The organism is Lactobacillus kullabergensis (assembly GCF_003151025.1).
Taxonomy (GTDB): domain Bacteria; phylum Bacillota; class Bacilli; order Lactobacillales; family Lactobacillaceae; genus Lactobacillus; species Lactobacillus kullabergensis.
This window is the reverse complement of record NZ_CP029477.1, coordinates 1,824,376-1,939,718: the sequence shown is the minus strand read 5'-3', so window position 1 is coordinate 1,939,718 and position 115,343 is coordinate 1,824,376. Positions and strand designations below refer to the sequence as shown.

Sequence of the window (115,343 nt, the reverse complement as noted above, 5' to 3'; positions counted from 1 at the left end):
TGTAAGTCAAATTAGTAGCGACTCGCAAAAATTAGCGGAATACTTAGAAAAAACAACTGGTCTGGTTTTGTCACCGGGAAGCATTTATCGTGGAAATGGTCACGACTTTTTGCGTATGAATCTTGCTTGTCCCTTAACCATGGTCAAAGATGGCTTAGAACGATTAAAGGCGGGACTGACAGAATATTTGGCTTGAGAGCTTTAAAAAGACAACTATGGTAATTATCATAGTTGTTTTTTATTGCCTAAAAATTTTAAGCGTATCAAAAATATTTATAGTATTTTTTAATCCTTACAGATGTTAAAACTATATGTTTCTAAAAATCATATTGTTTCATGTGAAACTGGAAAAGTAACGAGCTAAATAGTTAAAGTAGGCAATCATGTAGTATTTCCCGGGAAATATTGCCAAATTGGTTAATACCTGGATAAATCGGTTAAAAGGATTTACTGTTCAGGTATAAAATATATCCTCAAACTCAGTCTATGCAGATATGAATTAACCAGCTTATATTGAAGTAAATTACTGGTGTTTTTAAAATTGAATATAATGCCAACAAAACTAAAAAAGTAGTTAATCAGGCCTAGTTTCTAAGTTACTGCAGTTGTGCCTTTCAAATTGACTGTGTATAGCTAGTCTTTCAATTTTTATAAAAATATATATGTGCACAAAGAAAAAGCCGCTTAAACTAATTGCAGTTATGGCGACTTTTAGCTTTTCAAAAAATACTTTTAACTAAGATTAAGGGCAATTTGTGAGATTAAGGTGTCCATAAAGTACATACCAAAGAAAACAAAAATTGCGACGATTAAAATCTTCCAGGATATTTTAGTCAGTTCTTTCAAACGGTGGGTAACTGATATTCCAGCAAATGCTAGAACAGAGGTTGTTAGTGACAAAAAGTCTACAGCATTGATAACGCGAACGCAGTAGGGACTAAGCAAACAAAAAATTAAAGAAACAATTGAAACCCAACCTAGAATAGGAAAGCCCTGAATGATTTTCCAAGGTACTTTTTTCATCAGCATACTAATAACTATGCCTAATAGCGAAAAAAGCCATAACATACCTAAACCAATGAATGTGTCAGTAGTAATTGGTGTGCTTTTGGGATTTCTAATTAATTTAACCCATTGAACAAATAATACTAAGCTAACACTAAGTAAAAGAATGACAGCATCTTTAAATAATTCATATAAATTGTTTTCTTTAGTCATGATCTGGATAAACTTCTTTCTTTTTGTCTAGTAGGCTGGTGATGTGTGTGTACATGAATCTTTGCAGAGGCACTGCCAGGAAGTACATGATATAAGTGCCAATAAAACTAGTTAGTAACTGACTGGCCGCGGCAAAGGACAAAATAGTGTCACTGTGTTTTGGTACCAAAGCTGCTAAAGACGATGAAGCTGCAGTCATCATTGAACTAGAACCAACACCAGCACTCATTGCAACAGCTTTATAGTTAAAGCCCATCCCTAGAAGAAGTGGAGCAAGGATTGAAAAGATAATTGAACCAAAAATGGTACCAATTAAATAAATTCCGAGTACGCCACGACCCTCAGGTGAATTTAGCGTGTATTTTTCACTAATATATGCTAGTTCACCTTCACGGCCTAAGCCTAACGTTGAACCTATAGCTTCTTCTCTTAAGCCAAGTAATAGTGCCACAGGTAAACCGAAGATAATCGTGCCTAAATTACCTAATTCGTGGACTAGAAAAACCCAACCAACAGAAATAATTTCGTTGATTTTAGGGGCCACATTCGCTCCATAACGTGCCATTAAAGGCAACATGATAAGAATCATGTATTTACCGGCAAATTTTACCCGTTTATCATTGTAAAGTTTTTTAATAGGCTTTGCCGGGATTAAATAAACTAAAATAGCAATAATTACCGCAAATACTAGAGGTAAGATAGAGATTTCAATTTTGCCGATTTTAAATACTTGGGTACTAATCATTTCAGAAACTGTATCTATTAACAACACTAAAATGATTAGCGGGCCGTATGCTTTTAAATATTTCATTTTATTTTGCCATCTTTTCTAATTCAGTTAAATATTCTTCTTTTGTTTTCTTATAGGTTTTTACCTGATCTAAGTTATTTGAAATCTTAAGAATACTGTTAAAGACAAATTCAGGAAAAATTGCTAGAACAAACTCAGGATCAACTAGGGTAAAGTCATCACCATGAATAGTTCCGTTCCAACCACCATAACCGATTTGGATGGTTGGTATTAAGAAACTGACATCCCCAATATCACCTGCCGCCATTGTGTAGCCCCGATTTTCGATTAAACCGGGAATTTTTTCATCTGCAGAGAAGACATCTTTCACAATAGCGCTCATACTTTTACTGGAGATCAAAGGTAAGTAGCCAACTTGCCTTTCGGACCTAACTGAGCCGCCAAGTGCTGCTGCACAGCCTTCTGCTGCTTGCTTAAAACGGTTCATTAATTTTTGAGCATTGTCTATGTCAAAAAATCTTAAGTCTGTCCCCATCTTAATGTGATCAGGAATTACGTTAATTGATTCATGATTTTCACCAACAATTACGGGATTAAATCTTATACGATTGGGATCCTTAATTTGCTGACGCTGCAGGGCTAAAGCGATATTAAATAATGTTGCTATGCTTTGAGCATTAATACCTGCATCTGGGGCGAAAGCCGCATGACTGGCCTTGCCATAAAAATCAAAATATTCAAAATTAAAGCCCGCGAGATCACAATTAATTTCGATAGTTCGTTCATCAAAATCTTCGCCTATCGCATGAACTGAAACACAATAGTCAATATCGTCAAAAATGCCGAGTTTAATAGCCTCTTGTTTGCCACCAAAGTAATCTATTTTTCCTGCTTCTTTTTGCTGTTTTCTCCAAGCAAGATCAACAAATTCTTCGGATGGAGTGAAAATAAATGCTAGATTAGCACCAAAATCTTCAAGCCGGTGATTGGTAATTATTTCATTCATAATTGCTAGTGCGGTAGTGATTTGTGTGTAATGACCACAAGCTTGAGCAGCACCAGTACTCGTATCTGCTACTTTGTGATTAGGCTGATAGAGTGAATCCATTTCAGCAATAATTCCAATGGTTTTTTGGCTACCATTAGTTAACGTTACTTTTAAACCTGTATTGAGATAATGTTCGACTTTTAACTCGGGACTAATTTTGTTAATTTCAGCTTCAATCTTGCTAGATGTTTTAAATTCTTTATAACCAAGTTCTGGATTATGAAGTAAAAAATCAGCAATTTCAGATAGTTTAGCGTAATATTTTAGAAAACTTGACATTAGATCCTCACTTTTGCTTTCTTATTATCGAATGTGACAATAATAAGAATAAAATAAAATTAAAAACTATGCAAGAACAAGAAGATTGGGTTGTATTATTAAAGTTCGTATTTTATATTTTTTCTAGCAAAATATGTTACTAGAAGGTAGGTATTAATATTTGGACGAAAAGAAAAAATAAATTATTGAAATTACTAAAAAAGCAGATAAATCACATTTTGATGATTTATCTGCACCCGAAATTATAGTTTAAAAGTTGTTTTTAAAACAGAAATAGTTAAGAGCTTTATCTGTAAAAGTAAAAAATATAAAATATATTGCAATACAAATTAAAAATATCAGAAGATTTCTACCACTAGCCCAAAATGGCGAACAATTCGGTAAAAATTTTTCAACCAAAATGCTGCTTATCATTATGGAGAAAAAGTTTGCCAAAAACTGATAAAGTTTAAAGTGTTTGGGCTTACTTCTTGATCTTTTTTGATTTGCTGTTAGTTTTTGTTTATTTGTTTCCATAATTACACTCTATTTTTAAAATATAAAAATTGCAACTGGACTTAAAGCTAAGGCAGTCACTTCTGAGATTGTCATTTTATTAATTTTAAATTAATCATTCCTTTGCTTTTTAATTTTTGTACCGGTACCTTTTAAATTATATAAAAATTTTAATCATAGACAAGTGATTAATTTAATATAAATATTATTTATCTTATGATAATTATATCAATATTTTATATACGATTAAGATAATGTATATTATAAATATTGAAAAAGCTGCTATCAGATCAAGCTAATATACAAATTAAAGTTAATAATTGAAATGCTTTTATAATAAAAACAATTACTAAATTACATATTATCATTTGACTGAATTGGTTTTTCAGTAGATAGTGGCAAAAGTTTTGTTTATAAATGCGGTTAGACTTAGTAATCGTCAGCTACTTGTTTGCTGAAAAGATAAAAATATATCAGTTAAAGAATTACAAATAATACAGACTTTTATCGTTGGATTAATGCACGCTAGTCAATTCTTGTTTCATGTGAAACATAATTTTAATATGGACGCTTCCTCGATATTTTGAGTAATACCCAGTTAGCGTAATGAAAATTAAAAATAGTCTGACTGATAATCGCTATTTCTAAATGACCTTTATTGAGACAATTACCATCGAATCCTGCTAAACAGTTTGAACATTGACCACGACCATGTGTAAATGATGCAATAATAAAGACTCCAGCTGAATATCAACAATATTTTTGCCCACTTTTTCAACAATGCTCAATGTTTCATGCTTCGTAGTTGAATTTGCAGAAATTTTGATATACCACAGAATCACCATAAATCAGATTCGTATACAGAGGAACGAACAACTTTTAAAATTGCATCATTTTCTGGTTAAAGTTTGGGCATAGGACATTCTTTTAAATCACTCTGCTTAGTTTAATAAATGCTCCTGCTTTCATTTATACTAATTCTTTAGTAAACAGGCCGATCTTTTCCCTGTGTATCTGGATCGGCAATTCCAATGCTATCATTATCATATAATTCAGGATTGCGCACAATTTTTAAAATTACGTCTGCAATGCTTTTGCGTGAACCTGAAACACCAATATAGGGTTCATTATGAGTAGTAATAGAATATTTGATTTCATTACGATCGTTGAGCCAGGGTAAACGTAAAGTAGTATAATGCAAGCCAGATCTTGCTAAAAGTTTATCCGAGCTAATGGCAGCCTGTAGTCCCGGCATAACAAATTGGTGATTCCACCGGCCAAATTCACCGTATACCCAGAATGTTAGCAAAAATTACACGTGAAACTTGGTTATCTTTCATTGCTTCGATTACATTTTTAGTGATGACATTATCCATAGTATGATCTACAACGACTACGAAAACCTTATCTTGTTTATACATAGCTTTATTGACAGTATGGTTGTTATTTAAATCAACTTCCATAATTTGGGCTTTGGATTCCAATGAACCTAAGCAATTTGGATTACGCAAACCCAGTGTTAAATTGATATCTTGGTAATTATTTTAAGAAAGTATGCGGTTTTCAACAATTCGAGCTATTTGACCATTAGCCGCTAAAATTAAGAAATTCATAATTACACCCCTTTTTGTAATTAATGTTCAGTATAGTGGGTTCGAGCAACTCTAAGTCAAATTTTTTAATAAATGTCGTTTAGTTTAGTTGAAAGTGAAATATAAAAAATAAGTGCTCTACCCTATCTTGGTGAAGTTGCTAAAAAGGAGATACTAATGAAAAAATTGGTTTATTAAAATTTGTTAAACCTGACGAAAATGAAATTCGAGAATTTGAACCAAATGAGCTGATAGCGATTTAGTACGATTATTTATCTAAGAAAAACGGGAATGCCACTTAAGGAAATTAAAAAGTATCTTTAACTAGCAGAGAATGGTATTGATACAGTTGAGCAGCGCAAGGAAATGTTTTTAAAACAGAAACAAAAAGTGATTAGCGAAAATATTGGCTGGAAAAGAAAAAGTGCAATAACTGCACTAAAGGTACATTATTACACATAATTTATATTATTTAAGTTTAAACAGAGTAGTTTGGGCAGGTTTGAAACAAAAGATTAACATTATTTTAATCATAATTATTTGCTTTTGACGGCAGCAGCATTAAGATAATAAACCAAATATCTCCAATGATTGGTACTATCATAATTAGAACCCACCAGCCAGAGCGATTGGTATCATGCAAACGGCGAAAACGCAAAGATAGCATTGCAATCCAGACAACGAAGGAAATAATGAGAGAACTAGTCTTAATACTCCAGTCGCCCCAATTATAAATATCATTAATTGAATGGCCTAATAGACCTTCAACTAAATGCATTAAAACAAAAGCTAATACCCAGTTAATAATTACTGGCCACCAATATTCAGACCGATTAGCAGTACCAGAAAAATTAAAGATATTCTGCCAGAATTTTTTATAAGATTTAAGCATTGAATTTTTCCTCCTGTTTATAGCTCATAAATTCATCATAGAACAAAGAAAGTAATAGAGCAAAGATAATGTATTTTTTGTGCATTAATAAGCAATATTTTTGTTTTATTATTATAAAAGCGGTATCTTGAAATTGAATTTATTGAAGGGAGAAAGTACAAATGGACAATAAATTATCAGACCCGTTAAAACGTTATCATCATGATGATTTTCCTAAGCAATCACAAGAATATCCTGGACTGCAAAGTAAAATGGATCCAGTACCTGCTGGAGACATGAATGACTATGAAGGCCACGGCTTATTAAAAGGTCGTCATGCCCTTATCACTGGAGGTGATTCCGGTATTGGTCGTTCTGTAGCAATTGGCTTTGCTAAAGAAGGAGCCGATGTCGCCATTCAGTATCTGCCAGAAGAAGAATCTGATGCTAAAGATACAGCTGAATTGATTAAAAAGGCTGGACGTAAAGCAGTTTTGCTGCCAGCTGATTTCCGTAAACGCGGCGAAGCAACAAAAGTTGTTGAAAAAGCTGTCAAAGAATTGGGCAGCTTAGAATTATTGGTAATGAACGCAGCTATCCAACAAAATGTTGATGGCATAGAGAATTTATCAATGGATCAAGTTCACGATACTTTTGAAGTTAATATCATCTCAATGTTTGAAATGGCTAAAGCGGCTGTACCGCATATGAAACCAGGCAGTGTAATTTTGACCTCGACTTCTTTAGAAGGGTTCAGTCCATCACCAATATTGCTTGATTATGCTGCTACAAAAGCAGCAATTGTCAGCTTTTCTATTAATTTGGCTCAAAGCCTTGCTCCTAAAGGAATTCGCGTTAACAGCGTTGCTCCTGGTCCGGTTTGGACACCTCTGCAAGTTTGTGGTGGTCAGCCAACCGATGCTCTTGCTACATTTGGTCAGCAAGTACTGTTGAAACGCGCAGGACAACCTGATGAAATAGCTCATGTTTATATTTTCTTGGCTTCAAACTTGGCAAGTTATGTGACAGGCCAAGTATATGGTGCCACAGGTGGACCAGCTATTAATTAAGGAATAATAAATAAAATTTAATTTCCGTTTTTGCTTCCGTGTATGCAAAAGCGGATTTTTTATGCAAAATTTGCTTTTTGGATAGGGCTTCAGTATATTAAATAATTAATTAGTATTTAATATCCAAAGAATAGGGGTGAAGAAATGAATAAAAGTATTTTTCAAAAAATAGCACTACTGTCGCAAAAAAATGCCAGGATTATCGCAGATGAGTGGCATTACGACGGACAATATGCTTTTTACGATATGAAAAATGATCAAGAAGATTATGATGAAATAATTTCTCCCAAAATGCGTAAAAATAACTACTTTCAGGTTTTGGATAATGATGACAACTTAGTTGCTTTCTTTTGTCTTGATCAAAATGACCAAAGAGAAGAGCAAGTTGAAATAGGATTAGGATTGGCTCCCAAATTGACTGGTCATGGTCTAGGCAGCGAATTTATAACTGTCATTGAAAATTTTGTCAAAGATAACTATGACTATAAAGTAATTGTTTTATCCGTTGCTGACTTTAATTTGCGTGCAATTAAGGTCTACCAAAGAGCTGGCTATGTCAAAAGAAATACTGAAATGGTACATTCAAATGGTGGCATCTATAAATTTGATATCATGTCAAAGACAATTTGAGTTAAGCTTTATAGATATTTGATGAAAGAATTGCAGGTGAAAATAATGGACAAAACATGGCGAAAAATGTCTGAAGCAGCGAAAAAAGTGCAAGGGTTCACTGCTATTGGTCCTCATATGGAAGCTGGTGGTGTCGCTACTGCTGTTCTAGCTGAATCAGGAAAAATTTATACGGGAGTTTGCGTTGACACAGCTTGCGGATTAGGTGTTTGTGCAGAATGCAGTGCTCTTTTTAATATGATTACCAATGGTGAAACCAGAATTAGCCGGATTTTAGCACTAATGGCAGATGGTAAAAATGGTGCGCCGTGTGGAGCTTGCCGCGAGTTTATTGTTCAACTAATGGAAAAAGATTACCAAAATGTTGAAGTGATGCTGGATTATGAAAGAGGGAAGGTCGCTACAATTGGTGAACTGACTCCAGAATGGTGGTTATAATGGACGAAAAAGTAAAACAATTCTGGTATAACTTTTGTCTTAAGCACAATTTGGCTATTGCTACTAAAGTTGATGCCTGGGCTTTTGGTTCTAATAAAGAAGATGCAGAAGAATTGGCTGAACTAGTTGACAAGGGAATCAAAACTGCCACAACTTCGGAATATGTACCGGGTGATGAAGATATGCCTAAAGTTGGCGATTGGAACATAATTCTCGATGGTCAAGGTAAACCCGTCTGTGTTGTCCAAGATAAAGTTGTAGAAATTATTCCGTATAATCAAATTTCTGCAGAGCATGCTTATCATGAAGGTGAAGGAGACCGTAGTTATCAGTACTGGCGCAAAGTTCATGATCAATTCTTTGAAGAAGAATTTAAAGCCAATGGTCAAAAATTTTATCCGCAGGCACCAATGGTATGTGAGATTTTTGAAAAAGTTGAATAATTTGTCTGTTGAAAAATTAAATAAATATGATATAGTTGAAACAATTTAGGAAATGAAGGTAATGCAAAAAATGGAGAATTAATTTCTGGTTTTATTAGTAAGCAAAAAAGTTTGATAACCAATGCTTTTATCATGCATTTTTGCCGATAATCAGAAATTAGTATTGTTCTCTATTAAGGTGGCGCTTTAATTTCACCGCTTTTTGTGCACTGCTAATCAAATTATGGGCAATTTGGTTATCAGTGCTTTTTCTTTAGCAAAAAGCAGGTGCTAGTATGGAATATATTAGAATAACTAACCTCAACGTTGAAAATCGTGACGAATCTTTATTTTATGCTCCACATTTGAATATTCAGGACAATCAAATAATTGGTTTAATCGGGGATAATGGTGTAGGTAAAACCACATTGATTAATACTATTGCCCAAATGCCCACAACTTTCAGAGTAACGGGACAAATACTGCGCCATTGTCGTATTGTTTTGGTACCACAGCTTTTAAATAACGATGAGCAAAGTGGTGGGGAAAAAGAAAAAGAAGCCATTACTCAGGCAATAATCAGATTGGGTCAAGCCAAAGATTCTTTGCTAATTCTGGATGAACCAACTTCTAATTTAGATATTGAGCAACAAAGATGGCTAATTAAAGCCTTAAGTAGTTTAAAACAACCAATTTTGATAATTAGTCATGATCAGTCTTTTTTACAGAAACTTGTTAATGTTATTTGGCACATTAAAGATCATCAAGTTCATGAATTTAATGGTTCATATAGTGAATATTGTCAATTTCTCATAGCTGAAGAAAAAAGAAAAAAGATAGAATACCATGAAAAACTAACTAAAATTAAAAAACTAAAGAAAGATCAAAGGCAGGCTGAAATAAAGTCTCAAAATGCTACCAAGAAAAAGAAAGATATGTCTTGGTCGGATTGGAAAATAAAAGACAGCGGCAAGATTGAGAAAAGGCTTAGCCGAATTAGTACTCAATTAAAAAAACGTATAACAAGCGAGGAAGCTGCGCTGGAAAAACCACAAGTCCATCATCCAATTACATTTAGTAACGTTAAAACAACAAACTTAGATCTATCACAAAAAAGTAGTTTGGTCAGATTAGGCATTCAAGATGTTGTCTTACACGGAAACAAATTGTTTAGTATAACAAAAGAATTGCAAATAAAAGGAAGAGAAAAAATTGCATTAACTGGCAAAAATGGTGTCGGAAAATCAGTTTTTTTAGCAAAATTATTTCATCAAAAACTTAACGCTTGGTTTAATCCGCAAGTAAAAATCGGTTATGTTAAACAGAATATTGCTCAAGAAGCTGCGGTAAGGGAGACATTGATAGAAACAATTTCTAAGATCAGTGTTTTTGATAAAACAACTACCATGCAACTTCTAGGTGATTTACGTTTAAGAAGATTTTTGAATAACCAAGTCTGTGATTTAAGTGGAGGCCAGCTAGTTTGTTATAAATTGGCAAAGGTGTTATTAGGTGAACACAACTTACTGATACTTGATGAGCCAGATAATTTTTTAGATATTTCAGCTATTAATGCTCTTGAAGAGTTCTTAAAAAATTATCCATTTGCTATTATCCTGGTATCTCATGATCAGAACTTGCTGAAAAATTTGAATTTTGCAACCTGGGAAATAAAAAATCATAAATTAATTAAAACCACTGATTTTTCGAGTCATAAGAATACCAATATTGATAATCGGATTAATTTGCTTCAATTTAAATTAGATAAACTAATTGCCGACCCCAATGCTTCATTTAAAGAGATAGAAAATATTTCCCGGGAAATAAATAATCTCAAAAATAAATAAAGTCTCTAAAGAGAACCAAGTTTTATTAATTAAGGAAGCAGAAGCATTACTATTCTGACCAGTATGATTAAAAAATAAAGTTGATTACCAAAAAGTCAATTAAAACTCGACTGTTACAGATATGTGTCTGTTTTAGAACAGGAAGTGGAGGTGCTGGAATTACAAATCTTGTTAACAAAATTAATTAAAAATAATGGAAATGAAACTTTGAAAAATTTAAAGTAGAAAGCTGATAATGATTATAGAGATAGAGGCTCAGTGGGATTAGCGAAAGGAGTAATGTACTTCTTAGATTGGCTGCAATTGAGGTTAGTGCCAAAGGAAAAGAAAATAAATTTAGTTTTTTACACTCAAGACTGCGAACTATTGCTATATTTTTTGATAAAAACAAATGGCACACGTAAATTGCTAATAACTATTATAATGTTAATAACTAGTAGTATAAGTTTAATTAAGGAGAAAAAATGACAAAACCAATTATTGGCATAGCAGGATCTGAAATGATTGATTCTGCTGGAATGTTTCCAGGATACAGACGTAGTTATGTTAATGAGGACTATGTGGATTCTGTTGTTAAAAATGGCGGAATTCCCTTTATAATTCCTTTTACTGAAGATAATGAAGTTATTAAAAGCCAGATGGCTCATGTTCAAGGATTGATTTTATCCGGTGGACATGATGTTGATCCTCACTTATATGGTGAAGAATTGATGCCTAAGATTGGTCCTATTTGGCCCCAGAGAGATCACTTTGATATGCTTTTATTAAAAATTGCTGAAGAAGCTAATAAACCTGTTCTGGGAGTTTGCCGCGGAGCACAAATCATTAATGTAGCACATGGTGGCAGTCTTTACCAAGATCTTAGCTATCGTCCAGAACAAACTGTGAAACATGAGCAGGGTCATACGCCTGATTTACCTACCCATAAAGTCACTATTAAGAAAAACAGCTTACTAGCTAAAACTTTAGGCAAAACTGAATGCATGGTTAACTCTTTTCATCACCAGTTGATAAAAGATGTTGCTCCAGATTTACTTGAAGTTGCTGATGCAAGTGATGGCGTGCCCGAAGGGCTAGAAAATAAACAAGGTACGGTTCTAGCAATTCAATGGCACCCCGAAATGTTACATAATAATCCGGATACAGAATATATGAATAATTTATTTAAATTTGTGGTTAAAAAAGCCAAGTAAGGAGTAATAATGACTCAAAATAAAAATGCTGGGGATAAACTAGGTTTCTGGTCAATTGTCTTTTTAGCAATTAATTCGATTATTGGCTCGGGTATTTTTTTAACTCCCGGGAGCGTGGTTAGTCAGGCAGGGAGCAAAGCCTTAATTGTCTATTTGATCGCTGCAATTTTTGCTTCAATTTTAGCAATTTCCTTTTCAGCAGCAGCCAAATACGTAACTAAGTCTGGCGCTTCTTATGCTTATTCTAAGGCAGCCTTTGGTGACAATGTTGGCTTTTACGTCGGTATCTTGCGCTATTTTTCAGCCAGTGTTGCTTGGGGAGTAATGGCTGTCGGTGTAATCAAATCGACTATTTCTATTTTTGGTGGCAATCCTGACAAATTTTTAAATGTCACCATTGGCTTCATTATATTAATGCTTGCAGTAACTGTAATTAACTTATTTGGGCAAAAGTTTGTGAAGCTTGTAATGAACATGGCTACAGCTGGTAAATTAGCTGCATTAATTTTGATTATTGTAGCTGGAGTTGTTTTACTTATTACCACTGGCGCCAGCCATAGCCTGTCATCCGTTGACCAAATAACGCAAAATGGGCATAAAATAGTACCGGCTTTAACTACTACCGGTCTTGTTATGGCTGTTGTTTCTGCGTTTTATGCTTTTACCGGCTTTGAATCTGTTGCATCTGGCTCCGAAGATATGCAGGAACCAGAAAAGAATTTACCTAAGGCTATTCCACTGGCAATTTTGGTTATTGCCGCTATTTATATTGGGGTAGTGGCAGTAGCGATGGTTTTGGATCCTAAGGCATTGATGACGACTAAACAAGTGGTGGCAATCAGTGCGATTTTTAAAAATGATATATTGCGGGATGTAATTTTAGTTGGAGCGCTTATTTCGATGCTGGGAATAAATGTTGCCTCTAGTTTTAATGCACCGCGCATTTTGGAGGCAATGGCCCGTGAACATCAACTGCCGGCTACTTTAACAGAAAGGACTAAAAATAACTTTCCCATTAAAACTTTCTTTATTTCTGAAGCACTAGCAATTTTAGTACCCTTAGCTTTTCAATATAACATGACTAACTTAATTACGTTGAGTGCTATGGTCAGATTTTTAGGATTCATAATTGTTCCTCTGGCAGTAATCTGCTTTTATTATGGTAAAAATAAGCAGCCAATATTGCCGGCTCCTAAAAGTGCATTAACTGATATATTTGTACCAATATTGTCAATTGTTTTGGTAATCTTTTTGCTAGTCAAATATAATTGGCAAGCGCAATTTGGTATTATTGAAAATGGCAAAGTCGTAGGCGTTAACTGGTATGCAATTTTCATGATGATCTTTGGCTTCATAATTTTGCCACTGTTTATGTTTTGGTTTTCCAGAAAAGAAAGAAGCAGCCAGCAGTAGCTCTAAAAATTTACAGTAAAAAACCGGACTAGACAATACTAGTTCGGCTTTTTTTCACTGTTAATTAATGTATTTACGGAAAAAGTTTAGCTCATCTTCATTACATTTTTTGGCCAAGTCATCCTTTTGATTAACATGGAAAACGTGGCCTCGTGGGTGTTCCTTATCACCATAGAAATGAAGTTCATGATAAATATTTTTGGCCTTCAGGTAGCCTGATAACATGTAGGCATTATCACGCAAGAAATCATCTGTGCAGGTCATTAAGAAAAGTGGTGGCAGTACTTGAGTTAAAAATTGTTCCACATTTAATTCATCATGTTTATTTAACCGAATTTCTGGCCGAAAATAGGCTTCTGGTGCCCCAGTATATGAGGGAATTGCTGTTAGGAAGTAGGCACCACAATTTAAAGCGGCAGCTTTAATTGTTAAATTGGGTACTGAATAGCCAAAATGCTTGCGGTATTCATTGTTAGTGTAAGCTGCTAAAATTTGTTCTCCCATTTGGCCGCCGGCACTGTCTCCAACAATAAAGACGTTATTTAGATCGAATTGATATTTTGTCGCATTTTCCTCTTGGGCTACCCAGTGAAATACACGGTTGATATCATCCAGTTCTCCAGGATAAACCACATCTGGTGCTAAGCGATAATTGGCATTAACTACGGCAAATCCTTCTTTAGCCAGAGCCAAGCAATAAAACTGATAGGTTTCTTTGGTGCCATATATCCAGCCACCACCATGAATATTTACGATTACCGGTAATTTAGCACTGGTTCTATTCTTTGGTAAATAAACATCGAGTATCTGATACTTGGGATCCTTACCATAGGAAATATTGTCAAACCGTTCTACTTCCGGAATTTGTGTTGGCAATCCAGCATCGCGCTGATCATCACCTTTTTTTATTGCAATTCGTGTTTCTTCAACTAATTTTTGATAGTCAGGTTCTGACATTTTACAGCTCTCCTTTTTTGTAATCGCTTTAGTATTATATTTTACTTCATCACGAGTAAAAAAGAAGGTCATAAATTAACTTAAAAGTGATTATTGAATACGTTTTTAAGAAATAAACACAACCTGTAACTAGTCAATCCAAGTGCTTTTTTCAGATAGTTCCGCATGCTTTAAAGCTGTGAAAACTTGTTGAAAGTATTCCTTTTTTTCATATCCTTTGCGATAGGCAATGCCATTGGCAAAAGAAATATTGTAATTCAATAAAATAAAATTCAAATTTTCATTGACCTTGTCGTAAAGAATACTCGGAACGATTCCTAAACATCTGTTACTGGCACAAAATATTTCTAATACTACTTCATCGCTGATACTTTTGAAGTCAAATTCAGGATATTTAAGAGTTAATTCAAATTTAAAGTGATTGATTAAAGGTAAAGGTGGAATAGAGTTCCAAATGTAGACTTCTTGTTTTGATAAATCTTTGATTTTTAAAGATTTATTTTTGCTAATCGGGTTCTTTTTAGAAGCAATAACTGATAGACCAGTTGAAAAAACCGGTTCAAAATTTATTTCCTTTTTGTCTATAAAAAAATCTTTCTGATATAAAACAAAATCATATTTTCCTTGAATCAATGATGTGGAAATATCATTGCCGTCATTAGGATCAAAAATTTCCAGATTTATTCTGGATTGCAATTTACTGTCTAGGTTTTGAATAAACTTTGATAAAAATTCAATTTCAAATAGTGATCCTGTGAAAGCGATTGTAATAGGTTCAGTAGCCCTTAAATTGCTGTTTTTAATATCTGTAACTGTTTCATTGATATCTGCATATATTCTTTTAGCCTTAATATAAAAGAATTCACCACTTGCCGTGAGTTCAATGCCACGTCTACCGGGTTTTATTAATTTCATTCCTAAGAAAGTTTCTAATTTATGAATATTTTTTGAAACTGTTGAAGGGGCCACAAATAACTGATTTGCAGTCTGGGTAATATTTCTGGTTTGAACTAAAGATAGAAAATATTTAAGTTGATTAGTATTCATGTAATTTCCTTATTTCATTAACAAAAATAAATTAGCAGCTTTGCCAAATTGGAAAAGCTGCTTTCTTTATTATCTGCTGAAAGTGCTTTACACCATGCTACCATAAATTTAATTAAACTAGAGAAGGAGATAGAGGAAATGAGTAAAAAGCAAAAAATATATCCTTGGTTGATGATTGTTACTACTGGTTTGCTTTGCGGTGTAGTCTCTGGTGTTTTTACACAAGTAATGGGACTATTTTTGACACCGCTTGCTAATTCTATTGGTGGCGGAAAATTAGGTTCAGTTTCTTACTACTACACTGTTTTAATTTTAGCCACTGCAGTTGGTACAACACTAGTGGGAAAATTTATTCACAAGGTTAACGTTTCATTAATCTTATTAGGTGCTATTGTCGTTACGGCAGCTTCGACTTGGTTATTTTCCATGGCCAACAATGTGATGGCTTTTTATGTTTTAGCGGCAGTTGTAGGCATTTGTTGTGGTTTCAGCGGTTATGTAGTTCAAGGAGTCGTTATTAACAATTGGTTTGTTAAACGCAAAAACTTTGCTTTCACTGCTGGGGCATTCTTTAATACTATCTTTTTGGCAATTATTACTCCAGTTGCATCTCAAATTATTCAAAGTAATGGTTGGCGCAGAGCTTTTATCATATTAGCAATTATTATGTTGGTCGTTGGTGTTCCGTGTTCATTGTTTACTAAGGTAGAACCGGCTAAGTTGAATTTATTGCCTTATGGAGTTTCTTCACAAGCTGAACTAGATCAAGTAAATAATGACAGTGAAGAAGAAGAAAGTAGTAATTCCAGTACAGGTAAAGTGCTTTTATCAGTTTCATTTGTTCTTGTTTTAATTTTCTTCTGTTTCAATGAGTTTGCCGGTAATATGACATCCCTTTGGCCGTCATTTGCTGAAGGTGTTGGATTTGGCGCAAATGTGGGTGGTTTAATTGCAACTATCATTACTGTAGCCGATTTGATTATGACTCCATTATTTGGGGTTACCAGTGATCACTTTGGTGGAAGAAAAGCATTGCCTTGGTGGCTATTTTTAACAATTTTAGCTCCAGTGTTGATGATTATTGCAAATCAAACGAGGCTGATTCCATTAGCTTTGATAGCCGCAGTACCTGCAGATGCTATTTCTGTCATTATGGGCTCAGGAGAACAAATTTTTGCTAAAGATATTTTAGGTAAAGATTTTGATGCCGGTTATTCTTATGCCAGTTCTATTACTTATGTAGTAAGTGCTTTTGCTACACCAGTTTTGAGTAATATTGCTGATGCAACACATAATTGGAATATTGTTGTTGGTATTGTTGCAATCTGTGAAGTTATAGTTCTGTTTGCAGTTGTTATTGGTGAAAAAAGAGCAGATAAATTAGCAAAATAGGAGGAGATTATGAATATGAACGAATATGATGTTATTGTTGTTGGTGCAAGTAATGCTGGCGGCATGGCAGCTTGTGCAGCTGCTGAAAAAGGTGCCAAAGTTTTAGTCATTGATAAAATGAATAGTACGGGCTTTTTATACCGTTTAAGTATTGCAGCTGTTGGAACAAAGGCGCAGAAAAAAGCAGGAATTGAAATTGACAAGTATAAGTTAATTAACTATTTGTCAGCATTTGCTCAGGATAACGTAGATCAAAAATTATTGTGGACTTGGGTTAATAATAGTGCGGAAACTGTTGATTGGCTCGAAGATAACGTTTTGAAGCCTCATGGTTCACACCTTTATGCACAGCCGGATGCTGAATATCATACTTTAATTAATACAGCTTTTCCAACTGAACATGACGTTACAAATGATAAACATGAAGATGTTTTCTATGGTAAGTGGGTCGTTGAAAAAGCTAAGGAACTTGGTGCAGAATTTTTATGGCAAACTAAGTTAGAACATTTGATTACTGAAAATGGTGTAGTCACTGGTGTGGTCGTAAAAAATACTAAAACCTCTGAAGTAAAGGAAATTAAAGCCAAAAAGGGTGTCATTATTTGTACAGGTGGTTATGGTTCAAATGAAGCCTTAATGGCAAAATGGAATCCGCTAGGCCTAAAAAAGAATGTTTACTCTGATAGTCCAAGAGATGATGGTTCAGGTCAAGTAGCTGCCTTAGAAGTTGGTGCTTGGAGGGATGAAGAACCTGCAGAAATTATTTTTGATCGTGGGTCAGTTCCAGTTGGGACTAATACAAATGAATATTATGTTAAATCTTGGGAAGATGTTGGCTATTTCTGGATGGGAAGCTATCCGTTATTAAAACTAAACTTGAATGGTGAACGTGTAGGGAATGAAAGTGCGCCGTATGAGTTTGATATGAATAGGGCAACTAAGCAGCCAGGATATTTACAAGTAGCGATTTGGAATGATGCTACAATGGATAATTTGCAAAAATTCCATACTTTGGGTTGTGCTCGCTTAAACTGGCCAGGCTTTTACAATACTGAAGAAAATAAGCAAGAAATTGCAACTAGGATTAAAGAAGGCTTTATACAAAAAGCTTCTACAATCGAAGAATTAGCTGAGAAATTGAATCTTCCGGTAGAAAATTTAAAAGCTAGCGTGGATAATTACAATAAAATGTGTGCAGAAGGTAAAGATTCCCAGTTTGGTAAAGAAGATTTCAGACTTTTACCAATTAAAGAAGGTGCCTTTTATGGAGCAGTTTATGGCGGCAGGTTGCTAGCAACACTTGATGGCTTGAGAGTTAATACTAAAATGCAAGTACTTAATAAAGCTGGCGAAGCGATTCCTCATTTGTACGCAGCTGGTAATGCCAGTGGCGGCTTTTTCTGGGGCTCATATCCAGACCATGTTCCTGGCTTAACTTGCAGCCATGCTCAGACTTTTGGCAGACTAGCCGGGCAACAAGCTGCTTGTAATAATTAATTAAACTTTTAAAAAGTTCAATAATTGTTTAGTTGAAAAATGACAAAAATAACAAAATTACAAAAAATATACCCGTGGATAATTATTATTGCTTCAGGCTTACTGATGAGTTTGCTGGAATATACCTACACGTTGTTATTTAGTCTTTTCCTAAACCCTTTAGTTCATTCGCTAAATAGTAGAATGTCAATTGTTTCACTTTATTATACGTTAATTAGTTTTTCCATTGCGGCAATGCTGCCATTAATTAATAAAATAATTGCTAAAATCAGTTTAAGTAAAATAACTTTGACAGCAATAATTGTAGGTGCAATTAGTATTTGGTATTTCTCACATATTACTAAAGTTTGGGAATTATATATTCTTGCCGTTATTGTTGGTATATGTAGTGCGACCTGTGGAACTGTTGCTCAAGGTATTGTACTCAACAATTGGTTTGTTAGTAGAAAAAATTTGGCTTTTACGATGGGCTCATTTGTTTCCACCATTTATTTGCTGATTATGACACCAGTTTTAACTTATCTAATCTCTATTGCAGGTTGGAGACAAACAATGTTCATGTTGTCTTGGTTGACATTAATTATAGGAATACCTTGCTCGTTAATAATGAAAGCCAAGCCTCAGGATGTAGGCTTAAAGCCTTATGGCTTTGATAAGTGTTTAAAAAGAAACACTAATAGTAAAACAGCAAATAATTCAAAGCAGCTGAAAAAGCTTTGGCTCTCACAACCATTTATACTCACGTTGATTTTCTTCATTGCAATTACTTTTGCTTCAAACATGAATCAGCTTTTTCCTACCTATGCGGTTAAAGTTGGTTTTGGCGCAGCAATAGGAGGTTTAATGGAAACAATTATGACCGGAATTGATATTCTAGTTACACCAGTGTTTGCTATCACTACCGAAAAATTTGGTGGAGCCAAGTCTCTGCCAGTTTGGTTATTTTTGGGTTTATGCACATTTCCTCTTCTAATTCTGGCAACAGTTAAACACGAGCCAATTTTTGCCCTAGTTAGTGCCGTTGGCGCAGACATCTTGACAGATATTTATGGGCCGGGAGAGCAGATCTTTGCAAAAGACATTTTGGGTAAAGACTTTGCGGCAGGTTATTCATGTATTAATTCTATTACTTATTTAGTCGGAGCCTTTGCAGTACCAGCAGTTAGTCTAGTTTATGAACTTTCATTAAACTGGAACATGGTTTTTATTTTAGGAATCATTTTGTTAATAATAATGCTATTAGTACTCTTTTGGGGCTATCACAAAGTAAGAATATAAGTAGAATAAAAGGGATTGTTCAGTAATCTACCGTACTGAGCAATCCCTCTTTTGTTAAATTACGTACTTTCTTGTTTATTTTGTAATGTCATCAATTGCATTTCTTGCAGAGTAGACACAGTATCCTGCGTGTGTGCCGCTAACTTCGACTCCATATGTATCACCATAAATAACGCCGGAGCCATCACTTCCGATAGCATATAAGTGCTTTATAGCTTTGCCGTTGGTATCAATAACTTCGTTTTTCAGGTTAACTTTTAGACCATCGCCAGTTGTAAAGGCTCCAACTTGCATTTCCAAAGCATAAAATGGGCCTTCTTTGACAGGTAGCAAATATTCTGCAGATTTACCGAAATCATTATCACTTCCAATTTCTGAAAAATGATTGTATCTTGCAATACTTCTTTGAAGGTTAGGGGTATTTAATTTTTCTGCTAAGTCAGATATAGTCTCACTTTTAGTTATAAAACTGAGTTTTTTGTCTAGGGCAGTTTTAATTTCTCTTTTCAAGTTGGGATAGTTAGGTAATTCATAAAATGGATGCAAATCAAGTGGAAACTGTTTATTAGTAAAATCATCAATTGTTTTTTGATCAAAAATCGCAAAAATACGATCTTGACGTAACATAGAATTCCCTTCATTGGCCCAATTTGTTACACATGCATATTCATTAACGAAACGATCGCCATTTTCGTTAACCCATAAAACTGGCTCATCACAGACAGCACTGCCTAAGTTCCAGTCAGATAGTTCGTAAGCGGGTACTTGATTAGTTTCATCATAAATTTGGCCACCAAAATTCATTGTCATTCCAGTGAAAAATTTACGTGCACCGAGTGACCAGGCCAATTTTAGACCGTCACCTGTACTTTTACCAGAATTGACAGCAACAATTTTTTGAGGATTATATTTATGAGCATGCTTCATTAGTTCTTTATTATTTAAGTAGCCTCCAGAAGCCAAAACAATATTTTTAGCTAAAACAGTCTGTTCAGACTTATCGCTAACATTAACAAGTTTAAGACTAAATTCTCCTGTTTCTGTCTGAGTTATTTCAGTGGCTTGGGTTAAAGTTTTTATCTCAATACCTTTACTTTTGATATAGGGTTCTAAGGCGTTATGAATAGCTTTATCACCATATCCTTCAAATAGATGCCATGTGGCAAAACCAGTACCCATATTAACGACACCCATGAATTTTACGCCATGTTGTTGCAGCCAAGTGACATTTTCAGCTGATTGTTCAATATACTTTTTCCAGATTAATCCATTAGCTTCATAATGAGAGTAATCTAGTTCGGTTTGGAGAATGCTTTCAGGATTAATGCTGATTCCTGCTTCTTTTTGCATCTGTGACTGGACTGCAAAAATCCCTTCAACATAGTTGCCTGTTCCACCAGTAGTATGACCCTTTTCTACAAGAAGGGTTTTCAAGTTTTTATCAGCCGCTTCAGTTGCTGCAGCAAATCCAGACAGACCACCGCCTACAATGACTACATCATAATTATCCAACATTTTAAATATCCTTTCTTTTACTCTTAAAATTAATGATAGACTGCGGGATATAGTACTGAGTTTTATAATTTGGAATAGGTTATCACTAAAAGGAATAGTAAAATGAATTTTACCCAACTTCGTTGTTTCATCACTGTCAGTGACAATTTAAGCTTCACAGTTGCAGCACGCAAACTTAATTTTTCGCAATCTGCAATTTCCAAAAATATTAATGACTTGGAAAAAGAATTAAAAACCCAACTTCTTGTTCGTAATCCACATCAAATTGCATTGACAACTGATGGTATCTATTTTTACAATGTGGCCCTCAATATTCTTAAGGAAAAGGATGCCGCAATTGCTAATATTAAAAATATTCATCAGGAAAAGTCTTTCCGTGATATCAAAATTGGGTTGGACTATTCGCCTTTTGAAAGTATCTTTCTACCAGATTTTTTAAAGGGGTTTGAACCAACAAGTTTTAATTTTATTGTTAATTATTTAGGAAACTATGTTTCTCAAATTGCTAATAATAAGATTGATATGGCACTGGTTTCCAGTGACCTTGTTAATAATGCTGTAGGAATAAGATTTGACCAATTACTTGCTGGAAAGTTTTTGCTGATGTTTAATTCTGATAACAATCTGCGATTTAAAAAAACAGTAAATTTAGCTGAACTTAAAAATTATAGAGTATTAGTTTTATTCACAGATCAAACTTATCCTAGCCTTTTTAAGCTTAACCAACTTCTATATCAAAAACTCGATAAGAAGAATGTTAAGGCAGTTGATAATTACTTTTTAATGTACAACTACGTTCTGGCTGCGGAAAGAGTAGTAGCGATTATTCCTAATTTTGCCATTAATCCTGCTCAAAAAGGTATAAGTTACCGGCAACTAAATTACTATGATGATTTTTCATATGGATTAGCGTATTCATCTCTAAGAGAAAGAGATCCGTTGATTCCAAAAATAATGGCAAATTTAAGGCAAAGTATCAAATCTGATATCTAGATATTATTCTTTAAAGAAAAAACCCAACTTAAAAAATTGGGTCTGTAATATGCTTTCAAAAGTTGTCTGTGTGCTGCTGATTTTGGTAAAAAATCATAATAAAATATTAATATATTAATTAAAATTATGACAAATTAACTATAAATATAAGTCATAAAAAACCAAACTTGTTTAAGTTTGGTTTTTAAAATATCAGCTACTTTAGTTATTATTCACAGCAATAAAATTCTGATATGCTTCATTCTCTGAAGTAGTGGTAATCTTAAAATTATTAAAATCAGGCTGCTTCTGGTGCAAGGTACTTTCTGCAACGTCAATGTAATGTGTAACTGTCGCATTTCCAATTAATTCGATCCAATAGCTATTGGCGGTGCGATGTACCTTTGTTTGGACAAATCCTCCGGGATTTGAAACAGTCAGCAATTTATCAAACAGATCCTGTGACTTGTTGGTCAAAGCGTAAATTAAGCTTGCTGCAGACATGCCAGTACCACAAGCGTTGGTAAAACCAACACCGCGCTCAAAAGTGCGAACGAAAAGGTGGCCAGAAGACAAAACTTGAGCAAAACTGACATTTACTCCATCTGGAAAATAAGGATTTTTCTGATTTAATTTTGTTCCTAAATTTGCTAACAAGTCACTTTTTAAAACATCATCTGAAACTAAACTAATCAAATGAGGATTGGGAACAGCAACTGCTGAAAAAGTTAACTTGGGTGCAAATTCAGGTACTGCTTGGTTTAATAGCTCAGAGCAATCTAAGTTAGTAAAAGGAAGATCTGCAGCTGCAAAACTGACCGGGCTGATTTCGACACTAACTGCTTTAACGTTTTGAGCCCAGTCCGGCTGACAACTGACACGCAAATCGCTTTGCATTGTTTCGACTTTGAAAGATTGCTTGTGAAATTTTTGCGCTAGATAACGGCCCACAGTCCGTAAGCCATTGCCACACATGGAAGCAAAAGAACCGTCAGCATTAATGACCTGCATTTTGCCTATGGCTTGTGAGTGCTGCGAATTGCTGACTACTAACAAGCCATCAGCTCCGTTTAATAATCCTGTGGCGGAGTTAGTTATTTGTTGGGCCAAATTAACTAATTCATTTTTAGTTAAAGGGTTTTGCAATTGGGTTTGATCTAGTAGAAAAAACGTATTCTGTGAACCGTGAACTTTTTGTAGTTGTACCATAAAAATTGCTCCTTAAATTAATTAAAAAACTTATGATAGATTTCTTTAACGGCAGCTGCTGCGTCTGCTTTTTTAGTACCCAGCATAATTGAGATCCTTGAAGCACCTTGGTTAATCATATGAATTGCAATATGCTTTTGTGCCAAAGGCAGCGTGATATTCTTCATTACCCCAATTTTGTTTTTCATTCCTTCTCCTACAACCATGATAATGGCATAGTCATCAATCCACTCTAATTGATCAGGATTAAGTGCCTGTTGAATTTCAAGACACATTTGCTGGCGGATTTGTTCATTAAATTGGCGTTTGTCAAAAATCACAGTTAAATCGTCAATTCCTGAAGGCATGTGTTCATAAGATATATTAAATTTATAAAAAATTTGTAGTAATTTAAGAGTAAAACCGACCTGTTTATTTAGCAAGTATTTATGTAAATATAATGCGGCAAAATGACCAGAACTAGCTACTCCTGTAATTGTACTTTGAGGCTGAAAATTATTTTCAGGTACGATCATTGTCCCCGGCAAATCTGGATGATTGGTATTTTTGACATTAATTGGTATTTGCCCTTCAATTGCAGGAATAATCGCTTCATCGTGAAAAACTGAAAAGCCTGCATATGACAGTTCCCGTAACTCGCGGTAGGTCATAATCTTAACGGCATGGGGATGAGCAATTATTCTAGGATCAGCAGCGTAAATAGCATCGACATCAGTGAAATTTTCATAAAGGTCAGCGTCAAGTCCCCGTGCCCAAATTGCTCCGGTAATATCAGAACCACCACGAGAAAAAGTAGCAATTAAACCGTCTTGAGTAATACCGTAAAAGCCGGGAACAATTAATAAGTCTGAAGTTTGAGCCCATTTTTGCAAATTGCTGTAGGTTTCCGGCAAAACCTCGGTGTCACTGGGATTATCAGTCACTATAAAGCCAGATTCCTTTGGGTCTAAGAAACGAGCCGGTATATGTAGACTTTGCAAAATTAAAGTCAGAAGCTGTGCATTTAGTTTTTCCCCATGCGCTTTAAAGCCTGCCATTAAAAAATCTTTACTTGGATAAGAAACTTGAGGCAGATTATATAATTCCTGCAATAGAGGCTTTAATAATTGTTCGGGTATTTTAAAATAAGCGGCAATGTCATGATACCTTGACCAAATTTTTGAAACAGTTTCACTATAATTTTGTTTATTAATTGTTTCCCGGGCATATTTTATTAATAAATCTGTTACTTTAGTGTCATTTTTATATCTTTTTCCTGGCGCTGACGTAACTACGATTTTACGAGCCGGATCAGCATTAATAATTTTTAAAACTTTTTGAAATTGTTCACCGTCCGCTAGAGAACTACCACCAAATTTTACAATTTTCATGTTAATACCTTTCACAATTAAATTTAATTTAAGTAATTAGTATTGGATTTTAACATTAAAATTTTAATCTTCAACCGAAAAAGAAAGTTGCTAATTAATAACGCTATTATTTTTCTTAAGAAAACTTTGGTAAAAATACTCTCGATAAATGCCGGTATTAATAGCATTTGTTATAACTTTAAAAAAATCAATTGTAAAAAATAATTTTGCGGATTTGAAAATCAAAAAATATTTACCAGCAAAAATGGTTGACAATCATATTAATTAATAATAATATTTTAATAAATCGAAGAGGTTGCAACCAACAAAAGTAGCTGGTGGAGTTTCTGCAAAAACTAAGAAGCCAGTCAAAGGGGCGGTTGCCGAAGCGTTAGTTATTGCGGTAATTAATTAGCTGGGACGTAATCTAACAGGTTACGGACTGTCGCAATTTTATATTCGCGGAGCGCTATCGACAAAATTGATACCAGATAATAACTTGAAGGTCTCTTTTGTTAGGCACAACAAAAGAGCCTTTTTTATTTAACAAAAGGGAGAGACTTAAATGGCTGCTAATGATTATTACCAGACTAACGCTCAAGGTCACTTGGCAATTGGTGGAGTAGATGCATTGAAATTGGCAAAAGAATTTGGTACTCCATTAGTTGTTTATGACGTACAAAAAATCAAACAGCAATTTCAGGCTTTCCAAAAGGCATTCGCAGAAGAAAGTGTAAATTATGCAATTAGTTATGCCAGTAAGGCTTTTGCTACAATTGCGATTTATCAGGTAATTAATGAACTTGGCGGACATGTTGATGTTGTTTCTGGCGGCGAATTGTATACAGCCTTAAAAGCAGGATTTCCGGCAGAAAAAATCAGTTTTCATGGTAATAATAAGACAGCAGATGAGTTATTAATGGCTGTGCAAAACCATGTCGGTGTCATTGTTTTAGATAATTTTTATGAAATTAAGTTGCTGACGCAAATTTTGCAAAAAACAAATGCTCAAGTGCAAGTAATGCTGAGGCTAACTCCAGGGGTCTCAGCACATACTCACGAGTATGATCAAACTGGTCAAGAGGACAGTAAATTTGGTTTTGATATTAGATCAGGCCAAGCCGAGCAGGCATTTTTAGAGGTAAAAGCTAATAAACAGATGGACTTGATTGGCTTGCATGCACATATCGGTTCACAAATTTTGGCAACAGCGGGTTTTAAGCTGGAAGTTGAAAAACTTATGCAACTGGTCAATAACTGGAAACAAAAATATGATTACCAGCCTCAAGTCTTAAATTTAGGTGGCGGGTTTGGCATTAGATATACCAAGCAGGACAAAGTTTTGACTGCGCAAACTTTTATCAGTCAAATAGTGCAGACAGTTAAAAAATGCATACAAGAAAGTCACTTAAAAATGCCGGCTATCTGGATAGAACCGGGTCGTTCAATTGTAGGAGAGGCTGGTTATAGCTTATATACAGTTGGTGCACGCAAAGAAGTACCGGGACTATTGCCTTACGTTACAGTAGATGGTGGTATGGGAGATAATATCAGACCGGCACTTTATCAAGCACAATATGAGGCATTATTAGCAGAAAATCCTCATGCAGAGCCTGAAGAAACTGTCAGACTGGCAGGGCGCTATTGTGAATCAGGCGATATTCTTATTAACGAACTGGCACTGCCTCAAAGTAAACCAGGTGATGTAATTGCAGTTCTGGCAACTGGAGCTTATGGCTATAGTATGGCTTCAAATTACAACCGTGTTCCACGGCCAGCCGTTGTATTTGCAGAAAATGGTCAAGCACAAGTAGTAGTTACACGTGAAACTTATGCGGATCTAATTAGCCATGATCGCTTTTATCAAACGAAAGGATAATTAATAAATATGAAAAAAATGTCGGCTGCTGAAATCATTGATTTCATTGCTAATTCAACCAAAAAAACACCAGTTAAAGTATATGTCAAAGGTGAAATGGCTAAATTGGACTGGCCTGAAGATTGCAAAATTTTTAATGAAACTCACACCGGTGTCGTTTTTGGAGATTGGCAAGTCTTGGAACCTTTTTTAGAAAAAAACGCCAAGAAGATAACATATTATCAAGTGGAAAATGTCAGTCGTAATTCTGCCATTCCATTATTGGATTTAAAAAATATTTCCGCCAGAATTGAACCGGGTGCGCTTATCCGTGAAAACGTTGAGATAGGGAAAAATGCTGTAATCATGATGGGTGCAGTCATTAATATTGGTGCGGAAATTGGTGAAAATGCCATGATTGATATGAATGCTGTTTTGGGCGGTAGAGCAATCATTGGTGCTAACAGCCATGTAGGAGCGGGTGCCGTAATTGCCGGAGTTGTCGAACCGGCTTCAGCACAACCTGTGAAAATTGGCAAAAACGTTTTGATTGGTGCTAATGCCGTGGTTTTAGAAGGAGTCCAAGTTGGCGACCATGCGGTAGTAGCCGCCGGGGCGGTAGTAACAAAAGATGTGCCTGCGAACAGCGTCGTTGCCGGAGTGCCGGCAAAAGTTGTTAAAATGCGTGATCAAAAAACTGCCTCTAAGACAGGAATTGAACAGGGATTAAGAAAGCTGTGAATTAATGTTAACTTCTGAGCAACTTGTTAAAATCCGCCGCGATTTACATCAAATCCCTGAATTAGCCTTGCATGAACACCAAACACAAAAATATTTATTACAGATTATTGGCAATTTTACTCAAAAATATATTGAAGTTCGCACATGCCCTGAGCTGCCCACAGCAATATTGGTCAGGGTTAAGGGAAGCAAACCGCAAAAAACAATCGGTTATCGTGCAGATATTGATGGCTTACCGATCGAAGAAAAAACGGCTTTGCCATTTGCTTCTCAAACTCAAGGTCAAATGCATGCCTGTGGTCACGATATCCATATGACGGTGGCTCTAGGAATTTTGGCTTATTTTTGTGATCACCAACCCCTGGATAATTTACTTTTCTTTTTCCAGCCGGCTGAAGAAAGTGAAAGTGGCGGCAAAAAAGCCTATGAAGCTGGAATTTTCTCTGGTAAATGGCGCCCCGACGAATTCTTTGCCTTGCACGTTACTCCTGATTTGCCTACTGGCACAATTGGCTGCCGTTTAGGAACATTATTTGCGGGAACAACTGAAATCAATATTGATTTGTACGGTAAGGATGGGCATGCCGCATATCCGCAACAAGCTAATGATATGGTAGTAGCTGCAGCTGCTTTAATAGAACAAATTCAGACAATTATATCTCGCAGTATTGATCCCATTGCAAGCGGAGTTATTACAATAGGAAAGATCAGGGCTGGAACAGTTAGAAATGCGATTGTCGGCCATGCTCATCTTGAAGGAACTATTCGCGGACTAACCCAAAAAATGATTGAAAGAATCGATCAACGACTGCGGGATGTGACTCAGGGAATAGCGCAAAGTTTTAATGCTAAGGTTGATTTGCAGCTTAATCAGGGTGGTTATTGGCCAGTTGAAAATGATCCGCAAATTACAGCAGAATTCATTAATTATATGAAGGAAAATCCTCAAATTGATTACCAAGAGATGCAGCCGGCTATGACAGGAGAAGACTTTGGCTACTTGCTGGCACAAATTCCCGGTACCATGTTCTGGCTGGGCGTGAACGATAATTCTCAACTCCATTCTGCAACATTTAACCCACACGAAGATGCAATAGTAATAGGAATTAAAGCAATGGTAGGTTTTTTATTGAGTCATATGTAACTCAAAAGGAGAGAAAGCATGACTAATTTTGACAAGGCAGATTTAATGACTGCGATAATTACGCCCTTTAATAAAGAAGGAAAAGTTGACTATCCTGGTCTGAAAGAATTAGCAGAACATTTAATTAATACAGGCAGCAATGGTTTTGTCATTGGCGGTACGACTGGGGAAACGGCAACCATGACTCATGATGAAAAAATAGAACTATATACTAAGTTTGCTCAAATAATTGCAGGACGAGTACCTGTAATTGCGGGCACAGGCAGTAATAATACTGCACAAACTGTTGCGTTTACCCAGGAAGTAGGACAAATTCCCGGCATTGATATGGCTTTGGTAGTAGCGCCATACTATAACAAGCCGAATCAAAGAGGAATTACAGCTCACTTTGAAACAGTGGCAGCAAATTCTCCCGTACCAATTATCATTTATAATATTCCAGGACGAACAGGAATTAAGATTAGTAAAGAAACCTTGGTTGACCTCTCTCATAATCCTAAAATTGCTGGCGTTAAGCAATGTACTGATTTAGAAGACTTAGAATATATTGTTGAACACGCAGCAAGTGACTTTTTAGTGTATACAGGCGAAGACTTGCAGTCTTTAACTGCTAAAGTTTTAGGGGCAAAAGGAGTGATTTCGGTAGCTTCTCATGTTTATGGCTCGGCCATGCGTGAAATGTATGATGATTTAGATCAGGGTCAAGTAGCTGCAGCAGGGAAATTGCAAAGACGACTAATGCCGAAGATGCAAGCCTTATTCATGTATCCTTCCCCGTCGCCAGTTAAAGCCGTCTTAAATGCACAAGGGCTGCCAGCTGGTGGTTGCCGCCTGCCTATTGTGGACTTAAATGAAGCAGAAAAGCGGCAATTAGCTGTTCATTTAGGTTTAGCTGAATCGGCTTTATTGCATAAACTGCCGTTAGAACTAGGAGTATAATATGAAAAAAATTTTGGTAGCTGGAGCTACAGGATCTATGGGTAAGCAAACTGTCCAGTTGGTAGAAAAATTACCTGATTGTCAATTGGTAGCAGTTTTGGCACCAACGGCATCTAAAAGTGCAGAATTTGGAGCTTCAGTTAAAAGCTTTGATAATTTGGCTGCTGTCAATATTGCTACCGATATTTGGATTGATTTTACCACCCCACAAGCAGTTTATGAAAATACTAAATTTGCTTTAAAGCACCATATGCATCCCATTGTGGGAACAAGTGGTTTAACCCCAGATCAAACAAAAAAGCTGCAAGCAATTGCACAAAAAGAAAAAATTGGTGGCATTATTGCTCCAAATTTTGGTTTGTCAGCTGTCTTATTAATGAAGTTTGCGCAAGAAGCTGCCCGTTATTTTCCTGATGCAGAGGTCATTGAAATGCATCATGCTGATAAAAGGGATGCACCTAGTGCAACGGCAATAGCAACTGCAAAATTAATAGCAGCTAGTCGTAATCCAGAAAATTGTTCCCAAACTGCGAAAGATTCTACAGCTCGCGGTGCTGATTATGATGGCGTCCCTGTTCATTCCGTTCGCTTGCCAGGATACGTAGCTCACGAACAAGTGCTTTTTGGAGGTCCTGGAGAAGCTTTAACAATCAGACAAGATTCATTTTCCCGTTCTTCATTTATGCAGGGCGTGAAAGTGGCCTTGAGTCGGGTAATGGACTTACCAGATTTAGTGGTCGGTTTAGACCAGATTTTATAATTTATAAGGAGAACAAAAATGCCACAATTAGCTACTGATTTAACTTCTATTATTCATACACCATTAGAAAAAATCCCTCCTTCTGGTATACGTGCTTTTGCCCAAAAAGTTGAGGACATTCCAGATTTAATAAAATTAACCTTAGGAGAACCTGATTTAAATACACCTGAACATGTTAAAAAAGCAGCTGCTCAGAGCATTTTAGATAATGATTCACATTACTCTGCTCAAAAAGGAACCCCCAGATTACGCAAAGCCATTAGCAATTTTTTACAGCGCAAGCAAGACTTAACTTATGATCCTGACAGCGAAATTGTAGTCACAGTGGGTGCAACTGAAGCTATAGCCGCAACGATGCTGGCTTTGTTTCAGCCAGGGGATGAAATTATTGTACCGACCCCCTCTTATGCCCTTTATTTCCCATTGATTCAATACACTAAAGCTAGGTTGGTTGCTATCAATACGGCAGGAACCAATTTTGTGTTGACCCCTGAAGATTTAGAAAAGACACTGGATGAGCACCCTCATGCTAAAGCAATTTTACTGAATTATCCTACTAATCCAACTGGCAGGGAATGTCCCAGTTCTGTTTTAGAGCAAATAGCACCAATCATTAAAGAGCATCACCTTTATGTGATTTCTGATGAAATATACAGTGAGCTGACTTATAACTTTAATCACGTATCGATTGCGCATTATTTACCCGATCGTACCCTACTAATTAATGGCTTATCCAAGTCTCATGCGATGACCGGTTACCGTTTGGGTTATGTAACTGGACCAGCCGATCTAATTAGCTTAATTGCAAAAATGCATGCATTCTTAGTTACAGCTCCATCAAATCCGGCACAAGCAGCAGCAGCTGAGGCCTTAGAAAATGGTGATCAGGATCCGGCAGAAGCACGACTAATTTATCAAAAACGGCGTGACTATATTGTTGGTGAATTAAATAATATGGGTTTAGAAACTCATGCCAGTGAGGGTGCATTTTATGTTTTTGCTAAAATACCGGCAAGTTATGGTAAGGATGATGAAGCCTTCGCACTGGATTTGGCTCATAAAGCCAAAGTTGGTGGCACTCCGGGTAATGCTTTTGGTCCTGGCGGAGAAGGCTATATTCGTTTTTCTTATGCTGCGAGTGATGAAAATCTACATACAGCTATGAGTCGAATTCAAAAGTTTTTAGCAGAAAAGGGTGAGAATTGATGAGAAAATACGCAGTTGCAATTTTGGGCGCTACAGGTGCAGTAGGTCAACGTTTAATTAGTGAATTGGAAAAAGCAGCAATTCCAGTCAAGCAAGTTAAGTTGCTGGCTTCCAAGCGTTCAGCAGGCAAGAAGTTACAATTCAAAGGGCAAGAAATTACAGTTGAAGAGGCACAACCTGAATCATTCACTGGCGTTGACTTGGTTTTATCATCTGCTGGCGGTGCTGTTTCAAAAAAATTGTTGCCTGAAGCTGTAAAAAGGGGGGCAGTGTGTGTAGATAATACTAGTGCTTTCCGGATGGCTGATGATGTTCCACTAATTGTTCCCGGAGTTAACGATGACCAATTAGTTAATCATCATGGCATTATTGCTAATCCTAATTGCTCGACCATTCAGATGGTTGCCGCGCTTTATCCGCTTCACGTTAAGTGGGGTATTAAGCAAATCATCGTTTCAACTTACCAAGCGGTTTCTGGCGCTGGCAAAGCGGCTTGGGATGAACTACTGCAACAAGCACAAGATAGGCTGAATAATCAAAAAACTGAAGCCAAAATTTTGCCAACTGCGTCTGCTAAAAAGCATTATCCTATGGCATTTAACCTGTTACCGCAGATTGATGCTTTTGAAGATGATGGCTATACGCACGAAGAATGGAAAATGATTCATGAAACCAAAAAGATTTTGTTTAATAATCAGGATTCAAAGCAAATAAAAGTTACTGCTACTTGTGTTCGTGTGCCAGTTGAAATTGGTCATGGTGAAACGGTTTATTTCACCTTAAAAGATCAGTCAGCGACTGCTGCTGAAATAAAGCAGGAAATTGAGCGGACTCCCGGGTTAGTTTTACAAGATGATCGGCAAAACCAAATTTATCCGCAACCGCTTTTAGCAGCAGGTAAAAAAGAAACTTTCGTTGGCCGTATTCGTCCAGACCAGGAAAATCCCGGTGCGTTTAATATGTGGGTAGTTGCTGATAACTTATTAAGGGGCGCTGCCAGCAATACCGTGGAAATTGCAGAGTGTTTAGTCAGAGATAATTTGGTGCGTGTCCCTGATAAGTAATGTTTTTGTTAATAAATAAGCCAAACTTTGGGTTGTTCAATATTTAATATAAAAATTAACTCTTTTAAACTGATTTAATTCAGTTTAAAAGAGTTTTTTTGTTTAATGTTCGTAATGCTCTTGATAATACACGTATGGCAATCTTAAGCACTTTCATTAGTTGAAAAATACAAACTATTTAATGAACAATGATAAATTTTATTCGTATTTGATGTTGACAGCAGATTAAAAATTAGATAACCTAATATACAAAGCGGAGGTAATATATGAATCGCAAAACAGCAGTATGGTTGTTAATTCCTGCATTCTTGGGAGTATTGGTATTCACTTTTTTCCCCTTAATTCAAATTGCAATACCAACATTCCAAAGTAAAAGTGGCTTCTTTTCACTTTATACGCAATTTTTAAAAAGTTCTTTTAATTGGGCAGTCATTGGACGTAGTTTTCTAATAGCAATTGTAACAGTGATTGTTGTTTTGATCCTTGGAGTGCCTATTTCTATCTGGATAGGAAGACAAAAAACAGTAGTTAGACAAATACTAAATTTGCTAATCCTTTTTCCCATGTTAACCAATGCAGTTGTAAGAAACTTTGCCTGGATTATTATTTTGGGACATGATGGAATCGTCAATAAAACTTTGCTGGCATTGCATCTAATTAAGTCACCGCTAAATATACTTTACACTAATACCTCTATTATTATTGGTTCAGTTTACTTGTTTTTACCAATTATGATTAATTCATTAATTGGCAGCGTGGCTGAATTAAATGTGGAGATTGAAGAAGCTGCAGCCGTTCTTGGATCCAGTCCTTGGCGAACATTATTTAAGGTGATCATTCCTCAATTAACTACTGGCATTTTAACTGGCTGCATTTTAGTGTTTGCCGGAACAATGACAGCCTATACTACCCCAGAAATTCTTGGTGGCAACCGCCATCTGGTAATGGCGACTTTGATTTATCAGCAAGCAATGACGTTGGGCAATTGGCAAAATGCCAGCGTTATCTCATTAATTTTAATTGTTATTTCTGCTCTTTCAATGTGGCTCATGAGGAAGCTTAGCCAACATTTAGATCGGAGGCCAATTAATGCTTGATCGTAAAAATAAAACTTTGACTGTGATTTCGATTATTATTTTGGCCTTAATCATGTTGCCACTAATTTTAGTCGTAATTACATCCTTTAATACGCAAAGCTCAATCTCATTACCAATTACTGGCTTTACCCTTTCTTGGTACAGCAATATTTTCCAACAGCCTGATTTTATTGCAGGTTTTGAATCAAGTTTAATTGTAGCTTTAATTGCCAGCATTTCGGCTTTAGTTATTGGCATTCCTGCTGTCTACGCTTTGACGCGTTACAACATTCATCATGCTGCTTGGTTTCAATCGTTTTTCCTGAGTCCTACTTTAATTCCTGAAATTGTTATTGGCTTTGCACTCTATCAAGCTGCAGTCATTACTATGAGAATTCCGGTATTTATCGGCTTGATTGTCGGACATTTTCTGTTGTGTTTACCGTATGTTATTCGCTTAATTACAGCCAGTATGCTGCTAATGGACAGTCATATCGAAGAAGCGGGCTGGATTTGTGGATGCTCACGCAAAAAAGGATTTTTTCTGATTGTTTTGCCAAATATTAAGGCCAGTATCATTGCTGCGTTTATGATGTGTTTCATCAATTCCTTCAACAACATTCCAGTTTCTTTATTCATGAGCGGTCCTTCTTTAACCATGTTGCCACCGGCAATTTTAAATTATTTGCAAAATAATTATGACCCTACTGTATCAGCAATTTCTGTGCTTTTGATGATCTTTACAGCACTCATGATGTTCTTGGTTGAAAAAGCAATTGGTATTAAAAATATTACAAAGTAGAGGAGTAGTGCAGTGGCAAATTTAGAAGTACAAAATTTAGCAAAATCATACGATGGCAAAACTAAAGTTTTAAAAGATATATCTTTTGCTGTCAATAACGGAGAGCTGGTTTCAATTCTTGGTCCTTCCGGCTGTGGCAAAACAACAACACTTAGAATTATTGCCGGTTTAATTCCAGAAACTGCAGGACAAGTTTTAGTTAACGGTAAAGATATTACTAAAGTACCTGTTTATAAGAGAAATTTCGGGATGGTTTTTCAAAGCTACGCACTTTTTCCCCATATGAATGTTTTTGATAACGTTGCTTTTGGATTGAAAATGCGCAAGCTTGACAAAAGTGCCATCAAGAAAAGAGTGACTGATATGCTGGCAACTACCGGCTTAAGTCAACTGGCTAAACAATTTCCAGCGCAACTTTCTGGAGGACAGCAACAAAGAGTTTCGTTAGCAAGAGCTCTGGTTACCAATCCTGAATTGCTATTAATGGATGAGCCTTTGAGCAATCTTGATGCTAAATTGCGGCTGAAAATGCGTGAAGAAATTCGCGACTTGCAGCAGAAATTAAAAATGACCGTACTATTTGTCACACACGATCAGCAAGAATGTTTCGCAATTTCCGACAAGGTTTTAATTATGAAACAGGGACGCATTGATCAGTTTGATACGCCACAAAATATTTTTCATCATCCCCGTACGGAATATGTTGCCCGTTTTATTGGCTATGACAATTTTATTACTGTCACTGCTGCTAATCGTCAGGATGAGCATCATATCAAAGTAGGCGAAACAGTTTTAAATACGGTTGAACCAAATCAAGATGCAAAAGTGCTGACTATTCGTCCGGAAAACATCCACTTGAATTTAGCTGATGCTTCTGAAAATTCATTTACTGGTACTATCATGAGTCGTGAATATTTAGGACAAAGTTTTAAGTATGCCATTCATTCAGCTATAGGGGATTTTCAAGTTGAGGAAGCACGGCAAAAGATGCGCAGCTCAGGAGAAGAAGTAACGCTAACTCTTCCTGCTAAACATCTTCATCCGTTATCAGAATAATCATTCTTTAGAAAGGTTTTGTTATGAAATTTAAAAAAGCTTGTTTGTTAGCAGCTAGTTTTGTCATTGCCGGTACAACTTTGGCAACTTCCGCTTGCTCGTCTAATGCTGGCAGCGGTAAACTGACGGTTTCTACTTTTGGCTTAGCAACTAAGCAGATGCGCTCGGACGTGCTTGATCCATATGCTAAGAAAAACAATGTTAAGGTGTCTACACAGTTTGGGGACAGTTCTACTCGCCTAACGCAGATTGAGCACAATTCTAATTCACCTGTAGATGTTATTGAATTGGCACAAAACAATGCAATTACAGGAGCCAAAAAGAAACTCTTTAAAAAATTGGATTTCTCCAAACTCAAGAACTTCAAGTATTTATCAGCTGACCAGCAAAAGCTGGCAAAAGACACTAATACTGTTCCGTATACTGTTAATAGTTTTGGCATTATTTATAATCCGAAAAAGGTACACATTAAAAGTTGGGATGACCTGTGGTCTAAGAACTTAAAGGGCAAGATTGCAATTCCTGATATTGTAACAACTTTTGGCCCTGCAATGCTTTATGTGGCAGGGGATCATGCTAAAGTCAGCGTAACCAAGGATGATGGCAAGGCTGCCTTCAAAGCGTTAAAACAGTTAAAGCCGAACGTTGTTAAAACATATTCTCAAAGTTCAGATTTAAGCAATATGTTTAAAACGGGAGAAATTACCGCAGCGGTTGTAGGTGATTTTTCAATCAGCATGCTGCAGGCCACTAATCCTAGTTTGAAGTATCTGGTGCCAGCCTCAGGAACTTATGCTAACTACGATAATATTGCAATCTTGAAAAACAGTAAGAATACTCAAGCGGCATATAAGTATATTGACTTTCGTATAAGTGAAGCTAACCAAAAGAAAGTTGCCAGTGCAAAATCTCTTAATAATGCACCGGTTAATTCACAAGTAAAATTGACTGCTGCTGAAGCTGCCAATAAAACATATGGTGCAATTGCACAAAGAGCAAAAACTATTGACTTTTATTACGTGAACAAGCAGATGCCTTCATGGATCAGTCAATGGAATAAAATTATGAACCAATAATTATCAAAAAAGAACTTGCCTTCATTAATAAGGCAAGTATGATTTTCGGAAAGGTCTATTATGAAAATTAAAAAAGTATGTTTAATGGCAGCAAGTTTAATTGTTGCGGGAGCAGCTATTGCTACTTCAGCTTGTTCTTCTAAAGCAAACGGTGGCAAGTTGGTTGTTTCTACGTTCGGCATCTTGACTAAGCAAATGAGATCAGATGTACTCAATCCTTTTGCCAAGAAAAATAACGTTAAAGTTTCCGCACAATTTACTGCAGATACAACTACAAGCTTAACTCAAATTGAGCATAATCCTAATTCTTCAGTTGACGTGATTGAAGTGGCACAAAAGAATGCTTATGCTGGTGCGAAAAAGAAGCTGTATAAAAAAGTAGATTTTTCTAAAATCAAAGATTTTAAATATTTATCCAGTAGTGAACAAAAGCTGGCTAAAGATACCGGAACTGTTCCTTACACTGTTAACAGCGTAGGTATAATTTACAATCCTAAAAAAGTTCATATTACAGAGTGGGATCAACTGTGGTCTAAAAAGTTAAAAAGCAAGATCGCAATTCCTGATATAGTAACAACTTTTGGTCCTGCAATGCTGTATATTGCGGGTCGCCATGCTAAAGTCGATGTCCCAAGCGACGGTGGTAAAGCAGCTTTTAAGGCTATGAAAGAATTGAAGCCTAATGTGGTTAAGACATACGACCAAAGTTCAGATTTAACCAATATGTTCAAAACAGGTGAAATCAGTGTGGCCGTTGTTGGTGACTATGCTATCAGCATGTTGCAGGCTACTAATCCAGGCCTTAAATACATTGTTCCAGCATCAGGTACATATTCTAACAGCAACGTTGTTGCCATTTTAAAGAATAGCAAGAATACAGATGCTGCATATAAGTATATTAATTTTAGACTAAGTGAAGCTATTCAAAAGAGATGTGCCAGTGCAAAATCACTTAATAACGCCCCAGTTAACACGCAAGTTAAGTTAACACCGGCTGAAGCTGCTAATAAGACTTACGGGGATGTGGCAAAACGCGCAAAGAGCATGAATTTCTTCTATGTTAATAGCCATTTGTCTTCTTGGGTTAATCAATGGAATAAAATTATGAATAAGTAGATATAAAATGAAGGGTTGGAATATTTCAACTCTTTCGTTATTTATGGAGGAGAAAATGACACAAGTTGATCTTTTGATAAAAAATGGCCATGTTTTTAACGTCTTTTTACGTAAATTTGTTGACACTCAAGTTACGGTCAAAAACGGTAAGTTTTATTGGATTAACCAAAACTTACCAGGAATTAGGGCTAAAAAGACAATTAATCTCAAAGGTAAGTATCTGATCCCAGGATTTGTTGATGCCCACATGCATATTGATTCATCCATGACTACTCCTGCGATTATGGGACAAACAATTTTAAAATACGGTACAACAACGATTATTGCTGACGATCATGAAGTAACAAATGTTGCTGGTATCAAGGGACTAAAAAATTTCATTGCAGAGCCGTCACCAATTGATATTTTCTTTGGCATTCCATCTTCAGTTCCATCAACGAATCCGGATATGGAAACGACAGGTGGCAAAATTGGCGTGAAAGAAGTACAAGAACTGCTTAAAGATCCGCGCTTTATTTGTTTAGGCGAAGTGATGAACTTTAAGGATATGACTTCTCCGCATAAAACCTTGATTAAAGACATTATCAAAGTTTGTCGTGAGGAAAAACCTACAATGCCTCTTGAAGGACATGTGCCGGCATATGCTGGTGAAGACCTGGCTAAAGTTATCTATGCTGGAGTTACCACTGACCATACGGAACAGACAGCTGCCTTAGTTAATGAAAAAGTTCCTAATGGCATGTTTGTCGAGGTGCAACTGAAATCAATGTTGCAGGAAGTAATTGACACGATCATTAAGAACAACTACTTTGAACATGTTGCCCTGGTGACTGATGATTCTATGCCTGACACTCTGCTTCATGGTCATTTAAACTATTTGGTGAAAAAAGCAATCAAAATGGGGATGACACCAGAAGAAGCAATTTACATAGCTACCTATACACCGGCTCGCCATATGGGATTATGGGATAGAGGTGCAATTGCTCCTGGCCGAGTAGCTGATTTTGTTATTCTAGATGACCTGCAGAATTTGTCAATAGCAGCTGTTTATAAAAATGGAATTAATGCAGCAGATATCAAAGAGCAGACAGGTTACCAATTTTTGCCAGAGTTGCGTCACTCAGTTAATGCTCCTAAATTATTACCTGATGATTTTGTGGTTAAAACAGATTTAGTCGCAAACGGAGAAGTATTGGCAAATATTATTCAACTTAATCCTGTAGGTACTTTTACTAACCATATTCAAGAAAAACTTGAGGTAAAAGATCACATAGTTCAATGGCAAAAAGCCGGTTTGGCACTGATTATGGTGCAAGACCGTTATAGCGGCAGCGGACATTTTAGTCTTGGCTTCGTTGACCGTGGTATTATAAAAGACGGTGCGGTAGGAGCGACTTGGGCTCATGATCACCACAACATAATGATCATGGGAACGAATACTGCCGCAATGCTCAAGATTCAGCATCAGCTGGTTGAACAGCAGGGCGGCTATATTGCAGCAAAAGGTGACAAAATAGTTGCCAATGCAAAATTACCGATTGGTGGCGTTGCCAGTGACCAACCAATGTCTGTTTTAGGTACAGAAATTGGCAAGGTGCGCAAAACATTGCAGGAGCTAGGGTATAAAAATCCTAACGAGATTATGTCATTTTCTACTTTGTCTTTACTGGTTTCACCAACCATTAAAATTTCAGATAAGGGTCTATTTGAAGTCAAAAGTCAGAAAAAGATTCCGCTTTTTGAAGAAATTAAGTAGAAAGTGCAGAAATTAATTAAATAATGACCAAAAAATCTGCTAGTCAGATATTGTGAGATTTCACAATATAAACTAACAGATTTTTTCGTACTTAAGAAGTGAAGACGTTTATTTCTTTAACCATTCTTTTACTATAGCCTTATATTGAGCCAAAGTAATTGCGCCATCTTCACCTTCACTAGTTGAATTTTACTATCCCTATCGACAATCAACATGTTAACTAAGCTATGATACCTTTTCTACTAACTGCATAAATTTTTGGGCGTTTTCAGTTACCTTATCAAAATTGCCATTTGCTCCAGGTCCTACTAGTTGTCCACCTATTCCTACTAATGATGCACCATGAGAAAACCATTCGTTCACATTTTTTATGTTGACTCCACCCGTAATCATAAAGTCAGATTGAGGGAATGGTCCCTGCAATTCATTTACAATAGTAATATTGGCAGCAGAACTAGGGAATATTTTAATTATTTGTGCTCCCATGCTTAAGGCATTTTGCACTTCTGTAGGTGTAAAACAGCCTGGAATATAGGGAACGCCATATAAATTGCAAATTAAAGCAACTTTTTTCGAGAAAGTAGCACTAACTATAAATTTTGCACCGCTAATTATTGCAATTCTAGCTGTTATTTCATCTAATACTGTTCCAGCTCCAATAATGACTGAAGTATTACCATTATATTGCCGTGTTAAATCAGAAATTACTTCATTAGCATGTGGAGTAGTAAATGCTATTTCTATTGCTTTAACTCCACCTTTTATACAAGCAGAAGAAGTTTGCTCAGCTTCATCAACACTCTTAGCTCTAACTACAGCAACTATTTTTAACTTTTTTAGACTAGTAAGTATGTTACTTTTATCCATTATATTCTCCTAAGATGATAAATTTTGCTTTTTTATAGCTTCAATGATTCCTTCAATGTAAGTTGTACCCAAAGCACGATCATATAAACCATAACCTGGCATAGCAACTTCATTCCAAATGGTTCTACCATGATCTTCTCTGATAACTCCATTAAAACCATAGTCGATCAACTTTTTTAAGACATTATAAATATCTATATCACCATCTTCGGATAAACAAGAAGTTTCATAAAAGCTCTTTTCACCTGTATGCTTTAAGTTTCTTAAATGTACATACTTGATTCTGTCGTGAAACTGATCAATGATGTCGTCAATATTGTTCTTTATATTTGATTCTAAAGAGCCTACGCATAGTGTTAAGCCATTATGGGGATTATCAATAGCACTTAAAATCTTATAGATATCATCCTTATTTTTGACAATTCTGGGAATATTAAACATACCCCAAGCTGGATCGTCTGGGTGAAGAGCCATATCAATATTATATTTATCACAAACAGGCATTATTTTTTTCAAAAAATACACAAAGTTATCGAATAACTGATTAGCTTTTAATCCAGAATATTGTTTAATTAATGTAGTAAAATTTCCCAATCTTTCGGGTTCCCAATCGGGCATTCTAAATCCCTTTGACTGGCTGCTCATCATATTAAACATTTCAGCAGGTTGCATATTTTTAATAGTATCAAAGTCATATGCCATAGTTGTAGATCCATCAGCTAATGGCTTTTGGAGTTGTGTTCTCGTCCAGCCAAATAAAGGCATAAAGCTGTAACAAACTAGGTGAATATCGTTTTTACCTAAGCTTTCTAACGATTTAATATAGTTCTTTATATAATAATCCCGTTTACTATCGGCTACTTTAATTGAATCAATGACATGAACGCTTTCAATTCCATCTACATTCATTCCCTGGCTTTCAATGTCTTTTTTCATTTTTTTAACTTCATCAAAAGTCCACGCTTCACCTTGTGGTTTTCCATGTAGGGTTGTGATTACACCTTTAACACCAGGAATTTGCTTTATTTTTTCGAGTGGTACTGTGTCATATTTTTCACCGTACCATCTAAAACTTACTTTCATATTTTAAAATCCTTTTTTAGTGTACAATCTATTTTGTATTTTCTTCTATAAAGCTTAAGGCTTCATGTATTCCATTAATACCTGATTTCAAAACTTTGGGGTATAAATCATTGAGGGTACATTTTGGTTGTGTTCTATCACTTAGAGCCTCAATAACCATGGGCAAATTCATTCCAGTTAAGATCTTGATGTCATTACTGGTATTTGATTCATGTGAACAAATTAAGGAAGCATTATAAGGACTTGCGCCTAAAAGATCTACCATTACTAAAATACCTTTTCCTGTATCAAGTTCTTTTATTTTTGAAAGTATTTTGCCTTTTAGAGCGTCAACGGTTTCTCCTTCTTTAAAGCTTATAGTATCTAAAGCCTCTTGCTTACCCATGATCATTTCAGCACTTTGTTTAAGGCCAATTGCATAATTACTGTGACTAACCAACAAAACACTAATCATTTTTTCACCTTCCTAATAGTGTTTATTTAAAAAGCTTGTCAGCTTCATCTAATTTAACAATTGAACTCGAAGGAATAGTTTGGAAATAGACTTTGATATTATACTGATCACGTAATTTGTCTAATAAGTCTAATTCTTCTTTTGTAATTGATACGGTTGTAATTACATCCTTACTGTTTTCTTCATGATTTAATTTGCCAATATTACCAATATTCAAATTATTAATTTCAATACCAGCTTCTGCTAATTTATAAAAAGTTTGTATAGTTTTAGCTAATAGAATGACATTATAATTTTCAAATTGTTTCTCTTTCCAATATGTGATTGCTTGCGTTTCACTAAAGATTTTTATTTTTAATCCAGTCCTAGTTCCTGAGCTTAAGAATATTTGTTTCATAAAAGGGTCATTTGCCGTTGAATTATCAACCACAAAAATTGCATTAGCACCCGAAGCCTTAGACATCTCAGTCATAACTTGACCATGAATTAAACGATCATCAACTCTAGCTATTATTACTTTGCCCATAATTGTTTCTCTTTCTTATTTAAACTATAAAATTCCTAATGCGGCCAATACACCAAGTAAAATGGTAAGACCTACTAAAGCACGTGTAACTTTCATACCATGTTTTACAAAGTATAAGTAGACTAAACCAATAACTAGTAAAGGCAGCAATCCAGGTAAAATCTGATTAAGAATATTTTGTAAAACGAAGGACTTACCAGAAATACTGAATTTTAGAATGGACTTTACAGTCACAAATTGTGCGCCTAAGACACCCATCATGAATAGTCCCAAAATCGAGAGTCCATCAATTAGACCCTTCATTTTTTTACTACCAACAAGTTGGGTAGCAGCTGAGCGACCGAGACCAAAGCCTAAATGGGTAAAGTATAATCCCATTAGTGATTGGTATAAGGCCATTAGAACAAATGGTACAATAGCACCTATGGCCATACCTTTTTGGGCCCAAGGTAAACAAATTGCGATAAAAATATATAAAACGGTACCAGAATCGATAGAGTCGCCAACTCCGGCTAAAGCACCCATTAGACCTGTTTTAGTATTAATAATTAAGTCCGTTAATTGATTAGCTTCATCTATCTTATTTTCGGCTAGTGCTTCAGCTCGTTTTTGTTCGAGAGACGCGGTAATTCCGATAATAGTACCTCCACCCCAACTTACTTGAGTGTTATAAAACATGTTATGGCGCTCATAAGCGGCTTTACGTTGTTCTTTATTTGGATAAAGCTTGTCGATTAATGGTCTGATTGCCCATAGAAAAGCTGGTCCCAGATACCGACTGAACGAATGAGAAATAGCATTTGAAAAAAACCATCTGAACCAAATTTGTTTAATATCTTTATTTTGTATTTTGTAAAATTTTGATGTAGAATTCTCTTTTTTTGTGCCTGCAATTTTACTCATTATCATTACTCCTCTCCATTTTTAAAACTTGCTTCGCTTCTTACTAAAATAAATACAGATGCAATAAGTGCTCCAAAGATTGCATAAGTTAACATAGTTAAACCGGCATTAGCACATACAACTGCAATAAAATATCCACTAAGAAAGAAGGGAATATAGCTTTTTTTTCCGATAACATAGATAGTGGTAGCAATTCCAATTGATACAAGGCCTCCACCTATTACCGATAAAATATGGAAAATTTCTGTACTTACACTATTTTTTACAAATGAAGCAATAACTGGAGCTCCAAATTTTAATGCAATAAACATAAAAGGAATAAATAATACCAATGACACAATTATCGGAACAACAATTGCCCCCATAAAAATTTTTTGCTTGTTGACTTCCTCTACACCTTTTTCGGTTATTTTATTTACAAAACTATCGAGAAATAGCCTAAATTGATATAGATAGCCACCTAACAATCCGACTGGAACGGCTATGGCAATAGCAGCAGTGGGCTTCATTCCTGATAAAAGGGCTATAGGAACAGATATCGCTGCTGCGATACATGGTTCCGCAGGCATTTGTCCACCAGGAGCAAATACACCCATGTAAATTAATTGAATTGCAGCAGTTATTTCCATAGCCTTTGTGACATCACCGAATAGTATTCCAACAATTAATCCCGTCATTAACGGTGAAAATCTTAGGGCCACAGTTGCTGCCCCCAATAATGATCGAGATTCAATTAAAGCGATCCAAATTGCTAATACTAGTGCTTGAAAAACTGAAACACTGACTTGACCATTCATAACTTAACCTCCTCGTTTTTTACCATTCTGAAATTGAGCCATCATATGTTTCCCAAGATGGATTGTGCCAATCTAATCCTTGACTAGCTACTTTTTTAATAAAATCTTCGTCCATTTCTATTCCAAGTCCCGGACCTTGAGGTATCTGAACGAAACTGTTTTTATAATCAAAGATTTCTTTATTTTTTACGAAATCTAATAGATCGTATTCTTTATTGTAATGAATACCTAGACTTTGCTCTTGAATAAATACGTTAGGCGTACATGCATCTACTTGTAAAGTTGCAGCCAGAGCTACAGGACCATACGGTGCATGAGGAGCACCAGCCATATCATAGGCTTCTGCCATTGCCAATATTTTTCTGGTTTCCAAAATGCCACCACAAAGAAGTACATCGGGTTGGACAATATCTATTGCACCTTGACGGAAAATATCTTTCCATTCCCATCGTGTATATAACCTTTCTCCAGTCGCCAGGGGAGTAACAACATGCTGGGCAACATCTCTAAATGCCTCTTGATTTTCAGGTAATACTACTTCTTCTAAAAACATTGGATGATATGGATCTAATTCTTTGGCCATTCTTTTTGCAAAGCCTTTATGGACTCTGCCATGAAAGTCAATTGCAACATCAAAATCATCACCACAACAATCTCTAATAGCTTTTATTCTGTTGACTACTTCGCTAATCCTTTGTGGGGAATCAATATAATGAAGTGCACCAGTTGCATTCATTTTGATAGCATTAAATCCCATATCGAGCCGCTTTTTTGCTTGTTGTGCAACATCATGAGGTTGATCTCCTCCAATCCAGGAATAAACTCTAACTTTTTCTTTCGCTTTCCCACCAAGCAATTCATAAACTGGGACATTAAGGGCTTTGCCTTTGATATCCCATAAAGCAACTTCTAATCCAGAGATAACAGTCCCGTTTACTGGACCACCCCTATAAAATGATCTATGCATTTCTTGAAATAATTTTTCGATTTCAAAAGGATTTTTCCCAAATAAAAAATTTTTTGCTACTTCGTGAATGCCAGCTACTACAGTATTAGTTTTGGCACCTGAAACACATTCGCCCCAACCATTTATTCCTTCATCAGTCTGGAGCTTTAAAAATATCCAGCGCGGTTTCACCACATAAACTGTTACATCAGTAATTTTCATAATAGACCTCCAAATAAAATATTTGCTAACTCTTTCTAGAAAGTTGAATAATATCGATAAAGTAATAATTTATTACTTACTAAAGTATTTATCCATCATAATGTAAGCGATGTCAATATCGCTATAATAGGTGTAGCGGTTAGATGAGTAAAAATTTTAATAAAAAAAATAAACAAAAATTTCGAAATTTTTTGATTTAAATAAAGAAAAAAATTATGTTTTCAGTACATTTTGCATTAACAGGTGTATACTATTTTATGAGACTTAATTATGATTTCAGTACAAATCAATGAATACTAAAGTAAAAATAAAAAATATTGAAAAATTTAATAAAAATTTTTTCAATATTTTTCGTATAGAATTGCTCGAGGAACGCTAAAATGGCTTCTTTTTTAACAAATTTTAAATACGCATTTGATAAATCGCACTTAACGCAAGCTGAACTTTCTAGGTTAACTCACATACCAAGATCGAATATACATGATTATCTTGCTGGTAAATATATTCCGAAAGAAGGCAGAGTAATTGAACTTGCCAAAGTGTTAGGTGTGAATCCAGGATGGTTAAGTGGCAGTGAACTGAACTCAAAATATAATATTGAAAATATGGATAATTTATATCTTGATAATCAAATAATAACTGATAGCGAAATGAAGCAAATAATTAACTTTTTGAGATTATTAAGAGTAATGAATACAAACAAAAAATAGACTTTAAAATTAATAAAGAAGCATAGTTATAAAATAAATTCTTTTTTTGAACACAAAAAATCCCAGCGCTGACTACCTAACAGAACTGGGATAACATTATTTTAACGGAAAAAGCAAATTATTACCATATTTGTCAATGATTTGGGGATAAAATTTAAATTGCTTATTTGTCGCCATTCATAATTGTATTTTTAACAATTACATAATCAACTAATTTAATTGAACTAAGATTTCTGCCCCCGGCATATGAAATTGAGGATTGCAAATCTTCCTGCATCTCTTTTAAGGTATCGGCAATGTGGCCGCGGTAGGGAACGAGCATCTGTTTACCTTCAACATTGCGATAGGCACCTTTTTGGACTTCCGAAGCAGATCCCCAATATTGCTTATAGGTTTTACCATTAATTTTAATTACATTACCAGGGGACTCTTCATGTCCTGCAAGCATTGAGCCAATCATAACCATGGTAGCGCCAAACCGAACTGACTTTGCTATATCGCCGTTATAACGGATACCGCCATCAGCAATCAGCGGTTTGCTTGCTACTTTGCTGCACATTCTTAAAGCGGCGAGTTGCCAGCCACCGGTGCCAAAACCGGTTTTAAGCTTGGTAATACAAGCGCGGCCAGGACCAACACCAACTTTTGTGGCGTCAGCTCCTGCACCTTCTAATTCACGAACTGCTTCTGGGGTCGCAATATTGCCTGCTGTTAAAAAAGTATCTGGCAATTTTTCTTTGATGTATTTAATCATATCAATAACATAGACAGAATGCCCATGAGCTACATCAATCGTGATATATTCAGGCTTAATGTTTTCAGCAACCAGCTGATCGATAAAATCATATTCGCCTTTTTTAATACCAACAGATATAGAAGCAAATAGACCTTTTTCATGCATCATCTTGATAAAAGCGAAACGCTTTTCAGGTTGAAAGCGGTGCATGACATAATAGTAGCCGTTTTGGGCCAGCCAAACCGCCAAGTCATCGTTAATTACGCTTTCCATGTTGGCAGGTACGACTGGTATTTTAAATGTTCGGTTTCCGAACTTAACACTGGTATCTGCATCATGACGGCTCTTAATGATCCCTTTATTCGGAACAAGCTGGATATCATCATAATCAAATGCTTCCATACTGAAATAATTGCTCATAAGTAAATCGGCTCCTTATTAACTATCTTTACAAACGAAATCACTATAATCAAAAAAGCTTTTTTTGTCAATATAAAAATCGAACTATTAAAAATATAACCACCATAATAATTCGCATTTAAATTTGACTAAAGAATGGTAAATTGCTAGACTATTTACGTGATATTTGTAGAAATTTAATGAGGTGAATAAATATGACAGCAGTTGCAGTTGTTGGTAGCCAATGGGGCGACGAAGGAAAGGGCAAAATTACTGATTTTTTGAGTAATGAAGCTGCTTATACTGTTCGTTCCAATGGTGGTAATAATGCTGGCCATACTATTGAAATAAATGGTCAAGATTTTAAGATGCGTTTAATTCCTTCAGGTATTTTTGCGTCAAAAGAAGGGGCCGTAATCGGTAATGGCGTTGTTATTAATCCCGAGGTTTTATTTAGCGAATTAGAGAATCTGGCTGAAAAGGGAATCGATACCAGTAAATTAAAGATCTCTAACCGGGCTCATATCATCATGCCTTACCATATCAAGCAAGATGAATACCAAGAAGAAGCAAAGGGCGATCAAAAAATCGGTACTACTAAAAATGGTATCGGACCGGCTTATATGGACAAAGCTTCCAGAATTGGTATTCGTGTTTGTGATCTTCTTGAAAAAGATACTTTTGCAGCAAAATTACGCGTTAATTTAGAGCAAAAAAACGAAGTATTTACCAAAATTTACGGCAAGCCGGCACTGAAATTTGAAGATATTTTTGACAAATACTTTGAATATGGTCAAAAAATGAAGAAATACGTCACTGATACTTCAGTGTTAATTAACAATGCTCTGGATAATGATGAAAAAGTACTGTTTGAAGGTGCACAAGGAACTATGCTTGATATAGATGAAGGGACTTATCCCTTTGTTACTTCATCGAACACAATTTCAGGTGGAATTGCTAGTGGTATCGGTGTTGGTGCTAACCGGGTCAAAAGTGTCATCGGTGTCTGCAAAGCTTATACCACCCGTGTTGGTGCTGGTCCTTTTCCGACCGAATTATTGGATAAAACTGGTGACCGTATTCGCGAAACTGCTCATGAATATGGCACAGTTACCGGTCGTCCTCGCCGCGTGGGCTGGTTTGATTCAGTCGCTTTACGTCACGCTAAGCGCGTTTCTGGCATCAATGGTTTAAGTCTTAACTTGCTTGATATTTTTAGCGGTTTTGACACTATTAAAATTGCAACTGCTTATGAACTTGATGGTCAGAAAATTGATTACTATCCTGCAAGTCTAAAAGAATTAGACCGCTGCCAACCTGTTTACGAAGAATTACCTGCTTGGAAAGAAGATATCACAGGTGCTAAGACTTGGTCTGATTTGCCAGAAAACGCACAGAAGTTTTTAAACCGTGTTTCAGAACTTGTAGGCATACCTTTAGTTACTGTTTCGGTAGGCCCTGATCGTGAGCAAACAATCGTTTTACAAAATCCGTGGGAAATGTAATTTATGCTAGAACGTTATACTCGCCCTGAAATGGGTAAAATATGGTCTGATGAAAATAAATATGAAGCATGGCTAAAAGTAGAAATTGCTGCTACCAATGCTTGGAGTGAATTAGGCGAAGTGCCTCAAGCAGATGCTGCTAAAATTACGCAAAAAGCCAGTTTTACGCCTGAACGGGTGGCAGAATTAGAGCAGGTAACTCATCATGACGTAGTTGCTTTTACACGAACAGTTTCTGAAAGTCTAGGCCCAGAGAAAAAATGGGTGCACTTTGGTCTGACTTCGACGGATGTTGTTGATACGGCACAAGGATATATCTTAAAACAGGCAGATGCGATTATTCGTCAAGATCTACATGAATTAAAAAAGACAATTGCTGAAAAAGCACGTAAATATAAAAATACGGTGGAAATGGGGCGCACGCATGGTGTGCAAGCTGAACCTACTACTTTTGGCTTAAAACTAGCTCGCTGGTATGCGGAAATTAAGCGTGATATTGAACGCTTTGAACATGCAGCAAAAGGAGTAGAATCAGGAAAAATTTCCGGAGCCGTTGGGACTTTTGCTAACGTACCGCCAGCTGTTGAAACTAGTGTTTTAAAGCAGCTAGGCTTAACCCAGCAGCCAATTACCAGTCAAGTATTGCCACGCGATTTACACGCTGAATATATTGCGACTTTGGCGCTAATAGCCACCAGTATTGAAAATTGGGCAACCGAAATTAGAAGTCTGCAACGCTCTGAAATTCACGAAGTAGAAGAACACTTCCGTGCAGGGCAAAAAGGCTCTTCAGCGATGCCTCACAAACGTAATCCTATTGGCTCGGAAAATCTTTGTGGTATGGCGCGGGTTCTACGGGGCCATATTATAACTGCTTATGAGGATGTATCACTTTGGCATGAACGTGATATTTCCCATTCTAGTGCTGAACGTGTAATTTTACCTGATACTACAATTGGTATTGATTATATGCTCAATCGTTTTAATCGCATTTTGACCAATCTTGATGTTTTTCCAGAAACCATGCTTAAGAACATGGATAAAACTTATGGGTTGATTTATTCTCAGCGCTTGCTTTTAAAATTAATTGATGAGGCTGGTCTTTCTCGTGAAGATGCTTATGATATGGTTCAGAAGTTAACCACGAGATCTTGGAACGAAGGAATTTCCTTTAGAAAATTAGTTGAAAGCAGTCCAATCATGGACTATCTTTCAGAAGATGATGTAGCTGATGCATTTGATTATCATTACCATTTGCGTCATGTTGATGAAATCTTTAAAAAAGTTGGCTTAGAATAATAAATAGTAAAGCAGTTCACTTAATAGTGAGCTGCTTTTTGTCATGGAATTTAAATTGCTGATAAATAAAAAATGTAAGCGATTATGTGATATTATTAACATAAGCACTAGATAATATTTAAAGGCTGAAAGGCAAAAATTTAAGTCTTTTAAGCTAAAATAAGATTCTTTTTTAAAAGAGGTAGTCAATTATGATAGTTAATGAACATACATACTACGATGCAAGTTATGATGTAGTAGTCTTGGGCTTCGGTGGAGCCGGTGCGACCGCAGCTCGCTTTGCTGCTGATAGTGGTGCAAAAGTGCTGCTGGTTGATTCTGCTCCAGAAGGTCACGAAGGTGGTAATACAAGATATGCTGCTGAACTTGTAGGTTACAGTAGCAGCGAAGAGGATTATCGGTCCTACTATGAACATTTGGCACAACACTTTAATATTGACCCTGAAATAGAAGACACAGTTGTTCATGGCATTACACACATGAAAGAATATTTCAAAAAGTACCTGGATGTTGCTAATCCCGTTAGCTATAAAACCATTTTAGGATTGCCAGAAGACGCTGTAATAGCCGATCATCCTAATTTACCAGGAGCTAAAAGCTATGACATGATTACAATGGAGAAGGGTATTTTTAACGCTTCTTTGTGGAACATTCTACGGCAAAAAGTATTGGATCGCAGTGATAAGATAGATGTTTGGTATTCTGCACCTGTTAAGCATATTCTCCAGACTCCTGGTAGGAAAGTTGTGGGAGCCCAAATTGAACGTGACAATGTTTTATTAAATATTTATGCCAAAAATGGAGTGGTGTTAGCCACTGGTGGTATCGAAAATAATCCACAAATGATCCAAGACTATATTGGCTCACACAAGTTAGTACCTTTGGGTTCGCTTTATAATAAAGGTAAGGGCATTGACCTTGCTCACGAAGCAGGAGCAGATATGTGGCATATGTCAATGTATGCAGCTGGCGGAATGGAACAAGCTTTTGCCTTTTATGAACCCGGAATGAAGCGTGCTCCGTTTTATATGGGCAACCCTGTCTTCTTTACTGGCAGTATTTTTACAGTTGGCGATGATGGTACACGCTATTTTAAGGAAGATCAGGCAGCACGTGAAGGTTATGTAGAAAATAATGGCTCATGGTATAAACCGTTGAACCCAATTCACCCATACTTTGTATTTGATCAAAAGCAATATGACAAAATCAGTGAAATTGATACTTTTCCTGATAATAAAGCACTTAATTCGGTTATTAAAGCTGATACTGTTTCTGAATTGGCAGAAAAAATGGGAGTTGCTGTCGCTAAACTGCAAAGTACAATCGATGAATTTAACTTCTTTGCTGAAAAGAAGCATGATTATGCTTATCATCGTGATCCTGCAACATTAAGTGCGTTTTCAGAAAACGGCCCATATTATGCAATTCCATTAGTACAAACTATTGGCTGGTCCGAAGCTGGTCCTAGGAGAAATGCTAGAGCTGAAATTCTTGATCCTGAGCACAAGCCGATTCCTCATTTATATGGTGCCGGTGAACTCGGCAGTAACATGGCTAATCTGTATCAAGGAGGTTCTGATCTGGGCGATTGTTTGATTTTTGGTAAAATTGCCGGTCAAAATGCTGCTCACCCAAAAGATGATGTTGCTGAAGGCAACATATCTGCACCTAAGCCTGCAAAACCTGTGAAGCCACGACCACTTGATTCTGATATTAAAAAAGAAGAGTTTCCAACTGGACCTGAACAATATATCGGCAAATCTACTAAAGGAATGGGAGATGAAATAGTTGTCAGAGTAACAGCTGATAAGCAAAAGAACCTCAAAAAAGTTGAGGTGCTGAAACAAGCTGAATCTGATGATTATGGTCAAAAAGCAATTAACGAATTACCTCAAAAAATGGTCGATGAAAATAAGGTTGACGTAGATGCGGTTTCGGGCGCCTCTAATACTACTAGAGGATTAAAAGATGCTGTCAGGGATGCATTGAGCAAAATTAAATAAATGGTTGTTTGAAATTTAAATGGGTTTGAAAAAACCTGCTTCTCTTAGAACAATTAAAAGGCATTGAGTATCAAAATGATATGACCCCCAAATTTGTCCTAATTTTAGGGTTCACATCAAAACTCAGTGCCTTTTTCATACTTGTCCCAGTTGTTCTCTACCACATAAATTTCTTAAGATTATTTAAATCAGTTACCGTTAAGTAACCAATACCTTTTAGTCTTGTTTTATCAATTCTTAGCTGATAACGCTTATTACAGTCTATCCATGATTCCTTGTTAAGGCCAGACTTTTGCCAATCGGTAATTTTAGCATACTTTGCGCGAATGTGTTTTGATTTATTCTGATATTTACTGGTAATTTTAAATACATAATAAAATTCATCATCCTGCTCAATATATAAAACTGGCCGACTTTTTCCGTTTGGTACATCTTCGTATTCAAGGTATGTTATAAAAATATCGCCCAAATTCATTAACTGGTCTCCTTAATCTGCGAAAAAGTCAGCTATTTCTTCGGAGGTTTCGACCTTTTGTGCAGGAATTTTACGACTAGCTGCAATAATTTCATCTTTTAGATGGTCATAGTCATCAACTGAAAATGCTACGGGTAGTTTACCTTTGTCAGCAATCTGTGTAAGCATCATTGAAATCACATCATTAGGTTTAAGACCAATTTTTCTGATAACTAGCTCTGCAGTATCCGCTATTTGTTTGTCTATATTAACAGAGTATCTTTTAGTAACAATCTTAGTTGCCATAATTTGCCTCCCGAAATTATTTTATTACATAAATAATATCATAAAAATACCTAAAATAGCATATTTTAGGTACTTTTTGTAAATTTTAGTCTAAAATTGTCTTAAATAAAACCATATTTTAGCCGTATTTCGTATTAAAGCGAATTACGGCTTTTTTAGTGCTCTTGAATTTTTTGTTTCTTCTGAATCAAAAAAATATGCCACTTGGTTTCTTATAATTGCCACTTAGTTAAAAGTGCTAGATTTTACATTAAAATAAGCGTTTAATTAAATCATCAAGTGATGAAGGGCAGGTGAGAAGCGTGAAAATAAAAATAGAACTGAATCCGGATATGGAAGATGACGATACCAGTGTAACAATTCATGCTAAATCTGTGACGCCAGAAGTTGAACAGATATACCGACAGTTGCAAGGTATCAGTGAACATCCTGACCAAATAGAAGGCAAAAAAGATAATGTGTCCTATTACTTGAGCATGAATGAGATTTTATTTTTTGAAACAGAAGATAAACAGGTGATTGCACATACTGCCAAGGATGCCTTTACCGTAGACTACAAACTCTATGAACTAGAAAATTTGTTAAATAATCAGTTCATGCGGGTATCTAAGTCAACAATTTTAAATTTAAATCAAATTTATGCGTTAACACGTTCGATTTCTAACTGTAAGATTAATTTTCGCGATTCTTATAAAACTGTCTATGTTTCACGTCACTACTATCACAATTTGAATGATAGGTTAAACGAGAGAAGGTCATCATAATGAAAAAATTTAAACTTAGAGAAGTATTTTGGGGCATTGCTCTAGTAGCAGCTGCCGTATTCTTAGTCCTTAATCAGCTGCATCTGCTTTCATTTCATTTAAAAGTAAGCATGATTATTTGGACTATAATATTCGGAGCAGCACTGATCGAAAGCGTGGCTAATAAAAGTTTGTTTGGTACAACTTTTTCCATTGCCTTTTTATTAATTGTTTACGCTGAACCCTTGCATATTACCAAAATTGTACCGTGGACGGTCTTAGTGGCGGCGTTATTAATTTATTTAGGCTTAACGCTGATTTTTAAGAGAAGCTGGTTTCCCAGGATAGTCTATTTTAACCAGAAAAAAGACGGCAAATGGAAGAACTTTAGCAATAATCGCTCAAGAATTGATAATAACGTATTCAGTAGCGGTACTGGAAAAGTTGATGGAGAAGATATAGTAATCAATCAGCGCTTATCATCAGTTTCGCGCTACGTTCATTCACAAAATTTACGCAGTATAACAATTAATTCTTCTTTGGGTGAAGTTGAAGTCTACCTTGATCAGGCTAAAGCTGCAGGCGATGTAGTGACCGTTGACATTAGTGGCACTATGGGTGAGATTGAAATTTACGTTCCAACTTCATGGAAAGTCAACAGTGATAACTTAAACCTAGCTCTGGGAGAATTGGATATTAATGACGAATCTACCGGTGACGGTCCTACATTAATGCTAACTGGGCATTTCAGCATGGGTGATGTGGAAGTTAATTATATTTAACTTGGGGAAAATAAAATGGTTAATTTAAAACAATTACATGATTATGTCAAAGAAAATTATGAAGCCGGAAACTATAAAGATGCTGAAAAAGCATATAAAAAATGGCGTGATACCAATGATTATACCTATCATGCAGCAAAAACTGCTGTGAAAAAGAGTTCTCTCAGTGATTATCAAATGGGTTATGAACAAGCCAAAAAGGACTATGCAGAGAGTCATTCTTTCAAGGATTTTCCTAAAAAAGGTGTTAACTTAGTTAATCGTGTTACCCAGAATAAAGCAATTGAAATAGAACGCTACATTGACGGCTACAATGATGCCAAGGCCAAAATTTTACGGGCGAAAAAATAATAGCCCATAAAGGAGATTATTAATTATGTATGGCTCATTATTAGCCAATGTAAGTCCAGATAGAAAAATTAAGGAAGCTGTAGAACAATTTCCTCAACATACACAAGCCTATTATCTCGAAAATAAGCCAGTCGGGTTAATGACCTGTTGGCAAAATGCTTTTCACCCTTGTTCCTTAAATTTTGCGGGCTATCTTGCACCTAGATTAACCAGCGGTGAACAAATGCAGGTTTATGAGCAAATATTGACGGATTTAACGGCAAAAGCCCAAAAAAATCACCAAAACGCTTTAATTACTTATGATTATGCACCGCAATTACTCTTTAATGCCATTGGTCAAAAAAATGGTTTTAAGTTAATCAGAACTACTGTAGAACCCCAGATGCCCTTGAAAAGGGCACTGAAAAATATTCTAATTGCGACTGATTTACAGATGGTCACTCTACATGAAATAAAAAAAGATTCTGTAATAATGAATAGGCTGGCACAAGTGAGTTTCTCCGATTATCAAAAAAATCATTTAGCAAATCCGGTTGCAAAGATACCTCTTAGTGAGTGGAGCAAAACCATTTTCACTGATCAACTTGAACACGCTCCCTTAGCGCTAATTGCTGCTGGACAAATTAAGGCTTATTGCTTTTCTTTTGAGGATACCCCTCAAGAATTGACTTTAGGATGGATGGGTGCTGTTAAGCCTAATTTATTAGACCAATTGCAACAACAATTGCTAAATTGGGCACAAGCAAAATATCAAACTTTAAGTGGTGAATTTGACTCTACAGACCCATTAGCAACGCGGACTTACAGCAAGTATGCGTTTAATCTGTGTCCAGTTTATGAAACGTATTTAAAGGAACTGAACTAGAAATTTAAAAGACACCGTTATTCAAATAATGGCGTCTTTTTACTTATCTATAATTGATAGCGATAAAAATAATAGGGGATATTCCAACTTTGCGAATCAGCTGCAACTAAATCATCATTCATTAAGTATTTAGGCAATAATGCAATTGCCTGGCCTTTTTTGACTAGCTCTAAAATCATTTCCAGTGAATCAATTTCAGTGACACTGTTTTTATTCTGCGTTAATTTGAGAGTCAAGTTACGAAACGGACAATTTATGTCTGCGTTTATGGCAACCGGTACTCTTTTATTTTCCTGCTTTTTGCCTTTTAAAAAACAAGCTTGTAAATGACTTTTCTTGATTAACGAATATTGGGGTAAAGTGATCGGGGTAAAGGCCCAGACCATGTCATAGGGATGCTTAGTCAATAATTCTTGAATTTCATTAGTACTTTTAATGATGACTTCATATTGATCAAGTGCAAACTGTTTCTTTTGGGTAATAACATAGCCAAAAAGCAACTCAGAGATTAAAACTTTTGGTTTGTTACTGGTTAAATCGTCTTTTAAGTTTTGATAGTTTTGTAGTGCCTTAGTCGCAAAATGATACATTTTTTGCCCATTTTTAGTTGGTTTGACCCCTAAATTAGAACGCACAAAAAGTGGTGCTTTCAGTTCTCGCTCCAATGCTTTGAGCCTGGCCGTAATATTGGATTGAGTGTAGCCCAATTTCAATGCCGCTTTATTCAGTGATCTAGTTTCATAAATTGTTTGGTAAATATATAAATCGTTAAAATTCATAATACTCCATATCATTAAAAGTGATAACCCTATTATAATCTCGGATTATGCAAGGTGAATTAATTTTAATATACTAATTTTGTAATCTAAAGGGGGAACTTATTATGACTACAAAAATTGGTATTAATGGTTTTGGTCGCATTGGTCGGCTCGCTTTACGGCGAATTTATGAAGTGGCCAGTAACGACATTGAAATTGTCGCAATCAACGACTTAACCTCACCAGCTATGTTAGCACATTTATTAAAATATGATACTGCGCATGGTCAATTTAATCATGAAGTAACTGCTACAACTAATAGTATTGTAATTGATGGTAAAAATATTCCGGTTTATGCGGAAAAAGATGCTAGTCAAATTCCGTGGGTTAAAAACGACGGGGTTAAAATAGTACTTGAATGTACCGGATTTTACACTTCAACTGCAAAATCACAGGCTCACCTTGATGCCGGTGTTAAAAGAGTTTTAATTTCTGCTCCTGCAGGCAATATGAAGACAATTGTCTACAGTGTAAATGATGATCAATTAACTGACTCTGATCAAATTATTTCCGCAGGCTCATGTACCACCAATTGCTTGGCACCACTAGCTCAGGCAATGAACGATGAATTTGGCATTCAGGTGGGAATTATGTCTACAACGCATGCCTACACAGCTTCACAGATGTTACAGGATGGCCCTGATCGTGGTGGCAACGTCCGTAATGCTCGTGCCGCTGTTGCTAATGTTATTCCGCATTCAACTGGAGCAGCAAAAGCTATTGGACTAGTTATACCCGAATTGGATGGCAAACTTACGGGTATTGCACAAAGAGTTCCGGTTATTTCTGGTTCTATTACTGAACTAGCCGCTATTTTGGGAGAGAAAGTTACGGCTGAAGAATTTAACGCTAGAATTAAAAAGCATACCGAAGGCAATGCTTCTTTTGGCTATAATGACGACCAAATTGTCTCATCAGATATTATTGGCACTGAATTTGGTTCGGTATTTGATCCAACTCTGACTCAGGTTGAAACTGGTGATAATGGTGCACAATTAGTTAAAGGCTACGCCTGGTATGATAATGAGTCCGGCTTTGTAGCCCAAATGATTAGAACACTCCAAAAGATTGCCCAACTTGATTAATTTCAAAATTTTACTGCTATTTTAATAAATTAAAAACTGTATATCATCAATAAAAAAATGGTTCTGCCAAGTGCAGAATCATTTTTATTTCTTTAAAATATGCTAGTCATTTTTTATCCATGGCGCTGTGAGCATTTGACTGACAGTCTGCTTAATATCTTTACTTTGAGCAATCATTGAGATTACTGCAGCACCAGCTGTCTTAGTTTTAGCGATTGCCTTTAAATCGTTAACAGTTATCCCGCCAATAGCAACAATTGGCCGAGTGCTGCTTTTGACTAGTTGGCTTAAGCCGGCAATACCAATTTCGGGGTCGGCATCACTTTTAGATTGGGTGGCATAAATTGGACCACTGCCATAATAATCAATTCCGCTAATTTTATTGGCTTGTTCAACTTGCGTTAAATTCGAACAGGAATAGCCGATAATCATTTGCTCGCCAACTTCTTTAATGACCTGTCTGATTTCTTCATCACTTTGACCAACATGGACACCTTCGGCATGAACTTGTTGTGCGAGCTGAACATCATCGTCAATGAAGAAAGGCACGTGATACGTTTGACACAATTGATGCAGCTTTTGTGCCATGGGGAGTCTCTCAGCTTCACTTAAAGTTGAATTAGGTCCCTTGTCTCGAAATTGAAAAGCAGTAATACCTGCAGCAAGTGCTTCTGCGACTATGCCCGGTAATGTTTTACCTTCTGGAACGTCTTGACTGCCACAAATAAAGTAAGCATGTAAAAAATCAGTGTTAAAGTCTTTCATTATTTCTCCTAAATTACTGAGCCCAATGATTTAAAGGGCCGTGACCATGACCAACTTGAATAGTTTCTTTAATAGTTTTGGTAACGTACTTTTTAGCAATTTTAATTGCCACAGGTAAACTTTGACCTAAAGCCAGCTGAGCCGTAATTGCTGCAGCTAACGTGTCACCGGTGCCATGGGTGCGCTCGGTATGTATCCTGGAACTGCTGACCCAAAGATCAGAACCATCAGCAAATAAAGCATAATCTTTTACTTCTGCGCTACTTGCATGACCGCCTTTAATTAGCACATTTTTAACTCCCATATCTTGTAATTTATGAGCTAATTCTGGATATTGGCCTTGATCTTGTACCTTGATGCCAGTTAAAGTCTCCGCTTCTGGCAAGTTGGGTGTTATTAGATCGGCTAAAGGCAGCAATTCGTTTTTAACGGTAGCGACAGCATCTTGACTTAATAATGGTGCGCCCCCCTTAGCAATCATCACTGGATCTATGGTAATAGGACCAAAGTCATACTTTTGCAAATTAAGTGCAACTTGGTGAACGTGATCTGCATCGCCCAACATTCCTGTTTTACAAGCACGGATGTGGAAATCTTCTGCCAAAGAGGCGAATTGGGCATCGATCATTTCTAAAGGCAGTAAAAAAGATTTCTGGACGCCCAAAGTGTTTTGTGCTGTCACTGCTACTACTACAGCTGTACCAAATACTTTTTGCATTTGAAAAGTTTTTAAGTCAGCCATGATTCCAGCACCTCCACCTGAATCTGTGCCGGCAATAGTTAAAACCTGGGGAAAAGAATTAATTTTTTCAGTCATCATAAAGTTCCTTAATCAAAATCAGCAATTTGTTCAATATCTGCAACTTTTACTTTATACAGATAATCCATGAGATACATGCCAAAAGTAGCGGGCCCGACATTGGGATGATCTTTAACTACTAATTGACCAGCGCAACTGAAAACTAAAGCACCTATTTGAGCTGCTTCAAAAGGATCGTCAGCAACAGCTGTAAAAGCTGTGACAATACTGGTTAACATGTCACCAGAACCCACATGAGTTTTAAAAAGGGGTGAGCCGTTATGGATATGGGCTATTCTTTTACCGTCGCTTATTGTGTCTGTAGGCCCGCTCGCAATGACTGTGCAACGATATTTTTGAGCAGTTTTTGCAGTAATTTCATCAATATCACCAGAACCGGAGCCTGCATCAATCCCCTTTGAGCTCCAATCAAAGCCACCTAAGGCAGCTATCTCACCAATATTGCCCCGAATAATACTAGTATGAAAATCCCATAAAAGTTTATCTGTGATTTTATAACGGTACTCCACGGCGCCAACGGCAACAGGATCAAACACTATGGGTTTATTATATTGGCGCGCTAAATCTTCCACTTTTTTAATGTGGTTAATTTGCTGCTTGGTTAAGCAACCAATATTAACTGCCACAGCGGAAGCCATCCGCACAATTTCTTCAGCTTCAGCGACTTCATTACTCATAATTGGTGAAGCACCAATAGCATTAACAGCATTTGCCACATCTTGAACTGTTACAAAATTAGCAATATTGAAAATAACCGGGTTTTCTGCTCGCAATTTGTCTAATAATTTTAACTGCATTTTATTACTCCTAATTTAATATCCTTAAAATTTTTGACTAATAAAAAAACTTTGGCATATGGAAATGCCAAAGCTTAAGCAGTTTTGACACGTTCCTACGCAAGTATTAACTTACAGGTTCAAAGGGTCTGAAAAATTTTCATCTCAGCCAAAAAGGCACCCCTCGTGTTATCGCTTACAATTATAGCGTATTTTATTGCTTATTACAACGTTAGGTTGATAAAGACGCTATTTATTATAAGCTATAAGTGTTAGTATTTTAACTAATATTAAAAATGTGCTAGAAAACAAAAAATTATAGTGATTATAGTTAATATTTAATAAAATGTAATTAGTATTAATCAAAAGTTATTTTAACAAATAGTATTTAATTTGGAGGAGAATATTCATGAATTTTACGGATCGACTGCACGAAGCTGGGAAGGCATTATGGCATAAAAGTATGGTGCATCCATTTATTAAGGAATTGCAAAGTGGCGAACTCCCAATTGCAACTTTTAAATTTTATCTGTTGCAGGATCGTTATTATTTAAGAGAATTCAGCAAATTGCATGAATTGATTGCGGCAAAAACGGATAATCAGGAAGTAAAGGAATTTTTACTGGCAGGGGTGCAAGACTTGAAAGATGTCGAAATATCAGTGCGAGGCCATTTTTTTGAAGAATTAAAAATAACTGCGACTGAAATTTCTGCAACTCTGGTGGCTCCAACAGCTTATAACTACGTTAACCATATGCATATGACATTAAATCGATCTGGTGTTAAACCAGCGGTTGCAGCGCTTTTACCATGTTACTGGCTCTATCAGGAAATTGGCCAAAAAATGGCAGAAAAGGGCTCACCGGTTTCTTATTATCAGGAATGGATTGATACTTATGATGGCGAATGGTATGGCGCCAACGTAGCAAAAATGCTGCATTTAACCAACTCTTTGGCTGAAAGTGCGACTAATGAAGAACTTGAGCAAATGCAAACTGCGTTTGTGCGCAGCAGCTATTATGAATTGCAGTTTTGGCAGATGGCTTATGAAAAGCAAGATTGGAAGTAACTTCTGTAAAAAGCGCTTTTATTTTATTCTTACTTGTCTTTAGTCAATTTCATAATAAAATTTTGATATTGGACAATGTAATTATTGTTCAAAGTCCCAGGAAAGTGTGCAACTTGGAGAAAATAAGATATATTTATTTTATAATAATGTAGATTTACCTAGTACTGTTAATGGTGATTTAGGAATTTCTAAAATGTGGGTTACTAGTGGCAGCATATATTATGCACTAAAAGCAACTGATCTTAAACCTGTATTTCTAGTCTATAATTGGTCTGGAGAGCTAACAATGCACTACTATGCTAGTGGAAGCAAAAAAGCAAGAACCGTCAGTTATAGTGCTCGCGGTATAGGCCGATGCCAAACTTAGCCGCAATATTCTTATTCTTGCATTCGTAGATGACATGGCTATGCCACTTTAAGCGGCAAAATTGATGGCTTCATAGGAGATATAATGTTTCCGAGCACCGCCTTTTAAATGAGAATAATAAAAATGAATGATGAACAATTTTTTAAATTAAGAAAGATACTAGATTTTTTTAAAAAGCAAGCTCCGACAGCTATTATTGAAGAGAATGTAAATAGCGTTGAAAATCATAAGGCAGAATCTGCTGATGAGTATAATAGAGCAAAAAGATATCTTGGCGAAAATAATAACTCGTTTAAATCTTTTCATGTAAGTGTGGATTCAGCAAAAGATTTCCTGTGTTTATTGAATTTGCTGGGTGCAATACATGCAAATTTTAATATACGTTCAAAGCCTTTTATAATAGAAGGAGAAGAAAGCAGCAAGGCTCTAAAAAAAGAGAACGACTATTTTAACAATTGGATGGAGTGTTTTTCAAACTATGAATTTATGATAGTTAATTTCGATGAAACTGCTTTAGACCAGGATCAATATTACGGTTAATTTCATTAATTCATCAAAAAGGCAGTAACTGATATGACCCCAAATTTGTCCTAAATTTTGGGGTCATATAGCTTAAGCTGCCTTTTTTAGTTCAGTTATTTCGCATTGTTGAAATCATTATATTAAAAGCTAATATGCTATTATTCATCAATTTTTTTAATATAAACTAATTTTGCTTTTCTTAATATGCCACGATCTTTAAATAGAAAGCCATAATATCTATTATTAATTTTTCCGACATAATAAAGCGTATCATAAGATCCTTGATTATCAGTAGTTATTTTAACAGAAGCAATTTTTTTATTATGTAAGCATTTATATGTGTCTAAGTTATATGAATATTTTCTTTCGCCAGCACTAAGATATACGGTTTTTTCTAAAGAATTAATTCTATAATAATGTATAAAACCCATTCCAATGCCTATAAAGAGAAATGTTAAAATAAATACAGTTATAGTTTTTGTTATTTTTTCATTTTTGCTCATTTTTAATATGTTAGGAAGAGAGAAAAAATTATGAAAACAGAATTTAAAAAATATAAACAGTCATCTTTATTAATAGTAGCCTTAATTATATCACTTTTGGGGTTTCAAGAATTAATGCCGTTTTTGCATCAAATGATAATATGCCTGAGATGAATAATACATCGGCAGAGCCTTTTGAGCTTGTCGCAACATATAAAAAATATAGCAACAATTGACAACACAGTGGTTATTGAGGTCAAAGGTGACGATGTAACTCTCATTAAAATATATGGAAAATAAAGATATTCCTGAATTAGCCTACAACAAAAAATCATTCCTTTTGTAAATAATCAAATTCGAAAATTGCAATTTTGACCACTACACCCCAATTCAGCAATTTACAGCCTGCCAAAACTATTGGTAAAGATTGGAACGATGTGCTAGTTAATAGTAAAAAACAAGAAAATTCTACTAAGCGGAGATACAATTAAATAAAGACAAAACAGATAGTGTTGTGATTTCCAATAAGCAGGTAATACAATCCACAGGTATAGAACTTGAATAGCACTACTTTAAAATCTAATATCGCTTTTTACCATATATCACTATAAAAGTGATTAAATATGGTATAATATAAGTAAAGATATTGGAGGCTTTAAAATGAGTGCAACAATCGTTAAACTACTCAAAAGCAAAAATATAAGCGTCGCTAAAGTCGCTGAGGCCAGCAACGTCCCACTTAGTACTTTAAGAAACTCAATTGTTAAACCAATTGAGACCTGGTCAATTAGGGTCCTTAATGCCTTTGCAATCGCACTTAAAGAGAAGCCAGGAGATTTACTCAATATGCTAGAAACACAACCATATATTTTAGATATAAACGATGAAACGCAGACTATCCAAGGCGTTTTCATTGCTAATAAAGAAATTTACCAACAAATTAGAACTGTCGTGGAAGTCAACCACCTGGAAGGGTGGAATCCTACAGAATCAGATATCCAGGAATTGCTTGATGAAGCTATCCAGCCTGATCCAGTAGTAGCTGAGCGCTTTGAAGAAATTTGGGGCAAGGATAATGAGTGATTGGATTAGTGAAACCTTGTATTCAAATGGCGTCCTAAAAAATAAGCTCCATATCCATGACCCAAAGGAGTTAGAGAAAAAGGAATATGAGCTATCCGCTCGGAATGCTTTGTTCTTGTTGCAAAAAAAGCCCCAAATAAACGATATCGGAGACCTTAAGAAGGTACACCAATTCTTATTTGGTGAACTATACGATTGGGCCGGTAAATATCGCCCCGGCAATTTCAATAAAAACGGGTATGAGTTTTTTGATCATACCAGATTCGATTTTGCCGAAAAAGATATTAATAACATGCTGCACAAGCACCCCGCGAGAAAGCCTTTGGCTAACAAAGACTATGCTGAGCTGCTAGACGCAATTAATTTCATGCACCCGTTTAGAGAGGGCAACGGCCGTAGTTGCAAAGTTTTTCTTTCTGCATACGCGGCTAATCATGGCCAAGTAATTGACTATCCGCGAAGAAACAAAGAGATGATTGAAGCGCAAAATGAAGCTAATGTTGACAAAATTGCTAAACTAATTAAAGTCGAAAACACACCCAGCCGCAATCGAGCGTTCCAAGTACTACAAAGTGCTGGAAAGACACTTAGCCAAGCTGAACTTGCCCAAAAATACGCTGAACAACAGGAAAAAGAGCAGCAGGGGCTTGATCGTGAAGATAGCCTTGGATTAGATTAGAAAGCAGGATAAATCAATTGAAGTATGAAGACAAGTTCAGACTAGCGCCTGAAGAAAATAGACGCTTTGCCAAAACTAATTTAACCAAATTAGTCTTCACGAACTCACGCTTTGAAGGCCTGACTACCACTATGCCACAGACCCAGACAATCATTGATGGGTCTGGGTGTTGATGGCATTCCAATCGATGATATTAATATTATCGTTCAACTTAAGCGCGGTTGGCAGTTTGCCATCAACGAAAAAATGCCCCTAGACTTAAACTTCGAAAAGAAGCTTAATAAGATTGTTGCCCGCGATATGGCTGCCTTTCCAGGATATTTGCGTAATGGATCAGGCGGGGTGGAAACGTACCAAGGCGAGTTTGAACCGCCTATGATTGAAGAGGGCCAGGAACAGAAATATTTAAAGCAGCTGCTAGCCAGTGATAGTACTGTCACCGATAAGGCACTGACCCTGATGTATCACAATATGCGCCAGCAAATGTTCTACGATGGTAACAAGCGAACTGCTCCACCCTGATAGTTCTGCCAAAGATAATAGATTTCAATTTTATCTTGCTTAGACAATTTAGACATAAAAATATGACCTGCGAAATTGTCTTAATTCGGGGTCATATCATTTACTACGCCTAGTAGCATTTTTGTAATTAATTTGTTTTAGCTGCTATTCGCTCATCATGCCATTCAAGAATCATCTTTACTATGGCGTTAGCGACATTCAAGTTTTTTAACAATGGTCCGTGAGAATAGGTACCAATGAAATTGCGATAACGCAGGCCTTCAACGTGGTCTTGCGGGTTGTTGCCGTAGCCTTCAATCATTTCTCCTAAGGGATGCAGCTTATCCTGATCGTCAAAATAAGTTTGCCCGGAATGATTTTCAAAGGCCTTGACTTCGCCCCATTCACTCATGTAGCGGGTGTCGCCAATCATCCGCTTATCTGCCTTAAAAACGGTATGGAAAGGTAGAATATCTAACCCTTTGATTGTCACACCAGCATTAGTTTTGTAATAAGTACCAACGAGTTGGTAGCCACCGCAGACCCCTACCATAGGTTTGCCTGCGTTAATGTACTTGGTTAAAGTTTCCTTATGACGCGGTAAATCTTTGGCAATAACAGTTTGTTCGAAGTCCTGCCCACCGCCAAAAAAGACAAAGTCATAATCAAAAGCGTTAAATTGATCGCCAAGAGAAATATTATCAACTTGTGTATCATAGCCCTGTTTTTTTAGCAAAAACCTGATAATTTTAACGTCGCCAGAATCGCCATAGGTGTTCATCAGGTCTTCGTATAAATATGCAATCTTGATTATTTTGTTCGCCATTGTTTACCAACCCCTATTTTCTTGTTTAAAGTATATCTTAATAGTTAGAAGTGGGCAAAGAATAGTTATTTAAGATTTTGCTGCGCTGCAAAATGGTTAATTGGACCGTATTTAGAACCAACTGCAATTGGGTGGGCGATCGCTTCATAAGTAAAATCTTTTGCAGTCTGGACACTAGCAATAATTGATTGTCCCTTAGCTAATTCAGCAGCAATTACCGCAGATAAGGTGTCACCGGTGCCATTAATTCTGTCTGTATTAATAAACGGCTTGGTAAATTCGTGAAATTTTCCGTCTGCAGTGAGTAAAATATCTGTTACTTGCGACTGCGCAGAATCATCATGACGACCTTTCATTAAAACATTTTTGGCTCCCATATCCTGCAATTTTTTGGCTCCCTGATGAATTTCATCTTTGCTAGCTAAATTCAAACCGGTTAATTTTTTCTGTTCGTAAAAGTTAGGCGTAATAATGTCAGCCAGTGGCATTAACTGCTCAAGAAAAGCCTGGTAGGCATCGTCATCAAGCAAGGTATCACCGTGTTTGGTCATAATAACCGGATCGAGCACGATCTTACCCATATCATATTTGTGCAAATTAGCAGCAACGCAGGCAATTACATCCTTGTTAGCCAGCATACCAGTTTTAAGTGCGTCAATTTTAAAATCATCGTTTAGTACGTCAAATTGTTTTTGAATAAAAGAAATTGGCATAACTTCTTGTGCATATATACCAGTTGTATTACCAGCAACGGCAGCTGTTAAAAGCCCCATACCATATACTTGACGGGCATAAAATGAATGTAAGTCGGCAGTCATCCCCGCACTGCCATCGCTGTCATTTCCAGCTATTGTTAAAGCAATAATTTCTTTTTTCATTTTCATGTATCCTCTTTTTAACGTAAGCTCTATGTAACCAGTATAACTTAAAATAGGGATAATGTTATAATAATTTCTTGTAAAAGCAAGTCCGGGTAGTAAAATTAGTATAAACCGCTTTCTGTCGGAGAGGATACAAGAAACAATATGCTAAAACAATATATTATGGCAATCGATGAGGGAACTACTTCAACCAGAGCGATGATAATTGATCATCAGGGCAGAAAAATAGCTTCATCACAAAAGGAATTTCCCCAATATTTTCCTCAACCTAGTTGGGTAGAGCATAAACCTGAAGAGATTTGGCACGCAGTCCAAACAACAATTGCCAATGCCATTATTAACTCTGGCGTGCGTCCGGAGCAGATAGCAGCAATTGGTATTACTAACCAGCGTGAAACAACGGTAATTTGGGATAAAAAGACCGGCAAACCCATTTATAATGCAATTGTTTGGCAGTCACGGCAGACAACCGACTTGGCTGAAAAGTTAAAGACCGATGGCTATAGTGAATTGATCCATAAAAAGACAGGATTAATAATTGACCCATACTTTAGTGCTACTAAAATTCGCTGGATTTTAGATCATGTTGCTGGTGCACAAGAAAAAGCCGAAAATGGCGACTTGCTTTTTGGTACAATTGACAGCTGGCTTTTGTGGAACTTAACTGATGGTGAAGTCCATGTGACTGACTACACTAATGCTTCGAGAACGATGCTGTTTAATATTCACGACTTAAAATGGGATGACGACATCTTAAAGCTGCTCAATATTCCCAAGGTAATGTTGCCAGAAGTTAAGTCCAATTCAGAAATCTATGGTTATACCAAGTCTTATACCTTTTTTGGTGGCAAAGTGCCAATTGCCGGTATTGCCGGAGACCAGCAGGCAGCCTTGTTTGGTCAGCTGGCTCTGAAAAAAGGAATGGTTAAAAATACTTATGGTACTGGCTCCTTTATCGTCATGAATACCGGTGAGCAACCGACAGAGTCGGACAATAATTTGTTGACGACTATTGCTTATGGCTTAAATGGTAAAATTTCCTACGCTTTAGAGGGTTCTATTTTTGTTTCGGGCAGTGCTATTCAGTGGTTGCGCGACTCGTTAAAAATGATTAAGACGGCTGCAGATTCGGAAAAAGTAGCCAGACAATCGAAATCTGAAAATGAGGTTTACGTTGTTCCGGCTTTCACAGGTTTAGGTGCACCGTACTGGGATTCAGAAGCACGTGGCTCTGTTTTTGGAATTACACGTGGAACAAATGATAAGGATTTTATCAAGGCGACGCTGCAATCGCTGGCTTATCAAACACGGGATGTAGTGGATACGATGCAGGTTGATTCCAGCATTAAAATTCCAACCTTGCGCGTTGATGGCGGAGCGTCCAATAATGATTATTTGCTCCAATTCCAGTCAGATATCCTGGGCATTAAAATCGAACGTGCTAAAGTATTGGAAACAACTTCAATGGGCGCAGCCTTCTTGGCTGGCCTCGCAGTCGGCTATTGGCAAAATGTAGCTGAATTAAAAGATATTTTTGTTGTAGGCAAGACCTTTGAACCTCAAATGCCTGAAAGTGAAAAAGAACATTTATATCAAGGCTGGAAGAAGGCCGTAAAAGCTACTCAGGTTTTTGCACATGGTGAATAAGTTATTTAAAAAAGGGGGACAAGAAATTGGCACATGATCGAATAGTTGCACTAGATAGTCCGATGAACTTTCGTGATGTTGGCGGTTATCAAAGTGTGACTGGTAAAACAGTTAAATGGAATAAAATTTATCGTTCAGATTCACTTAGTTCTTTAACGGCCAGGGATCAAGTTAAATTAGCTAAAATGCGTGTCACTGTTGATTGCGATTTACGCTCTGAATACGAGAAGTCCTCTTCACCGGATATTTCTTGGCCCGATGTGGAATATGTGGACTTGCCGGTATATTCTGATAACGTCAATGATGCCCAAAACAATCGTTCAATCTACCGTTTTTTGCACCATATTCCTGATATGCACAATAATTTTATTGGTCGGATTTACCAGCAAACTCTGCTTAGTTCGCACAGTCAGGAAATGTTTGCCCGTGTTTTTGCGGAGTTGCTGGAATTGCCCGCAGATGAAGCACTGGTCTATCACTGCAGTGCTGGTAAGGACAGAACAGGAATGGTTTCGGCTTTAATATTAATGGCACTTGGAGTAGATGATGATACCATCGCCCGCGATTATTTATTAACTAACGAGTTATATGATTTTGCTGTTTCTCGCCAATTGCCAAGTAATGATGAAATTACGCAAATGGTTTCAAAAATGAATGTAACTAAAGGTGAAGGTATAGCTATTCGCGGCATTACAGAAACAGTCCGTGGCGGCTGGGGCGATTTTCCCACCTTTTTCAAAAAAGTATTGGGCTTTAATGATGATGACTTGGCTCAACTAAAACGAATGTACTTAGATTAGGGGCGAATCGTGATGGTAACCTTGCTTGATGTTGCTAAAAAAGCTAATGTTTCAAAGATGACAGTTTCGCGGGTAATTAATCATCCTGAACAAGTAACCGATGAATTGCGCGAATTAGTTGAACAGGCGATGGATGAACTTGATTATCATCCTAATTATGTTGCCCAGGCTTTGGTAAATAAGCGTACAAATGTTGTTAAGTTTGTCACGCTGGAGGATATAGATACGACAGAGCCATATTATATGAACCTGTTATTCGGCATCGCACGTGGGTTATCTAAAAAGCAGTACGCTATCCAGCTTGTTACTGATAGAGGTCAGATAGAGGATGGCAACTTTGACGGTTATCTCATTACCGGCGCCCGTTCTAGCGATTATGCTTTTTTTGACAACCTTAAAAAGCCCTTTATTTTATTTGGTGAAAATCACCATGGTTATGATTATGTGGATAATAATAATCAGTATGGTGGAGAATTAGCGACAAAATATGCACTTTCGCGGTTATACCAAAATATTATTTTCATTGGCATTGATGTCAGAGAGCCATTTGAGTATTCACGTGAAACGGGCTACGTCAATACTTTGCAGAAGAATAAAAAGGTGCCTCAAATCTATCGCATTGCTAATCATAGTCACGCTGCGCAAGAAGTAATTAAAAATAATTTCCATAAGTTTCCTAAAGATACCTGTTTTATCTGTGCCAGCGATCGCATTGCTACAGGAGTGGTCAGGCAATTGCAGGATGAAAAGGCTAAGGTTCCGGCTGACTTTGGTGTGATTGGCTACGATGGCGTTTTTCTGGATCAGGTTTCCAACTTGAAGTTAACTACCGTTAAACAGCCAATTTTTAAAATGGGTGAATTGCTAGCCAACATGCTCTTACGCAAAATTGATCAAAAAGGGTCTCCTCAAGGAGAGGCACTAATTAAGCCTTCCTTAGTTAAAAGAGAATCAACCAGGTAAAATATTTAAGTACAAATAGAAATACACATAATAATCAGATAGCGGACTGATTATTATGTGCTTTTTTAATGGTTAAAAAGGCTAGTCTGTGAGAATTGAAATGATATAATTGAACTCACAAAAAATACAATAGTTTTTTAGGAAAAAACATACCTGAATATACCGAACTACGCTAATTTAATTGAACTAGCGGCGATTTTTTCTGATAGCGGTAACATTGCTATTACCATTGCCTCTCACCAGCTTTCTCAGCTAAACTTTAAGTGGAGGTATAAATTTATGACGCACTGGTATGAGCATGCAATAATTTACCAAATTTATCCCAAGTCTTTTCAAGACAGTAATGATGATGGTATTGGTGATTTAAATGGAATCAGGCAGAGATTACCTTATTTACAACAGCTGGGTATTAATACTATTTGGCTAAATCCTATCTTTGTTTCACCGCAGGTTGATAACGGCTATGATGTGGCAGATTATTTTAAAATCGATCCCCGAATGGGAACAATGAAAGACATGAAAGCTCTAATTGCTGCTTGTCATCAAGCAGGGATTCATGTGCTTTTAGATTTTGTTTTAAACCATACTTCTGATCAAAATGAATGGTTTCAAAAGGCCAAAAGTGATCCGCATAGTCAATACCGCGACTACTATATTTTTGCAGGTGCAAATAATCAGCGTCCCAATAACTGGGGCAGCTTTTTTGGCGGCAGCGTTTGGGAGCCGGATCCGGCAGGTACGGGCCAATTTTATTTCCATTTGTTTGACAAGCACATGCCCGATTTAAACTGGCGTAATCCTAAAGTAAGACAAGAAATGCTCAAAATTGCGGAATTTTGGTTGGCTCAAGGAATAGATGGCTTGCGCCTTGACGCTTTTATTCATATTGCCAAGGCAGATTTACGGCAAAGTTTTCCGGTAAAGGAAATAGCAAACGAAAACGACCAAACGATAGTTGCCGAACCCTTTTTTGCTAATTTGCCCCAAGTTCAGAAGTGGCTGCGACCATTTTGTGAGCAAATAAAAAAGGATTATCCGGAAGCTTTGCTTTTGGGGGAAGCTGCCAGCGCTAATGTTAACTTAGCAGCGGACTATACGGCAAAAGACCATCATCTTTTAGATAGTGTTGTTACTTTTCGCTATTTTAAGGATGATCAAAGACACATTGATCCTAACTTGCCTGCAAATTTTCAGCTTAAAGGGCTTGACTGGGATGCTTTTAAAAAGACGCAGGTTATTTGGCAGCAAACTCTGGTGCAGGTTTCTCAGCCTACATTATATTGGAGTAATCACGACATGCCGCGACTGGCTAGCAGAATAGCAAAAACTGAAACACAGGCACGCAGCTTAGCAATGCTGATGTATTTGCAACGGGGAATTCCAATTATCTATTATGGCGAAGAGTTGGGTTTAAAAAACCTGCTTTTTACTGCTGAAGAAGAGTTTAATGATCAAGAGGCGGAAGGTTTTATCACGAAAGCTGCAGATTGGGGTCTAACAAAAGCGGAAGCACTAAAAATGGTCAGTCAAGCGCACAAAATGCCAGCACGAGGACCGATGCCGTGGACAGCTAAAAAGCCAAATTATGGTTTTTCAAAAGTGAGTCCGTGGCTTGAAGGGCAAAGCCAAAATGACGCTAATGTTCAGGCTGAACTGAATGATCCTGCCAGTATGTTTAACTTTTACAGACAACTGCTTAGTTTGAAAAAAACAGCTTTGTTTCAAGCAGGTAGTTTTTACTTGTTAGCAACCGCTAATAACAGTTATGTTTATCAACGCGATTTAGCAAATGATAGTGCAATTGTGGCTGTTTCACTAAGCAGTCAAAAATTAAGAATTAAACTACCTAGTGAATATAGGAAAGTTATGTTAACTGCCGGACAGCATTATTTGAATAAGGATGAATTGATTTTGATGCCATACTCTGGTGTGGTTTTAAGTAAATAATGGAGGAAAAAATGCAATTAGCAGCCCTAAAACATAGAACAGAAAGCGAAGACTGTTTTGTCATTAGTCAGCATCACGTGCGGATCCGGTTCCACAGTGCCAAAAATGATGTTAAAAAAGTAATAGTTCATTATACTGATAATTATCTTGATACCAAGACTGATAAAACCGTGGCCATGGCTAAGGCAGGACAAGGTCAGGCAACTGATTATTGGGTAGCAACTTTGAATGCTCCTTATCGCCGCCTTAAATATACTTTCGAAGTCATTGGCCAGGATGACAGCCATAAAATTGTTGGGGACCGCGGGATTAAAGATTTTACTGCAGCAAATTTAGCAGCTGACAGCAGCTACTTCAAATTGCCTTACTTGCATGGAATTGATCAAACCAAAACTCCTGACTGGGTTAAAAATACTGTTTGGTATCAGATCTTCCCAGAGCGTTTCGCAAACGGTGATAAAAATAATGATCCTCAAGGCACAAAACCCTGGAATCCGCATGATCATCCAGGACGAGAAGATTTTTACGGGGGCGATTTACAAGGCATTATTGACCATCTGGACTACTTAAACGAACTGGGAGTTAGTGGGTTATACCTGTGTCCGGTCTTTAAGGCCAGCTCTAATCATAAGTATGATACGATTGACTATCTGCAGATTGACCCTGATTTTGGTGACAAAGATTTATTTGCCAAATTTGTGAGTGAAGCTCATAAAAGGGGAATGAAGGTAATGCTTGACGCTGTCTTTAATCATTTAGGCGGCCAGTCAATGCAGTGGCAGGATGTAATCAAAAATGGCACTAAATCGCGGTTTGCATCCTGGTTTCATATTAATCATTTTCCAGTTAAACCATATCAAGGACCTGAGGCAGGCGGTCCAAATTATGATACCTTTGCTTTTGAAGGACAGATGCCCAAATTAAATACTGCCAATCCTGCAGTCCAAGATTTTCTGCTGGAAATCGCAACTTACTGGGTAAAATATTTTGATATTGATGCCTGGCGGTTGGATGTGGCTAACGAAGTAGACCATCATTTTTGGCGAAAATTTCATGATGCACTTACTGCAATTAAGCCCGACTTCTATATTGTAGGTGAAATTTGGCATAGTGCACGGCCTTGGCTCAACGGTGACGAGTTTTCTGCAGTAATGAATTATCCGTATACTTTACAGATTGAGGAACATTTTCTGCACAAAACAAAAACAGCTCAGGAACTGGTTGCGGCTCTTACTGACCAACTAATGATGTACCGCGACTGCACGAATCAGGCCATGATGAATATGCTTGATTCTCATGATACCGCCCGTTTACTGACGCTTGCAGGTGAAAATAAGGCGCTGGCTTTGCAAACCCTGACTTTTATGTTCGTGCAGACTGGCAGCCCGTGCATTTATTACGGTACTGAAATGGGAATGACGGGAGGAGAAGATCCCGATTGCCGCAAGCCAATGGACTGGCAAAAAGAGGGCACGCCTTTTTGGTATAAAGTGCAAAAGCTGATTGCTTTTAGAAATAATCATGCTGCTACTTTAGGTAATGGCACAATCAGTCTAAGTGTTACTTCTACCGGCTTAATCAAAGTTAAGCGAATTGGTACAGAAAAGATCACTGCTCTTTTTAATACAAGTCCTGATAAGATTGCCGTTTCGACAAACGGCCAGGTAGTATTAAGTCAGAATTTTGCACCTGGACAACTTGCCGAGCACGGATTTGTCATTGAACTTGCAAATTAATTTTAAAGAGTCTGGGAGAAACTATTTCTTCCCAGACTTTTTTAAAACATGATTCTGATACCGTTAACAGCGATTTTGCTATTGCCAAATATCCCGTTTTTGCGAATAATGAAAGCGTAAACAAAAACCTCACAAAGAGGGAGCGAAAGTAAATGAAACGAATTTTTGAGGTTGACACATGGAAAGTTGCCACGCACAAGTTTTCCCCGGTGGATAAAAGGCTGCAGGAAAGCATTACTGCGATTGGCAATGACTACATGGGGATGCGCGGTAATTTTGAAGAAGGCTATTCTGGAGATCAACTGCAAGGTACATACTTAGCAGGTGTCTGGTTTCCAGATAAAACGCGAGTAGGCTGGTGGAAAAACGGCTATCCTAAATATTTTGGCAAAACCATCAATGCCCCTAGTTTTATTGGGATTGGCATCACGGTTAATAATGAAAAGATTGACTTAGCCAAGATTAAATTTACAGATTTTTATTTTGAATTAGATATGCACCAAGGCTTGCTTAGCCGCAGTTTTATTTATGAAGGTGTGGATACTAAAGTTAAGTTTGAATTTCAGCGTTTTTTACATATCAGGCTAAAGGAAGCGGCTTTAATTACTGTTAAGGCTACTGTACTTGCTGGTCAGGCACAAATTGAGTTTAATTCAACGCTTGACGGCACAGTTACTAATGAAGATAGTAACTATAATGAACATTTTTGGCTTAGCTGCAATGAAAATGCTGCAAAGCGTTCTATTCAAGTTATAACCAAGCCTAATCCTTACGATGTGCCTCAATTTACGGTTTTGTTAAAAGCAGGCCTAAGAAATAATAATCGTGTTGTTAAGGGTACTGTTAAAACTGAAACAGCAAAGTTAAGCGAGAAACTGGCAGTTACTCTAAATGCTGGAGAAAGTTACACTTTGGAAAAAGATGTAATCGTAATTACCAGTCGTGATGTAGCACCTGAAAAGCAAAGCGATCGTGCAGATGAGTTAATGCAACAATTGCAGTCAAAAAGTTTTGCAGAAAATTTGGCCGATCATACTGCAGTTTGGCAGGATCGCTGGACTAAAAGTGATGTAGTTATTACTGGTAATGATGAAGCGCAACAGGGTATTCGTTTTAACATTTTACAGTTATTCATGACATATTACGGTGAAGATAAGAGGCTTAATATCGGTCCTAAAGGCTTTACTGGTGAAAAGTATGGGGGAGCCACATATTGGGACACAGAGGCTTTTATCTTTCCGATGTACCTTTGTATTACTAAGCCAAATGTCACGCGGGCGCTATTACAATACAGGCATGATCAACTTGACGGTGCCTATTATAACGCCCAGCAGCAAGGCTTAGCCGGAGCGCTTTTCCCGATGGTAACCTTCAATGGGATTGAATGTCATAACGAGTGGGAAATCACTTTTGAAGAAATACACCGTAATGAAGATATTCCCTTTGCAATCAAACAGTATACTAGTTATACGGGAGACGAATCCTACGTTAAGGACGAAGGCATGGATGTCCTGGTAGGCACTGCCAGATTTTGGGCTGATCGAGTCCATTATTCCAAATGGCGGCATAAATATGTTATCCACGGAGTAACAGGACCTGATGAATACGACAATAATGTTAATAATAATTGGTTTACCAACATTATGGCGCAATGGGTACTGCAATATACTTTAGAGCGACTGCCACTTGCGGATAAGGCTGCCCAGGAGCGTTTAAATGTAACTAAAGAAGAACAGGCAAAATGGCAGGACATTATTGAAAATATTTATTTGCCTGAAGATAAAGAACGCGGCATTTTCTTGCAGCAAGATGATTTTTTAGATAAAGATATTAGACCAGCCACAGAAATTCCGCTTGACCAAAGACCAATAAATCAGCATTGGTCTTGGGATAAAATCTTACGGTCACCTTTCATCAAGCAGGCCGATGTATTGCAGGGTATTTATTACTTGGATGACAGGTTTACCAAGGAGCAAAAAGAGCGTAACTTTGCATTTTATGAGCCGTTGACGGTACATGAAAGTTCGCTTTCTGCCTGTATCCATTCAATTTTGGCCGCGGAATTAGGGCGTAAAAAGCAGTCAGTAGAATTTTATGAACGCACGGCCCGCCTAGATCTCGATAACTACAATAATGATACAGATGACGGCCTGCACATTACTTCAATGAGCGGTTCTTGGCTGGCAATAGTCCAGGGATTTGCCGGCATGCGTTATGGTCACAATCAATTGAGATTTAATCCTTTTGTGCCAGATAATTGGACCGGGTATAGTTTTAAAATTAATTATCGCGGCCGCTTAATTCAGGTAGAAGTGACGCAGCAGGAGACACGTATTACGTTAATTAGCGGACAGGAACTGACAATTTTAGTTAAAGAGCAAAAGGTTACTTTAAAAGAGGGTGAACAAAATTGCTTAAAGGCCTGATTTTTGATTTAGATGGTGTGCTGACAGATTCAGCCAAATTTCACCTGGCAGCGTGGAATAATTTAGCTCAAGAACTGGGAATTAAATTAACCAGCGCGCAGTTAGATTCTCTGCGGGGAATATCACGGATGGACTCTCTTAATTTAATTCTGAAGTATGGCAAGCAGGAAAATAAGTACACCAAGACCCAAAAAGAAGAATTTGCGGCAGAGAAAAATGAAAAGTTTTTAGAGCAGGTTGAAACCATGACGCCAGCCGATATTTTGCCAGGAATTACAGAATTACTGGCAGATGCCAAAAAGGCAGGTCTGAAAATGTGTATTGCTTCTGCTTCTAAAAATGCCCCCAAAATCTTGAGTAAGCTGGGTATTGCCAGTCAATTTGATCAAATTGTTAATCCTGCTTTACTGGAACGCGGTAAGCCGGATCCGGAAATTTATCAAAGAGCACAGCAATTATTGCAGCTGCATAATGATGAAGTGATTAGCTTTGAAGATGCGGCTGCCGGTGTTGCGGCAATTAAGGCTGCGCACCAGTTTGCAGTGGGAATTGGAGATAAACAAATACTTAAAGGAGCTGATTATATCGTTAAATCTACAAAAGAATTAAAGCTGGATAAAATTGTGGCTGTATTTAAGAGAAATAATAAGAAGGTAGGTTAAAGATATGGTTGAAGTTGACTTAAACCATATGTGTAAAAAGTATGAAGGCAATGATCACTATTCAGTGAAAGACTTTGATTTACACATTAAAGATAAAGAATTCATTGTTTTTGTCGGTCCCTCAGGTTGCGGTAAATCAACTACTTTAAGAATGATTGCGGGATTAGAGGATATTAGCGAAGGTACTCTTGAAATTGATCACAAGGTAATGAATGATGTGGCACCTAAAGACCGTCACATTGCCATGGTTTTCCAGAACTACGCGCTTTATCCGCACATGTCAATTTACGATAATATGGCATTCGGCTTGAAACTACGCCATTATCATAAAGATGAGATTGATAAAAGGGTACAAAATGCTGCTAAGATTCTTAATTTGCGTGAATATTTGGATAAAAAGCCCGCAGAACTTTCTGGTGGTCAAAGGCAAAGAGTTGCACTAGGACGGGCAATTGTGCGGGATGCTCCCATCTTCTTGATGGATGAACCGCTGTCAAACTTGGATGCGAAACTGCGTGTTTCCATGCGGGCAGAGATTGCCAAGCTGCACCAGAACTTAGGTACAACTACAATTTACGTTACTCATGATCAGACTGAAGCTATGACCTTGGCTGACCGAGTAGTCGTAATGTCAGTCGGTAAAATTGAACAAATTGGGACACCGCAGGAAGTATATAACCATCCAGTTAATCAATTTGTCGCCGGCTTTATCGGTTCACCGCAAATGAATTTCTTTAATGTCCACTATCATGATGGTCAAGTCTCTGATGGCAAGGGCCTTAATCTGGGAATACCTGAAGGCAAGTCAAAACTGCTTAATGAGCAGGGCTATAATGACCGCGACTTGATACTGGGTATTCGGCCAGAAGATATCCACGCAGAAGAGGCCTTTTTAGAAACTTGGCCTGACGCGGTGGTCGAATCTGAAGTCGTTGTTTCTGAACTCTTGGGCGCTACTATTCAGCTTTACCAAACAGTGGATGAAACAGAGTTTGTAGCTAACATCAATGCCCGGGATATTTATCAACCAGGGCAAAAGGTCAAGATGGGCTTTGATTTAAACAAAGCACACTTTTTCGACAAGGATACAACCTTGGCGGTAGTTAATTAGGGAATAAAATCAGTGACTTTAGTTGTCATTGATATAAAAACATGTTGTTTTATATTAGGAGGTAAATAACATGAATATTTGGAAGAAAGTAGCTTTAGGAAGTACAGCAGTTTTAGCTGCAATGTCACTTGCAGCATGTTCTAATGGTAAGTCAAACTCTTCATCAAGCAGCAGTAGTAATCAAAATACTAAGTTGACTTTATGGGTTGATACTAACCAGGTATCATACTACAAGAAAATTGCCAGTGATTTTACTAAATCACATAAGAATATTTCAGTTCGCGTTACACAAAATCCAACCGGATCAGCTAATGCCAAAACTGATGTGGGCAAGGACCCTTCAAAAGCAGCCGATGTTTTTGAAGCACCTAATGATCAATTAGGTCAAATGGCAGATTCCGGTTATATTAATCCTCTGTCACCAAAAGACAGTAACAATATTAAATCTAATTACATTGACGTTGCAGCTAAAGGTGTAACTTGGAAGGGCAAGATCTATGCTTATCCTTATGCACAACAGGCACAAACAATCTATTACAACAAGTCTAAATTATCAGCAAGCGATGTAAAAGACTGGAAGACTTTAACTTCAAAGGGAGTTGTGGCAACAGACTTTACTAACGCTTATGTTATGTGGCCGGTATTCTTCTCTGCTGGTACAAAGCTTTATGGTGACAGTGGTGAAGATTTGAAGGGCTCAACCTTTAATTCTGCTAAAGGCGTTAACGCATTGAAGTGGTTTGCAGAGCAAAAGAATAATAAGGGCGTAATGCAGACCTCTAATGCTTTGAACCAATTGAAGAAGGGCAACGCTCAAGCTATCTTGGATGGTCCTTGGAACGCGGCTAACATTAAGAAGATTTTAGGTAAGAACTTTGCTGTTGCCAAGTACCCAATGATTAATGTTGGTGGCAAGAATGTGCAAATGCAAGCCTTTTTAGGAATCGAAGGATTTGCCGTTAATGCTCATACCAAGAGTCCCAAGGCTGCCTCACAATTAGCAGCATTTATCACAGACAAAAAGTCACAATTAATTGCTCACAAAGAAGCTGGTCAAATCCCAGTTCTTAAAGAGGCAGTTAATGACTCAGCAATTAAGAATGATCCAGTTGCTGATGCGGTAACTGAAATGTCTAAACCTGGCAATTCAGTCTTAATGCCGAAATTACCACAAATGTCTGTTTTCTGGAACGATGTTCCTCCTCTAATCAATGGTGCATATGATGGTAAAGTTAAACCTGATCAATATAAAGCACAACTTGATAAATTAGCTAAGCACTCATCAAAGAAATAGTTAATTAAATTACTTAAAGGTTGGACAAGTAGTGCCCAGCCTTTTTGTTCAAGAAGAGGAAGAATTATGTTTAGGAAGAAAAAACATGCGGCACCAGAAGCAACCTTTAAGGAAGTATGGTCTAAAGGCAATATTGCTACCAAATTGTCATTCTTTATTATGGGTTCCAATGCTCTGGCAAATAAGCAGTGGGTAAAAGGCATAGCATTATTGCTGGCAGAAGCAGCCTTTATTGTTTGGCTTGTTTTTAGTGGCATATCCGCAATTAGTATGATGTCAAGCTTGGGACCAATTAAAAGTAAAAAGGTTGTTTATGATAGCGCACAAGGCGTTTATATTACTAAGCAACCTTCAAATTCAGTTTTGATTCTTTTGTTTGGCTTACTTGCAATTATTGTTTGCATTGCAATGGTTTACTTATACATTGTTAACCTGCGTTCTACCAGAAAAAATTATGAACTCGAGCGGGATGGCAAACACATTTTAACCAATAAAGAAGAGCTGGCAAACTTGTTTGATTCTCGTTTGCATGATACTCTGATGACTTTCCCAATCATTGGCATTCTCTGTTTTACCATTTTGCCGACAATCTTTATGATTTCAATGGCGTTTACAAACTATGACCGGCAACACCCAATTGCCTTTTCTTGGACAGGATTTCAAGCTTTTGGCAATGTACTTAGTGGTGACCTTTCAGGTACGTTCTTCCCGGTTTTGGGCTGGACTCTTGTCTGGGCAGTAGCTGCTACGGCAACAACATTCTTTTTTGGAGTTTTGCTTGCCTTGCTGATTGAATCTAAAGGAATAAAACATAAAGGCTTCTGGCGGACAATCTTTGTGATTGTCTGGGCTGTACCTCAGTTTGTTTCTTTGTTAATGATGGCTCAGTTCTTAGATTATCAGGGCGCACTCAACAATATCTTAATGAATATCGGCTGGATTTCTCATCCGCTACATTTTATTGACAGTCAAGCCTCACCTTTGGTAGCACGAATAACGGTTATTATTGTTAATATGTGGATCGGTATTCCAGTTTCAATGCTGGTTTCGACTGCGATTATTCAAAATTTGCCAACCGATCAAATTGAAGCTGCAAAAATCGATGGTGCTAATGCACTACAGGTATTCAAGTCAATTACTTTTCCACAAATATTATTTGTGATGGCACCTTCTCTTATTCAACAGTTTATTGGTAATATTAATAACTTTAACGTGATCTTCCTGTTAACTGGAGGAGCACCAATGAATAACAAGTATAATGGTGCTGGTTCTACCGACCTGTTGGTAACGTGGCTGTACAACTTAACCTTTGGTCAGGAGCAGCGCTACAATGCCTCAGCGGTCTTAGGTATCCTCATCTTTATTATTAGTGCGGTATTTTCATTAATTGCATACCGCCATACCAATGCTTTTAAGGAGGGCTAAAAATGAAATCATATCAAAATCAAAAACGCCTTTCACTCATTTTTCGTTACCTTTTATTGATTATCCTGGCTGTAGTTTGGATTTTACCAATTATCTGGATAATATTAGCCAGTTTTTCCTATAATGATACGGGATTTGTTTCAACTTTTTGGCCTGACAAATTTACTTTTGACAACTACATTGGTATTTTTACTAATTCGCAGTACCCACTAGTCAGCTGGATTATTAACACATTGATTGTTTCTATACTATCAATGATCATTTCTACTTTTTTAACGATTTCGGTTGCTTATGTTTTGTCACGGTTACGCTTTTCGTTTAGAAAGCCGTTCATGCAGATTGCACTGGTCTTGGGCATGTTTCCTGGATTTATGTCAATGATTGCTCTTTATTACATTTTAAAGGGCTTAAACATGTTAAACCTGGGCGGCCTGCTACTGGTATATGTCGGTGGCGCCGGACTGGGATTCTACGTTGCCAAAGGCTTCTTTGACACGGTACCATTTTCAATTGATGAAGCAGCTGAAATTGATGGGGCCACTAAATGGCAAATCTTCATGCACGTTGATTTGCCATTAGCTAAGCCTATGATAGTTTACACTGCGTTAACAGCCTTTATTGGTCCGTGGACAGACTTTATTTTCTCGGGAATTATTTTATCAACGTCTGGCAATCCTAAAACATACACAATTGCATACGGACTTTATAACATGGTGCACAATACTAAAGGCAATGCTACCGCGTACTTTGCGGAGTTTGTTGCTGGTTGTGTGATTATCGCTATTCCAATCACGATCTTATTCGTCTTCATGCAGAAGTTTTACGTCAACGGTATTACTGCTGGTGCAGAAAAGGGATAGGACCTAGTAAGAAAAATGCGGCTCTTAAAAGTCGCATTTTTTGTTATTCCAAATTTTTATATAAAAGCAGAACAATAAAAAAGGCTTGATTCTAACCTGTTGCATCAGAATCAAACCTTGTATGTTATATATAAACTAGTTTATATTGTCTTGTCATAAATGCTTAAAGCTTTTTGCTTTTGTTCATCTGACATTGGAGAAGACGGTGTTAAAGCCACAACGTTATTCGGGATTTCTCTTTGATCGAGGATATATTTGAATAAAGTCATAAATGGGTTAACTATATTTAATAATTCAGAAGCCTCGGCAATTGTCTTTTGCTCTTTTGCCACTTGCTCATCATTACCTGCCTCATAGTTTCTTAACAAGTCAACACAAACATGACTGTAAAGATTAGATAATCCGCCAACTACGCCTTGACCACCAGCTTTAACTACATCAATTACATTACCGTCATAACCAGTGTAAACTCTAAATTCAGGGAATTTTGCATTTACAACTTTAATAGTGTTGAGAGTGTGGTTAACGTCTCCAACAGTATCTTTAATTCCGACAATATTGGAGTTGTCTTTTAATAAAGTTAAGAGAATGTCGGCGTTAACATCATAACCAGTTCTGTCAGGATAATTATAGATTATAATATCGCCTTTAATAGCTTTAGCCATCTTATTATAGAAGGTAATAATACCTGCTCTATCACAAGACATGTAATATGGTCCTACTAGCAAAATGCCATCTGCACCAAGTTCCAATGCTTTGTTTGCAAATTTAATAGTTAATTGATCATCCATACGGTTGGCACCGACTAAAACTTTAGTCCGGTGGTCAATATACTTAATTGCATCTTCTACTAAAGATTGGCAAACTTCAAAGGTTTGAGCATAGAATTCTCCACAACTGCCTAAAAGAGCAATTTCTGAAATTCCATCTTTAATTAAGCGGTCATACAGCTTATGCATAGCATCAAAATCTACAGTATTTTCATCTTTTAATATGGTCAAAATAGGGCAAATATATTCTTTCTTCATCTTTATGTTCTCCATTTCTATATAATAATTTTAATTTCCAAATTTAACTAATATTTAGCCGAAAAACATGAAGGCCACAACTTCATTAATAATAGACACAATCCACATTGTTGGCACCCCATATTTTAGGAAACTCTTGGTATCAACCTTCATATAATCAAGTCCCCAAATGTTCCAAGACTGTGTAACGTCAGTGGACACTGCTAGTAAGCTTGGAATCAGTAATAGTGGAAGTAAGAAATAGTCACTAAACAAGTGGGTACCTGAAAGAACTGCGGCTGTTGCTGCACCAGCTCCCCAAACGTGCAGAGGGCCTCTAAATAGTGCTAACGGAGCTAATATTCCAAATATAATTGCTAATATTAAATGACCATGAGGTAAAATTGCACTGAACAGGGGCTTAAAATGAACTGCGTCAATTTTGGCGGCTCCTGTAAACATTGTCAGTGCCATTAAGAACATGATTAAACCAGCAATATCGGATATAGCTTTTTTAACAGTATCATTAATGAAATCCACTAATTTCTTATAGTTGTTCATTTTTTTAGTTAAAAGCATGGCTAACAGTGCAGCTAAAGTGAGTGACGGTACAGCGTCCCACTTAAAAAGCATATTCATTGCTACAGGGATAATTGGTACTATGTAGGCAATCTTTGAAATTTGGGGTTTCTGATCACTGTTATCAATTTGGGCACCGATAACTGCGAGATTTTCTTGTGCTTTTGCAGGGTCGATCTTTTTACGATTTAGGACTAGCAGAAGTATTACGAACGCCAGTTGGATAATCGCTGCTATCCAAGCAAATTTCAGATACTTGTCATCATAGGTAACGGATGGAAAGAAAGGCTTTATTTGATTAAATAAAACCACGTTAATGTACATTGGCGCACCGATGGCTAAACAAAAAGTCGTTAAAGCTAGGTCACGCGGAATACCTACTGATAGCATAATCGGTAATAAAATTACCCCAATAGCTATAACTGAGCCAACGCCGTATGCACTGATAAAAATAAACGAAGTAACCAATAAAACTAAAATTGCCGATAATAAAGGCTTCTTTTTACCAATCTTATTTGTTTCTTCAGAAATAGAAGAAGCTATTCCACTTTCAACTAGCACTCGGCCAAACCATGAACCAAATATGATATAAATAATTGTTGGTCCATAACCAAGGACTGGTTCAGTGAATATTTTCTTGATAGCTGTGTTAAAGGGAACAAGTCCAATGATAGCCCACAAAATAGCCATCACAAATAAACCAATTGTTAAATTGCCGCCCTTTAGTATGAAATAAATAAAAAGGAAAAAGCTGATTAATAGTAAAATTGGAATTATATATGAAACCATAATTTTTCTTCCTTAATTAGCTTAAAAACAAATCTAAATTTGATAGTAGAAAACTATAAATTAACTGAATAAGTAATTTGGATAAGAATTTTGAAATTTCATCTATCTTTTTTTATTTGCAACAAATATATTCATTTTTAGGTAAGCGTTTACCTATATCTAATTCTGATACTTTGAGAATAAAAAAGCAATACTTTTTAAAAAGTTTTTTACTGATCGCATAAACGTGTGCCTTAAAACATTACTTGAATTGAAATAATTTTAAAATTTTATTGACAAAATAAAGAGTTTTTATGATGTAGAATTACTTAACATTGAGACTTTGACTAAAAATATTTAATTATAAGAGAGAGTTTACAGATAACTTTTTGAGCAAAAAATCTTTTTGGGTTTAAAATAAAATAAAAAAGAGGCTCAGTTTATGGAAAATATCAAAATTGTTCAGGGGGACATAACCAAATTAACGGTAGATGCAATTGTTAATGCCGCTAATAAGACATTGCTAGGTGGCTTGGGAGTTGATGGGGCAATCCACCAGGCAGCTGGACCAGAATTATTGGCAGAGTGTCGCCAGCTTCATGGCTGTGAAACGGGACAGGCTAAAATTACCAAGGGGTACAAGTTACCGGCTAAGTTTGTAATCCATACTGTGGGACCAATTTATTCAGGGTCTGCAGAAGATAATAAGTTATTGAAAAGTTGCTATGTTAACTCACTAAATTTAGCCAAAAGTCATGGCTTACATAGTATCGCGTTCCCGGCAATTTCTACAGGGGCTTACGGCTTTCCAGCTGCAGCTGCTGCACATATTGCTTTTACTGCCGTGCAAAATTGGCTTACGGAGCATTCTGATTATCAAATGAAAGTTATTATGTGTGCCTTTGATGCCAAAACGGCAGAGTTATACCGAACAGAAGTTAAAAAATATGCTTGAGTAAAAATTAAAAAAAGTTGCTTTCAATTGCTTTTCGGAAATTAATCTTCCTGACATCGAACTATCCCTTTAATTGTTAAATCTTATTTTGATGATTCAGCCACAATAATACCCCCAAATTTAGAACAAATGAAGTGCTCCATAATAGTTAGACATTAATCTGACTATTAGGAGCACTTTTTTCATGACTAAATATTCAACTACTTTGAAAATGGAAATTTGCAGTAAATACTTATCCCACCAAACCTCTTTAGCTAAACTAGAACGCGAATACGGCATTGATCATACCGAGATTAGGGCCTGGGCAGAACGTGCCCGTAAACATGGCTTAGCCGCTTTAAAGGTTACTCACACCCGACAAACTTATTTGCCTGAATTCAAGCTAAATGTGGTACGCTTCTATCATGAACATCACATGGGAGTACTCCAGGTAGCTGCAGTTTTTAATCTTTCGCGGTCAGTAGTAAGACAATGGCTGGCGGCTTATCAGGCTGCAGGCTACTCTGGGCTGCTCCCAAAATCCAAGGGGAGACCACCAACCATGACTAAAAAGAAGCGTCAGAAGAAGCTTAAACCCACTAAGAAGCTAACCGAAGTAGAACAATTGCGTCGTCAGGTTGCTGAGCTAGAGGCACAAAAAGCCGACTTAGAATTGGATAACTTAATCCTAAAAAAAGTGGCTGCCCGATATCCACGCTCACCAACCGGCAAAAAACCAGAATAGTCGTGGAGATTCGGGCTGAGCGACCTGAGGTGCCGTTAAAGCTTTTGCTTGCCAAGCTGCACCTTAACCGCAAAACTTATTACGACAACCGCAGTCACCGATTGAACCGATTAGATAAATACGCTGCTGTTAAAGGCGTAATCAAGTCTATCTTCTACCAAGAAAGTGATGAGACTTACGGTTATCGACGTATGCATGGTGCACTCTTAGATCAAGGCTTTAGCTATGCGCCCAATACCGTGCGCAAGCTGATGCGGCAGCTGGGACTAAAGACCAGAGTCTACAGTAGGCGCACTGCACGCTACAGTTCTTATGCGGGCCCTGCAGGCGTAATCAAGGAAAACATTTTAAAGCAGCGGTTTAATGAAACCAGACCCTACCACGTCTTACACACGGATATTACCGAATACAAGCTGACCACAGGCAAAAAGGTTTATATTTCACCGGTCATTGATGAGGCCTCACTGGAAATACTGGCTTGTCAAGTCAGCTATTCGCCTAACATGAAGCTGGTTTATGATATGCTGGCAGAGCTTAAGCACAAGCTGCCTAAAACAGCCCAGCCTATTTTGCATTCAGATCAGGGTTTTCAATACCGCCACAGCGGCTATCAGACCAAACTAAGACAGATGAAGATTAAGCAAAGCATGTCGCGCAAGGGTAATTGCCACGATAATGCACCGGGAGAAACCATCTTCAACCTAATGAAACGGGAGAAGCTCAACCGCATTAAGATCAGTTCACTAGCAGAAATGCAGGCAGTACTGCGCGATTACGTTTACTGGTTCAACCATATCAGAAGATCAAACAAACTAAAATACACGACTCCGATTAAATATCGGAATCGTGCGTTAGGTCTTGCTTAATAATAAAATGTCTAACTTTTTAGTTGCACTTCAAAATTTGGGGGTATTTTTCACGTAAATACGGTTGGTTCTTATTTTACGACCACAGCAAAGGCTTCATATGGTCTTAATTTAATATTATCAAGTGTTTTGGGTGCCTGATAGTTACTAATTAAAACCTGGTCAATTTTATCAGGTGCAGAAAATCGTTCTTCATTGCCAGTCAAATTAGCAACAACTAGCCAGCGCTTACCAGCGAGTTCACGGTAATAAGCCAAGATGCTAGGGCTGGCGGAAACAGGAGTGAAGCTGCCATTAACGATAATTTCGTTTTCATGACGTAATTTAATGAGTTTTTGATAGGTATAAAAAACTGATTGTGGGTCCGCCAAAGCAGCTTGAACGTTAATATCCTGATAATTAGGATTAAGTGCCAGCCAAGGCTTACCAGTAGTAAAGCCAGCAGCTTTAGCCGTTGACCATTGCATCGGCCTGCGGGCATTGTCGCGTCCTTTGGCATTGATTGACCTGATAAGTTCTTCTTTGGTATAACCTTGCTTGATTCGCTCATTATACATATTGACACTTTCAAGGTCTTCAACTTCAGAGATATCCTTGACCGGACAGTTTGTCATGCCAATTTCTTCACCGTTATAAATATAAGGAGTACCTCGCATTAAATGTAAGGCAATGGCAAACATTTTGGCAGATTGTACCCTGTATTTATTATCATTGCCCCAACGAGAAATGACACGGGGAAGATCATGATTTTCCCAGAACAAACTATTCCAGCCATGATTATAATCAATTTGTGTTTGCCATTTAATCAAGATCTCTTTAAGATCGCTGGCCTTAAAGGGTTTAAGATCCCATTTTGTCTTTCCCGGCTGTTTATCAATGTTTTGATCTTCAAACTGAAAAATCATAGAGAGCTCATGCCTGTCAGGATGAGAATATTTACGGGCACTATCGAGATCAGCACTCCAGGTCTCACCAACAGTGACTACATCGCGGTTAGCTAAAACAGCTTGGTTCATTTCCTGAATATAATGATGAAGCTGGGGACCATTTTCGCGAATTTTTCGATCCGGCTCTTTACCAATTAGTTCAATCACGTCCATGCGAAAACCGCCAATGCCTTTATCAAGCCAGAAGTTCATCATGTCATATATTTTGTGCCGTAATTGTGGGTTTTGCCAGTTCAAATCTGGTTGTTGCGGGGCAAAAAAGTGTAAGTAATACTGGCTCGTTTTATCATCAAATTGCCAGGCAGAACCTGAAAAATCAGATTTTAGATCATTAGGTTCATGACCGGCAACAGGATCACGCCAGATGTAAAAATCACGGTAAGGATTATCTTTACTTTTACGTGCTTCAATAAACCACTCATGTTGATCAGAAGTATGATTAACGACTAAATCCATGATGATTCGAATATCGCGTTTTTTAGCTTCACTAATCAGCCTGTCCATATCTTGCATGCTGCCATATTGCGGATCGATTGCTTTATAATCGGCAATATCATACCCATTATCGACGCCAGGAGATTTATAAATTGGTGAAAGCCAAATTGCATCTATTCCCAATTTTTGCAAATAGTCTAAGCGACTTATAATGCCGGGCAGGTCACCAATACCGTCACCGTTGCTATCTTGGAAAGACTTGGGATAGATCTGATAAATTACTGCATTTTTCCACCATGGTGTCATCTTAATTCTCCTTTGCAATCGCTCACATTATCAGTTAATTATAACACTGCAAGATAGGATAAATTAATGTTACCGGTATCTGATTAAAGTCCTAAATCTGCAACTAATTGCACTGCCTCTTTATCATCACCCAGATGCAATAGGGCATCTTTTAGGCATAACATTGGCTTACCGTCACGGTCGGGCGTTGTTTGGGCATGAGTCAAAGAACTGAGAATGGCTTCGTGCACAATATCTACCGTAATTCTGAAGTAGCGGTCAATTTTGTCATCAGTAATTGCCTGGATTGTACTCAACTCATGGTCGGGGAAATGACTTACACGGTTAGCAGTAGAGAAAGCTAGAGTAATCTCGCCACTACCGTTTCCGCTAAATGAGCCACTGCGAGTGATACCGATACCGGAACGTTTGGCAATGCGTTTTAATTGTCTGGAGTTAAACGGAATGTCAGTAGCAATTACTGTGATAATACTGCCTTTTTCCTTACTGTCCTTGTTATCCAAAAATTTTTTACCAATAGCATGGCCATAAATGTTCAAATCAGCGCTAAGACCAAAATTGGACATGACTAGCGCACCCATTGTGAAGGTTTTGCCGTCAATTTCTACTTGTCTTGAAGCAGAACCAATGCCGCCCTTAAGTTCGTAGCAACGCATGCCCGTTCCGCCGCCAACTCCGCCTTCTGCAAAATCAGTAGCTGCAGCGGCAAAAGCATCGTTAACATCGTCTTCGGTGACACCTAAATCGCGAATATGGTTAATCGAACTGTCATTGCACTCCATGATGATCGGATTGACGCTGCCAGTTGAAAGGCCAATTTCTGGATTTTCAGCCAGCATTCTTTTGACTAAAGCCATTGATGCGGTACCCACGCTGAGCGTATTGGTCAAAACCAGGGGTGTTTCAATTGTACCCAGCTCGTTAACTTGAATGAGTCCTGTGCTTTTGCCAAAGCCGTTGATAACGTGTGCAGCTGCCGGCATTTTTTCACGAAAGATATTGTCTGGGCAGGGGTTGATCACAGTGACGCCAGTCCTGAGTCTGTCAGTGACAACCGTCTTGTGGCCAACGGTAATGCCCGCAACATCTGTAATTAAGTTTTTTGGTCCAGGCTTAGTATCGCTAAGCTCAAATAAAAGTGGTTTGTTAAGTCCCATTTTTGCTCCTTTTTTTAAAAAATTTCTTCTCTTATTAAAACGGTTCGTTTATTTTTATGCAAGACAAAAAATTCCGTCAATTATGACGGAATTTTTGAATTTGCAATCACCCTTTTTTATTTTTACTAAAGCAGCTGGCAAGCAGGCTGCAAATTACCGACAAAAAGCCTAACAGCAGCTCGATTATTTGTGAACGTTCATTAGTGCCAGTTTGTGGCAACTCTTCTTCTTGGCCATTGTTGGTGATAAGTACTGGATTTGTGGGGTCAGAATCGTTGTTGGCGGATTTGAAAATAGTATAGTTTTCAGTAACACCATTAGTGCGTGGCTTGTGCTTATTTTGGGACTCATTAGTTTGTGAAGTCCCTTTTTGGCTAGGGTTATTACTGGATGAATTTGTTGGACTATTTTGGTCATTTTCTTCAGGTATGGCATTATTTCGAGCATAAATATAAGTTACGCTTTGCGGTGCAGTGCCAAAAAAGCTGGTGGCATTTTCAGGCCTGACTTTTAAGGTATAACCCGGTATCGCCTTAGCACCAGTGGTGTAGCCGTCACCCACATTGCCCTGTAATATTGTTTCAGGCGCAATTTGATTGCCGTTTTCATCTTGATAAGAGACTGTAACATCTGCAGCTTTAATTGGTGTGGTGGTAGAGGTAGATTCGAGATCAACAGAATAAATAAATTTGACATTCTGCTGTTGATCAGTGAAAACCCCAGTGGCATTATCTGGGACTTCCTTTACGATATATCCCGGAATTGTCTTTGCCGTCACCTTATAATCATCGCCAATTTTGCCCTTCAAACTAATATCAGGTGCAAGTGGTCTTTTACTAGTATCCAAGTAAGAAACAGTAATAGGACTACCTGGTCGAATATAAGTGTCGCCAAGAATGTCGTCAGCATGGGCAATTAAGTCTTCAGACAGATATTTATTGTTTGCCTGTGGTGCATCTTCTTTTCCATTGCCGATATTGACCCAAGTTCCTGAAGTGTTAAGATGTGTATCATTAATATATGTATTTTTACCTAGTTTAAGTGTGTTTAATTTAGTAAGTCCATCTAACATATAACCTTTATCAATATTAGGGTCTATGATAAAACTCCTGAGATCAAGTTCTTTTAAGTTACTACAATTATTAAACATTCCATTCATATCAATTACGTTAGAAGTGTCAAAGGATGATAAATCCAACTTGGTTAAGCTGGAGCAATCCTTAAAAGTCCAAATCATTTTTTTAACTTGGCTAGTATTAAACATACTGAGATCTAAAGCAGTTAAACTTGAACATCCACTGAACATGCGACTTATATCGTCCACCTTGGCAATTGTGAAATCAGGTGAAAACTTAATGTTCTGCAAATTTTCACAATCCTGAAACATGCTCTCTACATAACTAGTATTAGCAGTATTAAAACTTGATAGGTCCAGACTTGCTAATTTACTGCAGCCCGCAAACATAAAAGACATATTAGTAACTTTGGTGGTCTGCAAATTATCAATGCCATCTATGCTGGTTAAATTTTGGCAATTCGCAAACATGTACCGCATATCACTGGTAGCAGATGTATCCAGATTTTCCAAACCAGTGATTTTAGTTAAATTAGTTAAGTCCTTAAACATTTCAGAAGCTGAACCAATCTTTAGTTGACCCGTAAATTTAACTTCTTGCACATCGTCACTATTAATGCCGTTAATGTGAGCTAAAGAATCCGGTTGACCTACACTGCCACTGGGGACGGTAATTACATGGTTACTATAGCTGACATCAAGGTTGCCCCATTTAAAATTAGCAGCACTTGGAGCAGTAGACTCTGCAATTTTTGGTTGAAGCTGTTTTTGAGGGTTGGGTTGCTCTTTGCTAATTAACTTAGAATTAGCATAACTGGTATTACTAATTTGTTTATTCTTAATTTGTGCAGGAGAGGGCAGAGATGGATCTGCTTTAACTGTTATAGAGCTAACAGTTAGTGAACTTAAAATTGCTGTAGCAACACTAAAAAACATTGTTGCTGTTTTTGTTCGCATAGGTTTCTTTTTCTGGCTCATTTTGCTATTCATTCCTTGATTATAAAATAAACATATACATGATTAATATTTTTCTTATACCTTATTTCCCTTATTATACAATTCATTAAACTTAATAACACTATTTATACATTTCGACTTATTTTAAAAGAATTAATAATTAGCCTTAGCTAAGAGGTAATTTTTGATTTTTAAATTCAATTTGGTTATTTGCTGGAAGATATAGCACTAGGTAGTAATATAGACACATAATTTAGAAGTAATTTATTAATTTTTGAGCATAGAAAAAAACTCAATTAGCATTTTTAACTGCTAGTTGAGTTCTTTTCATTTATAGAGTAAATCTCTTAATCTTTAAAAGTTAGCTTTCTTGACAAATTGATTCTTGCCTACGATGTAGTATAACTTATTGTGCATCTTAACAGCACCACCGTAAGTTCTAACTGACTTGTTCTTCTTCAGAACATCACGACCATAACGTTTAACTTTGTTATTGGCTTTCTTAGTGTAAATAAAGGCATTGTGCTTTAATTTACGGTTGATACCAGTAACATTATTAGCCTTAACGAAACGGTTCTTGCCTAAAGCATAGAACTTCTTGCCGTTAATGGTCTTAGTACCATAAGTAGTAATAGTTTTACCAACGAAGTATTCAGCTTTTACACGCTTGCCTTTTTGGTTAAAGATATAAGCGTTGTGGGTAACTACTCTCTTAACACCTTTCTTGGCCTTCTTAGCTGGCTTCTTGTTGTCAGCAGCAGGCTTGTTAGTATCGGTCTTATTAGTGTCTTGCTTATCAGTCGTAGTATTTGTGTTGGTGTTACCTGTGTTAGTAGTATTACTTGGAGTAGTCGGTGTGCTTGGTGTAGTTGGAGTACTTGGAGTTGAAGGGGTGCTTGGTGTGCTTGGGGTTGAAGGTGTGTTTGGTGTAGTTGGAGCAGGCTTGGTGGTAGTGTATTCACCAGCATATTTAGTAACATCATTTTTACCGTCAAATTTCTGCATAAGTTCTACTGAACTTAATCCTTTGTCTTTACTATCATTTAAGAACCAGGTAGTCTTTCCATCCCATAGACTCTCTTCTACTGAACCACGGAGTCCTGAATTGTTAATGATATTACCTGCACCAAGTGTAATATCACTTAAGCTGTCCATGCCTGATAACATATCTTGATCAATGGTATATGTTTGATGAGATGGGTTTGCAGTACCTTTATTATCGTCGGTATTGTTAGTGTCAGAAACGTCATCTTTAATGGTTTCGTTATTTTCAAGCATCTTAAAACTACTAATGTCTAAGGATGTCAAAGCTTTATCACCCTTAAACATTTCCCACATCTTAGTAACTTTTTCGGTGTTGAATTTTTCCAAGCCATCAATTTTGGTTAAACTTGAATCATCACTAAACATATAAGACATGTCTTCTACTGAATCTGTCTTAAAGTTGGATACATTTAAAGTACTTAATGCTTCATCGCCAAAGAACATACCCATCATGTCAGTTACGTTAGAAGTGTTAAAGTTTGACAGGTCTATTGAAGTTAATTTAGGATCATTGGCAAACATTTCTTTCATGCTAGTAACTTCTTTTGTATTAAGGTTGTTTAATCCCTTAATTTTCTTCAAGTTTGGTAAATTAGCAAATAATAAACTGGCATCTCCTTCGAAAATAACAGGACCGTCAATGTTAATGGTTTCAATTTCATCTGTGTTAACATCATCAATATTCCAAGCTATTCGGGCGGGATTGATAGGTGGTTCTTGATCACCTGCATAATGATTGTTAAATTTATTTTCTTTACCTAGTCTAATAGTAAAAGTCTTAGTCTTTTTGTCATAACTATAAATGCCCTTAGTCCAACTTGAAGCCCATAGACTGTGTGAATCATTTTCGCCAGCGTTATCACCAGAATTAACTGGTGGTACTGTCGGCTTTGTATCAGCCGACTTAACAGGTTGCTCTTTCTGTGCTTCGGCAGCCTTAGCTGCAACAGGATTAACTGCAATTACGCTTAACGCAGCAACTGCCATACTAGAGAATAGTACCTTTTTACCTTTATGATAAAAATTGTTATGCTTACTCATATTTTTCCTCCATTTATACCATCTAAATTTCATTATACCGTAATTAAGTATATACATATATTTTGACCAATTCAATACTTTGATAGGTATTTTCATATAGATTTAATATTTTTGCATACTACAAGTAAATAAAATTTGCCCATCATTCATAAAATAAGCTTATTCAAATAAAAAATGGACTTAATTAAGAATAGGCTAATTTTATTTATGCCAAAATCAAGCATTAACTGAAATAATAAATAAGGCCAAAAAACAAGTTAAAAATACTAGAATAATGCTATTTAACTCGGCTAATTCCATTATTAATAGCCCTTAATATTTTACTTATGGTTAGCGTTTCCAGGTTTAACGTTGTTTTAATTGTGAAAAAATTTTACTTTGGCAGTTGAATAATAAGGAGATTATTCGAATAAAAAATACTCCGCAAAGATAATCGCACCTTACAAAGTACTTTTTAATTGGTATTAAATTTAGTTAGATTAAACCAGCACCTACTGTACTGATGATATTTGCTACAAAGCAGTAAATTTAGCTTGTTAATTTAGAGCCAGTTAGGGAATGGTTTAATTTTTGAGTGGAGAAAAAGAACCCAACTAGTAACTTTAAGTACTAGCTAGGTTCTTTTATTGATGAGAAAAGTGTTTTTAATTGTTAAAAGTTAGCTTTCTTAATAAATCGGTTCTTGCCTACAATGTAATACAACTTATTGTGTATTTTGATAGCACCACCATAAGTTTTAACTTTCTTGTTTTTCTTTAGAACAATACGACCATAACGTTTGACTTTCTTATTAGCTTTCTTAGTGTAAATAAAGGCATTATGTCTTAATCTACGATTAATGCCAGTAATATTGTTAGCCTTAACAAATTGGTTCTTGCCTAAGTCATAGAACTTCTTACCTTTAATGAACTTAGTACCATAGGTAGTAATGGTATTGCCAATAAAGTATTCGCCTTTTAGACGTTGACCCTTTTCATTAAAGATGTAAGCATTGTGGGCAACTATTCTCTTAACACCATTCTTCGTTGGAGTTTTTTCGGTATTATTGTCAGTTGAAGTGTTAGATGAATTACTATTTTGTCCAGTGCTGGTTACGCCAGAATTATTTGAACTTCCATTATTGACACTACCAGGATTGTTCGTATTGTTACCAGCATTGGAACCAGATGAACTGTCACTGCCTGGAGTAGAACCAGAGGAACTGTTACTGCCAGGAGTAGAACCAGAGGAACTACCGCTGGAACTGTTGCTGCCAGGATTAGAACCAGAAGAAGTGCCGCTGGAACTGTTACTGCTTGGGGTAGAACCAGAAGAACTGCCGCTGGAGCTGTTACTTCCTGGGTTAGAACCGGAGGAACTGCCGTTGGAACTATTACTGCCAGGATTAGAACCAGAAGAACTGCCATTGGAACTGTCACTGCCAGGGGTAGAACCGGAAGAACTGCCGTTGGAATTATTACTATCTGAACCTGTTCCATTAGAACTATTACCTTTACCAGCATTACTCTTTTCGTATCCAAAGGTAACAGTTTGAGGATCATTAGTAAACTTTAGTTTGCTCAACGCATCTTCATATTTATCTGTGGCGTATTTGTTGCCATTAATTTCAACGTAAGCAAGTTTGTAGGTAGGCAACTTTCTGGCTGTGATTGGGATAACCACGTCTTTACCAGCGGTACCGAATTGATAATCGTTTGGCGAAAGTTTGGCGGTTTTATCGTCCTCAAATCGATAATTAATGGTAATGCTGCAAGGATTTGGAATTTTATTGATATTAACGTACACATCATAATCCTTACTGCCATCATAATTTTTCATTAATTCAGCACCAGTCCACGAATGAACTCTAGGCTGAAGACCACCGTTGTCTTTATTAACTCCCATGTTAACCCAGACATCTTCTTCTTTGCCATCATGATTGTTGCCTAAACCACCGTCCCAATAATTATCGACTATTGTCAAATCATTTCTTCTGCCTAGTATAAGCACTTCAAGGGATGGAAGATCACTAAGCATATCACCAATAGTTGATGCTGAAATTTGCATATCAAAACTACTAAGGTCAAGTTTTGCTAGTTTATCACAGCCTTGAAACATGTCAGTATAGTCAGAAACTGTTCTGGTATTAAAGTTGTATAGGTCCAAACTGATTAAATTTGAACATTGCCAGAACATTTTTAACATATCAGTAACAGCTGCCGTGTTGAAATTAGTGACATCTAAACTTGGTAAAGACTCACAATATGCAAACATGTTCATCATATCTTTTACTTTGGCAGTATTAAAATGACTAACATCTATTGCAGTTAATCTAATACAATCATCAAACATGTAACTCATATCACGGACGTTTGAAGTATCAAAATGACTGACATCAACACTAGTTAATGAATGACAATCTTCAAACATGTGATTCATGTCAATAACGTTAGAGGTATTGAAAAGAGAAAGATTAAGGTTTATACTTTCTAAATTTTTATCGTTATTAAACATCCAGCTCATATCACGGACATTTTTAGTATCAAAATTGCTTAAGTCTAAAGTAGTTAAGTTACCACAGCCACTAAACATTCTTTCCATACCAGCACGAGATAGTTCTTCAGAAACATTTCCGACATTTGCAGTATCAAATTTAGACAAATCAAGTGAAGTTACTTGTGAGCAGCCATCAAACATTTCTGTCATGTCTGTGACTTTGCTAGTATCGAATCTGGATATTAATTTGTTTATACTATCAGTAGTAATTACGATATCGCCAGAAAACATGTCACTCATGTTAGTAACATTTGCGGTAGTAAAGTTATCAGAGGCAGTAATCTTTGTCAATTTGCTACAACCTCCGAACATATTCGCCATATTAGTTACTTTAGCAGTATTAAACTTTGATAAGTCTAACTCAGTTATGTACTCACAACCGCTAAACATTCCCTTCATATTTTGAACATTGTCGGTAACAAAGGTAGTCGGCAGATTTAATTTAAGCAAATTAACACAAGCACCAAACATATATGACATATCTGTCACTTTTGACGTATCAAAGCTTGATACGTCTAACGTAAGAAAACTTTGACAATTATAAAACATGTATGCCATGTTTTCAACATTAGAAGTATTGAATTTGGTTACGTCAATTGACCAAACTTGATTACAGTTATCAAACATGTATGACATGTCTGTTACTTTATCCGTGTTAAAAGTAGCTGGGAATGCAAAACTATGAAGTCCCACACAGCTTTCAAACATATGCGCCATGTTTGTAACATTTGAGGTATCAAAGTGGGATAAATCTAACTTAGTTAAAGACTCGTCACTAGCGAACATGTATGACATGTCTGTCACTTTATCTGTTTTAAAAGTAGTTGAACTAGATAAATCAATATTCTTTAGTTTTTTATTTTTACTAAACATGTTTTCCATGCTGGTAACTTCAGAAGTATCAAGGTTATCTATACCCTTGATGGTTTCTAAATTCTCAAGGCTGGTAAACAAATCCGCTGCAGAGCCAATAATTTTGAGTTTGCCAGTGATATCAATTTCTTTAATATCAGCAGCTAACGTTTGATTTTGACTATTTAGGTTGTAGTACAAGCTGATAGTATGATTATCACTGTTATCAATTGTACCACCACTAATTTTTAATATATCACCTTCATCATCGAAACTGATGTCTAATCCTTGCCATTTACTTGGAAAGCTTGCTCGAGTAGCTTTAGCAGGGTCAAATTGTGTAGAGCCCGTTTCTTGCTTATCAGCTTTTGCATTGTCTGTGGTGCTTGGATCGCTGGTATTGCCTGCAGCTGCATTTTGATTACTGCCACTTGCTGGATTGCTATTAGCGCCAGTTTGACCTAGTCCAGTTTCTGGGGCGTTGCTTGAAGTGCCTGCATTATTCTCACTGCCAGCTGTTTGACTGCTGCTGTTTTGGCCAGCAGGGTCATCATTAGTAGCTGTTTCGCCTTCAGTTTCTGAACCAGTTTCACTTTGGTAGGTCAATTTAGTCTTGACTGCTCTTCTCGCAGCCTTCTTGGTGGCACGGTTGCCATTTTGATTAGCTGCCTTCACCGTCTGAGGTTTGGCATTAATTAAGCCTAAAGCAGCTGCGGCTACGCCGCCGAGCAATATCTTTTCTCCTTGCTTGTTAGCATTCTTATGTGTATTCATATAATTCCTCTTCTAAACTGCATATTAATATAAATTTAGTATATGGCTGAGTTTATTAAAAGTCAAACTAAGCCAGGCTAGACCGAAAAACGTCCTATATTTAATAATATAGGACGTTTTTTGTCAGAATTTATTTAGTCTTTCTTACGGTTAAGCCAAGCAGCGCCTAAGGCGGTTGCCAAAGCTAAGCTGCCTAAAGCGAGCATGGCGAGGCTGTTGCGCTTCTCAGTACCAGTTTGCGGCAGGGCATTATCTTGCTTGCCTTTTTGCAGGTTATTAATGTTAGCAGTCTTGTTTAATTTGCGGGCTGCAGCTGCCAGTTCAGCAGGGCGGTTGGCCTGATGCTTGTTAGCTATGAGACCTTTGATTGATTTAGCAGGTGCTTTCTTGCCCTTCTTGCTCTGCTTATTGGCATGAAGGCCTTTGATCGTCTTCTTAGGAGCTTTCTTTCTCTTGGTCTTTTTGCTGGTCGGAATTGGAGTAGGCGTATTATTGTTAATCACATTGCTGCCACTACTATTGTTTGATCCTGAACCATTGGAACTATTGGAGCCATTGGAAATACCAGAGCTGCCAGAAGGCGTAGAACTAGTACTACTGGAGTTAGAGTTTGAGGCGCTACTGCTAGTGCTGCCATTTCCAGGTGTGGAAGTAGAGGAGCTGCTGCTAGAACTTCCACTGTCAGAAGTAGATCCAGAAGCACTGCTACTAGAATTTCCACTGTCAGAAGTGGAACCAGAAGTACTGCTGCTAGAACTTCCACTGTCAGAAGTAGATCCAGAACTACTACTACTTGAGCTTTCACTACCAGAACCACCAGTAGTTTTCTTATATATAAGATTAACGGTTTGAGGCTTGCTTGTGAACAGAAAGCTATTTATATCCGTTCCCGATCCATTGAATTCTGCGTGGTCAAATTTATATCCCTTAATTTCTTTGGGATTAAAAGCAGTGAATGAGCCGTCGTTGACAAGTTTAGTATCTATATCACCATATTGCTGTTCTGCATCAGCGATATCTTTATTATCACTTTGATAGTGAACTGTAATTGGTCCTCCAAGATCAGCAAAACATACATAGGTATCATGTTGAGTCGAAGGCTTAAATTCATCTAAGAATGCCTGTGGATAATACCACTTGCATGTACCTTTTTTAGGGGAACCTTTTCCTAGTCCCATGTTTACCCAAGTACCTTGAACATTGAGATTAGAATTTGAAATATTGCACTTAGGTCCCAAAACTAATTTTCGTAGATTAGAGTCATTTTCAAACATTGAAGTAGCGGACTTAGCAGATGGCATATTAAAGTTTTCGATATTTAGTTCTTCAAGATTGGTACAATTCTCAAACATAGAACCTAATCCCAAAAAATCATCTATCTCATCGGTATTGAAATTTTGTAGGTTTAAGCTTTTTAGACTGGTACAGCTATTGAACATATTTAACATATTAGTTACTTGAGAAGTATCAAAATATGACAAATCTAAAGTTTTTAGAGCAGTACAATTCCAAAACATGCCTCCCATATTGGTTACTTTACTTGTATTAAAACTTTTAGGAAGTGATAGTGAGGTTAGTGATGAACAGCCTTCAAACATATTGTCCATCCGTGTTACTTTATCTGTTTTTAAGTTTTCTAATCCCTTAAAGGTTTGTAAACTAGGAAGACCCGAAAATAGGTTTTGAGCATATCCTTCGATTTCTATGTTTCCTACTATATTTATTTCTTTGATTTTTGATGTGTCTACAAAAGATATATTGTTCTTGATGCCAATATTGGTAGATAAACTATCACCTTTAACGGTATAAGTATTTTTAGGATTACCTATTTTTAATTTACCAGAATCAGTATAGAAGATAACAGGCACACCTTCCCAAGTACTTGAAACAGAAGGACCAGAATCACTAGGGTCAGAGCCATTGGAGGTGTCTGAACCGTTAGAAGTATCAGAGCCGTTGGAAGAGTCTGAGCCATTAGAGGTATCAGAGCCATTGGAGGTGTCTGAACCGTTAGAAGTATCAGAGCCGTTGGAAGAGTCTGAGCCATTAGAGGTATCAGAGCCGTTGGAAGAGTCTGAGCCATTAGAGGTATCAGAGCCGTTGGAAGAGTCTGAACCATTGGAAGGGTCAGAATTATTAGCTTTTTTAGTATAGAAGAAAGTAATAGTCTGGTCATTAGGGGTAAATTTCACAGCGTTATAGTTAACCGTACTATTATTCATCTTAGCTAAATTATCAAAATCATACTCGTTTCCTGAACTATCGGTAAACTTTTCTTGTGGTTTAAAGGCAATATAGGGATCGTTGTTTACAAGAAAATCATCAATATTACCAAACTGAATATCATCGTCAACACCAGGAATCTTGTTGCCGTCTTTGTCACGGTATTGAATTGTAATTCCTTTACCGAGATTCTTAAAGTTAATATAAGTGTCTTGGTAAAGATCTTCGTTAAAGACACTATTATCATACTTCTGGGCAAGGTCAGCAGAACTTAGTTGGATTGAACCTTTTTGGGGAACTGGCCAACTCCCTTGTGGAATACCCATGTTTACCCAAGTCCCTTCAGTATTAAATTCGGACTGTTTTATATGGGTAAAGCGGCCTAATACTATTACTTTTAGTTTAGGAAGATCTTTAAGCATAGAGTAGCAAGTAGCTCTAGTAAAGTGTTCTCCATGATCAACTTCATCAATTGTAGTAAAGTTAATTAAATTTAAATATTCAAGATTATCGCAACCCTCAAACATATGACTCGCGTCATCAGTACAAGAAGAACTAGATAAATCTAATTTGGTAAAAGATTTGCAATCTTTAAACATATAGGACGTGTCTGTTCCGCTTGCTATTTTAAACGTAGACATATCAATATTTGGTAGTTTTTGGCAGCCATTGAACATATAGGACATGTCAGTTGTTTGATCTGTCTTAAATTTATTAGAGAAGGTAATAGATGCTAGTGATGAACATTTATCAAACATACGAGACATATTAGTAACATTAGAAGTGTCAAAATGAGATAAATCTAAACTGGTTAAAGAATTGCAACCATCAAACCAACCGTACATGCTAGTTACATTCTTAGTATCTAAATTAGGCAGTCCCTTAATTGTAGTTAAGTTAGTTAAACCACCAAAAAAATTTATTACCCCACCTGAAATTTTGATAGGGGCATTAAAATCAATTTCTGTAATAGTAGATAAATCATCAATTTTTAAGTTTTTCTTATTGTCACTAAATGAAAGTCCCTGATAGTCGGAGTTTATGTTACCAAACGAGTAATTGTTTCCTTGTTCTCCAATAGACAATACACCATCAGAAAAAGTGGTAGGTATATTATTCCAACTACCTAAAATTGCGCCATCTCGAGTAGCTTTAGCAGGGTCAAATTGAGCATGATCTGCTTCTTGCTTATTAGTTTTTGTATTGTCTGTGGTACTTGGATCGCTGGTATTGCCTGTAGCTGAGTCTTGATTACTGCCACTTGCTGGATTGCTATTAGCGCCAGTTTGACCTAGTCCGGTTTCTGGGGCGCTGCTTGAAGTGCCTGCATTATTTTCACTGCCAGCAGTTTGACTGCTGCTGTTTTGGCCAGTGGGGTCATCATTAGTAGCTGTTTCGCCTTCAGTTTCTGAACCAGTTTCACTTTGGTAGGTCAATTTAGTCTTGACTGCTCTGCTCGCAGCCTTCTTGGTGGCACGGTTGCCATTTTGATTAGCTGCCTTCACCGTCTGGGGTTTGGCATTAATTAAGCCTAAAGCAGCTGCGGCTACGCCGCCGAGCAATATCTTTTCTCCTTGCTTGTTAGCATTCTTATGTGTATTCATATAATTCCTCTTCTAAACTGCATATTAATATAAATTTAGTATATGGCTGAGTTTATTAAAAGTCAAACTAAGCCAGGCTAGACCGAAAAACGTCCTATATTTAATAATATAGAACGTTTTTTGTCAGAATTTATTTAGTTTTTCTTGCGGTTAAGCCAAGCAGCGCCTAAGGCGGTTGCCAAAGCTAAGCTGCCTAAGGCCAGCATGGCGAGGCTGCTGCGTTTCTCAGTGCCAGTTTGTGGCAGGGTGGTGTTACCTTGTGTAACTTTTTGCGGGTCATTAGCAGCTTTATTCAGGTTGCCATTTGTCTCTGCCAATTTAGTTTGCCGCTTAGCTTGATGCCTTTCTTTAAGTCCTTTATTAGCAGTTTGATGATGCTTGACTGCTTTAGACTTTTTCGTTTTATGAGTTGGGATTGGAGTAGGCTCATTCTCAGCAGTAGTCGTATTATCCGCTGGTGTAGGGTTAGTAGTATTGCCAGCACTCTTGCTGTAAACGTAGGTCACGCTTTGCGGACTGTTGTTAAAGAAACCCGTTGCGTTATCCGGTCTGGTCTTTAAAGCGTAGCCGGAAACAGTCTCGGCACCAGTCGTATAGCCATCGCCAATCCGACCTTGAACAACACGGTCAGGAGCAATAGTATTGCCATATTCATCTTGGTAATGAACTGTGACTGCAGGTGCTATAGCAGCAGGACTGGTCACAGTTGTTCCAGTATTAACTGTGTTTGAACCATTATTGTTATCTGATTTGGTATAAATAAGGGTAACGGACTGTGGATCAGCAGCTAAAGCAACTTCTGGCAAATTAGTACTCTTTACGATGTTGTCATTATTAATTTGGTACGAATTAGGGGTATAGCCCTCAATGGATTTGAAAGAAATGGGTACATGATCGCCAACTACGCTAGTAGTGGTATCCTTAGGGAAGTTTTCAGGATTGGTGCCGGGGATTTCAACCAGTTCACCGTTATCAGCTTTATACTTGTAGTAAACGGTCACCGGCTTTGCTTTTACTGGAGTAGGGGGTGTTGTTGAGTTTTTTGTGTAGACCAAAGTAATATCTTGTGGATCGGAGATAAATGCTTTTATATCAGAATTTTTATTTTCTTTGAACTTGTAGCCAGCAAATTCTTTGCTGGTGTCAACAGTTACTGGGTCTGAAATATTGCCAAAGAGATATTCATCAGGAACTAACTGGTTGTCATTTTCATCTTGGCGATGAACAGTAACAGTACCACCAGTATATCTAACGTAAGTGTCATGGTCTCTGTCTCCTTGGTATTTAGTCATGAAATCGGCTGAAGACCAATGATTAGCACCTTTAGTCAGAGAGCCATTGCCTTCTCCCATGTTTACCCAAGTACCTGATTGCTGGAGTGAATTATTTGGTTGATTATCTGGTGTAGTAAACATAAAGTCTTTGCCTAAAGTTAGCTTAGTTAAGCTGGAACAAGCACTGAACATGTCCGTCATTTGGGCATTAGCTGCAACTTTAAAACCGGATAGGTCTACACTAGTTAAAGTTATATCGCCACTGAACATTGAAGAATAGGAAGTGACATTATCAGTGTTGAGACTAGAAAGATCCAATGCAGTCAATTTAAGGCAGTTCGAAAACATTTGTTCCATATTCGTTACTTGCGAAGTATCTAAATTACTTAAGCCCTTTATTGTAGCTAAATTCTTCAGGTTCTTAAAAAGTCCGTTGGCGCTGCCTATAATTGCAATATTCGCATTAAGATCAATTTCCTTAATCTCATCAATATTTATACCCTTAATGGTTTGGCAAATGCTAATATCTCGAGTGTCGAGTGCGTAGCTCTTTTCTTTATTTCCTGAGTTTTCAATTTTATAATTTTTACCTTTTTCACCTAGAGATAAAACGCCATTATTAAAGGTGTAAGGAACACCCTCCCAAGTGTTGTCACTAGTATTATCAGTTTTACTCTTAGAGTAGACTAGAGTGATAGTTTGTGGATCAGATTTAAATGCTGTTATATCAGAATTTTGATTTTCGGTGAAAGTGTAGCCAGCAAATTCTTTGCTGGTATCAACAGATACTGAGTCTGAAATGTTGCCGAAAAGTTTTTCATCAGGAATTTCCTTACCATTTTGATCAACTAGCTGCTTGCCTTCTTCGTCTTGGCGATGAACAGTTACGATGCCACCAGTATACCTAACGTAAGTATCATGGTCTCTGTCACCTTGATATTTAGTTATCAAATCAGCTGAAGACCACTGATTAGTACCCTTGGTCAAAGAACCATTGTCTTGACTCATGTTTACCCAGGTACCTGGCTGTTTAAGTAAATCTTCAGGCTGTTCTCCGTCTAGAGGAAACTTAACCCCTTTGCCTAAAGTTAATTTAGTTAAATTTGTACATGAATCAAACAAGCCATCTAATATAGCATCATCAGTAATTGTAAAACTAGATAAGTTTACACTAGATAGATCAGTATCTGCATAAAACATAGAAGAAAAGAATGTAACTTTGCTAGTATCAAAACTTGAGAGATCTAATGAAACTAATTTTGGACAATTGGCAAACATGTAGCTCATGTCAGTGACATTTGAAGTAATAAGGTTATCTAAACCGTTAATTTGAGTTAATTTAGGAAGAGTATCAAATAATGAATCAGCCGGCCCATTAATTGTTATTTTTCCTAGAATATCTATTTCAGTAATATTATCAGTATTTACAGTACTTATATTATTATTAATGCCAATTTCATTTTCGGCGGTGTTGTCAATTGTATAGGTTTTGCCTTTTTCACCTAGAGATAGAACACCATTATTAAAGGTGTAAGGAACTCCTTCCCAAGTATTGTCACTAGTGTTATCAGTTTTACTCTTAGAATAGACTAGAGTGATAGTTTGTGGATCAGAGATAAAAGCTGTGATAGTAGGATTCTGATTTTCCTTGAAGGTGTAACCGGCAAATTCTTTGCTGGTGTCAACAGTTACTGAGTCTGAAATGTTGCCGAAAAGTTTTTCATCAGGAATTTCCTTACCATCTTGATCAACTAGCTGCTTGCCTTCTTCGTCTTGGCGATGAACAGTAACGATGCCACCAGTATATCTAACGTAAGTGTCGTGGTCTCTATCACCTTGGTAATTGGTCATTAAATCAGCTGAAGACCATTGATTGGTACCCTTGGCCAGAGAGCCATCGCCTTCACCCATGTTTACCCAAGTTCCTGGCAAATTGAGAGAATTGTTGGGTCTACCATTTCTTGTAGTGAATTTAAACCCTTTACCTAAAATTAATTTGGACAAACTGGGAGTATCATCTTCGCTTATTACAAACATTCCCATCGTTGTAGCGTCATTTGCAACAGTAAAACTGGATAGATCTACGCTAGTTAAGCTAGGGTCGCTAGCAAACATTGTATTGAAACTAGTCACATTGGTAGTATCAAAACTGGATAGATCTAAAGAAACTATTTTTGTACAACCGAAAAACATTTTCGTCATGTCTGTGACTTGAGAAGTATTTAAGTTTTTTAACCCTTTAATAGATACTAAATTGCTTAATTTACAAAAGAGACGCTGAGCAGAGCCCAAGATTGCAATAGGAGCATTAATATCAATTTCAGTGATATCATCTACAGTTATGCCGTCAACATTTTGGCTAATACTAATATCCTTATTGTCTGAATTATTTATTGTATAGGTTTTACCTTTTTCGCCAAGTGATAAGACGCCATTATTAAAGGTAAAAGGAACGCCTTCCCAAGTGTTATCGGTTTTACTCTTAGAGTAGACCAAAGTAATATCTTGTGGATCAGAAGTAAATGCTTTTACATCAGAATTTTTGTTTTCTTTGAAGGTGTAACCGGCAATTTCCTTGCTGGTATCAACAGATACTGGGTCTGAAATGTTGCCGAAAAGTTTTTCGTCAGGAATTTGCTTACCATCTTGATCAACTAGCTGCTTGCCTTCTTCGTCTTGGCGATGAACAGTTACGGTGCCGCCGGTATATCTAACATAAGTGTCATGGTCTCTATCACCTTGGTAATTGGTCATTAAATCAGCTGAAGACCATTGATTAGTGCCTTTGGCTGGAGAGCCCTCATCAACCCCCATGTTTACCCAAGTTCCCAAATCAGGCAAAAATGAATCTGGTTTTCCTTTAATTTCTGGAATTTTAAAGCCACTACCCAAGACTAATTTTTTTAAATTTGAACAGAAACGAAACATAATTAGCATTTTAGCGTCATCTGCAATTGTAAAATTGGACAAATTAATACTAGTTAAATTTGTATCATTGACAAAAAGACCAGTATAGTTTGTCACTTTGTCTGTGCTAAAGCTAGATAAATCTAATTCAATCAATTTAGGGCAACTAGCAAACATTTGTTGCATGCTTGTAACTTGAGAAGTATCTAATTTATCTAAGCCATTTATTGAGGTTATATTTTTTAAATTCTTAAAAACTCCATTTGCACTGCCTATAATTGCGATTGAGGCATTAATATCAATTTCAGTGATATCATCTACAGTTATGCCGTTAACATTTTGGCTAATACTAATATCCTTATTGTCTGTATTATTTATTGTATAGGCTTTGTCTTTTTCACCTAGAGATAAGACGCCATTATTGAAGGTAAAAGGAACACCTTCCCAAGTGTTATCGGTTTTACTCGTAGAATAGACTAGAGTGATAGTTTGTGGATCAGAGATAAATGCTTTTATATCAGAATTCTTGTTTTCTTTGAACTTGTAGCCAGCAAATTCTTTGCTGGTATCAATAGTTACCGAGTCTGAAATGTTGCCGAAAAGTTTTTCATCAGGAATTTCCTTACCATCTTGATCAACTAGCTGCTTACCTTCTTCGTCTTGGCGATGAACAGTAACGATGCCTCCAGTATACCTAACATAGGTGTCGTGGTCTCTATCACCTTGGTAATTGGTCATTAAATCAGCTGAAGACCATTGATTAGTACCCTTAGCCAACGAACCATTTCCTTCACCCATGTTTACCCAAGTACCTGGCTGTTCAAGTGAATTGTTTTTAGTATCTTTATAATTTGTAAATTTAAACCCCTTTCCTAAATTCAACTTAGTTAAGTTTGAACAAGAATCAAACATATTAAACGTTAAGGCATTGTCTGTAACTGTAAAATTTGAAAGGTCTACACTAGTTAATGTTGTGTCTCCACTAAACATTGAAGAATATGAAGTGGCTTTGGCAGTATCAAAATTTGAAAGATCCAATGTAGTTAATTTAGGGCAGTCAGCAAACATATAGCTAAAATTTGTTATCTGAGAAGTATTTAAGTTTTTTAATCCTTCAATGGATACTAAATTGTTTAATTTAGAAAAGAGACGCTGAGCAGTCCCCGTGATTGCAATAGGAGCATTAATATCAATCTCTGTAATATCATCTGTAACAACATTATCAATAGCAAAAGGATTTTTTTTATTAATAGTAATTGAATAGTCTTGATTAGTTTCACCAATTGCTAATTTACCATTAAAAAAATTAACTGGTATGCCATTCCAGGTGCTTGAAATCGAAGTATTACCATCGCGAGTAACTTTAGCAGAGTTGAATTGATCAGGTTTTGCTAAATGCTTGTCAGCTTTTTCATTGTTTATAACAACGTCTTGATTAATTTCACTTGCCGTGCCGCTATTGGTACCAGCTTGCCCCTGTCCAGTTTCTGGGGCGCTGCTTGAAGTGCCTGCAGTATTCTCGCTGTCAGCAGTTTGACTGCTGCTGTCTTGGCCAGTATGGCCATCTTCAGCTGTTTCGTCGTCAGTTTCTGAACCAGTTTTACTTTGGTAGGTCAATTTAGTCTTGACTGCTCTTTTCACAGTCTTCTTGGTGGCACGAGTGCCATTCTGATTATCTGCCTTGACCGTCTGGGGCTTGGCATTAATTAAGCCTAAAGCAGCTGCGGCCACGCCGCCGAGCAATATTTTTTCTCCTTGCTTGTTAGTATTCTTATGTGTATTCATATAATTCCTCTTCTAAACTGCATATTAATATAAATTTAGTATATGACTGGGCTAAATCAATGTCAAACCGCATAAAAGAAAAACACTCGTTAAAATTGAAGCGCTTCATAATAGTTAGACATAAATCTAACTATTGGGAGTACTTTTTTAATGACTAAATATACAATTGCTTTGAAAAGTATCTAGCGCACCAAAACCTTTTGACTGGCTTAAGCAAAGCATATTACGCAAAGGCAATTGCCATGGATAATGCACCGAGAAAACTTAACCGCATTGAGATCAATTTACTATTAGAAAAGTGGGAAGTACTGCATGATTACGTATACTGGTTCAATCATATTAGAAGATCAAACAAACTAAAATACACGACTCCGATCAAATATCGAAATCGTGCATTGAGTCTTGCGTAATATTAAAATGTCTAATTTTTTAGTTCCACTTCATATTTTTACTAATGAGTTTATTTAATCTTTTTACGACTAAACCAGGCTGCACTTAATGCGCCAATTAAAGTTAAGCTTCCTAGTGCAAGCATAGCTAAGCTGGAATGCTTATTAGTACCTGTCTGTGGTAAAGCAGCAGTTTTTTGATTTTTAGCAACGCTTGAATTGCCTTGCTTTTTAGGCAAATTGCTGCTTGTTGTTTGCTTAATAGGATTTTTCTTCTTTTCTTTCTTATTTTTTTCCTTCCGATTATTTTCTTTAGGTATTTTAGTAGGGGTATTAGGCTCATTAATATTTGGTGTATTGTTTGTATCTATCTTAGTATAAATATAAGTTACATCTTGCGGGGAAGTGCTAAAGAACCCTGTAGCATTATCTGGTCTCGTCTTTAAGGTATAGCCAGAAATATTTTTAGCTCCAGTAGTATAGCCATCGCCAACATAGCCACTCAGTATCTCATCGGGAGCAATAGTATTACCAAATTCGTCTTTATAGTGAACAGTTACATCTGCTGCTTTAACTTTATTAGTCTCATTATTATTGTTTTGGTTTTTAGTATAAATAAAGTCGACAGTTTGCTCTTTCTCGGAGTAGCCAACAGTTGCTTTATTAGTTCCAGGCTGTGTAGCGCCATTGATGTTAATTTGCTTAATGGTGTAACCAGGTATTGGTTTTGGAATAATGTCTTTCTGATCACCATAAAGTACACCATCAACTTTTTCTGTCATAGGCTTATTATCTTTATCAAGAATAGGCTTTGTGTGGCCTTTATCATCCACATAGTATAAATAATTAACCGTAATAGGGTTACCTGTTGCCCTGTCATAAACGAAATAAACATTTTGTTCCTGATCAGTAAATGTGACTGCGACTTTGTCAGTACTAGATTGTTTATCATTATTGACAAAAATGGAATTGATAGTATAACCATATATATTTCTAGTATTAATAGGGTCGCTGGTTTTACCGTTGTCACCTGCAACTACATAGTCATAGGATTTTCCATCTTTATCTAAAATTGGTTGTCGTTTTCCTTCTTTATCAAGGTATACGTAATGAATTTTTACAGGGTAGCCGTCATAGAATCTGATATAAGTATCGTGATCAGTTTCACCATTATAATTATTCATTAAATCGATGGAAGACCATTTTTTACTCATTTGTGGTTTCTTTTCAGTGCCGTTGCCAACATTAACCCATGTTCCTGGTGTATCAAGACCAACATTAGTATTAGTATCATTTCTGTAAAATTTGCAATTCTTACCCAGTACTAATTTTCTCAGATCAGGTAAATTATTGAGAGCATTCATAATCCCATTAGTTTTTATAGCTTTTGACATATCAAAGCTAGCAATATTCAACGTTGTTAATCTAGTACATCCGCTAAACATATAATCCATATATTTCAGGCTATTAGTATTAAATTTGGATAAGTCTACTTTTTGATTTGCTGGATCTTCAGGATTGTCGGAACTTGGATAACTTACAGAAACTAAGTTTGAGCAACCATAAAACATACCTGTCATATCGGTAACCTGAGAAGTATCAATTTTATCTGGTAAAATTATGCTTTTAAGTTTAGAACAACCCCTAAACATCTCTTTCATGGTAATAGTATCATTCTTATTAATATTTAAACCGATATTTAAGCCACTTAAATCTAAGTTAATTAAATCTTTAGAGTTTTCAAAACAGTTTTCAAACATGTAGGACATATCAGTTACTTTGGAAGCGTCTAATTTATTTATTCCCTCAACTGACCTTAGGCTTGAACAATTGGCAAACATGCCATACATGCTATATACATTAGATGTATTCAGGTTTTCTAACCCAGTAACGGTGGTTAAATTTGGTAAAGTGTCGAACATACTTTGGACTGTACCGTTAATGGTCAAAGGCCCCTCAAAACGTACTTCTCTAACTTGATTTCTATCTACAATAAGAGGGTCAGCAAGAAGATCACGACTCTTTTTTGCTTGTATGATACTAGTAGAACGATCGTTAACAGTATTAATAGTTTGATTGTTACCTTTAACAGTAAATATTCCGAGTCCAGGTTGATAAGTTACATCGACACCAAGCCAAACACCGGTTAATATGGTAGGATTTTCGTTATCTCTTTTGACAGCTTTTCCGAGTTTTTCAGTTTTTGTATTGTCTGTGGTGCTTGGATCGCTGGTATTGCCTGTGATTGCATCTTGACTACTGCCACTTGCTGGATTGCTATTAGCACCAGTTTGTTCCTTTCCAGTTTCTGGGGCGCTGCTTGAAGTGCTTGTGTTAGCTTCGCTGCCGGCAGTTTGACTGCTGTTGTTTTGGACAGTGTGGCCATCATCAGCTGCTTCGCCTTCAGTTTCCGAACCAGTTTCACTTTGATAGTTTAACTTGGTCTTGACTGCTCTTCTCGCAGTCTTTTTAGTGGCTCGAGTGCCATTCTGATTAGCTGCCTTGACCGTCTGGGGTTTGGCATTAATTAAGCCTAAAGCAGCTGCGGCCACGCCGCCGAGCAATATTTTTTCTCCTTGCTTGTTAGCATTCTTATGTGTATTCATATAATTCCTCTTCTAAACTGCATATTAATATAAGCTTAGTATATGGTTGGCTTAGGAAAAAGTCAAATTCATTGTGATGCTTAGCACATTGATAACAAAGAAAAAATAGTGTTCTAATTCATTTATAAATTAGAACACTATTTTTATATTAAATTATACTGATCATCAAAAATAATTAAATTAATCATATACGATGAATGGGATAATGAACCATCCGCCTTCACCGTGAGAGCCTTTATAATTAATTGTCATGTAATGAGTAGCCTGAGGATCTGGACTAATTCCAGTAATATCCCAAGTAACTGATTTGCCATCATCCGAAACTACACCAGCATTTTTCTTCCAATTGCTGAGGTAATATTTAACATAATGATCATGTTGGACATCATCTGTATCGGCCACCCGAATCTTCATTGGTTTACCGTCAATACCAATTAAATTATTATAACGGAATGTATAGAATGGTGTGCTTGATGAAAGGTAGTATCCATTTGAGCTAACATCTTGATAATAAGCCTGTGTTAGGTTTAAGTTTAAATTAGTATCTGAACCTAATGGGGAGAAGTCAGTAATACCATTATAAGAAATAGAAACTCGTGTTAACGAAGGTTTATTTGCTAATGCAGATATATCAGAAATAGAGCATTGTTGGAAGTTGACATAATCTAAGTTCTTTAGTCCCTTTATTGCATTGATGTTGGATAGAGTGCTGTGCAATAATGCATATGCAGGCCCAAAGTGATCAATACTATAGTTAATATTTGGTGCTAAATCAATTGATTCTAGATTAGTAGCGTACTCTAATCCAGTTAGTGATTTAATGCTGATTGCAGCTGCATAATAATTGGCATCATTTTCTGCAAGCTCACTGGTAACGCTTAGGTTCGTTAATTTAGCCAAATCATCTTTGGTAATTTTATCTACGCTATTTGGATTACCATATAAATTATAGGCAACTACTTGCTGTAAGTTCTTGTCAGGCATCCAATCGTCAATAGTATCATTAGATTTGGTTGTTACCTTGTTTTTAACATCGGCAGTTTTTGCTGAGGCTGGTAAAGTTGGCCACAAAGATTTCGATGGAAATGTTTTAGCAGTTTTTGTATTCAAACTTTGCGCAGCCAATGTGCTTCCAGATACGCTGTCAGCTTTAACTGCATGTGGACCAGCAACAACTAATGCAAGTGCAGCAGCAGTAATTCCACTAAATAGCAATTTCTTGCTTTGTTTACTTAATTCTATGTGTTTATTCATAAATTTTACCTCTTAAATTATTAACAAATAACAATTTACACTATCATTGTATATCCATAATATAATAATCGCAATAGGAAACAACTATACTTTAATTAAAAGTGTATATAAAAAGCGCTCCATAAGTACATTTATAGAGCGCTAATTTTTAATGTTTGCTTTTTCTATTGTAATAAATAATAGCTAATCCTAAAATACTGAATAATGATATTAAACCCAGTGCTAACAGCCCTAATTGCCAGCCTTTTATTGCTTTAGCACTAGGTTGGCGAACGTCTTTTTTCTTATTAACTATTGATTGTATCTTACTATTAATATGAGGCTTTTGCTTATGTTTATATTTTTGCAATTTCTCTTCTTTAACGGTGTTTTTGCTACTTAAGATATTTTTAGTATAAATATAGGTTAATTCCTGCGGCTTTTGCTTGAGCGTAATCACAGTTGTATCTAAACCAGTATCAATATGTGAACCGTTAAAGTCTTTAAGTTTAACAGTATATCCTGGTAGTTTCAATGCCGGAGCAGTTTGCTGATCATTAACAAAGCCACTTAAAATTTCATCTGGCGCAACTTTTTTACTAGCAGTATCTTGATAATGAACAATCACATTTGAAACTTTTTCCCTATTATAATAGAAGGTAATTGCTTGGGGCTGATTGTTAAGTACAATAGGCACGCTTCCCGGATGGTGTGAAATACCATTATGGTCAATTTGATAACGAATCAGTGTATAACCGGAAATGTCCTGCGGCTGAATTATTTTTTGTTCACTGAAGACACCGCTAATTGTGCTTTCAGGAGCGATTGGTTTACCCGTTTGATCTTGATAATGGATGGTGATATCTGCTGCCTTGTTACGAGTATAAATTAAAGAAATTTCCTGTGGTTGAGCGGTAATAGTAGCTGTGACAGAGTCCTGGCTAATTGGCGTCGTAGTGCCATCAGCTGATTTAGCGCTGATTGAATAACCAGTAAATGTTGGAATAGTAATAGTGCTGCTGGTATTAACGTCACCATATAGTTTCTGCTGACAGGCAATGGTATTATCCGCGTCATCTTTAAAGTGAATTGTAATAGGCTGCCCGCTGACAATTCTAAACGGAATAATGTACCAGCCTGAAATTATTGGCTCTTGCGCTGAATTATTACTATGGAACTTAACGGTCATTGCTGCGCTATCACCTGGCTGCAGTTTCGAAAGGTCCCAAGTTACAGTCTGTTTACCATTGACTTGACCAACATGATCACTCCAGTTGCTGGAATATTGCTTGACTAAATGTTTGGCATTAAGCTGCTTACCAGTTTCAATCTTAAGTGCCATGTTTTTGCCATTAAAATCAAGCAGCTGGTAAGGGCCCGACGTATAAGAAATAGTTCCTGCAGTTAAGTGAACTGGCTCTGCCAAAATTATCTGTTTTCTTAGCTTTAGGCTGCCACTTTCAATTAATTGCTTATTCGATTTTAATGGTGAAAAATCAGTAATTGCATTATATGAAAGATTTAGCTGAACCAATTGTGGCTTATTCGCCAGGGCAGATATATCATGCAGGTTGCACATTTCCAAATTAATATTGGTTAATTTATGCAAATTTTGCAAAGCAGAAATATCCTCTAAAGTTGAATTAAGAACAGCTCGGTGGCACCAATCATTGTTTAGCTGACAGTCAGGAGCCAGATTTATTTTGACCAGATTAGTTGCATATTCTAATCCAGTGAGTGATTTAAGTCGCAAACGCAAGCGATATTCGGCAGGAAAAATAGCATATTTCCGTTTGCCATGAACGACAGGCATTTCGCTAGGTGCGATTAAGCTAAGTTCTGTCAGATTGGCAAGACTTTCTTTGGTAATTTGTTTAATTGGTTGACCTAAATTAACGGACACGATTTTTTGTAAAACTTTATCTGGCATCCAACTGTCGAGTGTGTTGGAATTTGCAACAGAATTTTGCAGTTTAAATGCAGGCTCAATTGTATCATTCAAGTCGCTTGATTCTCGGGTTTCAGTCGTCATTTAGTCACCATCTTCTTTACTAATCCAAATAGCAGTATATTTGATGCTAAGAGCGCTTACTTAGAACTAACAATAGCAATTGTAATGCTTAAATGAAATTCCTTTTTAAAATTTAACTATCTATTTTGTATGTAAAAGTAACCGCAGTCAAATATTATTCTCATGATATTGTATTACCCTCAGTATAGCATGGATTAATAAAGATGACTATTTCGAAATTGGTAATTTTACTACCAGTATATAGTTAAACTTGTAATCGCTATTTCAAAAACCAGATGTGAATAAGTCTCCAGCATATAGCGAGGACAAAAACAACATTAAAGATAATAATTACTATTCTGATGAAAGTCATATTTTGATAAAATTTTGGTTTAGCATTTGCGCGGACTTGCACAGTCTTGTTAATTGCCTTGTGCTGTTTACTGTCTTTCAAAGATACTTGATGTTCTTTTTTACTATGCTTTGGCTTAGCAGTCAATTCGCTAAGAGCTAAATTATGCTTAGTAGCCTTCATTTTGCTGATCAAGTCGCCCTGTGCAACTGTACGGTGTTGACCGTAACCGTATTTGGAAGTGTTAAAGTCTGAACATGTAATTAGTGTAATCATACTCTTATCCTGCACATTGTTTTCAACTTCAACTTGAGTTGGTTTGATGGCAAAAGACATCCTTTTTATTTTATATACATAAATATGATGCAAATCTGTGACATAGATGAGGTCACCAGGGTGTGCCAGATGTAAATTATCCAAAACTGCAGGACCATAAGACCCCATATAGTGTCCTGCAAGCACATAATTATTAGCACCGCCCATGACGCGGTCCGGCAGACAGGTAACGACACCGTATTCTAAGTTTTGGTTTTGATCGCCATAACCAGCAAAAAGGGGGTTATGAATATTAACAGCAGGAATAGCAATGCGGCCAATAGCGTATGCCTTGATTTGCTTGGCTCTAAGGACGCTGGCTGCACTAACTGATTTGGTTTTGCTGGCATCATAACTTGTTTTGCGTTTTTTATTTCTATCTGCTCTTTTTTGTGTTAAAGTGGTATTTGCTTTTTCCGCATTTTGCTGCACTACATAGGAGTTGCCAAAACCGGAGCCGAAAAAGATCAAGGTTACGCCCAGATAGAACAGGGCACCTAAAAGTAACACTCGAATAGTGGACCATATTTGTGTTTTTAAAGATTTTGCTTTCTTTTTATTTGCCATTTGATTCTTTTCCTTTAAACTGCTATTAGGCTTCTGCTACTATTTAAGTATAAATCGGTTTAAAGCACAATTATTTGTCTTGAATTAAACACTTAAAAAAAATAATCAAATAAGTATTGAAATCGCTTTAATACTGATTTATAATATCAGCTGTATGTAGACGTGTTACTGATTTGATCAGGCATTACCTATGAACAATACTTTTTTGGTACTGTTTGTAGGTTTTTTTATTGGAAAGGAAGTAGTTGAAGTGAAATTTGTTAAAAATTTTAACAACAACGCTGCCTTGGTGTCTGATAAAGCTGGAGTAGATTGGGTGGTGATTGGCAACGGGATTGGCTTTGGCAAAAAAGTTGGCGATCCCATTGATGAGAACAAAATTTCACGCCGTTTCGTTGCTGTTGAAAAGAACATTAAGATGATTGACAGCGTAAGAGATATTGATCAGCGGACCTTGACGTTAACGACTGAAGTGATTAATTTGGCAAGCCAAAAATTACAGATCACTTTTTCTGATTATGAGTTTTTGGTGTTAGCTGATCACATTGATTTTATGTTAACCCGTGCTACAGGAAATATTGAATTAGGTCAAGATACTCTTAGCTGGGAAATGAAAAAAATATTTCCTAAGGAATATGGCACGGCTCAAGAAGCCTTAAGGTTAATGAAGGAAAAAACTAAGCTTGACTTTCCTCAAAGTGAGGCAGCTTATCTGACATATCACTTCATTAATGCGGGTTCTGGTCAAACAAAGCTGCAGGATACAATTAAAATTACTAAACTGATTAAGGGAGTAATTGATATTATCCAGTATCAATACGGAATGCAGCTGGATACTGAATCGTTTAACTTCAACAGGTTCATGACTCATTTACGTGCTTTTATGGTAAGGCATATGTGTGGTGAAAGCGACCAGGATTCTGGCAGTGAGCTTGATCATTCCTTAATTGAATTAATGAAAGTCAAGTACAAGAAGGCTTATGATACTGTCCAAAAAATCGGCACGTACTTATACAAGCAGGCAGGCTGGCAATTGCAGCCTGACGATCAGGTATATTTAACTCTTCATGTCTGGCGGGTAACGCATAGACAAAAAGATGCTCAATCGCAGAAGAATTAAATTTACTATATTTTAATAATTTATAAGTTTAAACGGTGTGTTACTGTTTACAGGCATTAACCCGAGAACTTCAGGTGAAATCTCGCAATAAATTAGTGAGGTGCTTTCTTGAGGTCCTCGGGTTTTGATATTTAGGAGGAAAAAATGGCTTACGAAGACTTAAGTCGTGAAATTATCGCTGATGTTGGCGGTAAAGATAACGTGATCAGTGTTGTTCACTGTACTACGCGCTTGCGTTTTAAATTAAAAGATATGAAAAAGGCTAACGATGACAAATTAAAGGCCACCGATGGCGTAATTTCTGTTGTAAAATCCGGTGGGCAATACCAAGTTGTGATTGGTAATAATGTCGCTGATGTCTA

General features: G+C 36.8%; 96 protein-coding genes, 2 pseudogenes and 2 riboswitches (2 of these 100 only partly in view). Of the genes and pseudogenes, 57 read left to right on the top strand and 41 right to left on the bottom strand.

The features are described 5' to 3' along the window. A protein-coding gene (locus DKL58_RS09125; RefSeq protein WP_109586913.1) for a MalY/PatB family protein crosses the window boundary here: on the top strand, window positions 1-196 show its end. Its footprint begins 971 nt before the window's first position; the window shows 196 of its 1,167 coding nt (coding positions 972-1,167); its start codon lies off the left edge, out of view; it ends in the stop codon at window positions 194-196. Between the two features lie 536 nt (window positions 197-732). Here DKL58_RS09125 and DKL58_RS09120 read toward each other — a convergent pair. The 6 genes and pseudogenes from DKL58_RS09120 to DKL58_RS09095 all read right to left on the bottom strand — a co-directional run bounded on the left by DKL58_RS09120 (window position 733) and on the right by DKL58_RS09095 (window position 6,275). Further along, window positions 733-1,218: a hypothetical protein gene (locus DKL58_RS09120; protein WP_045928807.1), complete on the bottom strand. Its 486-nt coding sequence runs from the start codon at window positions 1,216-1,218 to the stop codon at window positions 733-735. Then, window positions 1,211-2,029: a DUF3100 domain-containing protein gene (locus tag DKL58_RS09115; RefSeq protein WP_034978475.1), complete on the bottom strand. Its 819-nt coding sequence runs from the start codon at window positions 2,027-2,029 to the stop codon at window positions 1,211-1,213. The genes DKL58_RS09120 and DKL58_RS09115 overlap by 8 nt, the downstream gene beginning before the upstream one ends. 1 nt (window position 2,030) lies before the next feature. Then, window positions 2,031-3,296 carry a M20/M25/M40 family metallo-hydrolase gene (locus DKL58_RS09110; RefSeq protein WP_109586912.1) on the bottom strand — a complete coding sequence of 422 codons (1,266 nt, stop codon included), beginning with the start codon at window positions 3,294-3,296 and terminating at the stop codon, window positions 2,031-2,033. A gap of 1,178 nt (window positions 3,297-4,474) precedes the next feature. Beyond that, window positions 4,475-4,636, bottom strand: coding sequence for a hypothetical protein (locus DKL58_RS09545; protein ID WP_162542359.1), 162 nt, complete (start codon window positions 4,634-4,636; stop codon window positions 4,475-4,477). 137 nt (window positions 4,637-4,773) lie between these two features. Beyond that, a pseudogene (locus DKL58_RS09100) lies at window positions 4,774-5,404 on the bottom strand (NAD(P)H-binding protein). Between the two features lie 505 nt (window positions 5,405-5,909). After that, window positions 5,910-6,275 carry a DUF805 domain-containing protein gene (locus tag DKL58_RS09095; RefSeq protein WP_109586911.1) on the bottom strand — a complete coding sequence of 122 codons (366 nt, stop codon included), beginning with the start codon at window positions 6,273-6,275 and terminating at the stop codon, window positions 5,910-5,912. Between the two features lie 161 nt (window positions 6,276-6,436). Between DKL58_RS09095 and DKL58_RS09090 the strand changes: the two genes are divergently transcribed. From DKL58_RS09090 to DKL58_RS09055, 7 genes are all read left to right on the top strand, one after another. After that, complete coding sequence (locus tag DKL58_RS09090) at window positions 6,437-7,324, top strand: SDR family oxidoreductase (RefSeq protein ID WP_046332814.1); 888 nt, start codon at window positions 6,437-6,439, stop codon at window positions 7,322-7,324. Between the two features lie 144 nt (window positions 7,325-7,468). After that, a complete protein-coding gene (locus DKL58_RS09085) occupies window positions 7,469-7,954 on the top strand; it encodes a GNAT family N-acetyltransferase (protein ID WP_109586910.1) in 486 nt (161 codons plus the stop codon). A 45-nt stretch (window positions 7,955-7,999) separates the two neighbouring features. Further along, window positions 8,000-8,392 carry a cytidine deaminase family protein gene (locus tag DKL58_RS09080; protein WP_420812271.1) on the top strand — a complete coding sequence of 131 codons (393 nt, stop codon included), beginning with the start codon at window positions 8,000-8,002 and terminating at the stop codon, window positions 8,390-8,392. Beyond that, window positions 8,392-8,835 carry an ASCH domain-containing protein gene (locus DKL58_RS09075; protein WP_109586908.1) on the top strand — a complete coding sequence of 148 codons (444 nt, stop codon included), beginning with the start codon at window positions 8,392-8,394 and terminating at the stop codon, window positions 8,833-8,835. Before DKL58_RS09080 ends, DKL58_RS09075 begins: the two co-directional genes overlap by 1 nt. A gap of 275 nt (window positions 8,836-9,110) precedes the next feature. Beyond that, complete coding sequence (locus DKL58_RS09070; RefSeq protein WP_109586907.1) at window positions 9,111-10,661, top strand: ATP-binding cassette domain-containing protein; 1,551 nt, start codon at window positions 9,111-9,113, stop codon at window positions 10,659-10,661. Between the two features lie 464 nt (window positions 10,662-11,125). Then, window positions 11,126-11,854, top strand: coding sequence for a gamma-glutamyl-gamma-aminobutyrate hydrolase family protein (locus DKL58_RS09060; protein WP_109586905.1), 729 nt, complete (start codon window positions 11,126-11,128; stop codon window positions 11,852-11,854). 9 nt (window positions 11,855-11,863) lie between these two features. Then, window positions 11,864-13,267, top strand: a complete 1,404-nt coding sequence (locus DKL58_RS09055; RefSeq protein WP_109586904.1) for an APC family permease — start codon at window positions 11,864-11,866, stop codon at window positions 13,265-13,267. 60 nt (window positions 13,268-13,327) lie between these two features. Here DKL58_RS09055 and DKL58_RS09050 read toward each other — a convergent pair whose 3' ends face one another. Both DKL58_RS09050 and DKL58_RS09045 read right to left on the bottom strand, forming a co-directional pair. Beyond that, on the bottom strand, window positions 13,328-14,224 hold the full coding sequence (locus DKL58_RS09050) for an alpha/beta hydrolase (RefSeq protein ID WP_109586903.1): 897 nt from the start codon (window positions 14,222-14,224) through the stop codon (window positions 13,328-13,330). Between the two features lie 129 nt (window positions 14,225-14,353). Then, the gene (locus tag DKL58_RS09045) at window positions 14,354-15,271 is read right to left on the bottom strand and encodes a LysR family transcriptional regulator (RefSeq protein WP_046332805.1); all 918 of its coding nucleotides are present in this window, start codon (window positions 15,269-15,271) and stop codon (window positions 14,354-14,356) included. Window positions 15,272-15,409: 138 nt separating this feature from the next. Between DKL58_RS09045 and DKL58_RS09040 the strand changes: the two genes are divergently transcribed. From DKL58_RS09040 to DKL58_RS09030, 3 genes are read left to right on the top strand one after another with little or no spacing between them, the layout of a single operon-like run. Next, a complete protein-coding gene (locus DKL58_RS09040) occupies window positions 15,410-16,663 on the top strand; it encodes an MFS transporter (RefSeq protein WP_109586902.1) in 1,254 nt (417 codons plus the stop codon). Between the two features lie 9 nt (window positions 16,664-16,672). Further along, entirely contained in the window at window positions 16,673-18,160 is a 1,488-nt protein-coding gene (locus tag DKL58_RS09035) for an FAD-dependent oxidoreductase (RefSeq protein ID WP_109586901.1), read from the top strand. Window positions 18,161-18,199: 39 nt separating this feature from the next. Next, the gene (locus DKL58_RS09030) at window positions 18,200-19,438 is read left to right on the top strand and encodes an MFS transporter (RefSeq protein WP_109586900.1); all 1,239 of its coding nucleotides are present in this window, start codon (window positions 18,200-18,202) and stop codon (window positions 19,436-19,438) included. A 75-nt stretch (window positions 19,439-19,513) separates the two neighbouring features. Here DKL58_RS09030 and DKL58_RS09025 read toward each other — a convergent pair whose 3' ends face one another. Beyond that, window positions 19,514-20,953, bottom strand: coding sequence for a vinyl phenol reductase (locus DKL58_RS09025; RefSeq protein WP_109586899.1), 1,440 nt, complete (start codon window positions 20,951-20,953; stop codon window positions 19,514-19,516). 102 nt (window positions 20,954-21,055) lie between these two features. On the opposite strand from DKL58_RS09025, the gene DKL58_RS09020 reads away from it, so the two are divergent. After that, complete coding sequence (locus DKL58_RS09020; RefSeq protein WP_109586898.1) at window positions 21,056-21,946, top strand: LysR family transcriptional regulator; 891 nt, start codon at window positions 21,056-21,058, stop codon at window positions 21,944-21,946. 201 nt (window positions 21,947-22,147) lie between these two features. On the opposite strand, the gene dapF is transcribed toward DKL58_RS09020, so the two are convergent. Further along, window positions 22,148-23,134: a diaminopimelate epimerase gene (gene dapF, locus DKL58_RS09015; protein WP_109586897.1), complete on the bottom strand. Its 987-nt coding sequence runs from the start codon at window positions 23,132-23,134 to the stop codon at window positions 22,148-22,150. Between the two features lie 17 nt (window positions 23,135-23,151). Continuing rightward, the gene (locus DKL58_RS09010; RefSeq protein ID WP_109586896.1) at window positions 23,152-24,504 is read right to left on the bottom strand and encodes an aspartate kinase; all 1,353 of its coding nucleotides are present in this window, start codon (window positions 24,502-24,504) and stop codon (window positions 23,152-23,154) included. Between the two features lie 281 nt (window positions 24,505-24,785). Next, a riboswitch (Lysine riboswitch) is annotated at window positions 24,786-24,964 on the top strand. An 84-nt stretch (window positions 24,965-25,048) separates the two neighbouring features. Between DKL58_RS09010 and lysA the strand changes: the two genes are divergently transcribed. The 13 genes from lysA (at window position 25,049) to DKL58_RS08945 (ending at window position 39,077) form a co-directional block, all read left to right on the top strand. After that, entirely contained in the window at window positions 25,049-26,362 is a 1,314-nt protein-coding gene (gene lysA, locus DKL58_RS09005; protein ID WP_109586895.1) for a diaminopimelate decarboxylase, read from the top strand. 9 nt (window positions 26,363-26,371) lie between these two features. After that, window positions 26,372-27,082: a 2,3,4,5-tetrahydropyridine-2,6-dicarboxylate N-acetyltransferase gene (dapD, locus tag DKL58_RS09000; RefSeq protein ID WP_109586894.1), complete on the top strand. Its 711-nt coding sequence runs from the start codon at window positions 26,372-26,374 to the stop codon at window positions 27,080-27,082. Window positions 27,083-27,086: 4 nt separating this feature from the next. Then, window positions 27,087-28,226 carry an N-acetyldiaminopimelate deacetylase gene (locus DKL58_RS08995; RefSeq protein ID WP_109586893.1) on the top strand — a complete coding sequence of 380 codons (1,140 nt, stop codon included), beginning with the start codon at window positions 27,087-27,089 and terminating at the stop codon, window positions 28,224-28,226. Window positions 28,227-28,244: 18 nt separating this feature from the next. Next, window positions 28,245-29,165 (top strand): 4-hydroxy-tetrahydrodipicolinate synthase, encoded by a 921-nt coding sequence (gene dapA, locus DKL58_RS08990; RefSeq protein ID WP_109586892.1) that lies wholly within the window; start codon window positions 28,245-28,247, stop codon window positions 29,163-29,165. A gap of 1 nt (window position 29,166) precedes the next feature. Next, entirely contained in the window at window positions 29,167-29,925 is a 759-nt protein-coding gene (gene dapB / locus DKL58_RS08985) for a 4-hydroxy-tetrahydrodipicolinate reductase (RefSeq protein WP_109586891.1), read from the top strand. A gap of 18 nt (window positions 29,926-29,943) precedes the next feature. Further along, a complete protein-coding gene (locus tag DKL58_RS08980; RefSeq protein WP_109586890.1) occupies window positions 29,944-31,131 on the top strand; it encodes an aminotransferase class I/II-fold pyridoxal phosphate-dependent enzyme in 1,188 nt (395 codons plus the stop codon). Continuing rightward, on the top strand, window positions 31,128-32,195 hold the full coding sequence (locus tag DKL58_RS08975; RefSeq protein WP_204116350.1) for an aspartate-semialdehyde dehydrogenase: 1,068 nt from the start codon (window positions 31,128-31,130) through the stop codon (window positions 32,193-32,195). The genes DKL58_RS08980 and DKL58_RS08975 overlap by 4 nt, the downstream gene beginning before the upstream one ends. Window positions 32,196-32,461: 266 nt before the next feature. Continuing rightward, entirely contained in the window at window positions 32,462-33,292 is an 831-nt protein-coding gene (locus DKL58_RS08970) for an ABC transporter permease (RefSeq protein ID WP_109586888.1), read from the top strand. After that, complete coding sequence (locus tag DKL58_RS08965) at window positions 33,285-34,073, top strand: ABC transporter permease (protein ID WP_045928780.1); 789 nt, start codon at window positions 33,285-33,287, stop codon at window positions 34,071-34,073. Before DKL58_RS08970 ends, DKL58_RS08965 begins: the two co-directional genes overlap by 8 nt. A 12-nt stretch (window positions 34,074-34,085) precedes the next feature. Continuing rightward, window positions 34,086-35,129: an ABC transporter ATP-binding protein gene (locus tag DKL58_RS08960; RefSeq protein WP_109586887.1), complete on the top strand. Its 1,044-nt coding sequence runs from the start codon at window positions 34,086-34,088 to the stop codon at window positions 35,127-35,129. A 23-nt stretch (window positions 35,130-35,152) separates the two neighbouring features. Continuing rightward, window positions 35,153-36,205 carry an ABC transporter substrate-binding protein gene (locus DKL58_RS08955; protein ID WP_109586886.1) on the top strand — a complete coding sequence of 351 codons (1,053 nt, stop codon included), beginning with the start codon at window positions 35,153-35,155 and terminating at the stop codon, window positions 36,203-36,205. A 60-nt stretch (window positions 36,206-36,265) separates the two neighbouring features. Continuing rightward, window positions 36,266-37,321 carry an ABC transporter substrate-binding protein gene (locus DKL58_RS08950; protein WP_109586885.1) on the top strand — a complete coding sequence of 352 codons (1,056 nt, stop codon included), beginning with the start codon at window positions 36,266-36,268 and terminating at the stop codon, window positions 37,319-37,321. A gap of 55 nt (window positions 37,322-37,376) precedes the next feature. Beyond that, window positions 37,377-39,077, top strand: a complete 1,701-nt coding sequence (locus DKL58_RS08945; RefSeq protein WP_109586884.1) for an adenine deaminase C-terminal domain-containing protein — start codon at window positions 37,377-37,379, stop codon at window positions 39,075-39,077. Window positions 39,078-39,302: 225 nt separating this feature from the next. Here the strand turns inward: DKL58_RS08945 and DKL58_RS08940 are convergent, their stop codons facing one another. From DKL58_RS08940 to dgoD, 7 genes are read right to left on the bottom strand one after another with little or no spacing between them, the layout of a single operon-like run. Further along, window positions 39,303-39,944, bottom strand: coding sequence for a bifunctional 2-keto-4-hydroxyglutarate aldolase/2-keto-3-deoxy-6-phosphogluconate aldolase (locus DKL58_RS08940; protein WP_109586883.1), 642 nt, complete (start codon window positions 39,942-39,944; stop codon window positions 39,303-39,305). A 9-nt stretch (window positions 39,945-39,953) separates the two neighbouring features. Further along, a complete protein-coding gene (gene uxuA / locus DKL58_RS08935) occupies window positions 39,954-41,027 on the bottom strand; it encodes a mannonate dehydratase (RefSeq protein WP_109586882.1) in 1,074 nt (357 codons plus the stop codon). Window positions 41,028-41,055: 28 nt separating this feature from the next. After that, a complete protein-coding gene (locus DKL58_RS08930) occupies window positions 41,056-41,481 on the bottom strand; it encodes a PTS sugar transporter subunit IIA (RefSeq protein WP_109586881.1) in 426 nt (141 codons plus the stop codon). 22 nt (window positions 41,482-41,503) lie between these two features. Then, on the bottom strand, window positions 41,504-42,007 hold the full coding sequence (locus DKL58_RS08925; protein WP_109586880.1) for a PTS sugar transporter subunit IIB: 504 nt from the start codon (window positions 42,005-42,007) through the stop codon (window positions 41,504-41,506). A gap of 24 nt (window positions 42,008-42,031) precedes the next feature. Next, complete coding sequence (locus DKL58_RS08920; protein ID WP_109587033.1) at window positions 42,032-42,910, bottom strand: PTS system mannose/fructose/sorbose family transporter subunit IID; 879 nt, start codon at window positions 42,908-42,910, stop codon at window positions 42,032-42,034. A gap of 5 nt (window positions 42,911-42,915) precedes the next feature. Beyond that, window positions 42,916-43,707 (bottom strand): PTS mannose/fructose/sorbose/N-acetylgalactosamine transporter subunit IIC, encoded by a 792-nt coding sequence (locus tag DKL58_RS08915; RefSeq protein WP_109586879.1) that lies wholly within the window; start codon window positions 43,705-43,707, stop codon window positions 42,916-42,918. A 19-nt stretch (window positions 43,708-43,726) separates the two neighbouring features. Beyond that, window positions 43,727-44,875: a galactonate dehydratase gene (dgoD, locus tag DKL58_RS08910; protein WP_109586878.1), complete on the bottom strand. Its 1,149-nt coding sequence runs from the start codon at window positions 44,873-44,875 to the stop codon at window positions 43,727-43,729. 380 nt (window positions 44,876-45,255) lie between these two features. Between dgoD and DKL58_RS08905 the strand changes: the two genes are divergently transcribed. After that, a complete protein-coding gene (locus DKL58_RS08905) occupies window positions 45,256-45,585 on the top strand; it encodes a helix-turn-helix domain-containing protein (RefSeq protein ID WP_109586877.1) in 330 nt (109 codons plus the stop codon). Between the two features lie 163 nt (window positions 45,586-45,748). On the opposite strand, the gene DKL58_RS08900 is transcribed toward DKL58_RS08905, so the two are convergent. Then, entirely contained in the window at window positions 45,749-46,741 is a 993-nt protein-coding gene (locus tag DKL58_RS08900; RefSeq protein WP_109586876.1) for a GMP reductase, read from the bottom strand. A gap of 194 nt (window positions 46,742-46,935) precedes the next feature. Between DKL58_RS08900 and DKL58_RS08895 the strand changes: the two genes are divergently transcribed. The 3 genes from DKL58_RS08895 to DKL58_RS08885 all read left to right on the top strand — a co-directional run bounded on the left by DKL58_RS08895 (window position 46,936) and on the right by DKL58_RS08885 (window position 51,527). Then, on the top strand, window positions 46,936-48,225 hold the full coding sequence (locus DKL58_RS08895; protein ID WP_109586875.1) for an adenylosuccinate synthase: 1,290 nt from the start codon (window positions 46,936-46,938) through the stop codon (window positions 48,223-48,225). A gap of 3 nt (window positions 48,226-48,228) precedes the next feature. Beyond that, window positions 48,229-49,524, top strand: a complete 1,296-nt coding sequence (purB, locus tag DKL58_RS08890; protein ID WP_109586874.1) for an adenylosuccinate lyase — start codon at window positions 48,229-48,231, stop codon at window positions 49,522-49,524. Between the two features lie 191 nt (window positions 49,525-49,715). Then, the gene (locus DKL58_RS08885) at window positions 49,716-51,527 is read left to right on the top strand and encodes an FAD-binding protein (protein WP_109586873.1); all 1,812 of its coding nucleotides are present in this window, start codon (window positions 49,716-49,718) and stop codon (window positions 51,525-51,527) included. 157 nt (window positions 51,528-51,684) lie between these two features. Here the strand turns inward: DKL58_RS08885 and DKL58_RS08880 are convergent, their stop codons facing one another. Further along, window positions 51,685-52,002: a type II toxin-antitoxin system PemK/MazF family toxin gene (locus tag DKL58_RS08880; protein WP_045928769.1), complete on the bottom strand. Its 318-nt coding sequence runs from the start codon at window positions 52,000-52,002 to the stop codon at window positions 51,685-51,687. A gap of 12 nt (window positions 52,003-52,014) precedes the next feature. Next, complete coding sequence (locus tag DKL58_RS08875) at window positions 52,015-52,287, bottom strand: type II toxin-antitoxin system RelB/DinJ family antitoxin (protein ID WP_038524621.1); 273 nt, start codon at window positions 52,285-52,287, stop codon at window positions 52,015-52,017. A gap of 302 nt (window positions 52,288-52,589) precedes the next feature. On the opposite strand from DKL58_RS08875, the gene DKL58_RS08870 reads away from it, so the two are divergent. Genes DKL58_RS08870 through DKL58_RS08855 form a run of 4 tightly spaced genes read left to right on the top strand, consistent with a single transcriptional unit; the run spans window position 52,590 to window position 55,028 of the window. Beyond that, window positions 52,590-53,051, top strand: a complete 462-nt coding sequence (locus DKL58_RS08870; protein WP_045928768.1) for a LytTR family DNA-binding domain-containing protein — start codon at window positions 52,590-52,592, stop codon at window positions 53,049-53,051. Continuing rightward, window positions 53,051-53,812 carry a LiaF transmembrane domain-containing protein gene (locus DKL58_RS08865; protein WP_109586872.1) on the top strand — a complete coding sequence of 254 codons (762 nt, stop codon included), beginning with the start codon at window positions 53,051-53,053 and terminating at the stop codon, window positions 53,810-53,812. The genes DKL58_RS08870 and DKL58_RS08865 overlap by 1 nt, the downstream gene beginning before the upstream one ends. Before the next feature lie 15 nt (window positions 53,813-53,827). After that, the gene (locus DKL58_RS08860; protein WP_109586871.1) at window positions 53,828-54,163 is read left to right on the top strand and encodes a hypothetical protein; all 336 of its coding nucleotides are present in this window, start codon (window positions 53,828-53,830) and stop codon (window positions 54,161-54,163) included. A gap of 25 nt (window positions 54,164-54,188) precedes the next feature. Then, window positions 54,189-55,028 carry a hypothetical protein gene (locus DKL58_RS08855; protein ID WP_109586870.1) on the top strand — a complete coding sequence of 280 codons (840 nt, stop codon included), beginning with the start codon at window positions 54,189-54,191 and terminating at the stop codon, window positions 55,026-55,028. 47 nt (window positions 55,029-55,075) lie between these two features. On the opposite strand, the gene DKL58_RS08850 is transcribed toward DKL58_RS08855, so the two are convergent. Continuing rightward, a complete protein-coding gene (locus DKL58_RS08850; RefSeq protein ID WP_162542358.1) occupies window positions 55,076-55,807 on the bottom strand; it encodes a LysR family transcriptional regulator in 732 nt (243 codons plus the stop codon). A gap of 104 nt (window positions 55,808-55,911) precedes the next feature. Here DKL58_RS08850 and gap point away from each other — a divergent pair, with 104 nt between their 5' ends. Next, window positions 55,912-56,931 (top strand): type I glyceraldehyde-3-phosphate dehydrogenase, encoded by a 1,020-nt coding sequence (gene gap, locus DKL58_RS08845; protein WP_109586868.1) that lies wholly within the window; start codon window positions 55,912-55,914, stop codon window positions 56,929-56,931. A gap of 102 nt (window positions 56,932-57,033) precedes the next feature. On the opposite strand, the gene thiE is transcribed toward gap, so the two are convergent. From thiE to thiM, 3 genes are read right to left on the bottom strand one after another with little or no spacing between them, the layout of a single operon-like run. Then, window positions 57,034-57,696, bottom strand: coding sequence for a thiamine phosphate synthase (thiE, locus tag DKL58_RS08840; protein ID WP_109586867.1), 663 nt, complete (start codon window positions 57,694-57,696; stop codon window positions 57,034-57,036). A 13-nt stretch (window positions 57,697-57,709) separates the two neighbouring features. Beyond that, window positions 57,710-58,513 (bottom strand): bifunctional hydroxymethylpyrimidine kinase/phosphomethylpyrimidine kinase, encoded by an 804-nt coding sequence (gene thiD / locus DKL58_RS08835; RefSeq protein WP_109586866.1) that lies wholly within the window; start codon window positions 58,511-58,513, stop codon window positions 57,710-57,712. An 11-nt stretch (window positions 58,514-58,524) separates the two neighbouring features. Next, window positions 58,525-59,313: a hydroxyethylthiazole kinase gene (gene thiM, locus DKL58_RS08830; protein ID WP_109586865.1), complete on the bottom strand. Its 789-nt coding sequence runs from the start codon at window positions 59,311-59,313 to the stop codon at window positions 58,525-58,527. A 75-nt stretch (window positions 59,314-59,388) separates the two neighbouring features. Beyond that, window positions 59,389-59,487, bottom strand: a riboswitch (TPP riboswitch). A 214-nt stretch (window positions 59,488-59,701) separates the two neighbouring features. Between thiM and tenA the strand changes: the two genes are divergently transcribed. From tenA to DKL58_RS08815, 3 genes are all read left to right on the top strand, one after another. Further along, window positions 59,702-60,361 (top strand): thiaminase II, encoded by a 660-nt coding sequence (tenA, locus tag DKL58_RS08825; protein ID WP_109586864.1) that lies wholly within the window; start codon window positions 59,702-59,704, stop codon window positions 60,359-60,361. 106 nt (window positions 60,362-60,467) lie between these two features. Continuing rightward, a complete protein-coding gene (locus DKL58_RS08820; protein WP_109586863.1) occupies window positions 60,468-60,728 on the top strand; it encodes a hypothetical protein in 261 nt (86 codons plus the stop codon). A gap of 123 nt (window positions 60,729-60,851) precedes the next feature. Further along, window positions 60,852-61,268, top strand: coding sequence for a hypothetical protein (locus DKL58_RS08815; protein WP_162542357.1), 417 nt, complete (start codon window positions 60,852-60,854; stop codon window positions 61,266-61,268). A gap of 140 nt (window positions 61,269-61,408) precedes the next feature. Here the strand turns inward: DKL58_RS08815 and DKL58_RS08810 are convergent, their stop codons facing one another. Next, complete coding sequence (locus DKL58_RS08810; RefSeq protein WP_162542356.1) at window positions 61,409-61,753, bottom strand: hypothetical protein; 345 nt, start codon at window positions 61,751-61,753, stop codon at window positions 61,409-61,411. 639 nt (window positions 61,754-62,392) lie between these two features. Between DKL58_RS08810 and DKL58_RS08805 the strand changes: the two genes are divergently transcribed. The 4 genes from DKL58_RS08805 (at window position 62,393) to DKL58_RS09650 (ending at window position 64,016) form a co-directional block, all read left to right on the top strand. After that, a complete protein-coding gene (locus DKL58_RS08805) occupies window positions 62,393-62,815 on the top strand; it encodes a helix-turn-helix domain-containing protein (protein WP_084600369.1) in 423 nt (140 codons plus the stop codon). After that, window positions 62,808-63,494 carry a Fic/DOC family protein gene (locus DKL58_RS08800; protein ID WP_109586860.1) on the top strand — a complete coding sequence of 229 codons (687 nt, stop codon included), beginning with the start codon at window positions 62,808-62,810 and terminating at the stop codon, window positions 63,492-63,494. The genes DKL58_RS08805 and DKL58_RS08800 overlap by 8 nt, the downstream gene beginning before the upstream one ends. Window positions 63,495-63,511: 17 nt before the next feature. After that, complete coding sequence (locus DKL58_RS09655; protein WP_223902364.1) at window positions 63,512-63,667, top strand: hypothetical protein; 156 nt, start codon at window positions 63,512-63,514, stop codon at window positions 63,665-63,667. Between the two features lie 73 nt (window positions 63,668-63,740). Continuing rightward, window positions 63,741-64,016: a Fic family protein gene (locus DKL58_RS09650; RefSeq protein WP_239386382.1), complete on the top strand. Its 276-nt coding sequence runs from the start codon at window positions 63,741-63,743 to the stop codon at window positions 64,014-64,016. Between the two features lie 127 nt (window positions 64,017-64,143). Here the strand turns inward: DKL58_RS09650 and DKL58_RS08790 are convergent, their stop codons facing one another. Beyond that, window positions 64,144-64,821: a type 1 glutamine amidotransferase gene (locus DKL58_RS08790; RefSeq protein ID WP_109586859.1), complete on the bottom strand. Its 678-nt coding sequence runs from the start codon at window positions 64,819-64,821 to the stop codon at window positions 64,144-64,146. A gap of 65 nt (window positions 64,822-64,886) precedes the next feature. Beyond that, on the bottom strand, window positions 64,887-65,699 hold the full coding sequence (gene thiD / locus DKL58_RS08785; protein ID WP_109587032.1) for a bifunctional hydroxymethylpyrimidine kinase/phosphomethylpyrimidine kinase: 813 nt from the start codon (window positions 65,697-65,699) through the stop codon (window positions 64,887-64,889). 147 nt (window positions 65,700-65,846) lie between these two features. Between thiD (DKL58_RS08785) and glpK the strand changes: the two genes are divergently transcribed. The 11 genes from glpK to DKL58_RS08730 all read left to right on the top strand — a co-directional run bounded on the left by glpK (window position 65,847) and on the right by DKL58_RS08730 (window position 80,573). Then, the gene (glpK, locus tag DKL58_RS08780; RefSeq protein WP_109586858.1) at window positions 65,847-67,349 is read left to right on the top strand and encodes a glycerol kinase GlpK; all 1,503 of its coding nucleotides are present in this window, start codon (window positions 65,847-65,849) and stop codon (window positions 67,347-67,349) included. A gap of 26 nt (window positions 67,350-67,375) precedes the next feature. Then, window positions 67,376-68,149, top strand: coding sequence for a tyrosine-protein phosphatase (locus DKL58_RS08775; RefSeq protein ID WP_109586857.1), 774 nt, complete (start codon window positions 67,376-67,378; stop codon window positions 68,147-68,149). A 12-nt stretch (window positions 68,150-68,161) separates the two neighbouring features. Continuing rightward, a complete protein-coding gene (locus tag DKL58_RS08770; protein WP_109586856.1) occupies window positions 68,162-69,112 on the top strand; it encodes a LacI family DNA-binding transcriptional regulator in 951 nt (316 codons plus the stop codon). 279 nt (window positions 69,113-69,391) lie between these two features. Further along, window positions 69,392-71,059 carry an alpha-glucosidase gene (locus DKL58_RS08765; RefSeq protein ID WP_109586855.1) on the top strand — a complete coding sequence of 556 codons (1,668 nt, stop codon included), beginning with the start codon at window positions 69,392-69,394 and terminating at the stop codon, window positions 71,057-71,059. Window positions 71,060-71,070: 11 nt separating this feature from the next. Beyond that, window positions 71,071-72,795, top strand: coding sequence for a glycoside hydrolase family 13 protein (locus tag DKL58_RS08760; protein WP_109586854.1), 1,725 nt, complete (start codon window positions 71,071-71,073; stop codon window positions 72,793-72,795). Window positions 72,796-72,947: 152 nt separating this feature from the next. After that, on the top strand, window positions 72,948-75,221 hold the full coding sequence (locus DKL58_RS08755) for a glycoside hydrolase family 65 protein (protein ID WP_109586853.1): 2,274 nt from the start codon (window positions 72,948-72,950) through the stop codon (window positions 75,219-75,221). Next, window positions 75,206-75,883: a beta-phosphoglucomutase gene (gene pgmB / locus DKL58_RS08750; protein WP_109586852.1), complete on the top strand. Its 678-nt coding sequence runs from the start codon at window positions 75,206-75,208 to the stop codon at window positions 75,881-75,883. Before DKL58_RS08755 ends, pgmB begins: the two co-directional genes overlap by 16 nt. 4 nt (window positions 75,884-75,887) lie before the next feature. Next, window positions 75,888-76,994 (top strand): ABC transporter ATP-binding protein, encoded by a 1,107-nt coding sequence (locus DKL58_RS08745; RefSeq protein WP_109586851.1) that lies wholly within the window; start codon window positions 75,888-75,890, stop codon window positions 76,992-76,994. A gap of 70 nt (window positions 76,995-77,064) precedes the next feature. Continuing rightward, on the top strand, window positions 77,065-78,288 hold the full coding sequence (locus DKL58_RS08740) for an extracellular solute-binding protein (RefSeq protein WP_109586850.1): 1,224 nt from the start codon (window positions 77,065-77,067) through the stop codon (window positions 78,286-78,288). Window positions 78,289-78,354: 66 nt separating this feature from the next. Then, a complete protein-coding gene (locus DKL58_RS08735; protein WP_109586849.1) occupies window positions 78,355-79,713 on the top strand; it encodes a carbohydrate ABC transporter permease in 1,359 nt (452 codons plus the stop codon). 2 nt (window positions 79,714-79,715) lie between these two features. Then, on the top strand, window positions 79,716-80,573 hold the full coding sequence (locus DKL58_RS08730; RefSeq protein WP_045928744.1) for a sugar ABC transporter permease: 858 nt from the start codon (window positions 79,716-79,718) through the stop codon (window positions 80,571-80,573). 140 nt (window positions 80,574-80,713) lie between these two features. On the opposite strand, the gene DKL58_RS08725 is transcribed toward DKL58_RS08730, so the two are convergent. Together DKL58_RS08725 and DKL58_RS08720 are read right to left on the bottom strand one after the other, a co-directional pair. Next, entirely contained in the window at window positions 80,714-81,601 is an 888-nt protein-coding gene (locus tag DKL58_RS08725; RefSeq protein ID WP_162542355.1) for a dihydrodipicolinate synthase family protein, read from the bottom strand. A 54-nt stretch (window positions 81,602-81,655) separates the two neighbouring features. After that, window positions 81,656-82,948 carry a transporter permease gene (locus DKL58_RS08720; RefSeq protein WP_109586847.1) on the bottom strand — a complete coding sequence of 431 codons (1,293 nt, stop codon included), beginning with the start codon at window positions 82,946-82,948 and terminating at the stop codon, window positions 81,656-81,658. 421 nt (window positions 82,949-83,369) lie between these two features. On the opposite strand from DKL58_RS08720, the gene DKL58_RS08715 reads away from it, so the two are divergent. Both DKL58_RS08715 and DKL58_RS08710 read left to right on the top strand, forming a co-directional pair. Beyond that, on the top strand, window positions 83,370-83,882 hold the full coding sequence (locus DKL58_RS08715; RefSeq protein ID WP_109586846.1) for an O-acetyl-ADP-ribose deacetylase: 513 nt from the start codon (window positions 83,370-83,372) through the stop codon (window positions 83,880-83,882). Window positions 83,883-84,066: 184 nt separating this feature from the next. Then, window positions 84,067-85,472, top strand: a protein-coding gene (locus DKL58_RS08710) for an IS3 family transposase (RefSeq protein ID WP_420812270.1) whose coding sequence is annotated in 2 segments (ribosomal slippage) — window positions 84,067-84,550 and window positions 84,550-85,472 — 1,407 coding nt in all. Because the reading frame shifts where the segments join, the coding sequence is not laid out codon by codon here. Window positions 85,473-85,543: 71 nt separating this feature from the next. Here DKL58_RS08710 and DKL58_RS08705 read toward each other — a convergent pair. The 7 genes from DKL58_RS08705 to DKL58_RS08675 form a co-directional block, all read right to left on the bottom strand. Beyond that, window positions 85,544-87,160: a glycoside hydrolase family 13 protein gene (locus DKL58_RS08705; protein ID WP_109586845.1), complete on the bottom strand. Its 1,617-nt coding sequence runs from the start codon at window positions 87,158-87,160 to the stop codon at window positions 85,544-85,546. 83 nt (window positions 87,161-87,243) lie between these two features. Beyond that, a complete protein-coding gene (locus tag DKL58_RS08700) occupies window positions 87,244-88,317 on the bottom strand; it encodes a P1 family peptidase (RefSeq protein WP_109586844.1) in 1,074 nt (357 codons plus the stop codon). A gap of 106 nt (window positions 88,318-88,423) precedes the next feature. Further along, window positions 88,424-90,370, bottom strand: a complete 1,947-nt coding sequence (locus tag DKL58_RS08695) for a MucBP domain-containing protein (protein WP_162542354.1) — start codon at window positions 90,368-90,370, stop codon at window positions 88,424-88,426. Between the two features lie 333 nt (window positions 90,371-90,703). Next, window positions 90,704-92,434, bottom strand: a complete 1,731-nt coding sequence (locus DKL58_RS08690; RefSeq protein ID WP_162542353.1) for an SLAP domain-containing protein — start codon at window positions 92,432-92,434, stop codon at window positions 90,704-90,706. A 651-nt stretch (window positions 92,435-93,085) separates the two neighbouring features. After that, a complete protein-coding gene (locus DKL58_RS08685; RefSeq protein WP_109586841.1) occupies window positions 93,086-96,595 on the bottom strand; it encodes a BspA family leucine-rich repeat surface protein in 3,510 nt (1,169 codons plus the stop codon). A gap of 134 nt (window positions 96,596-96,729) precedes the next feature. Beyond that, window positions 96,730-100,422: a BspA family leucine-rich repeat surface protein gene (locus tag DKL58_RS08680; protein WP_109586840.1), complete on the bottom strand. Its 3,693-nt coding sequence runs from the start codon at window positions 100,420-100,422 to the stop codon at window positions 96,730-96,732. A 134-nt stretch (window positions 100,423-100,556) separates the two neighbouring features. Continuing rightward, window positions 100,557-106,388: a BspA family leucine-rich repeat surface protein gene (locus DKL58_RS08675; protein WP_109586839.1), complete on the bottom strand. Its 5,832-nt coding sequence runs from the start codon at window positions 106,386-106,388 to the stop codon at window positions 100,557-100,559. 214 nt (window positions 106,389-106,602) lie between these two features. Here DKL58_RS08675 and DKL58_RS08670 point away from each other — a divergent pair. After that, window positions 106,603-106,798: pseudogene (locus DKL58_RS08670) on the top strand (IS3 family transposase); the annotation flags it as partial. A gap of 50 nt (window positions 106,799-106,848) precedes the next feature. On the opposite strand, the gene DKL58_RS08665 reads toward DKL58_RS08670, so the two are convergent. The 4 genes from DKL58_RS08665 to DKL58_RS08650 all read right to left on the bottom strand — a co-directional run bounded on the left by DKL58_RS08665 (window position 106,849) and on the right by DKL58_RS08650 (window position 113,861). Beyond that, complete coding sequence (locus DKL58_RS08665; RefSeq protein ID WP_109586838.1) at window positions 106,849-109,383, bottom strand: MucBP domain-containing protein; 2,535 nt, start codon at window positions 109,381-109,383, stop codon at window positions 106,849-106,851. A gap of 180 nt (window positions 109,384-109,563) precedes the next feature. Continuing rightward, the gene (locus tag DKL58_RS08660) at window positions 109,564-110,637 is read right to left on the bottom strand and encodes a leucine-rich repeat domain-containing protein (RefSeq protein ID WP_109586837.1); all 1,074 of its coding nucleotides are present in this window, start codon (window positions 110,635-110,637) and stop codon (window positions 109,564-109,566) included. 148 nt (window positions 110,638-110,785) lie between these two features. Beyond that, a complete protein-coding gene (locus DKL58_RS08655; RefSeq protein ID WP_109586836.1) occupies window positions 110,786-112,648 on the bottom strand; it encodes a MucBP domain-containing protein in 1,863 nt (620 codons plus the stop codon). A gap of 259 nt (window positions 112,649-112,907) precedes the next feature. After that, a complete protein-coding gene (locus DKL58_RS08650; protein ID WP_109586835.1) occupies window positions 112,908-113,861 on the bottom strand; it encodes a class A sortase in 954 nt (317 codons plus the stop codon). 250 nt (window positions 113,862-114,111) lie between these two features. Between DKL58_RS08650 and DKL58_RS08645 the strand changes: the two genes are divergently transcribed. Both DKL58_RS08645 and DKL58_RS08640 read left to right on the top strand, forming a co-directional pair. Next, window positions 114,112-114,981: a PRD domain-containing protein gene (locus DKL58_RS08645; protein WP_109587031.1), complete on the top strand. Its 870-nt coding sequence runs from the start codon at window positions 114,112-114,114 to the stop codon at window positions 114,979-114,981. A 144-nt stretch (window positions 114,982-115,125) separates the two neighbouring features. Continuing rightward, window positions 115,126-115,343, top strand: partial view of a beta-glucoside-specific PTS transporter subunit IIABC gene (locus DKL58_RS08640; protein ID WP_109586834.1) — the beginning only. Its footprint extends 1,756 nt past the window's final position; only the first 218 of its 1,974 coding nucleotides appear in the window; the start codon lies at window positions 115,126-115,128; its stop codon lies off the right edge, out of view.

Coding starts and splice junctions, on each gene's coding strand:
- DKL58_RS08970 (WP_109586888.1), top strand. CDS start 32,462: ATGAATCGCAAAACAGCAGTATGGTTGTTAATTCCTGCATTCTTGGGA.
- DKL58_RS09040 (WP_109586902.1), top strand. CDS start 15,410: ATGAGTAAAAAGCAAAAAATATATCCTTGGTTGATGATTGTTACTACT.
- DKL58_RS09055 (WP_109586904.1), top strand. CDS start 11,864: ATGACTCAAAATAAAAATGCTGGGGATAAACTAGGTTTCTGGTCAATT.
- DKL58_RS08945 (WP_109586884.1), top strand. CDS start 37,377: ATGACACAAGTTGATCTTTTGATAAAAAATGGCCATGTTTTTAACGTC.
- DKL58_RS08865 (WP_109586872.1), top strand. CDS start 53,051: ATGAAAAAATTTAAACTTAGAGAAGTATTTTGGGGCATTGCTCTAGTA.
- DKL58_RS08815 (WP_162542357.1), top strand. CDS start 60,852: ATGAATGATGAACAATTTTTTAAATTAAGAAAGATACTAGATTTTTTT.
- DKL58_RS08940 (WP_109586883.1), bottom strand. CDS start 39,944: ATGGATAAAAGTAACATACTTACTAGTCTAAAAAAGTTAAAAATAGTT.
- DKL58_RS08955 (WP_109586886.1), top strand. CDS start 35,153: ATGAAATTTAAAAAAGCTTGTTTGTTAGCAGCTAGTTTTGTCATTGCC.
- DKL58_RS08715 (WP_109586846.1), top strand. CDS start 83,370: ATGGAAAATATCAAAATTGTTCAGGGGGACATAACCAAATTAACGGTA.
- dapF (WP_109586897.1), bottom strand. CDS start 23,134: ATGGTACAACTACAAAAAGTTCACGGTTCACAGAATACGTTTTTTCTA.
- DKL58_RS09045 (WP_046332805.1), bottom strand. CDS start 15,271: ATGAATACTAATCAACTTAAATATTTTCTATCTTTAGTTCAAACCAGA.
- DKL58_RS08925 (WP_109586880.1), bottom strand. CDS start 42,007: ATGGGCAAAGTAATAATAGCTAGAGTTGATGATCGTTTAATTCATGGT.
- purB (WP_109586874.1), top strand. CDS start 48,229: ATGCTAGAACGTTATACTCGCCCTGAAATGGGTAAAATATGGTCTGAT.
- thiE (WP_109586867.1), bottom strand. CDS start 57,696: ATGAAAGACTTTAACACTGATTTTTTACATGCTTACTTTATTTGTGGC.
- DKL58_RS09035 (WP_109586901.1), top strand. CDS start 16,673: ATGAATATGAACGAATATGATGTTATTGTTGTTGGTGCAAGTAATGCT.
- DKL58_RS08760 (WP_109586854.1), top strand. CDS start 71,071: ATGCAATTAGCAGCCCTAAAACATAGAACAGAAAGCGAAGACTGTTTT.
- DKL58_RS08685 (WP_109586841.1), bottom strand. CDS start 96,595: ATGAATACACATAAGAATGCTAACAAGCAAGGAGAAAAGATATTGCTC.
- DKL58_RS08850 (WP_162542358.1), bottom strand. CDS start 55,807: ATGAATTTTAACGATTTATATATTTACCAAACAATTTATGAAACTAGA.
- DKL58_RS08660 (WP_109586837.1), bottom strand. CDS start 110,637: ATGAATAAACACATAGAATTAAGTAAACAAAGCAAGAAATTGCTATTT.
- DKL58_RS08915 (WP_109586879.1), bottom strand. CDS start 43,707: ATGAATGGTCAAGTCAGTGTTTCAGTTTTTCAAGCACTAGTATTAGCA.
- DKL58_RS09545 (WP_162542359.1), bottom strand. CDS start 4,636: ATGGTGATTCTGTGGTATATCAAAATTTCTGCAAATTCAACTACGAAG.
- dapB (WP_109586891.1), top strand. CDS start 29,167: ATGAAAAAAATTTTGGTAGCTGGAGCTACAGGATCTATGGGTAAGCAA.
- DKL58_RS09060 (WP_109586905.1), top strand. CDS start 11,126: ATGACAAAACCAATTATTGGCATAGCAGGATCTGAAATGATTGATTCT.
- DKL58_RS08740 (WP_109586850.1), top strand. CDS start 77,065: ATGAATATTTGGAAGAAAGTAGCTTTAGGAAGTACAGCAGTTTTAGCT.
- DKL58_RS08920 (WP_109587033.1), bottom strand. CDS start 42,910: ATGAGTAAAATTGCAGGCACAAAAAAAGAGAATTCTACATCAAAATTT.
- lysA (WP_109586895.1), top strand. CDS start 25,049: ATGGCTGCTAATGATTATTACCAGACTAACGCTCAAGGTCACTTGGCA.
- DKL58_RS08735 (WP_109586849.1), top strand. CDS start 78,355: ATGTTTAGGAAGAAAAAACATGCGGCACCAGAAGCAACCTTTAAGGAA.
- DKL58_RS09120 (WP_045928807.1), bottom strand. CDS start 1,218: ATGACTAAAGAAAACAATTTATATGAATTATTTAAAGATGCTGTCATT.
- DKL58_RS09080 (WP_420812271.1), top strand. CDS start 8,000: ATGGACAAAACATGGCGAAAAATGTCTGAAGCAGCGAAAAAAGTGCAA.
- DKL58_RS08800 (WP_109586860.1), top strand. CDS start 62,808: ATGAGTGATTGGATTAGTGAAACCTTGTATTCAAATGGCGTCCTAAAA.
- DKL58_RS09650 (WP_239386382.1), top strand. CDS start 63,741: ATGCCCCTAGACTTAAACTTCGAAAAGAAGCTTAATAAGATTGTTGCC.
- DKL58_RS08905 (WP_109586877.1), top strand. CDS start 45,256: ATGGCTTCTTTTTTAACAAATTTTAAATACGCATTTGATAAATCGCAC.
- DKL58_RS09030 (WP_109586900.1), top strand. CDS start 18,200: ATGACAAAAATAACAAAATTACAAAAAATATACCCGTGGATAATTATT.
- DKL58_RS09020 (WP_109586898.1), top strand. CDS start 21,056: ATGAATTTTACCCAACTTCGTTGTTTCATCACTGTCAGTGACAATTTA.
- DKL58_RS08885 (WP_109586873.1), top strand. CDS start 49,716: ATGATAGTTAATGAACATACATACTACGATGCAAGTTATGATGTAGTA.
- DKL58_RS08650 (WP_109586835.1), bottom strand. CDS start 113,861: ATGGCAAATAAAAAGAAAGCAAAATCTTTAAAAACACAAATATGGTCC.
- DKL58_RS08755 (WP_109586853.1), top strand. CDS start 72,948: ATGAAACGAATTTTTGAGGTTGACACATGGAAAGTTGCCACGCACAAG.
- DKL58_RS08745 (WP_109586851.1), top strand. CDS start 75,888: ATGGTTGAAGTTGACTTAAACCATATGTGTAAAAAGTATGAAGGCAAT.
- gap (WP_109586868.1), top strand. CDS start 55,912: ATGACTACAAAAATTGGTATTAATGGTTTTGGTCGCATTGGTCGGCTC.
- DKL58_RS09075 (WP_109586908.1), top strand. CDS start 8,392: ATGGACGAAAAAGTAAAACAATTCTGGTATAACTTTTGTCTTAAGCAC.
- DKL58_RS08765 (WP_109586855.1), top strand. CDS start 69,392: ATGACGCACTGGTATGAGCATGCAATAATTTACCAAATTTATCCCAAG.
- thiD (WP_109587032.1), bottom strand. CDS start 65,699: ATGAAAAAAGAAATTATTGCTTTAACAATAGCTGGAAATGACAGCGAT.
- DKL58_RS08665 (WP_109586838.1), bottom strand. CDS start 109,383: ATGAATACACATAAGAATGCTAACAAGCAAGGAGAAAAAATATTGCTC.
- thiD (WP_109586866.1), bottom strand. CDS start 58,513: ATGACTGAAAAAATTAATTCTTTTCCCCAGGTTTTAACTATTGCCGGC.
- DKL58_RS08690 (WP_162542353.1), bottom strand. CDS start 92,434: ATGAGTAAGCATAACAATTTTTATCATAAAGGTAAAAAGGTACTATTC.
- DKL58_RS09090 (WP_046332814.1), top strand. CDS start 6,437: ATGGACAATAAATTATCAGACCCGTTAAAACGTTATCATCATGATGAT.
- DKL58_RS08790 (WP_109586859.1), bottom strand. CDS start 64,821: ATGGCGAACAAAATAATCAAGATTGCATATTTATACGAAGACCTGATG.
- glpK (WP_109586858.1), top strand. CDS start 65,847: ATGCTAAAACAATATATTATGGCAATCGATGAGGGAACTACTTCAACC.
- DKL58_RS08805 (WP_084600369.1), top strand. CDS start 62,393: ATGAGTGCAACAATCGTTAAACTACTCAAAAGCAAAAATATAAGCGTC.
- DKL58_RS09115 (WP_034978475.1), bottom strand. CDS start 2,029: ATGAAATATTTAAAAGCATACGGCCCGCTAATCATTTTAGTGTTGTTA.
- DKL58_RS09070 (WP_109586907.1), top strand. CDS start 9,111: ATGGAATATATTAGAATAACTAACCTCAACGTTGAAAATCGTGACGAA.
- DKL58_RS08875 (WP_038524621.1), bottom strand. CDS start 52,287: ATGGCAACTAAGATTGTTACTAAAAGATACTCTGTTAATATAGACAAA.
- DKL58_RS08680 (WP_109586840.1), bottom strand. CDS start 100,422: ATGAATACACATAAGAATGCTAACAAGCAAGGAGAAAAGATATTGCTC.
- DKL58_RS09050 (WP_109586903.1), bottom strand. CDS start 14,224: ATGTCAGAACCTGACTATCAAAAATTAGTTGAAGAAACACGAATTGCA.
- tenA (WP_109586864.1), top strand. CDS start 59,702: ATGAATTTTACGGATCGACTGCACGAAGCTGGGAAGGCATTATGGCAT.
- DKL58_RS09095 (WP_109586911.1), bottom strand. CDS start 6,275: ATGCTTAAATCTTATAAAAAATTCTGGCAGAATATCTTTAATTTTTCT.
- DKL58_RS09010 (WP_109586896.1), bottom strand. CDS start 24,504: ATGAAAATTGTAAAATTTGGTGGTAGTTCTCTAGCGGACGGTGAACAA.
- DKL58_RS09110 (WP_109586912.1), bottom strand. CDS start 3,296: ATGTCAAGTTTTCTAAAATATTACGCTAAACTATCTGAAATTGCTGAT.
- DKL58_RS08880 (WP_045928769.1), bottom strand. CDS start 52,002: ATGAATTTGGGCGATATTTTTATAACATACCTTGAATACGAAGATGTA.
- DKL58_RS08655 (WP_109586836.1), bottom strand. CDS start 112,648: ATGACGACTGAAACCCGAGAATCAAGCGACTTGAATGATACAATTGAG.
- DKL58_RS08675 (WP_109586839.1), bottom strand. CDS start 106,388: ATGAATACACATAAGAATACTAACAAGCAAGGAGAAAAAATATTGCTC.
- DKL58_RS08980 (WP_109586890.1), top strand. CDS start 29,944: ATGCCACAATTAGCTACTGATTTAACTTCTATTATTCATACACCATTA.
- DKL58_RS08895 (WP_109586875.1), top strand. CDS start 46,936: ATGACAGCAGTTGCAGTTGTTGGTAGCCAATGGGGCGACGAAGGAAAG.
- DKL58_RS08705 (WP_109586845.1), bottom strand. CDS start 87,160: ATGACACCATGGTGGAAAAATGCAGTAATTTATCAGATCTATCCCAAG.
- DKL58_RS08900 (WP_109586876.1), bottom strand. CDS start 46,741: ATGAGCAATTATTTCAGTATGGAAGCATTTGATTATGATGATATCCAG.
- DKL58_RS08855 (WP_109586870.1), top strand. CDS start 54,189: ATGTATGGCTCATTATTAGCCAATGTAAGTCCAGATAGAAAAATTAAG.
- DKL58_RS08730 (WP_045928744.1), top strand. CDS start 79,716: ATGAAATCATATCAAAATCAAAAACGCCTTTCACTCATTTTTCGTTAC.
- dapA (WP_109586892.1), top strand. CDS start 28,245: ATGACTAATTTTGACAAGGCAGATTTAATGACTGCGATAATTACGCCC.
- DKL58_RS08700 (WP_109586844.1), bottom strand. CDS start 88,317: ATGGGACTTAACAAACCACTTTTATTTGAGCTTAGCGATACTAAGCCT.
- uxuA (WP_109586882.1), bottom strand. CDS start 41,027: ATGAAAGTAAGTTTTAGATGGTACGGTGAAAAATATGACACAGTACCA.
- DKL58_RS09085 (WP_109586910.1), top strand. CDS start 7,469: ATGAATAAAAGTATTTTTCAAAAAATAGCACTACTGTCGCAAAAAAAT.
- DKL58_RS08965 (WP_045928780.1), top strand. CDS start 33,285: ATGCTTGATCGTAAAAATAAAACTTTGACTGTGATTTCGATTATTATT.
- DKL58_RS08995 (WP_109586893.1), top strand. CDS start 27,087: ATGTTAACTTCTGAGCAACTTGTTAAAATCCGCCGCGATTTACATCAA.
- DKL58_RS08695 (WP_162542354.1), bottom strand. CDS start 90,370: ATGAGCCAGAAAAAGAAACCTATGCGAACAAAAACAGCAACAATGTTT.
- thiM (WP_109586865.1), bottom strand. CDS start 59,313: ATGCAGTTAAAATTATTAGACAAATTGCGAGCAGAAAACCCGGTTATT.
- dgoD (WP_109586878.1), bottom strand. CDS start 44,875: ATGAAAATTACTGATGTAACAGTTTATGTGGTGAAACCGCGCTGGATA.
- dapD (WP_109586894.1), top strand. CDS start 26,372: ATGAAAAAAATGTCGGCTGCTGAAATCATTGATTTCATTGCTAATTCA.
- DKL58_RS09025 (WP_109586899.1), bottom strand. CDS start 20,953: ATGTTGGATAATTATGATGTAGTCATTGTAGGCGGTGGTCTGTCTGGA.
- DKL58_RS08770 (WP_109586856.1), top strand. CDS start 68,162: ATGGTAACCTTGCTTGATGTTGCTAAAAAAGCTAATGTTTCAAAGATG.
- DKL58_RS08720 (WP_109586847.1), bottom strand. CDS start 82,948: ATGGTTTCATATATAATTCCAATTTTACTATTAATCAGCTTTTTCCTT.
- DKL58_RS08860 (WP_109586871.1), top strand. CDS start 53,828: ATGGTTAATTTAAAACAATTACATGATTATGTCAAAGAAAATTATGAA.
- DKL58_RS08810 (WP_162542356.1), bottom strand. CDS start 61,753: ATGAGCAAAAATGAAAAAATAACAAAAACTATAACTGTATTTATTTTA.
- DKL58_RS08930 (WP_109586881.1), bottom strand. CDS start 41,481: ATGATTAGTGTTTTGTTGGTTAGTCACAGTAATTATGCAATTGGCCTT.
- DKL58_RS08725 (WP_162542355.1), bottom strand. CDS start 81,601: ATGAAGAAAGAATATATTTGCCCTATTTTGACCATATTAAAAGATGAA.
- DKL58_RS08950 (WP_109586885.1), top strand. CDS start 36,266: ATGAAAATTAAAAAAGTATGTTTAATGGCAGCAAGTTTAATTGTTGCG.